The following is a 112,785-nucleotide window of genomic DNA, read 5'->3' on the forward strand; positions in this document are numbered from 1 at the left end:
GCGCAACAATTGTATTCAAACGGGCAGGCTTTCTTGAAGGCGGCACCAGCGCCCCTGACGATCGCCGAATCAGCATCAGCATCAGCATCAGCATCAGCATCAGCATCAAGCGAAGTTTGAGTCGTCACTGCGTTCTGCCGACTTCAGGCAATCGATGCGAAGACGCCATTGCATTTCGCATGCCCCAAGCCAGAACCAGCAAGCCGGGGAAAAAGACTTGCCAAGGCAGAAGGTGATGGCGGCTCAAACTGAGCGCGCCAACTCAAACTTAGCAATGCCTTTTCAGGAGTTCACCACCTTCAAACGCTCAACTGGCTGAGCCACTGCACCATGCGGTACGTTGGGCAAGTTGGCGCTGTCAAAGCCAGGTGCGTAGGTGATTGAATCGTCACCGAAGAATTCCTGCGGTGTGAATTCGTCCACCATGATGGCCTCCAGGCTGATGCGGTTGGCACGGTCCAGCAGCTTCTTGTCGTCTGCAGTGATAATGCCTTTGGCCAGTGCTGCGTCGGCCAGTTCCTGCACAGATCCCTTTTCAAGCTGCTTGGCACGGCGTGCAGCCATGATCTTGCGCTGAACACCCTCTGCGGCCTGCACTGCTTCAAAAGCAGCCAGCAGACGCTTCACACCTGTGGTGTTGGCCAGTACTTCGTCGTTGTCCAACTCAGCCAGGTTGACCTTGGGCAGGTACAAGTCGCCCGCAATGCGATCCATTTGCGCGCCCGACTTGGTGATGGTTTTGGCCACAACAGGAACCAATCGGTCGCGGGTTGAACCCACCAGCGGATTCAGGCGCAGACCCAAATAACCCACGGTGCGCATCCACAAGCCCAAGGGGTTCTTGCCGAAGTTGGCGTAAATGGACTCAAACGCCTTCTGGATTTTCTCCAGCGCGTATTCACAGGCGTACTGCACCAGTGGCAAGTCTTCGCGCTGCTCGCCTTCCGCCACATAGCGGCGAACGGTTGAAATGGCGAGCAATTGCCAGCCCAATGCATCAGCAAAGTGACCGGTCAGTTGTTGGCGGGCCTTCAACTTGCCGCCCACGGTCAGCAAAGCCATGTCGGTGAGATAAGCGTAGCGTGAAGAAGTCCAAGCCAGCTTGCGCAGGTAAGGTGTCACGCCGTCAATCTTGGGCACACTGGCCAGGTAACCACGTGTGGCGGTCAGGCCAATCAGGCGGCCGGTGTTGACCACCATGTGGCCGATCCAGCCTTTCAGCGCGCTGCTGAATGTGGGCAGATCATTGGCTTCCAGCGCGTTGGCAATTTTGAACGCGTAGGGGTGGCAACGCACAGCACCCTGACCAAAGGTGATCAGACTGCGGGTCATGATGTTCGCACCTTCCACGGTGATGGCCACCGGGGCTGAACAATAACCGCGACCGATGATGTTGTTGGGGCCTTGCATCACGCCGGCACCAGCCATCACGTCCATGGCGTTGGTGGCCTGCACGCGCGACAACTCAGTCAAATAGGCTTTCCAGACCGCAGACACCACCGGAGGCTGCTCGTCATTGTCCAGCGCGCTGACCGCGTACACACGCGCCCCTTCGGCCAGGTAAGCCATGGCTGCAATTTCAGCCAGCTTTTCCTGAATGCCTTCCATTTCAGCAATGGGCATGCCGAACTGTTGCCGCACACGGGCGTAAGCACCCGCTGCGGCAGCAGCAGCACGCACACCACCGACAGCACCCGCTGGCAATGAAACGGCACGACCACCAGCCAGCTGCTCCATCAACATGCGCCAACCTTGACCGGCGCACTCCACACCACCGATGATTTCGTCGGCGTCGATGACCACGTCTTTGCCCACAATGGGGCCGTTGTAGAAGGCATCACCAATCGGTTGATGGTGCTTGCCCATTTCAAGACCAGGCGTACCGCGGTGCACCAGTGCAACCGTGATGCCAACATCGCTGCCTTTGCCCAGCAGATTGTCGGGGTCTTGCAGTTTGAAGGCCAGCGAGATCAGGTTGGCCACCGGGGCCAGTGTGATGTAGCGCTTGCGGAAGTTCAGCTTGATCTGCAGCTTGCCTTCGGCGTTTTTGAACAGCACGCCACGGGCCAGAATGGACGCAGCGTCTGAACCAGCCGTTGGCTCGGTCAAGCCGAAACAAGGCAGGTATTCACCACTGGCCAGGCGTGGCAAATAGTGGTCCTTCTGGCTTTGCTTGCCGTAGTGTTTCAGCAGTTCGGCCGCGCCCAGGCTGTTGGGAATCACCACAAAAGTGGACAGCAAGGGGCTGTGCGCACTCAACATGGCCATGATGGTTGAAATGGCGTTCACCGAAAACTCTTGGCCGCCATAGGACTGCGGAATCAGGAAGCTGAAAAAGCCCTGAGACTTCATGTAGTCGATGGCTTGCTTGGGCACAATGCGCGTGCGGGCCAGTTCATAGCTGTCGACCATGTCGCACAGGTTCTTGACCGGGCCATCGATGAAATCGCGCTCGCGTTTGTTCAGTTTGGCGTAGGGCTCGCTGAACATTTTTGCAAAATCGGGCTTGCCCGAGAACACCTGCCCGTCGATCCACACCGTGCCCGCTTCCAGCGCCTGGCGCTCAGTGGGGGAAATTTGCGGCATGGCCTTGGCCTTGATCAGGCCATTCATGATTGCTTTAAAAACCATTGTCATTGCTCCTTGTGTCTTTAGTTCAAGACGTCTTCAAGTTGTTTGCCTTGGGCGGCCAGTTCAACCAGCATGCTGGCTGGCTTGAAACGCTCGCCATACTTGGCAGCCAGCTCTTCGCAACGCTTCACGAACTGGGGCAAACCTTTGGCATTGATAAACTGCAGCATGCCGCCGGTAAACGGCGCAAAACCAAGGCCGAAAATCGACCCGATGTTGCCGTCAGCGACGGTGCGCAGCACTTTTTCCTGCAGGCACTTGGCGGCCTCGTTGGCCTGGATGTACATCAGGCGATCCTGAATTTCCTGGCTGGAGGGTTGCTCTTTGGCCAAAGGAAATTCCTGATTGATGCCGGGCCACAGGGTTTTGCCGGTCGGGGTGTAGTCGTAATACCCTTTGCCGGCCTTTTTGCCAATGCGACCGTGCTTTTCAGCAATGGCGCGCATCACTTTGGAACCCGGGTGCTCAGGGAAAGTTTGACCTGCAGCTTCCATGTCCTTGCGGGTCTGGTTTTCAATCAGGATGGACAGGCTCAAACTGACCTCGTCGTGAATGGCCAGCGGTGGCATCGGCATGCCTGCCTCCAGACCGGCCATTTCGATGCTGCGTGGGTGCACACCCTCGCCCACCATGGCTGCGCCTTCCATCAGGTAAGTGCCAAACACGCGGCTGGTGAAAAAGCCGCGGCTGTCATTGACCACAATCGGTGTTTTGCCGATTTGCTGAACATAGTCAAAGCCTTTGGCCAGGGTTTCATCGTCGGTGTCTTTGCCGCAGATGATTTCAACCAGCGGCATTTTGTCCACTGGGCTGAAAAAGTGCAGACCAATAAACTGCTTGGGTCGCTTGGAAGCCTGGGCCAAGCCTGTGATTGGCAGGGTTGACGTGTTGGACGCAAACACCGCACTGGCGGGAATCACCGCCTCGGCCTTGGCCGTTACTTCGGCCTTTACGCCACGGTCTTCAAACACCGCTTCAATCACCAAGTCAGCGCCTTCCAGTTTGGAATAATCGGTGGAGGCGGTAATCAGGCTCAGCAAAGCGTCTTTCTTTTCGGGCGTGCTGCGCTTTTTCGCAATCGCCTTGTCCAGCAAATTGGTGCTGTAGGCCTTGCCCTTGTCAGCGGCTTCCTGCGTGGCGTCGATCAACACCACTTCAATGCCCACTTTGGCCGACACGTAGGCAATGCCGGCACCCATCATGCCTGCGCCCAAAATACCCAGCTTCTTCACTTGCGATTTTGCAGGTGCGCTGGGTCGGCTTTGGCCTTTCTTGATGGCGTTCAGCTGGAACCACAGCGTATTCATCATGTTCTTGCTTTCCTGCGAGAGCACGCAGGCAGCAAAGTAACGGCTTTCCACCTTCAAACCGGTGTCGATGTCGGTGATGCCACCCTCAAACACACAACTCGCGATGTGGTTCAGCGCTGGGTAGTTGCCATAAGCCTTGGCGTTGGCCATGGAAGGGGCAATCGCCCACAATTGCGCAATGGCGGGGTGCTTTGAATCGCCGCCGGGGAACTTGAATCCTTTGACATCCCAAGGCTGCTGGGCCACCTGGTTGGCCACGCACCAGGCGCGGGCCTTGCTGATCAGCTCTTCCAGTGTGTCGGCAGTGTCGTTCAGAATGCCCTTCTTCAAGGCCTGTTCAACGCGCAGCTCGGTGCCCTGCGTCATCAGTTGCAAGCTTTCCTGAATGCCCACGATGCGTGGCAGGCGCTGCGTACCACCGCCGCCAGGCAGCAGACCCAATTTCACCTCGGGCAAGCCAAACTTGGCCTTGGGGTTGTTCAGCGCGATGCGATGGTTACAAGCCAAAGCCAGTTCAAGACCGCCGCCCAAGGCAGTGCCGTTCAATGCGGCCACAAAGGGCTTGGTGCACTTTTCCATGCGACGCAACAGGCCTTTGAAGGCTTCCGCCAAATCAAATGCAACCTGTGGGTCGGTGATCTTGTACACATTTTCAAGATCGGCCCCGGCCAAAAACTCTTTTTTGCCAGAGGTCAAAACCACACCCTTCACGGCTGGGTCTGTTTCAATTTTGGACAGCACCTCGGCGTAAGGGCCCATCAGTTCGTCGTTCAGCACGTTCATGGAACGGCCGGGCATGTCCAGGGTCACCACCGCAATACCGTCGGCACCCAATTCAAATTTCACTGCAGTCATGTTCAATTCCTCCCTGCGTCTCAGATGCGTTCAATAATGGTGGCAATGCCCATGCCGCCGCCCACGCACAGCGTGGCACAACCCAGGGTTTTGTCTTGCCGCTCCAGCTCATCCAGCAGAGTGCCGAGAATGATTGCACCAGTGGCCCCAAGTGGGTGGCCCATGGCGATCGAACCGCCGTTGACGTTCACACGGTCCAGGCTGACGCCCAGGTTGCGGGCAGTCTGCATGGGTACCACGGCGAATGCTTCGTTGATTTCCCACAAATCGATGTCAGACGCTTGAAGACCCGCCTTGCGCAGTGCCTTTTGGCAGGCAGGTGTTGGGCCAGTCAGCATGATGGTTGGCTCTGAACCAATCACCGCGGCCGCACGAATGCGGGCACGCGGCTTCAGACCAGCGGCTTTGCCCGCAGCTTCAGAACCCACCAACACCAATGCAGCACCATCCACGATGCCCGAGCTGTTGCCCGCGTGGTGCACGTGGTTGATGCTTTCAATCGTGGTGTATTTGCGCAGGGCTGTGGCGTCAAAGCCCATTTGACCCATCATGGCGAACGAGGGCTGCAGGCTGGCCAGACTTTCCAGTGTGGCGCCGCCACGAATGAATTCGTCGTGGTCCAGCATGGTCAAACCGTTCAGGTCTTTCACAGGCACTCGGCCTTTGTTGAAACGACCTTCGGCCTGTGCCTTGGCAGCCCGACGCTGGCTTTCAACGGCGTAGGCGTCGACGTCCTGGCGGCTGAAACCTTCCAGTGTGGCAATCAAGTCCGCGGAAATGCCCTGCGGGATAAAGCCCAGCTTGTTGTTGATGCGGGGGTCCATGAACCAGGCACCTCCGTCGCTGCCCATGGCCCAGCGGCTCATGCTCTCAACACCGCCAGCAACCACCATGTCTTCAATGCCGCTGCCCACCTTGGCTGCGGCCAGGTTGACCGACTCCAGACCCGACGCGCAAAAACGGCTCTGCGTAACGCCTGCCACACTTTCGGCCCAACCTGCGTCCAGCACTGCCGTGCGCGCAATGTCAGCGCCTTGCTCACCGACGGGTGTGACGCAACCCAAAACAACGTCGTCCACCAAACTGGTGTCGAGGTTGTTGCGTTGCTGCAATGCAGTCAGCAGGTTGTTCAACAGCCACACAGGCGTGGCCTGGTGCAGGCTGCCGTCTTTTTTACCTTTGCCCCGTGGGGTTCTTACAGCGTCAAAAATCAGTGCCGATGGCATGTATTGCCTCCAATGAAAATCCGTTCGGTAATCCAAATTACCGCTTGGGTTTTTAGTTCTGATCTTCAAGAATGGCAATGTGCAAATGCACATGCAAGGCAATATGTTACTTTAGAGCATAAATTCTACGAATTTGGTAATAATAATTACCTTTTGACCATTCGCAACAAGGCGCACCATGCAACACCCAAAAACAATCCTGATCACTGGTGGCAACACAGGCATTGGCCTGGCCACCGCCACACAACTGGCCATTGCCGGGCACACCGTCATTCTGGCCTGCAGAAACCAGGAGAAGGCCAAGCAGGCCGCCAGCCAGATCAAACAAAGGAAGGCCGATGCCGATGTGCGGGTTTATCCGCTCGACCTGGCCTCATTCGACAGCATCCGACAGTTCTCAGCCAAAATCAGCGCAGACTTCCCGATGATTGACGTACTGATCAACAACGCCGGGGCCTACCCGGTCAAACAGCAATTTACGGAGGAAGGCTTCGAGCTGCAGTTCGGCGTGAATTACCTGGGCCACTATCTGTTGACCCAATTGCTGCTGCCAGTGATCACCAAAGCGCCCGAGGCACGCATCATTCATGTGTCTTCGATCATGCACAACCTGGGCAAGATCGACTTTGACACCTTCCGCGGCCGTGCCAAATATTCGGGCACCACAGCCTATGGGCAATCCAAGCTGGCCAACGCCCTGTTCAGCAGTGCACTGGCCAAACGCCTGCCTGCACACGTCACCAGCAACGCCGTTCACCCTGGCGGCGTGGATTCAGACATCTACCGTGAATTTCCAAGCCTGGTGCACAAGATCTTCAAATTGTTCCTCATTTCAACCGACCGGGCCGGTGCATACCTGGTCAACATGGCCGTGGGCGATGACTGGAAGGGGCGCACCGGCGAATTCAAATCGGCGCACGGTCCACTGCCCATCTCAAAGCGCGCCAAAGACGAAGCCATGATTGAGCGCCTGTACCTCGAAAGCGCCAAATTGGCCGGCGTAAACGCCATTTAAATCAAAGACATGAAACACCGGGGGCATTGAAAAAATCAATTTCCCCGGGCTGCCTCACAGCCTTACAATGAAAAGGTTGAAGTTGAGCCAACGCAGGAGGCAGCATGTCCGCCCACCCACAGTCTCACGCAGCAAGCGAATTCCTTCTTGAACACCCTTTGCACGATTCGTTTTGCGAGCTGTTGGCCCGCGCAGACATTGTGCCCAACGGCAGCCGCCCTTGGGACATTCAAATCCACAACCCCCACGCCATTGAACGCATCCTTTCCGAGGGCAGCCTGGGTTTGGGCGAAAGCCATGTGGAAGGCTGGTGGGACTGCGAGCAACTGGATGAAATGGTTTGCCGAGCCCTGCGTGCAAGACTCGACGAATCGGTGGCACGCCCAGGTCTGTTGATTTCGATTCTGAAAGCCAAGGTGATCAACCTGCAGTCGGTTCGACGAGCCTGGCAAGTTGGGCGACAGCATTATGATCTCGGCAACGACCTGTTCGAGGCCATGCTTGACCCTTACATGGCTTACAGCTGCGGGTATTGGCGCAAGGCAGAAACGCTGGAACAAGCCCAGCAGGACAAGCTCGACCTGGTGTGCCAAAAGTTGCAGCTGAAGCCAGGCATGACCCTGCTGGACATCGGTTGCGGCTGGGGCAGCCTGATGCGCTTTGCGGCTGAACATTATGGGGTGCAGTGCACCGGGCTGACCGTCTCGAAGGAGCAGGCCCACTGGGGCATGAATCACTGCGGCAATCTGCCTGTGAAATTTGAATTCACGGACTATCGCCTGTTTAATCCAGAAGGCAGACAACGGTTTGACCGGATCGCGTCCATTGGCATGTTTGAACACGTGGGACATAAAAATTACAGCACCTACTTCCAGATGGCCAAGCGCAGCCTGAAAGCAGATGGGCTCATGTTGCTACACACCATTGGCAAAAACGACCCGGGGCGGGCCATTGACCCCTGGATCGAAAGGCACATATTTCCGAATGGCGCTTTGCCCTCGGCCAGCGAGTTGATTCAGGCGAGCGAACCCTGGTTCATACTGGAAGACTGGCACAACTTCGGTGCCGATTACGACAAAACACTGATGGCCTGGCAGGACCGGTTTGAAAAGGCCTGGCCCAGGCTGCAGCAACACTACGACGAACGCTTTTACCGCATGTGGCGCTATTACCTGTTGGTGTGTGCCGGCACCTTTCGCGCGCGCGACAACCAGCTTTGGCAACTGGTTTTGTCACCCAACGGGCATACGGGCGGTTACCGAAGACCCAAAATCTGAGTAAAAAGCTGATATAAATGGCGCTTTCGAATCGATCTTTCCTGATTCAATGACCCAACGCCAAGCGCCTCAGGCACCTCAAAACATGCGCAAGTCAACACTGGACCGCCTGGAAAATGCGGTACTTGAGTTGTTCACTGCGCGTGACTTCAACAACGTGTCGTTGATTGAAGTGGCTCAGGCTGCGCACGTCTCGCTGCAAACCATTTACAAATACTTCGGCAGCAAAGAGCAACTGGTGGCCTATGTGCTCGACAGCACGCTGACACGCCTGGCTCAACGGATGATTGATCACCTCAACGGCATTGAAAACTTCCGGGAGCGGCTGCGCAAAACCCTGTGGGTGATGCTGGATTATTTTGACAGACACCCGCGTGTCATCTTGTTGCTGACAGTTTCAATACCGGCCAGCCGCTATCAAAACCTGCCCGTGTATGAAAGCCCAGACCTGATGAACGCTTTTTTGGGCCTGTTCAAAGACGGTCAAAAGGTGGGCGTGCTGAACAACAATGTATCCTCCAAGATACTGCTGGATGTGTTCATGGGTATCTTTGGGCGAGTCGTACAGATGCACTTCCTGCGCAATGAAAGCGAACGACTGACTGATCAGTTTGATGCCCTGTTTCAGATTGTGTGGGGTGCACTGGCGGCACCAAGCTGATCGACCCTTATTCGGAACCACAGGGAATCCACGACCACTCAATGGGGTAACGACTGCCTCTAAGCCGTGGAAACGTATGCCCACCCCTTCATCCATTCAAGCCAACCACTTTGCAGAAAGCCTGGTTGCACTCCAATCCGAATACAACCGGTCGGCTGCCCACACCCCGCAAACCCAAGACAGCCTGCCACCCATACCCAGCAACAGGGCGGACTGGGAACAGTTTCGAAAAGGCCCCGCCCTGCTGGCCTATCAACAGGACATGCTGAACCTGACGGCCCAGGCTCGCCAGTTTTTGCTGATCCACGCACAGCCCGGCAAAGGTCGACAGCGCGCCCTGGATGGCTTGCAAGTTTTCGAGAAAGGCAAGATCAAAGCAGCTGGCCCCCATTTAAAACCCATTACTTTTGGCCTCATCCGCACCAACCTTCGCCATCTCTGCACCCTGCTGAAAAGCGATCACATCCCGATTGAAGAACGAAGCAGCATCGCAGCGGAGGTGTTTGGTTCGCTGGGTGTTTGCGGTGAAGGCGAAGCACTGAACATTCAAAACGCAATAGAGGCCCTTCAATCAAGGGGACAGGGGCTAGCCTCTAAAATACTGCTGGCCAAAAACCAGCTGATCGATCAGCATTTGCTGGCGTTGGTTCAACACGAAAGCAAAGGGTTTTCAAATGCGAAAGTCATGGAAATTCATCATGTTCAGGGCCTGAAAAATGCAGTGGCCGACACCTGGGGGCTGGTTGCCCGAGAAGACGCCAACATCGCAGCCTACTTTCAGGACGGGGTAAGCCCCGTGGCGCATGCCCTGCTTGCAAAAACCGTGACGCCGCAAAGCATAGCGACACTGATTGCCAACAATTTGCACGAAACCTTGCGAATGAATCTGCCCTCGCCCACGGGGCAGTGGTTGCCCTACAGCGACAAGTCAATCGACACGCTGGCCACTGTACTTCAAGCAGAATGCGGCACATCGCTGAACCTGCATGACATCATTGAAACGTCCGAGGATTTCGGTCAGTTCAAACTGAAATCGCCCGCTGCAATTCAGTCTGCCGTCATTTCAGCCATGGGTGAACTCAAACTGAACCTAACAAGCAGCGTGAGCGAACAACGGCCCACCGAACCCCTGCAGAAAACCATCGAATCACTGTCACATCTCAAAAACAGACAAGCATTCAATCAGCGGCATGCAGGTGACAACCGCTTTCATCCGGACAAATACGCAGCCAGCCTGACGTTTCAATTGGCACCCACGCCATTGACCGACGATGAAAAACGCAAACGCAAGCGGCTTGACACCCTAACCTAAGCCAATTGGCAATTCTTAATGCACTATTAAGGTGCAATTTTCAGGCACAGTGTTTGCTAGAAATGCCCCATTACATAACATTTCACCTGAAAATTCACCAAAATGGATCAAATTAAACTCTCTCTCGACACCTTGTTCGTGCTTTTAGGCGCCATTATGGTGCTTGCCATGCACGCCGGGTTTGCGTTTCTGGAAGTGGGCACCGTGCGGTCCAAAAACCAGGTCAACGCCCTCGTCAAAATTCTGACCGACTTTTCGGTCAGCACCATCATGTATTTTTTCGTGGGGTACGGCATTGCCTATGGCACGCATTTTTACGCCAACGCCGCTGAATTGAACATGAACAACGGCTATGCCCTGACGAAGTTCTTCTTCCTGCTCACCTTTGCCGCAGCCATTCCAGCCATCGTGTCCGGGGGAATCGCGGAACGCGCGCGCTTTATGCCCCAATTGGTGGCCACGGCCGTGCTGGTTGGTCTGGTTTATCCGTTTTTTGAAGGCATGACCTGGAACGACAACCTGGGCTTTCAGGACCTGCTCAAAAGTCTGTTTGGACAGCCCTTTCACGACTTTGCAGGTAGCGTGGTCGTGCACGCTGTGGGTGGCTGGATCGGCCTTGCAGCTGTGTTACTGCTGGGCGCACGCCGCGGGCGATACACCAAAGACGGTCGCATCAGCTCACACCCGCCCTCATCCATCCCCTTTCTTGCACTCGGAAGCTGGATTCTTGCGGTGGGCTGGTTTGGCTTTAACGTCATGAGCGCCCAGAAAATCGATGGCATTTCCGGACTGGTGGCTGTCAACAGCCTGATGGCCATGGTGGGTGGCACGCTGGCGGCCTTGGTTGCCGGGCGCAATGACCCCGGCTTCGTCTACAACGGCCCTTTGGCTGGCCTGGTGGCAGTGTGTGCAGGCAGCGACATCATGCACCCCCTTGGCGCCCTGTTTACTGGTGGCGCGGCCGGCTTTCTGTTTGTGTACATGTTCACACTGACGCAAAACAAGCTCAAAATTGACGACGTACTGGGCGTTTGGCCGCTGCATGGCTTGTGCGGCTCCTTCGGTGGCATTGCTGCCGGTGTATTGGGTCAAAAGGCTCTGGGTGGCATCGGCGGCGTCAGCTTCATGTCCCAACTGGTGGGTACCCTTGTAGGTGTAGCCATTGCCTTTGCCGGCGGCTTGTTGGTGTACGGCCTTTTGAAGAAAACAGTGGGAATTCGCCTAAGCGAAGAAGAAGAATTCAATGGCGCCGACCTCAGTATTCACAGGGTCAGTGCCAGCCCGGAACGCGAGACCAGCTGGTAAATCAGGCTGCAAATGGCGGTTGTGCGGCGCCTAGTCTGACAGCGCCCGCACCGCCGCCGAGTTGAAATCGCGCTGGGCCAGAACCAGCACGATCATGGCACTGAAGGCCATCAACAAACCGGGATGAATGGTCCAGGTGACCGATGCAATGCCAAAATAATACGCGCGCAATCCACGGTTGAACTCATCGCCTGCAAGGGTGCTGATTTTGGCCAGTTTTTGAGTGTAATCCTGCACATGCGACTCTTCGTCTTTGCCCGCTTCCGGCGCCCCACCCACCATAATGCTGAGCAGGCTGAACTGTCGCAAGCTCCAGGTGAATTTAAAGTAGGCAATCACGAACACGGTCAAGATCAGCAACACCTTGATTTCCAGCAAACCGGGGCTGACATCACGGCTGAATGGCAAGCCCTCCGTGACGTTAATCAAGCGGTCCATGGTGCCCAACAGCGCAAACACGCCAGCAATAATGTAAATCGTGGTGTTGGCGTAAAACGAGACGCTGCGCACCAGGTAACCAATCAAGGCCGTGTCTGGCACGCGGTTGGATCGCTTGATCAGCTCTTTGGCCCACAGCACACGGTATTGATGGGTTTTCTGGATCAGGCCACGGCCACCCAGGCCCTCATTGCGGTCGGTGACATAACCATAACCCCGCCAGCACAGGGCAAAGAAAAACAGCGCGACTGCGTCTAGCCAGGTGAGTTGGCTCAGCATTGACATCATGATCGTGGCCTCATCAAAAGACAGTGCAACTCCGGATTCCACAGTTCAGGATGTCGATCCATCTCGGCAGCGCTGTGACATCTCAGACGGTATTCCGTTGACTCATACCCAGCCTCGCTGGCCCACTGGTTCAAGGCGGGCAAGTTCAACAACTCGCCAGCCACCAGCACGACTGGCTTTAAACGCCGACAGGTTTCCAAAGCCCCCTTCAACACCTGGGCATCAAAACCGTTGGTGTTGATTTTCAACACATGCAAGTGATTCAGACCCAATTCATCAATGGTCAAGGCCTTCACGGGTGCAGCCAGCTGATCTTTGCTGTGGGCCAGCGAGATGCGAGACAAATAACAAGGCACGGTCAAATTGGCGGTCAACACCGCCACTGTACAGGATTGATCCGCCACAGCGGCTTGAATCGGCAGCGTGTCCAGATACTGATTCACAACCAGATTGGCCGAGAGCAATCTGAAAAGCACTGGGTTAGGCTCGATCGCCACCAACTTGCCATTCAGACCGAGTTTGTTCTGGATGGGTATGGCGTGCTCGCCGTAACAGCTGCCCACCTCTATGACTGTGTTACCGGGTTGAATTTCGGCCAAAGCCAAATCAAGCAGATCAGCAGCCCAATGCCCACAGAGGCGAAGACTTCGACCAATCGACCGATCTTGATTGGCGACCATCATGGGGCCGTGCCGGGTGTTGCACAAGGTCAGAAAGTCTGGCCGAACGACGGGGCCAGGGGCCTGAATTTTGAAATTGGCGTAGTCAAATCCACTTTCATCACAAAACGCCTGCAAAGGCCTTGCAAAACCTGGCCGAAAGGCACCCAGTGATTCATCGCCACGAATGAGCTTGGCCAGGCGTTGATCGGACTGACGCATCAGCTCACTGTAGGAAAAAGTCCGTTGACGCTCCAGATCCGCCCGCCAATGCTGGCCTTTGTGTTCTTGACCGGCGGCCTTGTACAGATGCGCCAGCGGTATCAGCGCATGACGGGGATGAAAAATGGTGTAACCCGCGGTGTAAGCCCGCAGCGCCATGTTCTGTTCTTCCCCATGAAAGTACATGTAGGGGTCGTAGGGCACGTCCTGCGTGAAGCGCCCCAGCGTAAACAAAAAGCCCCCTGCAATGTGGTGCCCCACCTCGAAGTCTTGATCAATGGCATGGTGGGTGACCGCAAAAGGCATCTTGGGTGAATGGGCGTCCATTTTGGCGTCTTCCTTGGGACGCAACGCATAAATGGACTGGCTTTTCTCGTAAGGCAGGAATGGCTTGCCTGCCTCATCGAACCGAAAAGGCGGCGGGTAGGTGCTAATAATTGGCCTTGCCACCCGTTCGCACAAGGTTTGGCATTGCCCGATCAGGCGCTCATCCCAACCCGGCTCGAACAAAGTGTGGGAGTCAATCTGCAGCAACCACTGTTCATTTTGATACAAGGAAAACGCGAGACTTCTGGCCCAACTGACACCACGCGAATCAACCGGATTCAGTTGCACATAGCGTATTTGCGCGGCAAAGGGTTGCGCGGCAATCCAGCTGCGGTTGTCATCTGCGGACTGATCGATGACAGCCACGTGCAGACGCTCAGGCTGGCTTGCTTGCCCAAACAGACTGCGCAAGGTGAATTGAAGTTCTGGGTCACAAAACGACGCCACACTGACAAAAATTTCTCCATTCACTCGCAATCAAAGCCTCAATCAAAAGAAAACTGATACAAAACATCCACTGCATTGTCAGCACCTGTACGTGCAATCAGGCTCAAGCGTCTTGAGTACTGATAATTCAGTTTCAGAATGTTGGCTGCTGTCGTGAGCGATTCATCAAAGCTGATGTACACCTTGTCACTGAGCCGTTTACCCAAAGACACGATACGCTGGGACAGCAGGGGATCGTCCGCACCTGTCACCACGGCAGATTCATCCGCACCCGGTGCAATGGCAACCTTGCTGCCCACTGCGCGCGAATCGGCTGCGGTCAGCGACCCTGAACTCAAGGTGAAATCATCAATACCCAAGGATTTCGCGATTTTCCGTGTCGTGCTGTCGTCGCTGTCGCCGAAAATGGCAGCCGCCGCCGTCAGCAAGATGGTTGAATCCCGATCGCTCGAATTGCTGCCTCTGCCAATGATCATCCAGGACAACTTCTCTGAATCGGGCACGGCTGGGTCACTGACCAAGGTCACGCGGGGCCGCTGAGCACTGCCTGTGATTTCCACACCTGCTTCCACCGCCACACCTTTGCGCACAGCACGCACGTTCAGACCCGGGTTGTCCAATGGGCCCTGAAAGTTAACAACACCCCTTACGATGGTGAGGTCTTGGCCATACGCACGGTAGGTGCCATCCACCGCCTGAATGGTGCCATTGGCTTGCAAACGCCTGCCCGTGCGGCGGTTGCCAATCAGCAAACCATCCTGCAAGGTCAGTTGCAAACCACCGTCCAACCGGGTTTTCAAGCCTTGTGCATTCAGGAAAAACAACTTGCCCAGATTGATTCTGACATTCACGTCCAAAGCGCCCGATCTGCCCGACGAGCCATTCTGGCCGCGCACCACCACATCGTCTCCAAGCGTTTGCACACTCTGCGCCGGCGACTCAATGTAAGCGCCGAGGGTGTCCACTATTCCCGTGACTTTAAGTGCGCCCCCCGGCTGAATGGGTTGCCTTACAGCCACTGCCGCATTGACCATCATCCACCGGTCGGGTCGCTGAAGCAGCGCCGCTCGATCGACCTGAATGTCCAGTCCGCCGCCCTGACCAGACAGGTTCCATTGACCACTCGCAGTAATCTTGCCGACACCCTGAATCAGTGCGCCCAACTCCTCGATTCGACCGCGCGGTGCCTGGCGGTTGTACACCGTAAAGTTGGCCTCTTCGATTTTCGCCCTATCATTGTTCAAATCAACAGTAATGGTGCCATCCTCCAGCCGGGTGCCTTGGTCCAGCTGAAAAATATCCAGATCCCTTGCAAACAGACGCCCCTGAACCTGGGGAGCGTCTGCCGTACCCGCAATCGCCAAGGCAATTTGCCCATATCCACTTGTTCTGACACCCGTGCTGATGAGGGGGCCTAGCCAGCCCAACTGGCTCAAACTGGCAGCAACACTGCCCTGCATGGGTTTGTTGCCCGCCACGTGCCAACCAGCCGATTTCCCATCCTTTACAACGGGCACAAACAAATTGGCTTGTAGCACGCCAAACTGATCCGCGTTAAAGTCCAGCGCAAGTCGCACACCCTGTCGATCAAAATCGAGGTTGGCCTTTAATGTCCGAATGGCCACCTCAATTTCCGAATCCGCCAGCACTTGCAGTCCTCCGGACAAGTGCTCCACCTGCACATGTCCGTCCACTTTGCCGGGGTTCGCCTGGTACGACCACGCCGCTTTGAGCTTCAATGCCTTGGGTTCAAGCGACATTTGCTTGCGCAGAATCGGGGAGATGCGTGGCAGCGTAATGGCGTCAATGCTTCCTCGGCTGACCACACTGCGTCCCCGAATGCTCAAGACCTCGCTGTGAATGAGCGTGTCGTCCTCACCCTTCAAATTCAATTGGCCAAGTTCAAATTCGCCTGATTTCAAAGTCATGTCGACTGGTTCTGTCAGGGTCAATGCGCCCACAGGCCGCCAAAGCCCTTTGACTTGAAGTCTATTCAATGTGCCTTGCCACGCCATCTCACCGCGCTTGTCGGTCCGAATGCCGCCTCTCAGTGCAAAGTCCCCTTCCAAGGTAGCCCGCCTGGTGAAGGGGCGCACACCGCTGGAAAAGCTGCCAACGAGTTGGTGCGCAGCACGCGTGCCGTTCAATTTCAAAGTCAAGTTGTCCACCCACTGCTGGGCATCCCCCTGCGCAGCTTGAACACGAAGATCGGCGACGACCAATTGCCCCGCCCACACGGCATTGGGGCTCAAGCCCATTTGAAACTGGCCTTGCGCCTTGGCCAAACTAAAACGCGACTGCCAACGCATCTGACTGGCATTGACCGTCCAATCGGCCTGCAGATCTGTGCCCCGGCCGGTGACCTTGGCACTCAAATCCGCCGTACCCGCCAAACTTTGCCCAAGGGCACGCCCCAGTTCCGGCAGGTGATGCATGCTGACTTGCAGGTTCAATGAATCACCCTGCCCGCCATAGGCCCCCGTCGCGGTCAGTGTATTGCCTACCGCATTCACATCCAACTGCTTGACGGCGACGCGCTGGTCGGCCGCTTGAGCCTGCAGCTGAATCAACAGCGGGCTGCCAGCAAGACTGGACCGATCCACCTTCAGAAACACCGAGCCCTCAGGCAGCCCATGTCGTGCTTTGCCGGCAGGCTTCAAGACCCCACTTAGTTCAACGCGACCATTCAAATCACCCTTCAAGGCCCGTTGACTGGCTGACCTTGGCACATAAGCCGCTGGGTTCACATGATCAAAATTGGCATTCAACACCACCGGATAAGTGGGCTTGAGTGTGACTTGCCCAGTGGCGGCAAGCCTGGCAGCCCCATCTTTCAGATCCAGCGAATCCAGTTTTAAAACCTGGCCAAGCTGTTGAACACTGACCCGCCCATCGATTGCAACAGGTTTTGGCAGTTCTGCGAATACACCCAAATTCAACGCATTCAGATTCAGCGTTGCACTGGCTGTACCCAGTGTGTCATCCACTCCAGATTCAGTGGCCTGCCAATCCATGCGTCCATTGGCAGCGCCGGCCGCTTGCTTGCCATCGGCAAACTGCAAAGTTTTGATGTTCACCCGTGCTGATTTCGGCAACTGGTCCTTAAGCAGCAGCACAAATTCTGCATACAGCTTGCGAACCGGCAGCCGGCTATGCTGCAAGCCGCCAGGCGCGTGATTCTGAAGGGTCAAGTCTCCATCGACTCGACTGAAGTCTGCATTCGGTTGAACATTCAATTGCATGTCGAGTGAAGCCGAAGGCGCATCGTCCAGCCATTCATGCGGATTGAATTTCTGGGTTTGGGCCTGCAATTGCCGAACCTTCAGTTTTGCAAAGGGTGAAACCACGGCTGTGGCTTGCACAGACTGGGTGACTTTGCGCTGTCGCTTGTCCTGACCCAAAGCATCCAGCTTGAGCTGCAGGGCCTGGAGATCTCCCGCCACATCCAGCTTGGCGTCCGCCATCACATTGTCGAAATCACGACTGAAAGACACCACCCCGTCCACTTTGTAGGGCTGGCTGAGGGTGGCCTTCGCCAAAGCCTGAACCTTGGCGTGTTGAACCTCCAAGGCAAGCCGGGTCAAATCAAGTTGGTGTCCTTTTACACTGGCCTGACCAGAAACCTGGGTCATCACCACCGGGTCAATTTGCAGCGTGTCGATCAACAGACCAGCCAGCTCAATATTGAAAGGCAAGTCAATCGACTTGGGCAACACGAGCGGGGGCGAATCCGGGTCGGGCGTCGTTTTGACCCTCAGCGTTTCAACGTGTAACTCTCGAATGTCCAAAGTGGGCCCCTGCAGGGCGGGCCAATTGATTTTGAGTGTCAGTTTGTCGATGTCGACCGTCGTTTTGCCATCGCTCCATCGCAAATGGCCAGCCTTGAAGCCGTCCCAAAAATTGCCAGTGGCCCCTTCGATTTTGAAATCTTGTTGCAGGTTTCGATCAAGACGGGTGTGCAATACATCAAACACCCAATTCATGCCCGCTTCGGTTTTAACGAGCCAGGCCAGTGTCAACCCAGACCCCATGAGCGCAATCAAAACGAAAAAAAGTACGCCTTTTGTCAGGGTACGTGACCAATTCTGCGCTCTCAAAACGCCACCCCCAGCGCGAAGTGAATACGGATGTTCTTTTGGCCTTGCGCCTTGGCCACGTCCAGTGCAATCGGCCCGGCGGGTGTCCGATAGCGCGCGCCGAACCCGATGGCTGGCACCGGCTTTAATTCTCCCCAGGTATTGGCCACATCACCAAAATCGGTAAAAACCGAGGCACCAAACGGACCACGCAACCATCGGGTGTACTCCAGGCTACCCACGGCAATGCGCCGCCCGCCCACAAGCACGCCGTTGTCATAGACCCCAACATCCTGAAACTTGAAACCGCGAATACTGTTGGTGCCACCTGCGCGAAAGAGGTAATCCTGCGGAATGTCCTGCGCAGACCCTGCCACCACCGTACCCAGCTCAAACCGGGCAGAAAACAGGTCTTTGCGCGTGGGCGACCAGAACTTCTGCACCCGGCCATTGATCTTGAAAAAATCCTGGTCGGACAACACACGGCGAGAGGCCACCGCCGTCTGCGCAAACAACACGTAACCTTTGCTGGGGTTTAGCCGGTCATCCACCATGGACTTGTTCCACGACGCACTGGCCACCAGCGCCTTGGTGTTGCCCAAGTCGAGCAAGGGCGTGGTTCTGTGCTCGAGCTGATAATTCAGACCCAAGCGAATGTTCGTCACACCCAGTGTGTATTCACGCAGGGCTCCAAGCGAGGTGCGTTGAATATCGAGGTCAGTCAGGTTTTGATGGTCCACAGCGACACCCAATGAGTCCACAACCCCTCGCCGTGTGGGCGGAAAAAACAGATCGGTGTAGGCCGATTGACGCTTCTGCTCCAGCCGCACGCCGCTGAGCAGTGAATAAGCCCGGTTAAACAGGTCATTGAATTGATAGCTGGCCTCGGTCCGAAAGCCGGTGTTGGAACTGTAACCCGCACCCAGCCCCAACCTTTTGGCTTTGCTCTCGGCAAGCGTGACCTCGATGGGCACCTCTATGGGGTTTTCAGCATCCCGATTGATTTTCACGTCCACGGACGAGAAATAGCTGGTGTTTTGCAAATCGGACAACAGAGTCAACAACCTTTCCTGCTCGTATCTGTCGCCTGGGCGAATGGTGTTGTACCGCTCAACAAGCTCTTTCTTGTACCGCTTCAAACCGGTGACCTGAAGCTGACCGAAAGTAAACACAGGCCCGCTGTCGTACACCACATGCAAATAAACGGATTGGGTCTCCGGATCAACATCGGCCAGACTTTCCGAAATGGTCGCGTCTGCGAAATCTTTGGCCAACAACTGCCGCAGGATTGCGTCTTTGTCTGCACTCCAATCGGCCTGCCTGAACACTTTGCCCTGGGTAAGGCTCCATTGGTCAATCAATGACCGCCTTCGCGCGTCAAACTCAGGTTGTTGAATATCTCCTTCAAACTTGAGATCCAGCCCAGCCACCTTAAAGGCAGGCCCCGTCTGAAGTACGATGGTCAGCTCTGGCTTGAATGGGGCACCTTCGGGCAGTGCTGTGGGCACTTCTCGGTTGATGGTTGGCGCGAAATACCCCTCAGTGCCCAGCGTGTCCCGAATGACAGGCCGCAAACGCCGAAACAACTGCCACACATCACCTTCATCATCGACACGGGCAGTTTGCAGGATTGGCTGAGTGGCAGTCTGGATCAAATCCTTCAAACCCGAAGGCACATCACCTTTGTAACGCACAATGTCGGAGGCCTGCGCGAATGCGCACGCCGTCCAAAGGCAACAGATCAAGCCGATCAGCAACCTCAATTCAAGCCTCGCTTCACATCCACCATCTGAACCATCGCATCTTCAAACTTGCGGGCACTCAGTTTGGCATCGCCTGCGCCAGACTCGACAATTCGATCCCGCATGCCCAAACGCACTTGATTCAGCAATCGCTTGTGACTTGCCCACCACAGGCAACGCTGAACATATTGAACCCTGTCAGTGGCTACAAAATCATCCAACCCGAGGCTTTTACACAAGCTGGTGCCGACCCGGGCCACATGGGATTGCCCGGTCAAAGTTACAAATGGCACCCCCATCCACAACGCCTCTATGCTGGTGGCAGTGCCGTTGTAAGGGAAAGGATCAAGGCACAAATCGACCTGCCCATACAAAGCCAGATGATCGGCAAACCCCATTCGCGCATGCAATTCAACGCGATCGACAGGCAAACCCAAACGCGCAATTCGCGCCAGCTGATACCGCTTGATCTCCCCATCGGCGAAAGATCCCGCCTTCAAAATCAATCGAGCGTGTGGCAAGCCCAGCAAAACAGCAGCCCAAGTCTGGATCGTCGAATCAGAAAGTTTGGCAAGATTATTGAAACAACCGAACACGAATCCATCCGAGTTGAGTGAAGGCAACGGCGTCACATCCACCTTCAACCTGGGCGCAGTCAGATTCAAAAACGGCGCGGGCATGCGAATCAAACGCTCACTGGCCAGCCCATCTGCCTCAGGGGCTGGATCGGTGAATTCATCCACGATGCGGAAATCCATTGCCCTCACCCCGGTCGTGTTGGGATACCCCAGATAAGAGGCCTGAATCGGCGCGGCACGGCGGGCAAAAACAGGCAAACGGTGTCCTGAAGTGTGACCCGTCAAATCAATCAGTACATCCTGCTGATCGGATCTGATTTTCTTCAAAAGCAGCTCGTCTGAGAGCGCTGAACAGAATTCAAATCGATCACCATAAGCCGTTTTCAAACGCCGGGTGATGTCGTCGTTCTCGGCGGACACGTGATACAAGGTTACGTCTACCTTTGAACTGTCAGCCAATTGAAGCAATACAGGTTCAAAAAGCTGGCCCACCGGGTGTTGATAAAAGTCCGGGCTAACAATGCCAACCCTCAAGGCCTTTGGTGCATTGGGGGCATCCGCATTCCCCGGGAAATCTGCATCACCCAGCGCACCACCGTATTTTGTGTGCGCTTGAAAAACCTGCTCGGGCGGCAATTCGCTGTAATTCAAACACAGCAAGTAATTGCCGATGGCCGACGCAAACCCCGAGTTCAGCTCCGCCGCCTTCTGAAAACACTGACGCGCCGAATCCAGTTCTCCGTACTTGTAATACACCCCACCCAATGCATTGTGCACGAGGGCGTCAGATGCAAAGTTGGGCAAGACAGTCAGTAAAATTTGACGTGCTTTTTCGAGCTGCGCCTGCTCCATAAACAGATTCGCCAACCTCACGTAGTTGGCAGCGTTTTCCTCAAGACGTATCAGTTCCAACTGTCTTTGTACGGCACTATCCAGATTTTTAGAGCGGCGCAAGGCCTCGATCAAATTATGCAGGGCTGACAAATAGCCAGGTGACAACTCAACCGCCCTCTCCAGCAGCGACAAACCTTTTTGAACTTGCCCCTCCTGCACCAGCGTCCAACCCAGGTTATTCAGACACACAGAATTGTCAGGGTTGAGCGAAAGCGCCTTGTCCCAGGCGCCCAACGCTTCGAGGGTCTTTTCCAGGGACTTGTAGCAAACGCCCAGATAAAAATAAATTTCGAAACTCTCACCCGCTTGCTTCAAGGCATTCATCAGGCAATGCAAGGCGCGGCCATGAACCCCGGTGGAAATCAAGTACTCGGCATAGGCCAGCCATACCTTGACATCCTGCTGATTTTGCTCAAGCAGCGTTTCAAAAGCACGGCGTATCAACCGCTCTTCAGCCGGCGCTTTTGCGGCGTACCGCTTGATCTCTTCAATTGTTTGCAGTGACTCACACTGGCCCATGCATGCCTCAGTAAAGGTTAGGTAATGTTTCTAGCCGGAAAAGTATAAAAATTGTTAAATGTAATATTCAAAAAACCGATTCAAATCAGGACTGTAGCTGATTCAGACGAGTTTGATGTTTTTTCTGCTTTTTTGAATCCAATCCGAAAATCTGTGGGTAAAAAACGTATCAAGAAGTCTCCTGCTCAACTTTAAATCTATTAGGACGAATTGATCATGGCCCAAACTCACCCCCCAGTGGGCGTCATCAAAACCCCCACAACCAACCTTGTTGTCGAAAGGGATGGGAAAATTCTACACCTGTCACAAGGCGACACCCTGAAATGGGGCGATGTTGTGACGAACAACGGAAACCAGACAGTCGAAGTATTGATGCCCGCGCAGTCCGCTGGTCAAGGCGATACATTGCTGGAGCTGACTGCGCACGGCTCAGCCAAGCTACATGAAGTCACCTCTCCACTGCCCGATGGTGTTGCAAGAACCGAGGTGATCGCGCTGAATGAAGGCGTTGAGCTGTATGACGTTGATGACAAAATCAGCTCTGCCACCCTGACACAACACGACGGCGCCATGTCTGGACTGGTTGGCGCCGGACTGCTGGCTGGCGCTGCAGGTGGCGGCGGCGCCGCACTGGCTGGGCTGGGTGCCGCAGGCGTGGCCCTGCTTGCTGCCGGTGGTAGCGACAATGGCAGTGGCACTGGCACAGACACCAACGTTGGCCCCAATTCGAATACGAACACAACCACCGGAACCGGTACTGGCACAGGAACAGGAACAGGCACTGGTACAGGAACCGGTACAGGAACAGGCACTGGTACAGGTACTGGCACTGGCACAGGAACCGGCACTGGCACAGGAACCGGCACTGGCACGGGAACCGGCACGGGTACAGGAACTGGCACTGGTACAAGTACCGGCACAGGTACAGGAACTGACACGAGCACCAACACCACGACAGGCACCAGCACTGGCGATCCCGCTGGTGTGGTAGGGGCTGTAAACTCTTTGAGCCAAAGCCTGGATCAAACACCGCTGTCACCCTTGAACGCTGTCACTTCACCACTGGCTGATGCAGTCTCTACACTGTCGAACGGCATCAATGGCATCTCAGGTTCATCCACCGCCAGTGCAGGCACAGTTCAAACCGCAGCAGCATCACCACTTGATCCTTTGACCAATGCATTGGCCTCCGCGTCAGGTGGCCAGCTCAGCCCGTCTCAGCTTGCACCGGTTACCGGCTTATTGGCACAGGCGCTTGGTCAGCCACAGCCCGGATACACCAACAACCAGGCAGGCCTGGTGGGTGTAGTATCCAACCTGGCAATCGGATTGAACAGCGGCACACAAGGCGGACCTCTGGCCCCACTGGTTAATCCACTGTCCAAAACGCTTGGTGCCAATGGCTACCAAACCAACGGTGTGGCCTTGGGCTTGGCACGAATTGGCAATGTTCTGGCAGCCGACAAGAGCCCATTGTCGCCTTTGACGGCTGGACTGCTGGCAGCGATCGTTGGCACCGACATGGCCAACCAAAATGCAAGCAACAACGGCGTGCCTGGCACTCTGTTGGATGCAGGCTCCGGATTGACCGACCTGACTGCAAGCGGCAGTGCACTGAACCCACTGTCACCGGTGACCGATGCACTTTCAAATCAGGTTATCGGCCAACTTGCTGGCGCAGTGGAGATGATTGGTCAACAGTTCTCGAACAACGCTGCGGCCGCAGGGCCAGGCGCGCCACTGGTTGACACCATTGGTAACCTGCTGGGCGGCGACACCCCAAGCACAGGTGGCGGCGGTACTGGCGGAAGCACTGGTGGTCCACTGCCCACAACGGGCACGCCAATTGACATGGTGTTCACACCCATCAATGACGCACTGGGTAGCGGCTTGCCAACCCCGGGCACAGGCGGTGGCACAGGTCTGCCACCTACACCGCTCGACATGGTCATCAACCCCTTGGTCGATGCCCTGACTGCAGCGCCCGGCAGCACGCAACCCACAGGCACACCGCTTGATTTGTTGATTAACCCCATTTCAGACGCACTGGCCAATACACCACTGGAAGCACCCTTCCAGCAACTGGTAGGCGCGCTGGCTGGCGGACTGCCAATGCCAGGCGGCACCGACGGTGGACCTCTGCCCACAACAGGTACACCGCTAGACATGGTCTTCACACCTATCAACGATGCAATCAACGGCGGACTGCCAATGCCTGGCGGCACCGACGGTGGACCCCTGCCCACTACCGGCACACCGCTGGACATGGTCTTCACACCTGTTAACGATGCAATCAACGGCGGACTGCCAATGCCAGGCGGCACCGACGGTGGACCCCTGCCCACTACCGGTACACCGCTGGACATGGTCTTTACACCTGTTAACGATGCAATCAACGGCGGACTGCCAATGCCTGGCGGCACCGATGGTGGGCCTCTGCCCACAACCGGTACACCGCTGGACATGGCCATCAACCCAATCAACGATGCATTGCACTCTGCGATGATGGGAACGGGTGGAAGCACCGGTGGCGGTCTGATTACAACCGGTGGTGAACAGCTGGCCAGCGCATTGAGCGCCATTCCGATGAGCGAACCAGTCACCAGCCAGATCTCCTCTGGCGCACAACAACTGGGTACGCTGGCGCACATGCTGCCGATTCCGAACAACCCACTGTAATTTGGGTCGTGACGATGAAAAAAGCCTCCTTCGGGAGGCTTTTTTCATGTCCACAGGCATTTTCACACCTCTTAAGTGTCGAGTTGCACTTTCTGACCTAGACAATCGATGTTACATCTAAGGTGTCGCCTCACAGGAAGATGTCAACCATGTACTCATCCATGATCAACCCCACATTCAAAAGTGCCAAACTCCAATGGGAGGAACGCAGGAAAGATTTGGTCAAACGCCTGGAGCAAACTGAAAAGTCTGTAAAAGCCGGAAACCAGCTTGATCAAATTCTCAAAAGCGACTTGGAAGCGCTCAAGCAAAAGTAACGGGCAAAAAAAACCCCGGCAAGCCGGGGTGTAAAGCCAATCACTCAAACTTGTCAAACCTGACATTGTCTGCTTTCACGCCCAGCGCACCGAATTTTTGAATGGCGGCGTCGATCATCGCTGGTGGGCCACACAAATAGGCTTGCGTTGACGCCCAATCCAGATTCAAATCCTGCAAAGCATCGGTGACGTAACCACGACGCCCAGTCCATCCGCTGTTGGCGGGTTCTTCAGACAACACCTGAATAAAGGTCATCGAACCGCGCCAAGCTTTCTGCAATTTTTCAATTTCAGCCTGAGCATAAAGATCCCGCTGCATACGCGCACCAAACAGGTACACCACATCCCTGACCTCACCTGCCCAGGCAGCCTGTTCCAGCAAACTCAAAATAGGCGCCATGCCGCTACCACCGGCCACACACACAATCGGATTGTGCTGTTCACCCTCGGACGGTCGCAGATAGAAATCGCCGAAAGGCCCGGCCACACTCAAACGCGTTTCCTGTCGGTTGGCGGCAAACAACCATTCAGTAAATCGGCCGCCTGGCACCTTGCGGATGTGAAAAACCAGCTCATCCAGCGCATTGCCCTTGGGCGCAATTGCAAAACTGTAATTGCGCGGCAGGCTCAGTTCCTCAAGACGCAACTCGGCGTATTGACCCGCCTTGAACATCATTGGATCGTCCAGCTTGACGCGCAATTCGACGATGTCATGGGTCAAGTCACGCTGACCAACAATGGTTCCACGGGTTTCAACCAGCCTGTCGCCGTGAGAGGTCAATTCAACCTCAATTTCCAGATCACTTTCCGGAATGGACTGGCAAGCCAGAATCATCCCGGCCTTCAAATCTTCGGCACTCAATACATAACTGGCATCGGTCAAGGCGCGCACCTTGCCAGACTTCAGCTTGCACTTGCATTGGGTGCAACTTCCCACGCGGCAGTTGTGCGGAAAACCGAGGCCAGCAGACAGCGCCGCGTTCAAAATTACCTTGCGGCCGCGTTCCACCTGAAATGAATCTCCACCGGGCGCAACCTGCACCTCATAGTGCGACTGATGCTTCTGGGCTTTAGAACCTTGTAAACCAAACCATTCGAGCAGTTTCATGACATTTTCTCCTGATGTGTGGCGTCAAGCTGCAACGCTGTCAAAGCGGGCTTGCTCGGTGGACAACTGGGCCGACTTCAAGCCGTTCATGCCCGATTTCACACTGGCTTCGATGGCCAGCTTTTTCTCTTCAGGCGTGGCGAAATGTTCATCCCAGTGGTTCAGGATCGGAGTCATCACCTTTTTGTAAAGCGGTGGCACCAAGGCCAACAAAATAGTGGTCAGATACCCATAAGGCAGCATGGGGGCATGCTGATAGCACCGCAAATTCCAATACTCCTGATCCGCTTCAGCGTGATGGTGAGAATGGCGCGTCAGCGCGTACAACAGCGCAGTAGACGCTGCTTTGTTGGTGTTCCAGCTGTGGCGTGGCTCCACTTTGTCTTCAGGCCTGCGCACAATGCCGTAATGCTCCATGTAGTTGACAATTTCCAACAGCGTTTTTCCACCGGCACTCATCACCCAGAACACCGCCAAAGCCCACCAACCACCAATCAAAAAGGCACCGGTGTACAAGCTCAAGGTCATCAAGTTGCCACGCATCATGCGGCTGTGAACTGGGTCCCAAACGCTGTAGCCAAACTTGGCAAGACGCGCCTTCTCGAGGCGCCAGGCAGAGCGGTAACCCCCCAACCAGCTCTTGATTACGAAGGTGTACACATTGTCACCGCGCTGCGCTGTAGCAGGGTCAGCAGGCGTACCCAGGTTCTTGTGATGGCCATACACATGCTCAATTGCAAAAGACGCATCAAACGTGAAAGCCAACATCCAGCGCCCAAGAATCATGTCGCGCAGGCTGTAAGTGCGGTGTGTCAGCTCGTGACCCACATTCGTACCCCCCGCACCAAACAAGAAGGCACCCGCCACCGCTCCTGCGAACCACTGATACCAGGTCGTTCCAGCCTGCAATGCAAGGCGGTCGTACCCAAACACCGATTGCATGAAATGGTCTGCGCCCAGCACATCGGTCGGCGCCAAGGCCCAGCTGAACAGAAAACTCAGCCAGAACAGAATGGGCAGGGTCAACCACAGCATCAAGTTGAAAAACCACTCATGCTTCAATCGGGGTTCAGAACGATCGTCCGGCAGCACAGCGTCGCCGGCAACCACAACCAACACCAGGGCTGCGATACCTGAATACATCCAGGCGCCGCCACCTGAAAACATGACGTGAAGAATGCCAAACGCGATAACCGGAAAGGCGGTGAATTTCAAATAGTGAATCATGGAGGTCTCCCAATGGATCAGACGCTTTATTGACAACCCAGCGTTTCATGATTCGGATGTTAACGATTGTAAACATGCCTGTCAAGAAGTGGCCCTCTAAATTCGGCAAGCGCATGTTTTTAAAACAAATGCAGAAGTTTTCGTTATAATTCAAGCCCTATGACACAAGCCACCAACAGCAGCCACGGCCGCCAGCGCCTCATCGATGCAGCCCTGAACCTCAGTTATCAGCGCCGAAACTTCTCCAGCCTCGGTATCCGCGAAATCACGCGCGAGGCCAAACTGTCTGCGCCCGCGTTCTACCGTCACTTCACCGATCTTGAAGACCTCGGCACGGCGGTCATCATCGAAGTGGAAAAGGCGGTCATCAAGGCATTCACAGAAGTGCGCCTCAGCACCGCTGGGGAAGACGACCTCGACATTCGCCCCATGCTGCTCAAGCGTTTTTTTGACTGGGCGGCCGACAACCCGAAGCACATCATTGTGGGCGCCTCCGAGGCCTTTGGCGCGCTGTCCCGCATGCGTGAAGGGCTCAAAATCACCCTGCGCCGCATCAGCGAAGACATCTATGGCGACCCGCGCATTTACAGCCTTTTACCCGCCCTGCCAGCCGAAGAAATGATTGAACTGCTTGAGGTGTTGGCCCAGAACATCCTGTTCATGGCCGTGGACTACGTCGAACACCCAGAACAGCGCGACGCGCTGTATGCCAAGGCCTTGCGCATCGTCGGCGTTTTCTTCACAGGCGCCCATGCCATTCTCGCCCTCCAAACGGGGGAGAGTTCATCTGTGTAACGTATCAAGACATCTGCGTTTTTACAACATTTAACACTCAACGCTGAATTTAAAGGAATTTTACACCCTGTATTAAAGCAATCATTTAACAATTTGTTTACTATGATGCTGTAAACAATGATTGCTCACGGGAGTAAAACCATGCGAATCGTCATACTCGAAGACGATCTAAGTCAAAGTGAAATGTTGCGCTGGGTACTTGAAGCAGCCGGCCACAAATGCCACACGTTTGGCAACTTCAAAATCTTTCAAACCGCCCTGTATCGGGAAAGTTTTGACCTGATCGTTCTGGACTGGGTTTTGCCGGACAGCTCGGGGCCCTCAGTTCTTCAGTGGGTTCGCGAAACACTTCAGCTCAAAGTGCCCGTGCTGTTTATCACCAGCAAAATGGATGAAGAAAACATCGTGCAGGCACTTGAAGCCGGTGCCGATGACTACATGATGAAACCCATCCGCCGCAATGAACTGGTCGCGCGCGTCAATGCCCTGTTGCGCCGGGCCTACCCGGAACTGACAGCCCCCGAGGTATTCGAAATCTCCGGACTTGAGTTTCACCCCAAATTCACGACCGTGCTTCGCTATGGCAAACGGGTCGTTCTGACCCAGAAAGAATTTGACCTGTGTCTGCTTTTTTTCCGGAATCTCGGCAAACCCTTGTCCCGGTCACACATCCAGGAAAGCGTTTGGAGCAAAGACACCGACCTGCCCTCTCGCACATTGGACACGCATGTCTCACGCGTTCGCTCGAAGCTTGCGCTGCGCCCCGAGAACGGCTTCAGACTGACGCCGGTTTATGGCTATGGATACAAGCTGGAGGAGACCAACAACCCGGTTGCACAATCCTCACAAAATGCAAGCAGACTGTCAGATCAGTAAAACGACAAATGCAATCAGAGGCAGGGGCGGTATAATACCGGGTTGCCTGTAAAAAGAAGATCATGGAGCTCCTCGCCGTCGGCCTGAATTATCAATCCGCCCCGCTCGCACTGCGCGAGCGCTTGGCGTTTCCGGCCGAGGAACTGCCTTACAGCCTGCAAACTTTGGCAGGCCGAATCTCTGGACTTGCAAAAAAATCCGTGGCTGAAGCCGCCATACTGTCCACCTGCAACCGCACCGAAGTCTATTGCGCCACCGACAACAGCGAGGAAATCAAACCCCTGCTGCTCCAGTGGCTGGCTCAAGAAAGAAACGTGGCGCCTGAAGACCTGCTCTCGCACCTCTACATCCTGCCCCAGCACGAAGTTGTGCGGCACGCCTTCCGCGTGGCCAGCGGCCTGGACTCCATGGTGCTGGGCGAGGCGCAAATTCTGGGGCAAATGAAGCAGGCCGCCCGCAGCGCCGAAGAAGCGGGCACCTTGGGCCAAATGCTTCACCAATTGTTTCAACGCACCTTCTCGGTGGCCAAAGAGGTGCGCTCTCACACTGAAATTGGCGCGCACTCCGTGTCCATGGCCTCCGCTGCAGTCAAGCTCGCCAATCGCATTTTCGGCGACCTCTCCAAGCGGCATGTGTTGTTCATTGGCGCTGGCGAGATGATCCAGCTGTGCGCCACCCACTTTGCGGCACAAAACCCAAAAAGCATCACCATCGCCAACCGCAGCCAAGAACGTGCACAACTGTTGGCCAGTGTCCATCAAGCCAATGTCATCCCCCTGTCCGCGGTGCCCGACCAACTCGGCAAATCCGACATCGTGATTTCATGCACCGCCAGCACACTGCCCATCATTGGGTTGGGCACCGTTGAAAATGCATGCCGAGTGCGCAAACACGAACCCATTTTCATGCTCGATCTCGCCGTGCCCCGTGATATTGAGGCTCAGGTCAGTCGACTGGACGACGTGTTTCTATACACAGTCGACGACCTCAGCCTGATCGTTCAAGAAGGACGCGAACATCGGGCCGCCGCCGTTGAGCAGGCCGAAGCCATCATTGAAACGCAAGTGCAAGGGTTCATGCGCTGGGTCAGCGAACGCTCCATGGTGCCCGCGATCCAGCACATTCACCAGCAAGCCGACGACATCGCGCAACTTGAACTTGACCATGCCCGCAGGCTGCTGGCCAAGGGCACCGACATTGATGAAGTGCTGCAGCTCATGGCACACCGGCTATCCGCCAAATTCGCGCACGGTCCCATGCAAGCGCTGCACAATGCGCCCGCCTCCGATCGGGATACACTCATGAAATGGCTCCCGCAGCTGTTCGACCTCAAAAACCGCGACCACAAATAGATGAAAGACAGCATGAGAAGCAGGCTGACGCGCTTGTCCCAGCGCCTCGCCGATCTTGACGAATTCCTTTCCAGCCAAAATGCGGCCAACGACATGGCCCAATTTCGCGCGGTCACGCGTGAACGCTCCGACCTGCTGCCGGTGACCACACGTTTCGCCGAATACCTGGAGGCAGAAAGTGACCTCGCCACCGCCCAAGAGTGGCTTTCAGACCCTGACATGCGCGACATGGCCAAAGAGGAAATCGCAAGCAATGAAGCGCGCATGGCCGACATTGAAGCCGATTTGCAAAGGCTGATGCTGCCCAAAGACCCCAATGACCACCGCAACGTGTTGCTTGAAATTCGGGCGGGCACGGGTGGCGATGAATCAGCCCTGTTCGCAGGCGATTTGTTTCGCATGTACACCCGCTATGCAGAGCGCCAGGGCTGGCAAATCGAACTCATGAACGCCAGCGAGTCCGAACTGGGTGGCTACAAAGAAGTCATCGTTCGGCTTGCAGGCGAAAACGTCTACAAAACCCTGAAATTCGAGTCAGGTGGCCACCGCGTGCAACGCGTCCCTGTCACAGAATCACAGGGGCGCATACATACGTCTGCCTGCACAGTTGCAGTGCTGGCAGAACCTGACGAAATGGCCGCCATTGAAATCAACCCCAGTGATTTGCGCATCGACACATTCAGGGCCAGCGGCGCGGGCGGGCAACACATCAACAAAACAGACTCGGCCGTGCGTATTACCCACTTGCCCACGGGGCTTGTGGTGGAGTGCCAGGACGAACGAAGCCAACACCGCAACAAAGACAAAGCCATGAAGGTGCTGGCAGCGCGCCTGCAAGACAAACAGGAACGCGAGCGCCACGCCCAAGAGGCTTCACAGCGCAAAAGCCTCGTGGGTTCGGGTGACCGCTCAGAGCGAATTCGCACCTACAATTTCCCCCAAGGGCGCATGACCGATCATCGAATCAACCTCACGCTGTACAAGCTGGAGTACATCATGGACGGCGACCTGACGGAACTTTTCGCGGCATTGACGGCCTATCACGAAGCCGAACTTTTGGCAGAAATGACCGCCAACGAATGACTCGCCCCATGACGAACAGACAGCCAGGCCTTCACATTGATGCGGCACTGCAGGCCAGTCAACACAACACAGGGCTTCCCCTGTCCGAGCTGCGCATTCTCATGAGCCACGTCACTGGCCTCAATCGGGTGGGTTTGATCACCCACAACACGATGATGCTCTCAGCTGATCAATTCTCGCAATTTGAAAGTCTGGTCAAGCGCCGCGCGCAAGGCGAACCGGTGGCTTATCTCACGGGCGTTCGCGAATTTTTCTCTCGCGAGTTCATGGTGACGCCCGATGTACTGATCCCCCGACCTGAGACCGAGGAACTGGTTGAAAAGGCGTTGCAATGGCTGGAAAAGCGATCTCGTGAAAACCTGTTGACCAAGGTACTGGACATGGGCTGTGGCAGCGGCGCCATCGGGCTCACCCTGGCCTTGGAAAACCCAATACTGGAAGTCACACTGAGCGATGTCTCTGAGGCAGCGCTTCAAGTGGCCCAGGCCAATGCCAAAAAGCTCGCCGCCAAGAATGTGCAGTGTGTGCACAGCAACCTGTTTGAGGCCTTTGCACCCGAGGGTCAGCCCCAACAGTTCGACCTGATTGTCAGCAACCCCCCTTACATCGCCAGTGGGGACGAGCACCTGAAACAGGGTGATCTTCGATTTGAACCACTCAGCGCCCTCACCGACCATCAGGACGGTTTGTTTTTTTACCGCCAGCTTGCGCAACACGCGGCGCAACACCTCAGGCCCACCGGGGCCGTGCTGATGGAGCATGGATACACGCAACAAGGCGACGTGCTGGCTTTGTTCAGGCAAGCAGGATTTGCCGCCGTGGAAGGATTCACGGACCTCGCAGGGCAGCCTCGTATGGTGCTGGCGCTGCAATAATGCGACCATTGGCACCATGCAGGCCCTTGAAAACAAGCGTTTTAGTGCCATATCCATTAAACTGAACACATTCTTGTCACACAAACATCATTGCCGAAGGAAGTAGCATGAGCATTCACGACTCCATCAAGGAAACAGTCACCAGCAACCCCATCGTCCTGTTCATGAAAGGCACGGGGCAGTTTCCCATGTGCGGCTTCTCAGGGCGCGCCATTCAAATCCTGAAAGCTTGCAATGCTGAGAAAGTAGTCACAGTGAACGTGTTGGACGACCCCGAGATTCGCCAAGGCATCAAAGACTACTCCAATTGGCCAACCATTCCACAGCTGTACATCAATGGCGAGTTTGTGGGCGGCTGCGACATCATGATCGAAATGTTCCAAAACGGCGAGCTACAGCCCCTGGTGACCAAAGCCAATGAAAGCCTGAAGGCCTCCTGAGAAATCACAAGATGCCGTTGTCGCCGCAGTTCAAGCAAGCCGTTACCGTTGCCATCACAGGGGCCAGTGGCGCCTTGTATGGCCTGAAAATTCTGGATTTGCTGCAACAACGGCAAGACACTGAAGTTCATCTCGTCGTGTCGCCCTCCGGGTGGTTGACCATCCACAGTGAATGCGATCTGACGCGTGAAGAAATTGAAGCCAAAGCCCACGTGGTGCATGCCCCCAAGGCTGTGGGCAACTGCATTGCCAGCGGTTCCTACCCATCCGCAGGCATGGTCATCGCGCCCTGTTCCATGCACACCCTGGCCAGCGTAGCCATGGGCTTTTCAGACAATCTGATCGCCCGGGCGGCAGACGTCACCCTGAAAGAGCGCCGCCGATTGGTGTTGCTGCCGCGTGAAACGCCGCTGAACCTTGCTCACCTGCGCAACATGACCAGCGTGACTGAAATGGGAGGCATCATCATGCCGCCCGTGCCTGCGCTGTACCACCGCCCAGCCACCATTGACGAACTGGTGACCGACACCGCCCAACACGCAATCGAATTGCTGGGCCTTCAGCAGGCCGAACGAAAGCAATGGCCAGGGCTTGGCAAACAACCAGAATAAGCAGGGAAAATGGACCGAGAAGGCCACGAGAGAAAGAGGGGAAAGTGGTGCCGCTTGTCGGATTCGAACTGACGACCTACCGCTTACAAGGCGGTTGCTCTACCAACTGAGCTAAAGCGGCAACTTAAGAGATCGCTATTTTACCCTAGTCAAATGGCTTTTCTTGCCAGAAGCGGGTTTTTTGGGCGTTTTTTCATCCGGACTGTCGCTTTTATCCACCACCGGTTTCAACGCGGTATTTTCTTGAGCGCCTTGCACGGGCTCAAGCTCCGGATTGGCCATCGGCTTGGGCACATCAAAAGCCATGCCGTGCCCATTTTCACGGGCATAAATGGCCGACACCTGTGCCACTGGCACCATGATGTCCTGAACCCGCCCACTGAAACGGGCCTGAAACTGAATCCATTCGTTGCCCATCTCGAGCTTGTTGGACGCCAGGGGAGACACGTTCAACACGATCTCCCCAGCCTTCACATGCTCGGGCGGCACCAGGGTTTGTGAATTCACGGACACAGCCAAATAAGGCGTGTACCCGTTGTCCACACACCACTCGTGGATGGCCCGAATCAGGTAAGGCTTGGTAGAAACTTCACTCACAACTCAATTCCTTGCAGTAAACACTGCATCAACGGCGCATTACTTTTTCAGAAGGCGTCAGCGCGTCGATAAACGCCTGCTTCTGGAAAATGCGTTGCGCGTACTTCATGATCGGCGCAGCCGACTTGGGCAGTTCAATGCCGTAGTGCTCCAAGCGCCACAACAACGGGGCCAGGGCCACGTCCAGCATGCTGAACTCTTCGCCCAGCATGTACTTGTTCTTGATGAACACGGGTGCAATTTGGGTCAGCTGGTCACGAATGGCCTGCCGTGCCTTGTCCATGGCTTTCGGATTGCCGGCGCGCTCAAGCACACTGACGTGCACAAACAGCTCACGCTCAAAATTGAACAGGAACAAACGTGTGCGTGCACGCTGAACCGGGTCTGCCGGCATCAACTGTGGGTGCGGAAAACGCTCGTCAATGTATTCATTGATGATGTTGGATTCATACAGAATGAGGTCGCGCTCAACAAGAATGGGCACCTGACCATAAGGATTCATGACACTGATGTCATCAGGACGGTTGAAAAGATCAATGTCCTTGATCTCGAAATCCATGCCCTTCTCATGCAGAACAAAGCGGCAACGCTGAGAAAAGGGACAGGTTGTCCCTGAATAAAGCACCATCATTTTTCAATCTTCCCAAACAAAAAGGGCTGGAACGACCATTTCGTTCCAGCCGGTTAAACGCTATTTTACTCGATGTTTACTTGATGTCTTTCCAGTAAGCCGCATTCAGCCGCCAGGCAAACAGGGTAAACACACCAAAGAACAGCAGTACGATGACACCCAACTTGAATCGGGTCTGGCGGGCAGGCTCACCCATGAACACCAGGTAGTTGGTTAAATCGGCCACGGCCTCGTCAAATTGCGCCTCACTCATGGTGCCCGGCGTCAATTGCTGGTAGCCCACAAACTTGTGGATCACCTCACCATTGTTCTCGGGGTCTTTTTCTTCCTCAAACTTGGCCATGCGCTGGCCCTGCAGTTGCCACAGGGGGTTGGGCATACCCACGTTCGGGAAAGCGAGGTTGTTCCAGCCGGTCGGGCGGCTTGGATCGCGGTAATAGGTGCGCAGGTAGGTGTAAATGTAATCGGCACCGCTGCCACGCTCTGACGCGCGAGAACGGGCAATCACCGACAAGTCAGGCGGCACGGCGCCAAACCACTTCTTGGCGTCGTCGTGATTCATGGCCACGGTCATCAGGCTGCCCACTTTGTCAGAGGCAAACATCAGGTTGTCCTTGATCTCCTTGTCGGTCAAGCCAATGTCTTGCAGACGGTTGTACCGCATGCTTTCTGCACTGTGGCAGTTCAGACAGTAATTCGTAAACAGCTTGGCTCCACGCTGCAGCGCCGCCATGTCATTGGTCAGGTCCGGGGCCCGGTCCAGCGGGATACCCTCGCCACTGGCAAACGCCAGACTGGGCAACAGGGCCAAAAGAACCAGCATCTTCTTCATCATGTGTGCTCTCCTTGCTCAGTGCGCTTGAAAAACCACGCGCTCAGGCACGGGCTTGAACGTTCCCATCTTGGACCACCAGGGCATGCCCAGGAAGAACGCAAAATAGATCAGCGTACAGATTTGTGAGACCACCTGACGAATCGGTGATGGCGGCTGAATACCCAAATAACCCAGAATCAGGAAGGCCACCACGAACACGGCGTACAGAATTTTGTGGAAGCCGGGGCGATACCGGATGGATTTGACCGGGCTGCGATCCAGCCAGGGCAGGAAGAACAGAATGACCACCGCACCACCCATGAAGATTACACCCCACAGTTTCGCATCCACGCCGAAAAACGGAATGGTGTTGGCGCGCAGAATGGAATAGAACGGCGTGAAGTACCAAACCGGCGCAATGTGCGGCGGTGTCTTCAGCGGGTCAGCCGGAATGAAGTTGTTGTGCTCCAGGAAGTAGCCACCCATTTCAGGCGCGAAGAACACGATGGCTGAAAACACCATCAGGAACACACCCACACCCATGATGTCATGCACGGTGTAGTAAGGGTGGAAGGGAATGCCATCCAGAGGAATGCCGTTGGCGTCTTTCTTGGCCTTGATTTCCACACCATCGGGGTTGTTTGATCCCACCTCGTGCAAGGCGACCAGGTGAGCAACCACGAGACCCAGCAGCACCAGCGGAATGGCGATCACGTGGAACGAGAAGAACCGGTTCAATGTGGCGTCGGACACCACATAATCACCACGAATCCAGATGGCCAGATCAGGCCCGACCAGCGGAATGGCGCTGAACAGATTCACAATCACCTGCGCACCCCAGTAGCTCATTTGCCCCCAAGGCAGCAAATAGCCAAAAAAGGCTTCCGCCATCAAACACAAGAAAATGGCGACGCCAAAAATCCAGATCAGTTCGCGCGGTTTGCGATAGGACCCGTACATCAGGCCACGCATCATGTGCATGTACACCACCACGAAGAACATGGAAGCGCCCGTGGAATGCATGTACCGCACCAGCCAGCCCCAAGGTACATCGCGCATGATGTATTCAACAGACTGGAACGCCTTGGCGGCGTCCGGCTTGTAGTGCATGACCAGGAAAATACCTGTCACGATCTGGATGACCAGCACCAACAGCGCCAGTGACCCGAAGAAATACCAGAAGTTGAAATTCTTGGGGGCGTAATACTCGGACAAGTGTGCCTTGTACGTGGCCGACAGCGGAAAACGCGCGTCGATCCAGCCCAGCAAACCTTTTGTTTCTACCTTGTGCTCTGCTGCCATTTCAGTTCCTCTCTCTCAAGCCTTAAGCCTTGTGGTCTTTGTCCACACCAATGATGACTTTGGCGTCCGACAAATACTCGTGGGGGGGAATTTCCAGATTGTCTGGCGCCGGCTTGTTTTTAAACACACGGCCGGCCAGATCGAAAGTGGAACCATGGCAAGGGCACAACCACCCGCCGGGCCAGTCTTCAGGCAGGCTGGGTTGAGGACCAGGGGTAAATCGTGCGGAGGGCGAACAACCGAGGTGGGTGCAAATGCCAACCGCAATGAAGTACTCGGGCTTGATGGACCGATGGGTGTTGCGTGCGTAAGGGGGGGTCAGTTCGTCAGGCTTGCGTTCCGAATTGGGGTCAGCCAGCTCATTGTCGTGCTTGGCCAGTGCGGCCACTTCTTCTTTGGTTCGGCGAACAATCCAGACGGGTTTGCCGCGCCACTCCACGGTTTTCATTTCACCGGGTGCCAGGCTGGAAATATCGACTTCCACTGGAGCACCCGCTGCTTTGGCCCGCTCGGAAGGGGCCATGGTGCTAAGAAGTGTCACTCCGGTTGCGCCCGCCGCCACTGCGCCTGTTGCGCCGCACGCGATCATCCAGACGCGGCGTTCTTTGTCTACAGGTTGACTATTGCTCATTCAAAATAACCCCGTTTAAAAAACCTTGTTATTCATTCACTGACTGCAACTGATCAACATGGATGTCCTGCGAACACCACATTGCTCCCCCTTTGTTCCTATTCACATGTGCTTCTTTTACTGATTATTTTTGGCTGGAATTCTGGCAGCGTACCGCCATACCCCATATAACTTTTGAGTTTAACCCAGTTCAAGTGGCACTTGAAGTCAGCCGATGCGCAAAAAGCAAGATTTGAATACGGCACGCCGATCTGGCATTTTCAGACGGTCACGAACAAATCGTGAAACTCCACCTCCACGCCATAGCGGGCCTGCAACCAACCCCCCAACGCCTGCACACCGCAGCGCTCAGTGGCATGGTGACCTGCACCCAGCAAACTGACACCCAACTCACGGGCAATGTGCACAGCCGGTTCCGACAACTCACCGGTCAGATAAAGATCCGCGCCGTGGCCAGCGGCCTCCTCCACATAACCGGGCGCACCCCCGGTGCACCAGGCCACCTTGCCAATCAATCGATCCAGCGCCCGGTTGCCTTCCACCAGGCAAGGCGCACCCAGCACCTGTTCAACCTGTGCAACCAGCTCACCCAATCGCTGTGGCTGGGGCAATTGCGCCACATTAACAAGTCCCTTGCGATCCACTGCAGTGCCCGCTGGCCAGCCAAACAGGCGGCCCAACTGCACATTGTTGCCAAGCTCGGGGTGCCGATCCAAAGGCAGATGGTACGCAAACACGTTCAGGCCAGCGGCAAGCGCCTTGGACAGCCGCTCACGACGAAAACCACGGATCACCTGTGGATCGCCCTTCCACATCAGCCCGTGATGCACCACGATGGCCTGTGCGCCACGCTCAATCGCAAGCTCAATCAAATCCAGCGAAGCAGTGACACCCGTTACAATCTTGTGAATGTTGCAAACACCTTCCACCTGAAGACCGTTTGGGCAATAATCGGATGTCTCGGTTGGGTCAAGCAGTTCACGAAGATCCTGCTCCAGCACGTCGCGATGCACAGTCTTCAAGGGCACTCACCTCTTTTTTAAAAACACAATGATCAAAAAACTCTGGCTTGTATTTTCTCAGACATTGGCCATATTGGCTGCGTTTTATTTCATGACCGAGGTGCTGCGCCCCAACTGGGTTCCCAGCCTGCTGCAAAAGCCGGTCGCTGAGGTTGCACGGGGCCGACAGGCCGAGGTGGGCTATCGCAAGGCAGTCCAGAAAGCCATGCCGGCTGTGGTGAATGTGTACACCACCAAATCCATCACCATGTCGCCGAAGCACCCCTTTTTCGACGACCCTGAAATCAAGAAGTTTTTTGGCAATGGCGGTCAGGACAACCCCAATAACGATGGGGCCGACGATGCATCCAGCCTGGGCTCGGGCGTGATCGTCAGCCCCGATGGTTTAATCGTCACGAACCAGCACGTGGTGGACGCGGCCGATGACATTGAAGTCAGCCTGAACGATGGCAGGTCGACCAAGGCCACGCTGGTTGGCAGCGACCCCGAAACCGATCTTGCAGTCATCCGGATCAAAATGGACCGCCTGCCCAGCCTTCAGTTTGCCAAGGACGGTTCGGCGCAGGTGGGCGACGTGGTGCTGGCCATGGGCAACCCGTTTGGCGTCGGGCAAACAGTCACCATGGGCATCATCAGCGCCTTGGGTCGTAACCACGTGGGCATCAACACATTCGAAAACTTCATTCAAACGGATGCCGCCATCAACCCGGGCAATTCGGGTGGCGCACTGGTTGACACCAACGGCAACCTGATCGGCATCAACACCGCCATCTACAGCAGATCGGGTGGCTCTTTGGGCATTGGATTTGCCATTCCTGCACCCATTGTCAAAAACGTGCTGGATCAGATCGTTCGCAACGGCACGGTCACTCGCGGCTATATCGGCGTTGAACAGCAAAACATCACGGATGAACTCGTCAGCGCATTCAACCTGCCACGCAAGCAAGGCGTCATTATTGCTGGCATCGTGAAAGACGCGCCCGCCGACAAGGCAGGTCTGAAGGTAGGCGACATCCTGTTGTCAATCGACGGCAAAGAAGTCACCGACACCACAGAGATGTTGAACATGATTGCAGGCATGCAGCCCAGGGAACGCAAAACCGTTAAGCTGCTGCGCGAGGGCAAACAGAAAACCTTGCAGATTGAAATTGGTGTGCGACCAAAACCCAAAGACTTCTTGAAGCACTGATTCACGGGGCAAACCCGCTGGTCAGCACAGGTCAGGCTTTTTCCAGCAAATCCTGCTTGCGTCGCCCCACCAGCTTGGCTACCAACACGCCAAGCTCGTAAAGCAGGCAGATGGGCACAGCCAGAAACAGCTGGCTCATCACGTCAGGCGGCGTAAAAATGGCGGCCAGAATAAAAGCAGTCACAATGACATAACCCCTGATTTCCACCAGCTTCTCGACGGTGATCATTCCGGTGTAAACCAGCACCACCACAACAATCGGCACCTCAAAGGTCAAACCGAAAGCCATGAACATGGACAACACGAAGCTCATGTAAGCTTCAATGTCAGGCGCCGGGGTAATGCTGCTGGGTGCAAACTCATTGATGAAGGCAAACACCCGACCAAACACGATGTATTGGCAAAACGCAATGCCCAGCAAAAACAGGATGGTGCTGGAAAACACAATGGGCAAGGCCAGGCGCTTTTCATGCTGATACAGGCCTGGCGCGATAAACGCCCACATCTGATAAAGCGTAACCGGCAGAGACAACACAAAAGCCACCATGGCTGTCAGTTTGACGGGCACCATGAATGGCGTGGTCACGCCGGTGGCAATCATCTTGGTGCCATGCGGCAAAGCCAGCTGAATGGGCTCAGACAGAAAATCGAAAATATGACCGGCACCGGGGTACACCATCAGCACCAGAAAAACCACGATGAAAGCCGCCATGGAACGGATCAGCCGGTCACGCAACTCCATCAAATGGCTGACAAAGTTTTCTTCGATACTCATTGGGCTCGCCCTGATTTATTTGATTTCGGTCGACTTGACCGATTCGGGCGCATCGGCCTTTGGCCCCGCCTGGGGTGGTTGGTCTATTTCTTTTTCGATGGCCTTGGCTTCTTGATGCACTGTGTTTTCAACGTCACGCAGCTTGGTCTGAACATCAGACTCCATTTTACGGGCGGCGTCCTGCATTTCTGCCTTCAGCTTGCGAAGCTCGTCAAGCTCCATTTCCCGATTGATCTCTGCCTTGACGTCGTTGACATACCGCTGTGCTTTGCCCAACAAATGCCCCACAGTACGGGCCACTTTGGGCAGGCGCTCTGGGCCTATGACCACCAGTGCGACGACGCCAATCATCAGCAATTCAGAAAAGCCAATGTCAAACATGATGGGTGCCGCCTGCCTGAGTGTGAATTAGCTTGAAGACTTTTCTTTGGACTCAACGTCGATGACGTCGGCGGTCTTTTTGGCGTCACTGTTTTCAACGCGTGGCGATTCATCGGAAGAACCTTCTTTCATGCCTTCCTTGAAACCCTTCACCGCACCGCCCAAGTCTGAGCCGATGTTGCGCAGCTTCTTGGTGCCAAACACCATCATGACGATGACCAGCACAATCAGCCAGTGCCAAATACTAAACGATCCCATTGTTACTGCTCCTCATGAATTCAAGACTTGACCACGATAGGCCCCAAGGGCTTGTCACCACCCAACACATGCATGTGTAGATGATACACCTCCTGACAACCGACGCGACCTGTGTTGATGATGGTTCGGAAACCGTCGCTGCAGCCTTGCTGGCGAGCCAATTCGCCTGCCATCACCATCATTTTTCCCAGTACGGCACTGTCCTCGGGCCTGGCATCAGCCAGGGTGGCGATGTGCTTTTTCGGAATTATCAGAAAATGCACCGGCGCCGACGGACGAATGTCGTGAAACGCGAGGATATCCTCGTCCTCATACACTTTTCTGCTAGGGATTTCCCCAGCAACGATCTTGCAGAAAATGCAATCACTCATTAGTCACCCTGCTTTCAAGATTTTCGACTGGCTTTTTCTTCGAGACCCGACAAGCCAAACCTGCGCTGCAGCTCTGCAAGCACGTCTTGTGACGACTTGCCGTGCCAGGCCAAAAGCACCATGGAATGAAACCACAGGTCAGCCACCTCATAGACCACTTGGTCGGGCATCTGGTCTTTAGAGGCCATCACCACCTCGGTGGCCTCTTCACCCACCTTTTTCAGGATGGCGTCCTGCCCCTTGCTGTACAGCTTGGCCACGTAGGACTTGTCAGGGTCTGCTGCACGCCTTTGGGCAAGCACTTCGGTCAGTTCTGCCAACGTGTCTTTGGACATCTCGGCCATGCGTGAAGTTTCCTATCGGTTTTTATAAAGTTCAGCCGGGTCTTTCAACACCGGGTCGGCGGCCTGCCAGTGGCGGGTGTCATCCAGCACGTAATAAAAACAACTTTCTCGCCCTGTGTGGCAGGCTATGCCGCCTTCCTGCTCAATCATGAGAATGATCACATCGCCATCACAGTCCAAGCGGATTTCCTTGACCTTCTGGCGATTGCCAGACTCTTCACCCTTGAACCACAGCTTGTTGCGCGATCGCGAGAAGTAGGTGGCATAACCCGATTGCACTGTCAGCTCAAGGGCTTCCCGGTTCATCCAGGCCACCATCAAGACGCGTTTGGTCACATGGTCTTGCGCAACCACATTGACCAGCCCTTTGTCATCAAAGGAAACGCTGTCCAGCCAATTGTCAGTGATGACGACGTCTTTGCTCATGGGTTCACCTGCGCACGCACACGCCGGCGGCCGCCATGTGGTCTTTGGCTTGCGCCACGGTGTATTCACCGTAATGGAAAATGCTGGCGGCCAGCACGGCGCTCGCGTGGCCTTTGGTCACGCCATCCACCAGGTGATCCAGATTGCCGACGCCACCACTGGCAATCACCGGAATGTCAACGGCATCGGCCACAGCCCGTGTCAGTTCAAGATCAAATCCGATTTTGGTGCCATCGCGATTCATGCTGGTCAGCAAGAGCTCGCCGGCGCCATCGGCCTGCATCTGTTGGGCCCATTCAATCACATCCAGCCCGGTGGGGTTGCGTCCGCCATGGGTAAACACCTCCCAGCCGGGCGAACCATCCGATTTGGCTTTGGCATCAATGGCCACCACGATGCATTGCGAGCCGTATTTGTCCGCCGAGGCCTTGATGAGGCCCGGGTTGGTTACCGCCGAGGTGTTGATGGAAATTTTGTCAGCCCCGGCATTGAGCAACCTGCGGATGTCCTCGACCTTGCGCACACCACCCCCGACCGTCAGTGGAATGAACACCTGACTGGCCACGGCTTCAATGACGTGCAAAATGATGTCGCGGTCGTCGCTGGAGGCCGTGATGTCCAGAAAAGTCAGTTCGTCGGCACCCTGATCGTCGTAACGCTTTGCAATCTCAACGGGGTCTCCGGCATCCCGAAGCTCCAGAAAATTGACCCCCTTGACCACCCTGCCCGCAGTCACATCCAGACAGGGAATGATTCGACTGGCGAGCATCAGTAGGTGGTTCCGTTCAGCTCATCGGCCAAGGTTTGGGCCTTGGCGAAGTCAAGGGTGCCTTCGTAGATGGAACGACCGCAGATGGCACCCATCACACCCTCGTCTTCCACCTCGCAGAGTTTTCGAATGTCGTCGAGGTTGGCAACGCCACCCGAGGCGATCACCGGAATGGTGAGCGCATTGGCCAAGCGGACCGTGGCTTCAATGTTGACGCCGTTGAGCATGCCGTCGCGGCCGATGTCGGTGTAAATAATGGCTTCTACGCCATAGTTTTCGTATTTGATGGCCAGATCAACCACGTCGTGACCAGAAATTTTGCTCCAGCCGTCGGTGGCCACTTTGCCGTCCTTGGCGTCCAGCCCGACAATGATTTGCCCTGGAAAGGCACCGCATGCATCGTGCAGAAAACCGGGGCTTTTAACCGCTGCAGTGCCGATGATGACATAGCTCAACCCATCGTCGAGGTAACGCCCGATGGTGTCCAGGTCACGAATGCCGCCACCCAACTGCACGGGAATTGCGCCGCCCACGGCGTCCAGAATATCCAGAATCACGCCTTCATTGACAGGCTTGCCCGCCACTGCGCCATTCAGATCGACCAAGTGCAGGCGACGTGCCCCACTCTCAACCCATTTCATGGCCATTTCCACAGGATCGGCCGAGAAAATGGTTGCGTCATCCATATTGCCTTGCTTCAGGCGCACACACTGACCGTCTTTCAGGTCGATTGCTGGTATGAGTAACATGAGACTGTCTTTGTTTTACGATTCAGGTTAAAAAAGTCAAAATGGATTCAGGGGTGCCAGCGCAGAAAATTGCGGTACAGGCGTAAGCCATCCTGCGCGCTCTTTTCGGGGTGGAACTGTGTAGCAAAGATGTTATCCCGAGCCACGGCACAGGTAAAGCGTTCACCATGGACAGACTGACCCGCAATGTGGTCAGCCACCGCCGGGCGCACGTGGTAGCTGTGTACAAAATAAAACCAGGCCTTGTCGGCAATACCTTCCCACAAGGGGTGTTGGCGCACCTGTTCGACCTGGTTCCAGCCCATGTGCGGCACCTTCAAACCTTGCTCGGTCGTGTCCGCCGCATTGAAACGCACCACTTTGCCCGGGAACAGGCTCAGACAATCCGCTGGCCCCTCTTCGCTGGTTTCAAACAGCATTTGTTCCCCCACACAAACACCAAACATGGGTTTGTCGCGGGCAGCCCGATACACGGACTCCAACAATCCAGATTCCCGTATGGCCTTCATGCAGTCTGGCATGGCCCCTTGCCCGGGCAGCACCACGCGTTCAGCGCGGTCGATGACCTCAGGCTCGGATGTAATGACGATGTCTTGGTTTTCCTGCTTCACATGGCTTAAAGCCTGCGCCACGGAGCGCAGATTACCCATGCCGTAATCAACAATGGCAACCAGTGTCACAGCGCACCTTTGGTGCTCGGTATCGCCCCCAATTGACGCTCATCCAACGCCACCGCCATGCGAAGCGCACGGCCAAAGGCCTTGAATATGGTTTCACATTGGTGGTGGGCATTGCGCCCCTTCAGATTGTCGATGTGCAAAGTGACCAGGGCGTGGTTCACAAAACCCTGGAAGAACTCGTAGGTCAAATCAACGTCGTACTGACCGATCATGGCGCGAGTGAACTCCACGTCCATTTCCAGACCGGGTCGACCAGACAGATCAATGACCACCCGTGACAGCGCTTCATCCAGGGGTACATACGCGTGCCCGTAACGAACAATGCCCTTTTTGTCACCCAAAGCCTTCGAAAACGCCATGCCGAGCGTAATGCCCACATCTTCAACGGTGTGGTGTGCGTCGATGTGCAGATCACCCTTGGCCTGAATGTCCAGATCAAACAGACCGTGGCGGGCGATTTGATCGAGCATGTGATCGAGAAAGGGAACCCCGGTGTTCAGGTTTTTTTGGCCCGTGCCGTCCAGATTGATGCGCACGGTGATTTGGGTTTCCAGGGTGTCACGACTGACTTCTGCTGATCTCATGATAATTGGTTCAGAGCCACTTCAAGGGCGGTTAAAAAAGACTGGTTTTCGGCGTCGGTGCTGACGGTCACCCGCAGGCAATCCTGCAACAAGGGGTGCATCTTGCCCACGTACTTGATCAAGATACCTTCATTTTTCAGTAACTCAAAGACCTGCTGGGCCTGGGGTACGCGGAAGAGCAAAAAATTGGCGTGAGAATCAAACACTTCCATGCCCTTGCGTGGTGCGGCAAGCCGTTTCAAGGCCGCAGACAATTTCGCCCGGTTCTCACGCAGACGCGCAGCCTGATCATCCAGCACGCCGTGGTGACGCAGTGCAAATTCGGCGGCAATGCGCGTCAAAATATTCACATTGTACGGTGGGCGCACCTTGTCGATCTGCGAAATCCAGTCTTTGCTGGCAACGGCGTAGCCCAGTCGAATGCCGGCAAGACCCAGCTTGGACAAGGTTCGAAGCACCAGCACATTGGGGTGCTTCAGCACATCCGGCATGAACGACTCATCGGCAAAGGCTTCGTAGGCCTCGTCCACCACCACCAGGCCTGGTGCAGCCTGAATCACGGCTTCAATGTCGGCCTTGCGCATGGCCACACCCGTGGGGTTGTTGGGATACGCCAGAAAAACCACCTTGGGCTTGTGCGCATCAATTGCTTGCAACAGGGCAGGCAGGTTGAGCGACAAATCGGCGTTGAAGTCCACCCCCACAAAACGCGCATGCGCCCATTGGCTTGACACCGCATACATCACAAAGGTGGGCACGGGCGAGAGCACCACGTCACCGGGCATGCAACAGGTGCGAATCACGATGTCGATCAGCTCGTCAGAGCCATTTCCGAACAACACCGCTGCGTCTTCGGGAATGTCAAAGGCTTGCCTAAGCGCAGATTCAAGCGCTGGCATTTGGGGCTCAGGGTAACGGTTCAGGGCGGCGTGCTTCAGTCGCTCGGCCAGTTCTTCGCGCAGGGCCAGTGGCAGCTCGTGCGGATTTTCCATGGCGTCCAGCTTGACCATGCCCGTCGCATTGGCGACCACATAGGCTTGCGTGGCCTGCACGTCCGCACGCACGGTGTTTTGCAGGGCACTCATTCCTGGTTTTTCCTGAACTTGGGGCCCACACGGTATTCAGCCGAACGCGCGTGCGCGGGCAAGCCTTCACCGTAGGCAAGCTCGGCCGCCACTTCACCCAACACACGGGCGCCGTCGCGGCTGGCAAAAATAAGGCTGGACCGTTTTTGGAAGTCGTACACGCCCAAAGGGGACGAAAAGCGCGCGGTGCCCGCTGTGGGCAACACATGGTTAGGGCCAGCGCAGTAGTCGCCCAGCGATTCTGAACTGTAGGGCCCCATGAAAATGGCCCCTGCGTGGCGCAGTTTGCCCACCCAGGCGTCCGGGTCTTGTACAGACAGTTCCAGATGCTCGGGTGCAATCTCGTTGCTCAAGGCACAGGCCTCGTCCAGGTCTTTAACCTGAATCAGCGCACCCCTGTTTTTCAGGGAAGTGGCAATCACGGTGGCACGCGGCATGGTGTCCATCAGGCGCTTGATGCTGGCCTGAACCTGATCCAGAAAGGCTGCGTCTGGACACAGCAAAATGGATTGCGCCATCTCATCGTGCTCGGCCTGTGAAAACAGGTCCATCGCGATCCAGTCGGCGTCGGTCTTTCCATCGCAAATAATCAGAATTTCAGAAGGACCGGCAATCATGTCAATGCCCACAGCGCCAAACACGCGCCGTTTGGCTTCTGCCACATAGGCGTTGCCGGGGCCGACAATTTTGTCCACTCGCGGAATGGTGTCTGTGCCGTAAGCCAGCGCCGCCACGGCTTGCGCACCACCCACGGTGAAAACCCGGTCAACACCGGCCAGCCAGGCTGCCGCCAGTACGATCGGGTTGCGCACGCCACTGGGGGTGGGCACCACCATGATCACTTCCTGAACGCCCGCCACTTTGGCGGGCACGGCATTCATCAAGACAGAAGAAGGATAAGCGGCCTTGCCGCCGGGCACATACAAGCCCGCCCGGTCGAGCGGTGTGACGCGCTGCCCCAGGCGTGTGCCGTCGGCCTCTGTGTATTCCCAGCTTTCGGCCACTTGACGTTCGTGAAACGCCCTGACGCGCTGAGCCGCTGTCTCCAGCGAAGCGCGCAGTGAATCGTCCAGTGAGTCAAAAGCCCTTTTCAGCTCGTCCTTGGGAATTTCAAGTGCAGCCGCGTCAGACACATCCACCCGGTCAAAGCGCTTGGTGTATTCCAGCAAAGCCTCGTCACCCTTGGTGCGAACAGCATGGATGATGTCAGCCACTGCGCTTTCAACGTGGGGATCACGTTGTTCTTCATAGGCCAGCAAAGCCCTGAACTGGGCTTTGAAATCACTTTGGGCGCTTGAAAGTCTGCGAATCTGGGATGACATGATGAACCTGCTACTTAATTGAAATCATGTTAAACGGGGGCCTGAGTGCCAGCCCCCACGGCTTCTGCGAACACCGCCAAAATCGGCGAGAGCTGCTCGTATTTCATTTTCAAGGCGGCCTGATTGACCACCAGACGGGAAGAAATGTCGCAAATTTCTTCAACTTCAACCAGCTTGTTGGCGCGCAGTGTTGAACCGGTGCTGACCAAGTCAACAATGGCATCAGCAAGGCCGACCAAAGGTGCCAGTTCCATGGACCCGTACAGTTTGATCAGGTCCACGTGCACACCGCGTTTGGCAAAGTGCTCGCGTGCACTGTTGACGTATTTGGTGGCAATCCGCAAGCGCGCGCCCTGCTTGATGGCACTGGCGTAATCGAAGCTTTCAGCGGCGGCTACACACAGACGGCAGCGGGCTATGTTCAAATCCAGCGGTTGATACAGGCCTGCGCCTGAATGTTCGATGAGCACGTCCTTGCCAGCCACACCAAGGTCGGCTGCGCCGTGCTGCACGTAGGTGGGCACATCGGTGGCACGCACAATAATGATGCGCACATCAGGCTGGTTGGTCCCAATGATCAGTTTGCGTGACTTTTCCGGGTCCTCTGACGGCACAATGCCTGCCTTCTCGAGCAATGGCATTGTTTCTTCGAAAATTCGGCCTTTGGACAAGGCTAAGGTAATCATTCAGACACTCGCTTTACGTCGGCGCCCAGCAGGCGCAGTTTTTCTTCCATTTTGTCATAGCCCCGGTCGAGGTGATAAATCCGGTCAATCCGGGTTTCACCCGCGCTGACCAAACCCGCAATCACCAAGCCCGCTGAGGCACGCAGATCCGTGGCCATCACGGGCGCCCCTTCCAGCGCAGCAACGCCTTTCACCACAGCAGTGTGACCATCAATTTCAATGTTGGCACCCAGGCGAACCAGCTCTTGAACATGCATGAAGCGGTTCTCAAAAATGGTTTCGCTGATGACCGCCGTGCCTTCTGCAATGCAATTCACCGCCATGAGCTGGGCCTGCATGTCGGTGGCAAAACCGGGAAACGGTGCAGTGCGAAAACCAACCGCCTTGGGCCGAGCATTCATGCTGGCGCGGATGGTGCTGCCTTCTGACTGGACGGTCAAGCCGGCCGTGCGAAGCTTTTCAATGGTGGCCTCCATGCTGTCGGCGTCAGCGTTGTTCAGTGTGATGTCGCCACCACACGCCGCCACGGCGCACAAAAAGGTGCCCGCCTCAATTCGGTCGGGCATGACGGTGTGTTCACAGCCGTGCAGGCGTTCTACGCCATCAATCACCAAGGTGTCGGTGCCGATACCCTGAATTTTTGCGCCCATTTTGACCAGCATGTTGGCCAGATCAACCACCTCCGGTTCGCGTGCGGCATTTTCAATGATGGTTTGGCCATCAGCAAGACAAGCGGCCATCATGAGGTTTTCTGTGCCGGTCACTGTGACCATGTCGGTGACCAGACGCGCGCCTTTCAAGCGCGTGGCTTTGGCGTGAATGTAGCCCTTCTCAATGCGAATGTCGGCACCCATGGCCTGCAGGCCCTTGATGTGCTGATCTACAGGGCGCTGACCAATGGCACAGCCACCGGGTAAAGACACAATGGCCTCGCCAAAGCGGGCCAACAAAGGCCCCAGCACCAAAATGCTGGCGCGCATGGTTTTTACCAGGTCATAAGACGCCACGGGCTCGTTGACTTCTTCAGCGCGCAGGGCAAGTTCGTTATCGCCATGCCAGAAACACTGCACACCCAAAGAGCCCAGCAAACGCAGGCAGGTGTTGATGTCACGTAGCCGCGGCACATTTGAAATTTTCAGAGGGTCAGCCGTCAGCAGACTGGCGCACAGAATCGGCAATGCGGCATTCTTGGCCCCGGAAATCGACACTGTACCCTTCAATGGGCGACCGCCCTTGATCAAAAAAGAATCCATGCTGGTCCTTAGGCTTGTTGGGCTGCCCACTCATCGGGCGTGTAGGTTTTCATGGACAGCGCGTGAATTTCTTCCCGCATTCTGTCACCCAATACTGCATAGACTTTTTGATGCCGCTGCACGGAACGCAGCCCGTTGAATGCGGCAGACACAATGATTGCTTCAAAATGGCGGCCGTCGCCCGTCACCTGAAGGTGCGCGCACTCAAGACCGCTTTGTATGTAAGCCCTGACGGTGTCAGGCAACAGGTTGTCCATTAATTGTCCTTTCGATTCAAGGCTCTATTATCCCCTCAATTTGTAGCCGCTGACCACCATGCGCATCGCAATTGCGACCAGCACAAGCAGGGCGATGCCCGCCATGGCCAGACTGAACCACGGGCTGATGTCGCTGACACCAAAAAAGCCATAGCGAAAGCCATCAATGAGGTAGAAAAATGGGTTGAAATGAGAAACCGCCTGCCACACAGATGGCAGTGAATGAATGGAATAAAACACGCCAGACAGAAAAGTAGCGGGCACAATCAGGAAATTCTGAAACGCCGCCAATTGATCAAATTTTTCAGCCCAGATGCCTGCGATCACGCCCATGGTGCCCAAGATGGCAGACCCCGCCAATGCAAAGGCCAGCACCCACAATGGGTTTTGCAAATGCAAGCCCACGAAGGCCACAGTGACAACCAACACCCCCAAGCCGACCACAATGCCGCGGGCCATGGCCGCCAGCACATAGGCAGTAAAGAACTCGATGTGCGACAAGGGGGGCAACAACACAAACACCAGATTGCCGGTGATCTTGGACTGAATCAGGCTGGACGAGGAGTTGGCAAACGCGTTTTGAAGCACAGACATCATGACCAGGCCAGGCACCAGAAACGAGGCATAACTGACGCCCGGATAAGGCTCCACCTTGCCGTCCAACACATGCGAAAAGATCATCAAGTACAACAATGCAGTGACCACCGGGGCCAGCACGGTTTGCATGCCCACTTTCCAGAAGCGGAGAATTTCTTTTTTGAACAGGGTTTGCCAGCCGGTCATTGTGTGTCCCCCGCCATGATCTCTACAAAAACCTCTTCAAGGTCGGGCTTTTCGATGGAACAGTCCTGGATGTCCAGGCCGTCCTCGCGGCAGCGCCTCAAGATGGACTCGATGTCAGATGGAGAAACCAGCTTGAGCGTGTATCGCCCCTGCACCACGTCTGACTTGGTGACCAATCTTGTCAGCGACTCTGGCAGCACCCCATTGACTTGCAGACTTAAAGTCTGACTGGCATGCTTCTTTAACAAGTTCGGCGTGGTGTCCACTGTGACCACATGGCCACGCTTAAGCATCGCAATGCGATTGCACAGGGTTTCAGCCTCTTCCAGATAGTGGGTGGTCAGCAAGATGGTGTGGCCTTTTTTGTTCAAGCCCGCAATAAACTTCCAGAGGGTTTGACGCAATTCAACATCCACCCCCGCTGTGGGTTCATCCAGCACGATCACCGGGGGTTTGTGCACCAAGGCCTGGGCCACCATGACGCGCCGCTTCATGCCACCGGACAAGGTGCGCATGTTGTTGTCGGCCTTGTCAGACAACGAGAGCGAATGCAATAACTCATCAATCCAGTCGTCGTTGTTTTTAATGCCGAAATAGCCCGACTGGAATTTCAGGGTTTCGCGCACACTGAAAAACGGATCAAACACGAGCTCTTGTGGAACGATACCGATGTTGCGGCGCGCCTGGCGGAAATCAGACACCACGTCATAACCCATCACGCGGGCTGTGCCCTCACTGGCACGGCTTAAACCGGCAATGATGTTGATTAGTGTGGTTTTACCGGCACCATTGGGGCCAAGCAGCGCAAAAAACTCGCCCTCTTCCACAGACAGCGAGACGGAGTTCAGCGACCGGAATTGTCCAAAATATTTGGACACAGAGGTCAATTCGAGTGCAAGAGTCATGACATTCAACGCCCTGAACTACATCGGGCGCCATTCAATCTACGAGAAGAGGGATTGTACCCCGTAGGCCTCTATCAAACTGTCCAGTTGTGCGGGTGCATGAAGGAGTTCGAGCTTTTTGTCGGATTTAAGCACTCTTTTGGCAGCAAGAATGGCCGCAAGTGCGGTGGAGTCGATGTGCTTGACCGAAGAAAAGTCGAGCACCGAGTCACCGGCCTTGACGGCCTGCGTGATCTCGGCGATGACCTGAACGCCGGTTCTGACTGTAATTTCAGTGGCTTTGATCTGCATCTTACTGGCTGTTTTTGGCTTTCAGGGCAGCAATCAGGCCGTCAATACCGCCGTTGTCCAGCACGGGCTTGAACTGCTGTTTGTAAGAATCAACCAACCAGAGACCCAGCACACTGAAGTCGTAGATCTGCCATTTGTCGGCTTTCTTCTCGACGCGATATGCCAGGTCGATGGGTGGCGCGCCGTTGGTCTGCATCACCTTGCTGGTGACGATGACTTCGGTGTCATCCGGACGCATGCGCGGCTTGTCGACGACCACAGTTTGATCGCCTACCTGAGAAAGCGCGCCTGAATAGGTTTTCACCAACAACTCGCGGAACTGCTTGGCCACTTCATTGCGCTGATCAGGCGTTGCGGAGCGCCATGGCAAGCCCACCACAAGGCCAGTCATGCGGAAAAAATCCACATTGGGCATGACTTTCTTGTCGACCAGGGCTTCCAGCTTGGATGGGTTGGCGATCAGGTCTTTCTTGTTGGCTTTGATCTCGGTCAGAACCTCATTGCTGAAGTTTTTGACGAAGGTGTCGGGGGCAACGGCCTCGGCATGAGCCAGACCGGCAAACAAACCCAGTGCTAGGCCCAAACTGGAGACGAAAGACTGGAATTTTGGAATTCTGAAAGACATGTTGTTCTCACTACAAATCAAAAATACACTTCTAAAACGGCAATCTCGCCCTGGGGGTTGACCACCGCCGCTTGTTTTATTTCACCGCAAAACTCAGGCTTGCTGGCTGCGCTTGCGCATCGCTGGACTCTGCAGGCTTCTTGTCAGAATCGTCTGGTTTGAGTTCTTCATCCTCAGGGGCAGGCTTGCCATCCCGAATTTTGCTGGCACGGCTTGCCAGGTAGGCGTCACGCACAAACGAGTATTTGTCGAGCGCCACGCGATCAACCAGGTTGGTGGCAGGCAACAATTCTGCACGCTTGTCGACCGCCTTGACAGCAATGGCGCTGTTGCGCTCATCCACGGGCGTGTGTTGTGCCAGCGGATCCAGGGGGCTGTCAACTACACGGCCCGCAGTGTCACGAATTGTGCTGGGACCCAGCAGGGGCAATACAAGATAAGGCCCCGATCCGACACCCCAGTAGCCCAGGGTTTGACCAAAATCTTCGTCGTGCTTTTGAAAGCCCATGCCACTGGCTGGGTCGGTGAGCCCCAACACGCCGACGGTGGTGTTGATGGCAAACCGGCAGATGTCAGAGCCTGCCTTTTTGAATTTGGCCTGCAACAGGTTATTGACCGCGATGCTGATGTCATTGAGGTTTGAAAAGAAGTTTCCAACGCAGCTTTTGACTGCGCCAGGCACGTACTTGTCATAACCCTGAGCGACAGGCTTCAAGGCCACCTTGTCCACGGTCTGGTTGAAGGAATCGACACCGCGGTTAAAACCCTCAAAAGGGTCAGCGTCCGAGGGCGCACGCACCGAGGTGCAGCCTGCAGCCAGGGCCAAAAACCCGCTAAACAGGACCAATCGTCCAAATTGAGTGATGTGCATGACTCGTTTCCTTTACTGCTTGGAATCAGCGGCAGGCGCTGCGGGTTTGGATGCCTGGTTGAACAGGAACTGACTGATCAGGTTTTCAAGGACCACGGCAGACTGCGTGCGCGCAAATTTGCCGCCACTGGCCAGATTGTCCACATCGCCGCCCGGCTCAATCCCGATGTATTGCTCACCCAGCAAACCAGAGGTCAGGATGCGGGCAGATGAATCCTTTGGAAACTTGTATTGCTCGTCCAGAGCCATGGTGACCACGGCCCGGAAGGTCACCGGATCCAGATTAATGCTGGCCACCCGACCTACAACCACGCCGGCACTTTTTACAGGTGCTCGCACCTTCAGGCCACCGATGTTGTCGAAACTGCCCGACACGGTGTATTGCGCCCCCGTCGAGAATGAACTGAGGTTTCCGGCCTTCAAGGCCAAAAAGACGAGCGCAACGGCACCCAGCAACACAAAAAGACCCACCCAGAAATCAACCGCTTTATTCTTCATAATTCCAACCCGTCAAACACTGAACATCAGTGCGGTTAGTACAAAATCCAATCCCAAAATGGTCAATGAGGCAATCACGACCGTTCGGGTGGTCGCCCGGGAAACTCCCTCGGGCGTGGCCTGGCAAAAATATCCCTGAAACAAGGCAATCGTGTTTACGGCAAAGCCGAACACAATGCTTTTGATGACGCCGTTGAGCACGTCGCTGCGAACATCCACACCGGCCTGCATTTGCGACCAGAAAGCGCCGGAGTCCACGCCGATTAACCAAACGCCCACGACGTAACCACCAAAGATACCGATGGCACTGAACAGGGCCGCCAGAATGGGCATTGAAATCAGACCAGCCACCCATCGGGGCGCCACAATGCGCGCCTTGGGGTCAACGGCCATCATTTCCATGGCGGTCAGCTGCTCGCCAGCCTTCATCAGGCCAATTTCAGCAGTCAGCGAAGTGCCCGCCCGACCGGCAAACAACAATGCAGACACCACCGGGCCCAACTCGCGAACCAGGGAAAGCGCCACCAGCAAACCCAAAGCCTGTTCGGCACCATACCGCTGCAGGGTGTAATAGCCCTGCAAGCCCAGTACAAACCCCACAAACAGGCCCGACACCAAAATGATGATGAGCGAGTAATTGCCGATGAAATGAATCTGCTCAATGATGAGGCGTGGACGACGCAGGGTTTTTGGCAACAGCACCAAGAGGTTCACGAAGAACCGGGCGAAAACACCCAACCCCGTGATCACAGCCTGTGCAGCCGCGCCGATGGATGAGATCCAGACAACCGGGTTCATGCAAAATCCTCCCGCAAATCGACGGCCGGATAATGAAACTTGACGGGCCCTTCCGGCAGGCCCTGGATGAACTGCTGCACGTAAGGATCCTGATTGGCCTCAACCTCGGCGGGCGTGCCCTTGGCCAGCACGCTGCCGTTGGAAATCACCACGGCGTAATCGCTGATGGCGAATGACTCGTGGATGTCGTGCGTGACCACCACGGAGGTTGCCCCCAGTGCGTCATTCAGGGTCTTGATCAATCGCGCTGTGATACCCAGAGAGATCGGATCCAGGCCCGCAAAAGGTTCATCATAAAAAATCAGTTCGGGGTCGAGCGCCACCGCACGGGCCAAGGCAACACGCCGACTCATGCCACCCGAAATTTCAGAGGGAAACAGTTTGCTCGCGCCTCTTAAGCCGACCGCATGCAGCTTCAACATGACCAAATCACGAACAACGGTTTCAGGCAATGCAGTGTGCTCGCGAAGCGGAAAAGCGACGTTGTCAAACACGTTCAAATCGGTAAACAGCGCGCCAAACTGGAACAAGACGCCAATTCGCTTGCGAAAGGCGTAAAGCTCGGGGGTGCTGGCGGAAACAATGTTTTGGCCGAGCACATTGACTTCACCGGCGCTGACTGGATACTGCCCGCACATCAAACGAAGCAGGGTCGTTTTGCCCGAACCCGATCCGCCCATGATGGACACCACCTTGCCCTGCGGTATGTCGACCGACAGATTTTCCAGAATCAGCCTGTCACCGTAGCCAAAGTTGACGTTTTTCAGTTGTGCTGCCAAGCCCATTTGGGCTCCTTTGAAAATATGGGACAAATTAACCGTGATTGTACCCTGAATAACCGTTCAGTTATGTGACACGGACTGATTTGCCGATCACCCGATCAATACCGCCACAACCCTATTCAGAGTGACGTTCAGGGGGGATACGAGGGGAACTTTCCTAAACTGCCAGTCCTTCTTGCCTCAGCCCGATCCACGATCAGCCCAGCTTATGCGGACATTGAACACGTTGATGTGTGCCCTAGGCCTCACAATCCTGACTGCCTGCTCAACGGAAAGCCCAATCCAGGCCAAGGCGCATCCCGATGCGCCCTCGGGAAGAATAACGGTTGGACCCTCGTTCTGGATTGCGCATGTTGCTCATGAGCAACAGCCACCACCCGAGCTTCAACGGAAGTTTTCTTTTCGCGTCAATCAGTTGCCTGCAAGCCAATTGCTCGAACTGCTGGCAGGTGAACTCAAGACAAGCTACGACCTGGACGAATGCGGAGAAAACCCGGTAAGCCTGGACGGCAACCAACTCTCTGTTCAGGGAATTCTTGACAGCATCGCGCAGCAAGCTGAAGCCCAAGTCACATTCAAAGACAACACGCTGCGCCTTCGCTGCGAAACCCCATACCTGCGCACCTACAGTCTGGACTACCTGGCCATCAATCGCGAGATGTCTGACACCTCCACCCTGAATTCAGACCTCAGCAGCGCAGAAGCCGCCAGCAACCCGGGAATTCGACCCAAAAACCGCTCGGAGCTGGTGCTCAACAGCAGCCAGACCAATGACGTCTGGCATCGAATTGGTGAGCAACTGGAACAATTGATCGCCGACAAGCCCAAGAGCAGCGTGGTGTCTACCCGTTTTCGATCGATTGATGAAAGCGCAGACACAAAAACCAGCCGGACAAGCCCGGTCAGACGCCAGCATTCCCAAGGTCTGAGCAACAGCAGCAAGGCCAAGACCGATGTCACCGTCGTCCGAAAGGAGCAACACTCTGGCAATGTGATTGTCAGCCCGGAATCCGGCACTGTGGCCGTGGTGGCCAACGCCACGGGGCATCGCAGGGTGCAGCAATGGCTCGACGCCATTCAAGGCCGCCTTGACCGGCAAATCGTGATTGAGGCCTCCATCGCCGAAATTACCCTGAACAGGCGATACGAGCGCGGCATTGACTGGAATGTGCTTCGGCAGGGGTCTCTGTCTGCGGGCTTTCGGGTGCAGGGGCTGGGTCTGACTGACCCCGGCCTGATTGTTCAGGCTGCACGCAACGGCACCTCTGTGTCCGTGGCATCCATGCTGTCATTGCTTCAAGAATTCGGGCAAACGTCGGTGATCTCTTCACCCCGCGTGGCCACCATGAACCAGCAACCGGCGGTGCTGAAAGTGATCGACAACCGGGTGTATTTCACCACGGACGTTCAAACCAGTGCCCCCACCCAGAATAGCCCCGCATTTTCTACGTTTACCACACACATACAGACCGTACCTGTCGGCTTTTTGATGACCGTCACGCCACAAATTTCGGACGACGGGCAGATACAACTCAGGGTGCGCCCCACCTTGAGCCGGATTGTGGGCTTCGTGGCAGACCCTAACCCGGCACTCAAACAGCTCGACATTGTCAGTCAAATTCCGGAAATCCAGACCCGAGAACTGGAATCCATTTTGCGACTGCGCAACGGGGAACTGGCGATGCTGGGGGGCCTGAAGCAACAAGACACCCAGACGTTGAACCGAGGCATTCCAGGCCGACCAGAGTCACTTGCCAGTTTGAGTGACAGCGAAAAGGACAGCACACGACAAATTGAACTGGTGATCCTATTGCGTGCGCACACGGCGAATCTGGCTGATTCTTACCCACACCACACCGGCGAAACCCAACCGAATCGACTGCTCAACGAGGGTCTCGCGGATGGCCTCAGATTGTTGCAAAGCAATCAACGCAATGCGGCCGATCGACTTCAACAGGCACTGGCTGAACAATACCCCAACGCCCCGGAACCCACCTTCAACAGGGCGGTCCTGAGCGCACTCAATGGCGAAAATATGCAGGCGCAAGCCATGCTACAGGAGACCCGCGCGCGTTGCGAGAAGGTGCGATGTCATTTTTCAACCCAACTGCTTGATGCACTTCTGGGGCCTGCTCAGCCATGAATTCAAACGACGTGCAGTTTGAACCCATGCTGAATGCTTTGCGCCTGGGTCCAATGCCCCTGCTGCAGGCCGCACTCACCTTGGGCTGCTCAGATGTGCACTTCAATCCACTGAATGAGTCATTTGTTGTTACCGCTCGGCTGCATGGTTGCCTGCACACCGTGTGCACACTGGAACACTGGCGCGGCAAAACACTGATTCAAACCCTGAAAGCCATTGGCAAAATGAACCTGGCTGAAACGCGTCAACCACAAGACGCGAGGTTGACTGCCGGTCCCCTTGAATGTCGATTGGCGACGCACCCCGGCATGCATGGCGAATCGCTGGTGGTTCGACTGCAGAGCGGCCAACTCAGCAGAACCCTGAATGCGCTGGGCTTTGACGCCCACACCATCCAATCCATGATCGAACTGGTCTCACCGGAACAGGGCATGACACTGGTGTGTGGCGCAACAGGCAGCGGCAAAACGACCACCTTGCATGCACTCCTGAACACACTCGGCGATCAGGCTGGCCGGGTCGCTACGCTGGAGGACCCAGTGGAAATCGTGCATCCGCAAGCCCTGCAGACCGACTTGTCCAATCTTCCGCATCTGTCATTTGCCTCGGGACTTCGTTCATTGTTGCGGCAAGACCCAGACACCCTGCTGATCGGTGAAATTCGCGACTCGGAAACGGCCCTTCTGGCACTTCAGGCTGCACTCACCGGGCATCGGGTGCTTGCATCGCTGCATGCGCCTGACGCCTTTGGCGCACTTGGACGCCTGCTGGAATTGGGCGTGCAACTTCCGGCCTTGCTCAACAGCCTGAATGGCGTTGTGGTCCAGCGACTTGTTCGAAGCCAATCCGGCAGAAAGCCGGTCACAGAAATTCTTCAAATGCAAAGCCTGAACAAGGCTGAATTGCTAGCCTGCGACAGCCTGGTGCAGTTGCACAGCCTCGTCAATTCGAGCTGCTTTAATCCATTCGACCAAAAGCGGGTTGAGGCATGATTCAGCGACTAATGTCCAAATGGCCCACCCCTGTCGGTGTCTGGATTCAATGGTTCGACCAGTGGATCGCATTGCTGAATGCTGGCTTGCCCTTGGTGGATTCGCTCGAACTGAGTATTACGATGCAATCGGGTTTGCACAGCCGTGGGGCGATGGTCAATGCATTGCGCAGTTCCGTTGTCGACCTTCAGGCGGGTGTCAATCTCTGTTCAGCCTTTGCTGACCACGGCAGGCGTGTACCCCCCGAAATTTGCATCGCCCTGATGTGCGCGCAAAACACAGGTGACTTTGCCGGTCAGCTTCGGGCGCATTGCGACCGGTGGCAGCGTTGGCTAGCGGCGCGCAAAGCCTTGCTCAACAGCCTCAGCTATCCACTCTTTGTCTGTCTCTGTGCCTTGTTGTGCAGCTGGTTTTTGCACAATCAACCCTTGCTGGCGTCAGCCACGCCTGAAAGTCAGCCGACTGACCTCTACAGCGCAAGCTCGGTTCTGAGCGGGGTGGGCCTGCTTTCGCTGTTGTGCCTGATGCCCCTCTGGTTCAACAAGCGACACGCCATACACAGTAAATCTCTGCCCCTGTTTGGTCATTGGTTGCCCATCAAGGCACTCGCCAGTGCCCAATATTTTTTTCTGATTGCCTGCGAACTGGAAGCCGGGGTGGATCTCATTCACAGTCTGCGTACCCGCCCACTTCAACACAAGGTCCAATTGCTGGGTTCAAGCAGACAGTGGCAATCGCTCAATCGGCTTGCAACCCGGCTAGTGCGCAGCATTCAGCGTGGCCAGGGGCTGCATCAGTCCTGCCTCAATGCGGGCGCACCCGACCTGCTGAGCCAGCAAATCAACGTGGCGCAACACACCGGGCAACTTGCGCAGGCCTTTCACCTCACCGCCAAGGTGTGCGAGGCGCAGGCCCTGATACAACTCAAGAAACTTCAAGCGGTTGCCGGCCCCGTATTGCTGGCATTGGCGGGGCTTACACTGGCGCTGGCCTACCAACACAGCATCGCACCTTTGTATTCACAACTGGGGCACATGTGATGACGCCAACGGGCAATGACATTTGGATCTTGATGCCGAAGTCGGTCTGGATCGACCCCCAGCGGCGAGACGAGTTGCTTGTCCACGCCATCGCGCACGATGGTTTGAATTGGCACACCCAGGAAACACTGGACTGGCAGGACTTCAGGGGAAGCCAGCAGGCATTGAGCAGCCTCAGCTTGCCGGAAACCCAACTGATTCTGGCATTGCCACCCTGCGAAGCCGTGCACCCACAGCCGGAAGACCGTGTCTGGGCTGGTTTGGCAGACTCGCCGCCTCGCCTCATCAACACAGCGCACTGCCCCTGGCACGACTGGGTGAGCGCAGAATTTCAAGACTTGGCGGCTAGCCTATCCGTGTGCATTGCCGAATCAGTGTCGCAAGCCGTGCGATCGGTGCCTTTAACCCGCGTGTCGGGCAGCGAATTGGACACGCTAACCCTGTGGGTGCAAGACATTCAGGCGTTCAGCGCCAAAAAGTATGTGCAAGCCATTGGCCTGCTCACACTGAGGCCCGGGCGCACGCGGCAAACACTGCGACTCGCCGGTCTTGCCGTGGCTATCGCCCTGTCTGTGGCCGTTCAGGCCTTGCAGTCTCAGCAAATTCGCGCGCAGGTTCAAAGCACCTTCCAATCTATGCTGCACAGCGCATCCAGCCGCCCAAAATCAGACGTGCCGTGGGCAGACTGGCAGCAACAGATTGCCAAATTTGGCCAGAACAACCGGGCCAATCTTGCAAGCCTTCAATTCCAGTGGCGGTTAAATGACCCGGTGCAATCCACAGTCACATTGGCTCGACCGCGAAAACGCCTGCCCAAAGGCTGCCAACCCATCACCTCACAAGCTGCTTTCTGTGTGGCCGAAGCTGCAATGAATCCGAGGTTTCACAAATGAACCTTGAACAGATTGTCATCAGGGCGAGGCGTTTGAACTGGGCCCTTGAATTCCTGGCCTTGTGCAGCGTCGGGTGGCTTAGTGCAATGCTTTACGGACAAGAGACCGAAGCGATTGACGCCAACTTGACACAGCAAACCAGCCAGGCGCTGACCCGTGCCGCCAGCCCTGCTAGCTTGGTCAGTGCCGAACTGGCGGTCAAACCGCTCCTTCTGAATTCGCCAGACGAGCCAGCACTTTGGAAGGGTCTTCAGGATTGGCTGCACACCGAAGCACCGAATCAAGGCCGCTGCGTTGTGCGCCCCACGGCCGACCCCACATCAAACTGGACCCTGTTGTGCACTGGACTGAAAGGAAAATCGGGTTCAAACACCCTTGAGAAAGCACCAGAATGGCAAGCCCTCAAAGTGATGTCAGCCATCACACACGCGTCGCCCAAGCCTGATCACGCCAACGCAAAGCCCAAAATCACGCCGCATGCCGAGGGCTGGTTCATCACTGACGAAGGCAATACCCTGCACTTTGACCCCCTGCAAAACACATGGATCTCAAAACCAGCCCGCTAAAGCGCCCGTCAGCAGGCTACGCCCTCTTGCTCACTGCTGTGGCTGTTGTGTTGGCCACTGTTCTAATTCACCAGCTTGGTGACGGGTACTCGGCCAGAAAATCGCTTCGTGATTCGGCCAAGGCATCGCAATCACAGGCCTTGGCTCGCATACGAACTGCACTGCTGGCGTTTGCCGTGTCACAGGGTGACAACAGCCTGAGCCAACCGGGGAATCTGCCCTGCCCCAGCCTAAGCCCCGAGGGGGCTCCGCAAACCACTTGCCTGAACGTCCACGTGGGTTACCTGCCTGAAATCAGCGTGATTAAAACCAATTACACCCGCAACACAGTGCCCATGCTCTGGAACAGCGAACAATTGGGCCATCAAAAAAGCTGGGCGTATGCGGTGTCACCCCAGGTGTTACAGGCCAATGCACTGGGGTGGAGCCAGTGGGTCGATTTCTCCTTGCCCGGCTTGACAGTCATCGTTGATCAGACCACTTACAAAGACGTGGTTGCCGTGGTTGCCGCGCAGTTGACACCGCTTGGCAACGACGTGCTACAAGCCACGGGGCACTCCGCCTTATTAAGCAAGGCCGACTTGCTGCAGGCAATTGCCAAGCGGCGGCATTTTCAGATTCAACAGACCATCGCCACCTGGCTTGCGATCAACCACCAAACTGAACCCAAACCCACAGAAAATCTTCAAGCGGTCGCAGGCGACCTGATTCCCGTTGACAGTCAATGCCAGTGCCATTGCACCAGCACACGCTGCCAATGTGGCTGCAATCAGGCTGCACAATGGCAAACAGACAGCAACCCTGCCACGCCGTTCTATAGCGACGGCACAGACACCACCTTGATTGCCGGACCAGCAAGGCTGACCTCTCAATGGCCAATCAGCCATTACAGCCCCAGCCCCATGCCGGGCAGCGGCTGTCGACCCGCCAATCCATTCACCTGCCCGCTTGCGCCCGCTGGCAAGTCTTGCGATTGCACCTTTGCATGGCCCACGGATGCGTTGAGCCCATCATGAAATCACTGCGCGGATTCTCACTGATTGAACTGGCCATCGCCTTGGCAGTGTTGGCCGTACTCAGCCTGCCCATTTCACGCTTGCTGAAAGCCCAGAGAAAAGCCAGCGAGACGGCCAGCGTGCTGCAAACCAAAGACCTGATGCTGCAAAGCGTGGAAGGGTTTGTGCTGACGCACAGGCGTTTGCCATGCCCCGCCACCGCCCCCGGCAGCACCGAAAGCTGGAACAACGGGCAATGCGAGCAAGCCAGCGGCTGGTTGCCTGTGCAAAGCCTCGGCCTTGGCATGCAGGCCAAACCCTGGCGAATGAGCGTGGCCACACTTCAAAGTGCCGGCCCACCTGCGGCCAACGCGCTCACCGCCAACTTTCCACTTCAAGCCATCAACCTGAACACATTGACGGACATCATCAACACGCCCGTCAACAGCTACAGAACCCTGAACAACGGCGCTTTGCCCGCCATGCATGTGTGCATCCAATCGGGCAATCAAACCCGGCCCAACCCTTTGCAGCCGGGGTGTCAGGGCTTGCTGACACAGACAACTTCGGCAGTGCTTGTGATCTACCCGACCGACGCAACACCCAGCAGTTACCAGTTTGTCATTCAACCCAATACCCCGCTTCACAACCCGGTCTGGCTGTCCTACGAACGCCTGGTCTGGTTGTGGATGCAAGCGGGCGCCCTTCCCTCACTTTAATCAACAAAGGACTTACATGAACATGCATTCACAACGCGGCTTTTCACTGCTGGAACTGGCGATCTCACTGGCCATCCTTGCGCTTTTGTCGGGCGGCATCCTGAAAGGGCGGGAAATGATCAAAAGTGCCAAGGTTCAGGCTCTGTCCAGCGACTTGAATGCCATAGAGACAGCCATTTCCGGCTTTGAGAGCCGATATTCCGGATTGCCTGGCGACTTTGAGGCCGCCAATGCCGCAGGGCTGGGTGACACAGCGGGCAACGGGAATGGATTGATCGACAACAACGAAGCAGGCCACGTATTCAGTCAACTGGCCTTGTCGGGCTTTATACAGGGTACTTTCGAGGCCACTGACCTGGATCAGGGTGATTGCCCCAAGTCAGCCTGCCTGAGCACACCATTCGGCGGAACCTACCTGGTCACCAACACCGTGGCAGGCATTAACACGCAGCCCGGCGCATTAACGATTGGTTTGGGCAACCACATCAGCGCTAGCCAACTGGCTGAACTGGACAGAAAACTGGACGATGGAAATCCACTGAACGGCAGCATACAGGTGGAAAACGACGACGCCACGCTGTGTGTCACAGACACCAAGCATTGGGATGAGGCCAACAATCCCCTTTGCCATGCGGTGTACACCCTGCGTTAAAGCGACGATGCCCCCCCGCGCTTGGAGAGGATGATCGACTCTGCTGCCGCAAGGGCATCCGGGGTGCCTTTCAACACCAGCACATCACCCGCTTCAAGGCGGGTTTCCGGTGAGGGGTCACCCCCACGAATGCCACGCCGGCGAATGGCATTGACTTCAACACCGCGCTCAAGCACACCCAGTTCCGCCAATGAGCGCCCAACGCCATTGGCGCCTGGCTCCACCAACAGAGAATGCAGGCGAACCAACTGGTTTTCCGGGGTGCCCTGCTCGTCGTCTATCCCTTTGAAAACACCCCGAAACATTTGATAGCGTGATTCACGAATGTTCCGGATTTGCTTGACCACTCTTGAAACGGGCACCCCTAAAATCATCAGCGCTTGGGAGCCCAACATCAAACTGCCCTCCAGTATTTCGGGCACCACCTCGGTGGCCCCGGCAGCTGTCAGCCTTTCCAGATCGCTTTCGTCGTAGGTCCGCACAATCACCGGCACATTCGGGGCCAACTGACGAACGGCCATCAGCACCTTTTCCGCAGCCTTGAATTCGGCAAACGTCACCACCACGCAAGACGCCCTTAAAAGACCTGCCGCAATCAAGGTTTCGCGCTTGGCCGCATCGCCAAACACCACGGAATCACCCGCGGCAGTGGCTTCGCGAATTCGATCAGGGTCGAGATCGAGCGCCACATAATGCAGGTTCTCGCGGTCCAGAATACGGGCCAGGTGCTGACCGCTTCGACCAAATCCACAGATGAGCACATGCTTGGCCGAGGCCAGGCTGCGTTGCGCAACTTGATGAAGTTCCAGGGACTTCTGCATCCACTCCTGACTGGAAAAACGCAGCACGATCCGGTTGGAATATTGAATCAGGAAGGGCGCCGCCAGCATCGACAGCAGCATGCTGGCCGTGATGGTTTGCAACCACGGGTCAGGCACCAAACCGTACCCGCCATCGCCCGCATTGGCCAGCAACACAAAACCGAACTCACCCGCCTGGGCAAGATACAGGCCAGTGCGCATCGCAGTGCCGGTTGTGGCACCGTAAAGCCGGGCCAGGCCCGTGATTAACACCAGCTTGGCCAGCACCGGCAACACCGTCAGCGCGATCACCCAAGCCCAGTGGTCAACAACCACCCTCGGATTCAGCAACATGCCCGTGGTGACGAAAAACAAACCCAATAAAACATCACGGAATGGCTTGATGTCTTCTTCAACCTGATGGCGGTATTGGGTTTCTGCAATCAAAATACCCGCCACAAAAGCACCCAATGCCAAAGACAACTGCGCAAGTTCGGTCAGCCACGCCAGCCCCAGCGTAATCAACAGAACGTTGAGTACGAACAGTTCTTGAGAGCGGCTTCGGGCCACGAAGGTCATCCATCGGTTCATCATGCGTTGCCCAAACACCAGCATGACCCCCAACACCAAGGCGGCCTTCACAACGGCGAGACTCAAGGTCATTGTCAAATGACCCGCGTGCTCAGACAGCGCCGGGATGACAATCAGCAAAGGCACCACCGCAAGGTCTTGAAACAGCAGAATGCCCATGATCTGGCGGCCATGTGGTGAATCCAGCTCAAGCCGCTCAGACAACAACTTGCTGACGATGGCAGTGGAGGACATGGCGGCCGCACCGGCCAGCACAAATGCAGTTTTCAGGGAAACCGGAAAAAAGAACTGGATGAGGTAGCCCAGCGCCACCACGCCCACCACGGTCAGCCCCACCTGCGCCATGCCCAGGCCAAACACCACTTTTCGCATGGCGTGCAGCTTCGGCAGGCTGAACTCCAGGCCGATTGAGAACATCAGGAAAACCACGCCGAACTCAGCCAGATAACGCGTTTGCGGAATGTCGGGCACAATGCCCAAGGAATAGGGGCCGATGACGATGCCTGCGCACAAATAGCCCAGCATGGCAGGCAGCTTCCAGTGTCGAAACAGGGAAACCACCAGCACAGCGACCAACAACAGAATCAGCGAAAGCTCTAGCGCGTTAGGCACGTTTAATGCTTGAAAAGTGAGAGGATGGGTTAACGCTTTGATATACTGCCCTGAAAATACATCTGCCTCAAGCAGTTGCAGATACAGTTTATCAGGGCCTGCCATGCCACAAAAACCCAACGCCGAACCAGACCACAATTATATTGAGATGGCTCGGGAAGCCTTGCAAATTGAAGCGGACGCCGTGCGTTCGCTCAGTGCAAAGCTGAACGACCAATTCGAAAAAGCCGCCCAATCCATTCTGGATTGCAAGGGCAGGGTCATCCTCGTGGGCGTTGGCAAATCGGGCTTGATCGCCAAAAAAATTGCGGCCACCTTCGCCAGCACTGGCACACCCTCTTTTTTCGTGCACGCCACCGAGGCTTCCCACGGGGACCTCGGCATGATCACGGCAGACGACGTCGTGCTTGCACTGTCCAACTCGGGTCAAACCGAAGAACTGGTGGAAATTCTGCCGGCCATCCGTCGCCGGGGTGCAAAAATTGTGTCCATCACTGGCAACCTGCAGTCGGCACTGGCCCTGCAGTCCGATTTCGTGCTCGACGGCTCTGTTGCAAAAGAAGCCTGCCCGCTGAACCTGGCGCCTACGGCTAGCACAACCGCAGCACTTGCGCTAGGTGACGCGCTGGCTGTGGTGGTCTTGAAGGCGCGCGGGTTTTCCGAAGAAGACTTTGCAATGTCTCACCCAGGCGGCAGCCTCGGTCGCAAACTGTTGACCCATGTGCACGACATCATGCGCACTGGCGATCGCATTCCAAAGGTGGCCCCCACGGTGTCCCTGTCGCAGGCCATTCTTGAAATCACCCGCAAAGGCCTCGGCATGACAGCCATTGTCGATGACGAGCAGCGCTTGCTGGGTATTTTCACCGATGGCGACCTTCGCAGGCTGATCGAGCAAGGGCAAGACCTGCGTGGCTTGCTGGTCTCGGAAGTGATGAACAGAAGCCCCAAATGCATGGCTCCTGAAAAGCTGGCGGTTGAAGCCGTCCGAATGATGGAAGTGACCCACATCAACCAAGTGCTGGTCACCAATGAACACAATCAGGTCGTGGGTGCCCTCAATTTTCACGATCTGATCGACGCCAAGGTGGTTTAATGAACAACATGGATCCGAAAACAGCAGCCCGTCAAATCAAATTGATGGGCTTTGACGTAGACGGCACCCTCACAGACGGCGGTTTGTATTTCGGCGCAGACGGCGAAGTCATGAAGCGCTTCAGTGTGCTCGACGGCCAAGGCCTGCGCTTGTTGATCGATCACGGCGTTAAAGTGGTCTGGATCACCGCCAGATCGAGCGCGATTGTCGAAAAGCGTGCACGCGACCTGGGTATTTATCAGCTGGTGCAGGGTTGCAAAACCAAGCTGCAGGTGTTTGATGACATTCGACAGTCGCTTGCACTGAGCTGGGAAGAATGTGGTTTCTTCGGCGACGACTGGCCCGATTACCCGGTGATCAAGCATGTGGGTCTTGCCGCCACAACCACCCATTCTCCGGAATGCATGAAGGCCGTCGCAAACTGGACCAACCAGCGACCTGTGGGCAACGGCGCGGTGCGCGAGTTGTGTGACTTCATTCTGTCGTGCAAGCCCGACTACAAGAACCCCTGGGAGTGCGACTAACACCATGCGGGCATTCTTTTCCCTCATTTCACAATTCGTGCCACTGATTGTCACCTTCGTGTTGGCGGGTGCGTCCTACTGGCTGGCCGCACAGAGCGAAATTGATCTTTTTGGTCTCTCGAAAAAAGCCGACAGCACCACCATCGACAGCTACATCAACCAGTTCAACCTGCAAAGCAAAGATTTCAAGAACAACACGGTGTCCATGTTGCAAGGGCAGCGTGCCGAGCACCACCCGGCCAACGACACCTGGGTCATCAGCACCCCCCGTATTCAGCGTGTGCAAGCCGACGGCGGCTTGTTGACCGGCCAGGCTGACCAGGCGCTTTACATGCCCAAAACCGATCGCATCGACCTGAATCAGAATGTGCGCATACACAGTGTCAGCGGTGGTGTACCCACCGACATCGAGACTGCGCACCTGGAAATTGATCAATCCAAAAACACGGTCAGCACCCGCTTTCCAGTCAAAGGCTCACGACCAGGTCAAACCTTCACGGCCAATGGTGTTGTGATGAATCAAACCACGGGCGAAATCGAAACGCAGGGCAACACCAACATCCGAATAGAGGCCAAACCATGAAGCATTTGAAACCTCTGCGACTCTCAAGCTCGGGCTTGTTTGCCCTGCTGCTGGCAGTGTCCGGTGCAGCTTACGCCCTTCAGTCTGACAGCAAGGCGTCCATCACGATTGACGCCAACAAAATGACCTACAGCGAGAAGAACAGCATCAATGTCTTCTCGGGCAACGTGCTGCTGACTCGCGGCTCACTGATCATTCGTGGCGACAAACTGACTTTGACCCAACGGCCAGATGGCACCCAGTTCGCCAAGGTTGAAGGCAGCCCCGCCAAATTCCGCCAGCAGCGCGACTCTGGCAACAGCGACGTTCTCATGATCAATGGGTCTGGCAACACCATTGAATTTGACGGCAAAACTGCCACAGTGACCTTCAGCGGCAAAGCCAATATCCAGAAAACCACAAATGGCGACCTGACCGAAGAAATTTCCGGCAGCAAAATCGTTTACGAACAAAACACCGAGTTTCTCAGCGTAACGGGCTCGACTGCCGACAATGGCAGCAACACGCCGCGCGTTCAGGCGGTCATCAAGCCGCGCAAGGAATAAAGCCCCTATGGAAATGCACACCCCAAAAACGCTGACAGGCCAAGGTCGGCTTCAGGCACTGAGTCTGCGCAAGGCCTACCGCAACAAGCGCGTCATCGAAGACGTCTCACTGCACGTGGACACGGGCGAAGTGGTGGGTCTGCTGGGCCCCAACGGCGCTGGCAAAACCACCTGCTTCTACATGATCGTCGGCCTGGTGGCTGCCGACGAGGGCAGCATCTGCCTCGAAGGCCGAGACATCACGCTAGACCCAATTCACCTGCGATCCCGGGCAGGTTTGTCCTACCTTCCCCAGGAAGCGTCTGTCTTCAAAAAGCTGACGGTCGAGGAAAACATTCAGGCGGTGCTTGAAATCAACCCGCCCACCGACAAGACCGTCGCACAGGCTGTTGACGCACTGCTGGAAGACCTGCAGATCACGCACATTCGCACCTCACTGGCGGCCAGCCTGTCCGGCGGCGAACGCCGCCGCCTTGAAATCGCCCGCGCCTTGGCCAGCCAGCCCCGCTTCGTGCTACTGGATGAGCCTTTTGCAGGGGTTGATCCGATTGCCGTACTCGAAATTCAGCGCATTGTGGGCTTTTTAAAATCCAAAGGCATCGGCGTGTTGATCACCGACCACAACGTGCGCGAAACACTCGGCATTTGTGATCGAGCCTACATTATCAGTGCAGGCCACGTGCTTGCCTCGGGCTCGCCCGAACAAATCATTCAGAACGACGATGTACGCCGAGTGTATCTCGGCGAAAATTTCAGAATGTAAGGTAAGCTGATTGACCCATGAAACAATCCCTTCAGCTTAAAGTCTCGCAAAGCCTGACCCTGACCCCGCAGCTGCAGCAGTCCATCCGTCTGCTGCAGCTGTCCACGCTCGAACTTCAACAGGAAATTCAGCAGGCACTGGCCGAGAACCCCATGCTGGAAGCGGCAGAGGACGAAGAATCAGAGAGTGCCTCCAACAATGTCAGCGTGGGTGCTGACGGCACCCTGAACGACCACGCAGGCGAAGAATACAGCCCCGACGAGCGCAAGCCGGACGACACCCAGGTGCTGCGTGAAAGCATCGAATCCATTCACGACAACTGGGAAGGCGACTGGCGCGACAACTCCGGCGGCAACATGGACGGCGACGAAGAAAAGCCGGCACTCCAGCTGGCCGCGCCCGACAGCACCCTTCAAACGCATCTGATCGAGCAACTGCGCCTGACCAATGTGTCAGAGCGTGATCACAACCTGGTGCTGTGGCTGATCGACTACCTCAATGAAGACGGTTACCTCACCGTCGAACTGGAAGACCTGTGGGAAACCCTGCAGGATGCACCCGACCTCGAATTCGAAGAGTTGGGCGCAGCACTGAAGCTTTTACAGAGCTTTGACCCGATAGGCGTTGGCGCGCGCAGCGCATCCGAATGCCTGTTGCTGCAACTCAACCAGCGCCGCGCCGAACTCGAGAACAGTGGCCTCTACACCGCCTGCAGGGCCTTGGTGGAGGAACATCTTGGTCTGCTGGCACAACGAGATTTCGTCAAGCTGAAACGTCTCATCGGCGTCGACGACGAGGTTCTGAAACGATGCCACGACCTCATTCGCTCGCTGGAACCTTTTCCGGGTGCACGCTTTCGCAACACCGAAGAAGACCACATCATTCCTGACGTCATTGTCCGCAAACAGAACGACCAATGGCTGGTGCAACTGAACTCGGAAGTGATGCCGAAAATCCGCATCAATGAAGTGTACGCCTCCATCCTGCGGTCGAACCGTGGGCAAAGCGCCCAGCTCAATGCCCAATTGCAAGAAGCCCGCTGGCTGCTGAAAAATGTTCAGCAACGCTTCGACACCATCCTTCGCGTGTCACAGGCCATTGTTGAACGGCAAATCGGCTATTTCAACCACGGTGAAATTGCCATGCAACCCCTGGTTCTGCGCGAAATTGCCGACCTTCTGGGGCTGCATGAATCGACCGTGTCAAGGGTCACCACCCAAAAATATATGTTGACGCCCCATGGGCTAGTTGAGCTAAAGTATTTCTTCGGAAGCCATGTTTCCACCGACTCAGGGGGTCAGGCTTCCAGCACCGCCATTCGGGCTTTGATTAAACAACTGATCGCAGCGGAGGACTCAAAGCAACCGATATCTGACAGCCAGATTGCCGAACTTCTCGGCCAGCAGGGCATCGTCGTCGCAAGGCGCACGGTGGCCAAGTACCGGGAATCCTTAAAGATTCCCCCGGTGAATATGCGAAAGTCGCTCTAACCCAAATCAAGGGCACTTTTGCAGCCAAGCAAAAGGAGATAGCTTATGAACCTGAATATCAATGGTCATCATCTGGAAGTTACGCCTGCCATTCGGAGTTATGTGATCGAAAAACTCGATCGAATCAAAAGGCATTTCGACCATGTCATTGATGCGTCGGTCACTCTGTCAGTGATCAAACTGGTTCAAAGGGCAGAAATCACCCTTCACGTTCGGGGCCGCGACATACACGCCGAGGCACACCACGACAATCTTTACGCCGCCATTGATGCGCTGGCTGACAAAATCGACCGGCAGGTGCTGCGTCACAAAGACAAGGTAACCAACCACAATCACGTGCCCGTAAAACACCAGCCTGCTGAGGCTGCCACCGAATAAGTGCTTGAATAGACTCAGCAAATCCAAAAGGCGGAGAATCCTCCGCCTTTTGCCGTTTTATCAGCGTATAATCGGCGCTCAGTTTAAAAGTCGGTATCAGGAATCAACGCGATGAACTTGATCGCCAATCTTCTCCCACCATCCAATATTTTGCTGGACACCCAGGTCACCAGCAAAAAGCGCGTGTTCGAACAAGCCGGGCTGGTGTTTGAAAACAACCAGGGCATTGCTCGTTCCAAAGTGTTCGACAGCCTTTTTGCGCGTGAACGTCTTGGTTCCACCGGCTTGGGTCAACAAGTGGCTGTGCCGCACGGTCGCATCAAAGGCCTGCGCGACCCCATTGCCGCGCTGGTCCGTGTTCAAGACCCCATTCCATTTGACGCACCCGACGGCCACCCCGTGAAACTACTGATGTTTCTGCTTGTGCCAGAAAGTGCAAATCAGCATCATCTTGATATACTCTCTGAATTGGCGCAGATGCTTTCCGATCGGGACTTCCGTGAACAGCTGCTCCAGGAGACCGACCCAAGCAAGATGCACGACCTGATTTCTTCTTGGGAGCCCTACCAACCAGCGAGCTGAATCATTGAAGCAACTCAAAGAACTGATCGAAGCCAACCTTGAAAAGCTGAAATTCAGCTGGATTGCTGGCCGTGAAGGCGGAGACACCGCTATTGACCTTCAATGTTTTGCCTCCTCTGACCTGGTCGGTCACCTCAACCTGATCCACCCTGGCCGCATCCAAGTGTTTGGCCGTCAGGAAATCGAATACTTCTCAAGAATCGACGACAACCGCAAACAGCACGTCATCAACAAGCTGATCGCTGGTGATCCACCCGCCATTGTGGTGGCTGAATCGTTTCAGGCGCACCCCCTCATGGTTCAGGCCTGCGACAACGCCAAAGTGCCCTTGTTGGCCACACCGCTGTCCGCCGCTGAAATCATCGATTTCCTTCGCATCTACATCAACAAATGGCTGGCACCCACCACCATGATGCACGGGGTCTTCATGGACGTGCTGGGCATGGGCGTTCTTATTTGTGGCGAATCGGGCCTGGGCAAAAGCGAATTGGGGCTGGAGCTGATTTCACGAGGTCACGGCCTGGTGGCCGATGACGTGGTCGAATTCGCCCGTGTCGCCCCCAACCTCATTGAAGGACGCTGCCCTGAATTGATCCGCAACCTCATGGAAGTGCGCGGCGTGGGCCTGCTCGACATCAAAGCCATCTTCGGCGAAACCGCGGTGCGTCGCAAAATGCGGCTCAAGCTGATCGTTCACCTGGTGCGTCGCGCCTCGCTTGAACTGCACCAGGAAAGACTGGTCACCGAACCCCAATATCAGGAAGTGCTGGGCCTGCCCATGCGCAAAGTCATGCTGCCAGTGGCGGCCGGCCGAAACCTGGCCGTTCTGCTGGAAGCCGCGGTCCGCAACTTCATTTTGCAGATGCGCGGCATCAACACCCTGGACGAGTTCATGGTTCGGCAACAAAAGGCCATGCTCAATGAACTTGAAAACTTCGAATCGGATGACAAACCCCTGCTGGACAGCCACCACGAGGACATCCACGAATGAGCGGCCAGGACGCGCTCAAAATCATTCTGGTCACAGGGCTTTCAGGTTCAGGCAAATCCATTGCGATCCGCGCACTTGAAGATGCCCAGTTTTACTGCGTCGACAACCTGCCCACACCCTTCATTCCCAAAGTGGTCAATCACCTGCACCTGGCGGGCGTCTCCAACATGGCCATTGCGGTCGACTCCCGTTCGGGCCGCGACCTGATCGACCTGCCCAGCCTGATTACACAGCTCAAAGAGGAGGGTTACGATGTGCGTGTGCTCTTCCTCGAAGCCGACGACGACACGCTGAGCACCCGCTACTCCGAAACACGTCGCAGGCACCCTTTCAGCGTAAAACGGGGTGAAAAAGCCACCGTGGCCGAGTGCGTGGCCGCGGAGCGCGAGACCATGCAAGGCCTGCGTGGATTTGCCGATGTCATTGACACCACCGCCCTGCTGCCCAACACGCTGCGCAGGTGGGTGCTTGAAGCGGTGGAAGAACGTCCGTCCCGACTCACCTTGATTTTCGAGACCTTTGGCTACAAGAAAGGCCTGCCCATGGATGCAGACCTGGTGTTCGACGTGCGCTGCCTGAGCAACCCGCACTACGTGAAAGAATTGCGCGACAAAACGGGCATTGATTACGAAGTTCAAGCCTTCATTCGCGAGGACGAGCGCAGCAACGAACTGCTTTCAGACATTGAAAAGTACCTGCGCAAATGGCTTCCTTCCTATCTGAACGAACAGCGCAGCTACGTCACCATTGCCATTGGCTGCACAGGCGGCCAACACCGCTCCGTCTACATTGCTGAAATGCTGGCCGAACGATTCTCGCTTTTCCCGATCGACGAGGTGGAAAGCGTGCTGGTCAGGCACCGCAACATCCATTAAAGCCTGGCTCACGTCCAGCCCAATTGCTCCATTATTTTGTGGACTAGTCGAGGCACAGCACGGTCAGACAAAGCCACCAGATCGCCCCCGGACACCCCATCAAGCGCCAGCACCTTGAAATGCATCTTTCGGTGCGTCAACTCGTGGACCAGCCAATCCTGCCGGTTCAATGCCTTTAACTGACGAACAAGTTCAGCCTGCTGCCGCTCATCGGCTTGCAAACCGATTTCCTGCAGCAAGGGTGCCAATTCAGGCCAGTCGACCACCTGGTCAACCCCCTCCAAACTCAAATGCGGCCACATCCACAGCCCGCGCCAAACTCCCTTGCCTTGCCGCGCAGTCAAACCCACCTCGCCGTGCTTGCTGCGCACCGCCAATGCCACGAAATATTGACTTGGCCTGGGCTTTTTCGGCTTGGGTTGAGGCAATTGGCCCACCATGCCTTTCTTCAAAGCCACGCACCGCTTCATCAGGGGGCACTTCGCGCAATTCGGGTTTTTGGGCGTGCACACCGTGGCCCCCAAATCCATCAAAGCTTGGTTGTACACACCCGGCGCCTGCCGGCCAAGCTCACGCTCTGCAATGGCCCACAGCTCGCGTTTCACGGCAGTCTGCTCGGGGTAGCCTTCCACCCCAAACAAGCGGCAATACACACGCTTTACATTGCCATCCAGGATGGGGGCGGCAAGCCCCCATGACAAAGAGGCAATCGCACCCGCTGTCGATCGACCAATGCCAGGCAAACTTTCCAGGGCAGCCACATCGCGGGGAAACTCACCCCCAAAACGCGTCAGCACCTGACGGGCACACGCGTGCAGGTTGCGGGCACGCGTGTAATACCCCAGACCCGCCCACAATTGCATGACCTCCTCTTCAGAGGCCTGGGCCAGTGCAGTCACCGTTGAGAAGGCTTTCAAAAAGCGGTCATAGTAGCCCAGCACGGTGGTCACCTGAGTTTGCTGAAGCATCACCTCGCTGAGCCACACTCGATAGGCATCACCCGTGTTTTGCCAAGGCAAATGCTGGCGCCCCGCCACCTTTTGCCACTGCACCAGCGTGTCGGCCACGCTTTGAGATTCCGGACTGCTCATCGTTGACAATTCAAACAATAGAAAGTGCTTCTTTGAGCCATGACACGCCTGCGAACGGCCTGCCCGCATTGCTTGCAGGGCTCACCCTCACGGCCATACACGTCGCAATGCAATTGAAAGTGCCCCAATTCACCATCAATGGCCTGAAAGTTTCGCAAAGTGGACCCACCTCTGGAGATGGCTTCGCCCAGCACCTCACGCACGGCCTGATGCAGACGGGTCACGTCATTTCGGGTCAAACGACCAGCCGCTTTGCCTGGTCGAATCCGGCTGCGAAACAGCGCCTCACAGGCGTAGATATTGCCCACACCCACGACGGCTGCGCCCGAAAGCAACAAGGCCTTGATGCTCAATGATTTTCCGCGCGTGTCCCGGTAAAAGCTGTCCACCGTGAATGCTTCTGAAAAGGGCTCCGGGCCGAGTTTCGCAAATCGGGTGTAGACCCCGATCCACCGATCACCCTGCTGCGTATCCACCCATTCCACACTGCCGAAGCGACGCGGGTCGTTGTAGCGCAGACAGGCATTTTCAAAACGCCACTCGATGTGATCGTGCGTGGCCCAAGGCTCGGCAGGGTCTACGATTTTCAGCGACCCGGACATGCCCAGGTGAATCACCAAGGCATCACGTCCGAACTCCGCGATCAAGTACTTGGACCGTCGCCAGACCTTCTTCAATATCTGCCCCTCGCACCGTTGAACTTCTGGCGGAACGGGCCATCTCAAGGCAGGTTGCCGCACAGTGCAAGTCATCAGGCGGCTGCCCAGAAAACGCTGTTCAACGCCTCTTCTGGTGATCTCAACTTCAGGTAATTCAGGCATAGTAAAGGCGAATTGTGGACGGGGTGCGTCAAGCGCGCACGCGGTACTTTAATATGATAGAAATAACTTGAGCAGTCTGCCGCATTCTCTTTGGGTTTTACAACAATGAATTTTTCAAGCAATCGCAGTGCAGCACTTCTGGGCCTGGCCATCACCGTGGCGCTGTCTGGCTGTGCCAGCACACAGGGCAAAAAGCCCGAGTCAGCCCAGCCACCCCCCGGGCAATCCAGCGCCAAGAAACCCGTCACCCAGGGCGAATACAAAGCCCAAATTCAGTCCATGGTGGCCAAAGACCCCATGTTTGCACTGCTGGCGGCAGAACTGGCCGCCCAACGCGGTGACAATTATTCTGCTGTCATTGCCTACACCGAAGCGGCCAAAGCCCTGAAAAGAGCCGATCTCGCCAAGCGGGCAGTCGAACTGAGCCTGAATGACAACGACCCGGAATTGTCTCTGAGCGCGGCACAAACCTGGTACACCCTCGCGCCCACAGACCCGCAGGCCAAACGTTCCGTGCTTTTGCTTCAACTCAGCACCAACCGGGTGGACGAAGCCATGCCCGCGCTGAAAGACTATGTGGCTGACTTGCGCAAACTGGAAGAACAGCACCCCGGCATTTCCGGTGTCACACCAGACAAAGTGACGCTTGAACTGCTTTTGCGCATTCCAGACAAAGACAAGGCTTACAACACGGGCCTGAAGTTGCTGGGGGACGACCCCACCAACGACAACAACCAAAACCTGCTGTCACAACTGGCTTATTCAACGGACCACTATCCTCAAGCGGTCGCACACATCGAGCAGGCCATCAAGGTCAAACCCGCTGAAAACTACTATGTGCTGCTGGCTCAGTACCTTGAAAAGCGCGACGGCAATTCCAACGCGGCCATTGCCTTGCTAACCGCACAAACTGCGCAGCACCCCAAGTGGTTTGCCGCCCGTCTTTATCTGGCACGCACCTACACGCAGGCGGCCGACTGGCCGAATGCAAAAACCGTGTTTGACCAACTCATACAGATGCAACCCGACAACTACGCCCTGTATTCCAGCCAAGGCTTTGTGCTGTCCAAATTGCATGAACGTCGTGGGGCTGAAAAATACTTCCAGACCTATCTCAAGAAAATGCCGGCTGATCAAATCCAGAATGAGCCGCTGATATACCTCACCTTGTCCGGGCTGGCCCTGGACGACAAGGATTACAAAGGCGCGCTGCGCTGGATCGACAAAGCCCCAGACGCTGCTGAAAACATTGATCTTCAGCTGCGCAAGTCACTGATTCTTGAGCAATCGGGCAAGATGCCACAAGCCATGAAGGTGCTGGACGACTACCAGCCCCAAGACGACGACGAAGGGGTGCGGATCATTCTGGCCCGATCACAACTGGCCGAAAAACAGAAGCAACCCAAAACCTCGGAAACCATTCTGGACAAGGGCCTGAGCACCTACCCCGACCAGCCCGACCTTTTGTACGAACGTTCCATGGTGGCAGAGCGTCAGGACGATCTTGTTGCGGTTGAGAAATACCTGCGTCGCCTGATCGCCGTCAAGCCGGACAGTGCCAATGGTTACAACGCCCTGGGTTACACCTTTGCAGACCATGGCATCCGGCTGGACGAAGCGCTTGAACTGATCCAGAAAGCCAATTCGCTGTCGCCCAATGACCCTTTTATTCTGGACTCCTTGGGTTGGGTCTATTTCAAGTTGGGTCGCAACGCCGAGGCGGAGGAGACCCTGAAAAAGGCATTGAGTATTCGCTCCGATCAAGAAATTGGCACACACCTGGTTCAGGTTCTGCTGAAATCGGGTAAAAAGGCAGAAGCGCAACAATTGGCTGACAAACTGAAAACGCAGTTTCCGGCAAAACAATCACTCTGAACAGCTTACATCCACTCATGAATGCAAGGCACACGCCATTTTTTAGACTTTTTGCCCTGATCGCCTGCAGCGGTCTGTTGCTGGTGCTATCAGCCTGCAGCACGTTCAGCAAAAACGCGGCAGACAGCATTGATTGCACATCCAAGCTGGCCAGTTGCCACAAAGGCCGCTTCGGACTGGTCTGGAAAACAATCGACCACAACGGCAAAGAAGAAGGCGACTCCATTTCGGGCACTTACGAATGGCGTGCCTTGCCAGCGGCCAACACGCACAATCAGGAACTGGCGTTTCTGGAAGTCAATTCAACCCTTGGCCCCACTTTGGGCACGGCCAAACGCACCGGCGACTTTTACGAAGTTCGTGCGGCTGACGGGCGTGTTTACCTTGCACAAGACTGGCAATCCCTGTTTGACCTGATGTTTCCGGTCAAACTGCCAGCCGATGCACTCATTCAATGGATGAACAACCCCAACGCCATCAACCTGCCCCAGCTTCCACCCAATTGGACCTGGGAGGTCAACAATGGCCGCTACCGCGTGGTGTTTGTTGAAAAAGACACCACAGGCCGCATCGACCTGATTCCACAAAACCCGTGACCACGGCGACAACCCGGCTGCGGGCATCGGCCCCAGCCAAAATCAATCTGTTTTTGCACATCACAGGCCGGCGAGCCGACGGTTATCATCTGCTGGAAAGCCTGTTCTGCCCCATCGGCCTGTGTGACGAGGTTGAAATTGAACTGAGCCCCAGCCCTGACGGATTGCTGATTGAACGTGAAGGGCCGCTGGCCGCCCTGCCTGAACACATCGACCTGACAGCGCGTGCAGTGCGTGCATTTTTCGCCGCTTTGGGAGAGCCGTCCAACTGGCGGGTGATGCTGAAAGTCACCAAACGCATTCCCGAGCAGGCGGGCCTGGGTGGGGGCAGCAGCGACGCAGCCACTGTACTTAAGCTACTGCAAGCACACTTCGGCAATCCGCTGAACGATCAAATGCTGGCTGACCTGGCCTTGGCACTTGGGGCGGATGTGCCCTTTTTTCTGAATGGCATGCCTGCGTTCGTCGAAGGCATTGGCGAAGAAATCACCCCCCTGCAAGTGCCTGCCCTGTGGCTTTTGGTCTACAAACCCCCACAATCGTGCCCCACTGCCAAAATATTTTCAGATTCAGAATTGACACGAAACGCGACTAGCGTCAAAATGGCGGTCTTCGATTCGAGGCGTTCGGTTGAAGGTGAGTTGTGGAACTGGCTAAACAGCCACACCCGCAACGCCATGCAGGCAGTGGTTGAAAAGCTTCTACCTGAATGGAAACAGCAGTTTGCAGTGTTTTCACAAACCTGTAGAACCGTTGGCTCACCACTGGTCAGAATGTCCGGGTCTGGCTCCGCAATGTTTGCCGTGTTTGAATCCCAAGATTCAGCCACCTTAGCCAAACAGGCCGCAGCTGCCCAAACGGGTGTGCTCTCAGGTCAATTGTTTGTCTGCCAGATCATGTCGAGTGGGTAGTACACCTAGCCCAAGTTTTAGGGGAGTCGCCAAGTTGGTTAAGGCACCGGATTTTGATTCCGGCATGCGAGGGTTCGAGTCCTTCCTCCCCTGCCAAATACCAAAGGGCCAGCCACAGGTTGGCCCTTTTTTTTATTGATCTACGCAAATCAGCACTTCGAGGCAGACGATGGCACACGACAGCTTGATGGTCTTCACCGGCAATGCAATTCCAGCACTCGGTGAAGCCGTTGCCAAACACCTGAACATTCCATTGGGCAAGGCCACCGTTGGCCGATTCTCCGATGGCGAAGTCATGGTTGAGATCAATGAAAACGTGCGCGGCAAAGACGTGTTCGTTCTTCAGTCCACCTGCGCCCCCACCAATGACAACCTGATGGAAATGATGGTCATGATTGACGCCCTGAAGCGCGCTTCAGCCGGACGCATCACAGCCGCCATTCCTTACTTCGGTTATGCCCGCCAAGACCGTCGCGTGCGTTCTTCCCGCGTGGCCATTACCGCCAAAGTGGTTGCCAACATGCTGCAAGTGGTCGGCGTAGACCGCGTGCTGACCATGGATCTTCACGCCGATCAAATTCAGGGTTTCTTCGACATTCCTGTGGACAACATCTACGCGTCGCCTGTTTTGCTCAGCGACGTCTGGAAACAGAACTTTGAAAACCTGATGGTGGTATCACCCGACGTAGGCGGCGTGGTTCGCGCCCGTGCCCTGGCCAAGCGCCTTGATTGCGACCTGGCCATCATCGACAAGCGTCGCCCCCGCGCCAACGTGGCTGAAGTCATGAACATCATCGGCGATGTCAAAGACCGCACCTGCGTCATCATGGACGACATGGTCGACACCGCCAACACGCTGTGCAAAGCGGCTGCCGCACTGAAAGAAAACGGCGCCAAAAAAGTGGTGGCCTACTGTACCCACCCCGTGCTGTCCGGCGGCGCCATCCAGCGTGTTGAAGAATCCGCGCTTGATGAACTGGTCGTCACCGACACCATTCCGCTGAGCGAAGAAGGCCTGAACAGCAAAACCGTGCGCGTTCTCAGCGTGGCCGAACTGCTGGCCGAAACCATTCGCCGCATTGTGCGTTCAGACTCTGTCAGCTCGCTGTTTATCGACTGATCGAATTTTTCGGGTCGCGTGTGGCCACCCTTAAGTGTCACACAGCCGGGCAAGCTGGTCGCGGTAAGCCCAAACAAGGAGATTTTTATGAAAGTAGTAGCAACATCCCGCACAGAGCAGGGTTCCGGAGCGAGCCGCCGCCTGCGTCGTGCCGGTCAGGTACCTGGCATTGTGTATGGTTTCGACAAAGAAGCCCAGGCTATCAGCATCGAGCACAACCCGCTGTGGCACTCACTGAAAAAGGAACTGTTCCATTCTTCAGTGCTTACACTGGAAATTGACGGCAAAGCCGAAAAAGTGCTGTTGCGTGACGTACAGGCCCACCCTTACAAGCAACAAATCCTGCACATCGACTTCCAGCGCGTTGACGAAAACGTACCGATCCACATGGCAGTGCCTCTGCACTACTTCGGACACCAGGAATCACCCGCCGTGAAACTGCACGGTGGTCAGGTCACCTTCGTGGCCAACCAGATCGAATTGGTCTGCTTGCCCAAAGACCTGCCTGAATTCGTCAAAGTGGATTGTGGCATTCTCGACATCACCAAGCGTTCTATCCACGTGTCAGACGTTGCGCTGCCTGAAGGTGTTTCAATTCCTGAACACGGCCAGCAAGACGCCTCACTGGTTACCGTTAAAATCAAAAATGCAGCCGCCAAGGCTGCCGAAGCTGCCAACGACTAAGCAACTGCTCGTTCAGCAACTCAAAAAGCCGCTCACACCGAGCGGCTTTTTTTATGTCCTGCGCCCTTGTCGGGCTAAAATGCCGTTTTACCCAGCAGTCGCAACACCTTATGCCCGCCCAAAAACCGATCCGCCTGATTGTTGGCTTGTGCAACCCCGGCCCTGAATATGTAGACACCCGTCACAATGCGGGGGCTTGGTACACCGAGGCGCTGGCGCAGGATTTGGGCGCACAGTTCAAACACGAAAGCCGCTTTTTTGGCGATCTTGCACGGGTCAAGGTTCAAGGCGAAGACTTGTGGATACTGATGCCAACGACCTACATGAACCGGTCGGGGCAGGCCGTGCTGGCCGTGGCCAGCTTCTTCAAAATCTTGCCCGATGAAATTCTGGTGGCCCACGACGAACTGGATGTCCTTCCCGGCCAACTGAAAATCAAGAAAGGCGGTGGCAACGCTGGCCACAATGGTCTGAAAGACATTTCGGCCAAACTCGGAACGCCTGATTTTTGGCGGGCTCGTATCGGAATAGGGCATCCGCGCTCGCTGGGATTGAATCAGGGCGTGGCCGATTTTGTGCTGCACCGGCCCAGCGCAGACCATCAAAACCAGATCGCAGACTGCATCGAAATTCTGTTGAAAAACACACCACTGATGCTTCAGGGCAATATCGCCATGGCGACCACCCGCGTACACACTGAAGTCGACAAGGCCTGGAAAGCGCGGCAGACCCCAGCCAAAGGTGAGGCGGGCAATGCCGCTTAAGCACCTCAGGATTATTGCCGGCCCCAAGGCCAAGGCGCACATTCGAGCCAACGGATTGAAAGCAGCCGACATTGCTGCCATACCAGGCGCAGCAGGCGGGCCCAAAGGCCTGATCCTGCAAGGACTTGATCACTTTCTATTCAACCATTGGTTGACAAATGACACCCTGGCTGAAAGGGTGAAAAATGGCCTTCCAGCCCTGCAGTTGATTGGCGCTTCCATTGGCGCGTGGCGCATGGCTGCAGCAGCCAGTTCAAACCCATCCAATGCCTTGAACGAACTGGCAAACCAGTACTGTGAAGCGCAGCGCTATCCCAAAGGGGTCGATCGGGATTCGATCACTGAAACCTGCATGCGCATGGTTGAGAACCTGACTGCGCCGCACTTGAGCAGCATGGGCAAACCGACGCACAAGAACCTGGTGGTGTGGGTCAACAAGGGTTTGCAACCGCTCCACAAACCGCACCCACACCCCACAAGGCCCCCTTTGGCCAGAAAGCGGGGCTTTGCCGCCGCAGTGGTGGCAAACAGCATCGGCCGCAACACACTTGCCCACTATTTTGAGCGCCATGTATTGGCCACACAGCCCGACGAACTCGGTTGGCTGACCAAGCCCTTTGACCGCATTCCACTGCAAATGCATGCGCTCAATGAAGGCAACCTGCAAGCAAGCCTGCTGGCCTCTGGAAGCATTCCATTTGTGCTTAACCCGGTGCAGACCATTCCCGCTGCGCAGCCTGACCAACCCGCACTGGAAGGTCCTTTCTGGGACGGAGGCTTGACGGACTATCACCTTGCCCTTCCCTATCATCGCGTCAATGGCCTGGTGCTGTACCCGCATTTCTCAAACACCGTAACCCCTGGCTGGCTCGACAAATTCCTGAAAACGCGCAAAGCCAACCCGGACTGGATGAGCAATGTTGTTCTGCTGTGCCCCAGTGCCGAATTCGTGAACAGTTTGCCCGGTCGAAAAATTCCAGACCGCAGCGACTTCAAGCGGTATGGTGAGAATCACGACCTGCGCATTCAACACTGGCGAGAAGCCATCCAGCGGAGCAATGCCTTGGCTGAAGAATTTGAGAATTGGCTAAAGCATCCACACTTTGACGTCTAGCGACAAGCGCAGAAGGGTTACAATTCAGCCTATTTCGTTGAATTCACAAGCACTTTCTTCCTATGACACTCAAATGCGGCATCGTTGGCCTTCCCAACGTCGGTAAATCCACCCTGTTCAACGCGCTCACCAAGGCGGGTATTGCGGCTGAAAACTATCCCTTCTGCACCATCGAACCCAACGTGGGCATCGTGGAAGTACCCGACGACCGTTTGGACAAGCTGGCTGAAATCGTAAAGCCCGAGCGCATCATGCCCGCCACCGTTGAGTTTGTGGACATAGCGGGTCTGGTGGCCGGGGCCTCCAAGGGCGAGGGCTTGGGCAACCAGTTTTTGTCACACATTCGGGAAACCGACGCCATCGTGAACGTGGTGCGCTGTTTTGAAGACGACAATGTGGTGCACGTCAACGGCAAGGTCGATCCCATCGCCGACATTGAAACCATCGAAACCGAGCTGTGCCTGGCTGACCTGGGCACGGTTGAAAAAGCAGTGCATCGCTATGCCAAACAAGCGCGTGCAGGCAATGACAAAGAAGCGGCAAAGCTGCTGGGCATTCTGCAGCAATGCGAGGCCCACCTGAACGAAGCCAAACCCGTGCGTGCGCTCGGCCTGAGCGAAGAAGACCTGTTTGCGATCAAAAGCTTTGGCCTGATCACTGCCAAGCCCGCCATGTATGTGGCCAACGTGGCTGAAGACGGGTTTGAGAACAACCCGCTGGTTGAGCGCCTAACCGAGTACGCCAACAAGCAAAATGCCCCTGTTGTGGCAGTTTGCGCCGCTATTGAGGCGGAAATTGCCGACCTTGATGACGCCGACAAGATGGAATTTCTGGAAAGCATTGGCATGACAGAACCCGGCTTGAATCGCGTGATCCGAGCCGGCTTCAAGCTGCTGGGCCTGCAGACCTACTTCACCGCGGGCGTGAAAGAAGTGCGGGCGTGGACCATTCACATCGGCGACACCGCCCCCAAAGCGGCTGGTGTCATCCACACCGACTTTGAACGCGGCTTTATTCGCGCACAAACCATCGCCTATGAAGACTATGTGAAATTCAAAGGCGAAAACGGCGCCAAAGAGGCCGGAAAAATGCGCGCTGAAGGCAAGGAATACGTGGTTCAGGACGGCGACGTCATGAACTTCCTGTTCAACGTGTAGCCACACAGCCAAAATTGCGGCAAACTCGGATGCATGACTTCAAAAACAAGCCGAGTTTGCCTCACGATTCTGGTACTTGTGGTGCTGGGGGCCATTGCCAGCCACGGTGTGGTGGTACCACGGTTCATCTGGCAACCCCGCCTGGACGCCATCCAGGCTGAACACCCTGACCTGCACCTCAACGCAGAACACGTGGTTCTCGCGCTGAATTTGCACCCCAAACTGATGGTGACAGGTCTGTCTGTCAAAGCCGATCAGTTCGATGAATCCACCCGTGTCGATTTGCTCAGCGCCAGCATCAACGGCTGGAAAAGCCTGACCCAGTGGCAATGGGTGCCCGAAGAAATCACATTGAAGCGCCTCACCCTGCAAACAGGCCGACAGGCGGATTGCACACTCAACCCGCGCGACTGCGTACCACGCACCCCCTTTGCCGCGCTTGGTCTGCTGAGCCGCTGGATAAACACCCATGGCAGCGACGTGGCTGCAGTGGTGCCCGCCATACGGGTGCAACAAGCCAGTCTGGAACTGAACAAACCGGATGAGGCAAGCAGCATGCAAGCCTTCATCGATCAATTTTCGCTGAACCTGCAACCCGGCAACCCAAGTCACCCCGCCGAATTGAATGCCGCCCTGCGCTTGCTGGGCAACAAGGCCAGCGGGCGGGCTTTGTATATCACCTTGAAGGCCTATCCACGGATCGGCGGCCAGACAGGTGGCACTGGGCTTGAACTCGACCAAGTGGCGATTCAAGCCAACGGTCAGTGGGCGGGCTTTCCCTGGAGCGGCAACCTGACCAGCCAACTGTTGGCCCTGGAGGGGTATCCGATTGTGAAAGTGCGGCTGCAAGACTTCAAATCCTACCTTCGACGTGACGACGCGCCTGATTCACATCAGGCAGCCCTGGCCATTGCCAAGGCGGAGGGTGGACTGCCCAATCAGGCTTGGGATGTGCATCAGGCGGAGTGGACCTACACCGCCGACCAGGCCAGCGCCTGGGCCTTCAACCTGAAGTACGAACCTGAGCAAAAACTGGTGCTAATCACCCCGGCAGCGCCTCAAACCGTGGATTCTCAACCTGCAGAGGCGCAGGTGCGCAGCCTGAATTGCAAAGCGGGTGACACGCAATATCGACATGACAAACCCGTATGGGCCTGGAACGGCAGTTGGTTTGAAGTGGTAAACCACGTGGAAGATGCCGCAGGCAGCCCCTTGGTGCTGTGCCCGGTCAAGGCTGGTTTGCCTGCCGTTCAAGCCGTGGGGGCATCGCCGGGTTTGTAGGGGGTTTTGTCGGGGTGCAACCTGAAAAACTTGGCCAGAAGCTGGTCGTTGTTTTCAGGATGGGCTGGGTCTTTGGGAATGCACTCCACCGGGCAGACCACCACGCACTGAGGTTCATCAAAATGCCCAACGCACTCGGTGCATTTGCCCGGGTCGATCTCGTAAATCTCTTCGCCCATGGCGATCGCGCCGTTGGGGCATTCCGGCTCACAGACATCACAGTTGATGCATTCGTCGGTGATGATCAGTGCCATGGCGTATTCAGGCTGCGTTGCTGTCTTTCGACAGGGGCGTACCCAAGCGGTCGTGCAACCACTGCTCAACCGACGGAAACACAAATTTGCTGACATCGCCGCCCAAGGAGGCAATTTCACGCACGATTGTGCCGGAGATGAACTGGTATTGGTCAGATGGGGTCAAGAACATGGTTTCAACGTCGGGCAGCAAATAGCGGTTCATGCCTGCCATTTGAAACTCGTATTCAAAGTCGCTGACGGCACGAAGGCCGCGGATGATGACGCTGGCCTCGTTGGCGCGTACAAAGTCTTTCAGCAAGCCCTTGAAACCTTTGACTTCAACGTTAGGGTAATGGGAAAGCACTTCGCTGGCGATCTTGACGCGCTCATCCATCTTGAAAAACGGCTTTTTGTTGGGGCTGTCAGCCACGCCTACAACCAGTTTGTCGAAAATTTTTGCGCCGCGGCGAACCAGGTCCTCGTGGCCACGAGTCAGCGGGTCGAATGTGCCAGGGTACACGGCGATTTTCATGGTGGTTCTCCGGTTCTTGATGCCTGTTTTCAATAACCCGAGTTGTATCACACTGTGGCCGAACCGAACAAATGCGCGTGCACCTTACCGGCTTTTAATTGCCGCAACAGGGCAATATTGTGTAGTGCAGCCTTATTGCCCAAATCTGACTCAAAACCAGTCAGGCTTTCGCCCCACTCGATGTAAATCAGGGTTGAAGGGCCGGCCAAGCTGCCCAAGGCCGGCAAACAGCGGTGCAACAGGTCAGTGCCAAATGGCGGATCAAGGGCAATCAGGTCGAAAGGCGCAGCAGGCTTTAATGCGCCCAGGGTGGCGCAGGCCTCGCCCTGCCGCACAGTCAACACAGGCTTGGGGCCCCAGTCGCCCTGCCAGCGGCCAAGCAGGGTGCTGCGGTTGCTGTTTAAAAAATCGATTGCCTTGCGGTTTTGCTCGACAAACAGCACCTCAGCGGCCCCACGCGAAGCCGCTTCAAACCCAAGCGCACCCGTGCCGGCAAAGGCATCCAGCACACGCCAGCCGGTGCAGTCTTGCCCCAGCCAGTTGAACAGGGTCTCACGCACCCGGTCGGGCGTGGGCCGCAGGCCCTCTACAGGGGCCACAGGCAGCACATTGCGCCGCCAGGCCCCGCCGACAATCCGGAGTTGTCCACTCGGGCCACCAGAAGCTTTGCTCAAGGCTGCCCGCCCACCACCACGGTCACCAGCTTGTCTTTCTTCACGTGGCGAGCAAAAGCCTCGCGGGCGCTTTGCACTGTCACCTTCTGGATGTTGCTGGTCCAGGTGTCCAAAAAGTTCAAAGGCATGTTGTAGATGCCCATCATGGACAAATTCGCCACCAGGTCGGAATTGCTGTCGATGCGCAGCGGGAATCCGCCAATCAGGTTTTTCTTGGCGGCGTCCAGCTCGGCCTGCGTGGGTCCGTTCTGAATGAAATTGTCCAGCGTGCTGTTCAAAAGGCCCAGCGCTTCATGGGTTTTGTCGCGACGGGTCTGCATGCCCACCTGGTAAGGGCCCGCGTCGCCCAGCGGCATGAAGTAGCTGTACACGCTGTAGGCCAGGCCGCGCTTTTCGCGAATTTCGTTCATCAGCCGAGACACAAAACCACCGCCACCGATCACATGGTTGGCCACCAGCAGGTCGAAGTAATCGGGCGTACCCCGGCGCATGGCAGGCAACCCAACCAAAATGTGGCTTTGTTCGGCCGGGTGGTCAATGTGGATCAGCTTGCCCTGTTCTTGCGCCTGCAGGGCCTCGTAGTCTTCGCCGCCCAGCGGGTTGCTGGTCAAGGTGCCTTGCGGCAAATTGGCCGTCAGCTGGTTGGCCAGTTTCTCGGCCTGTTCGCGGGTCAGGTTGCCCACCATCGACACCACCGCGTATTTCACGAGGTAGCGGTTTTGGTAAAAGTCCTGCACGTCCTTCAAGGTGATGGCATTCAGGCTGGCTTCGGTCACTGGCGTGCCGTATGGGTGCTTGGGGTACATCGCCTGCATGAAGGCGCGAGACGCCAGTGGCCCAGGCTTGGTCAATTCTTCCTTCAAGTCCGACACGGAACGCGACAACTCGCGCTTAAGGATGTCGTCTTTGAATTCAGGTTGCTGCATGACCTTTTCAAACAACGCAATCGACTTGTCAAACTGCGGCTGTGCGGTCAGTGTGCGAAGCTGAAAGCCTGCGTAATCCACGCCGGCGTCGCTGCCGAAATTGGCACCGGTGTCGGCAAAACCGTCGGCAATCTGGTCTTCGCTCATGCCCTTGGCACCACGGCCCAGCATGTCACTCACGACTGAGGCCAAACCCTCCTTGCCAGCGGGGTCGTTGCGGCTACCGGCCGGAAAATCAACGCGCACGTCGAGCATGGGCAAGGCCTCGGTGCGCATGAACATCACCTTGGCACCACTGTCGGTTTTCCAGGTTTGAATGGGCAGGGTGGCGTTGGCAGCCCCGGCAAAGGCCATCAGGGCAAGCCCGAACAGCGCGGTCACCACTGTATTTCTTTGTTTCAACATTGTCTTCACCATCTCTTGTTACTGCTGACAATCAATGCAACATGCCGCTGGGTGCGGGTGCCTGCTTTTTGTTGGGGTCAATTGGCAAGGGGTACAAAGTGCCCACTGTCATTTGGGCGGTGTCAAAGTACCGCTTGGCAACGTCTTGCACCTCGGCGCGGGTCACGGTTTTCATCTGGTCGATCATGCGGTCAATGTCTTCAACCTTGAAACCCAGTGTCAGCGTCTGGCCGATTTCCATGGCCTGGCCGAATACAGAATCGCGCTTGTACACTTGGCCAGCCATCAGCTGGCTTTTTACGCGCTCCAGCTCTTGCTCTGAAATGCCGTCGTCTGCCACTTTCTTGACTTGGGCCAACAGGTCTTTCTCAAGCTGATCCACGGTTTTGCCCTTGGCGGGCGTGCCTTCGAGGTAAAACAGCGAAGGGCCTCGGCCTGTCATGTCGTAACTGGCACCCACACTGACCGCTTCCTGTGTGCCCTGCACCAGGCTTTTGTTCAGGCGTGCGCCAGAGTAGCCATCGAGCACCGCCGCCAGCACGTCCAAGGCGTAAGGGTCGCGGTCTTTGGCAACATCTTCCAGCTTGGGCACTTTGAACCCGATCAACACGTAGGGGTTTTCGGCGGGCGCACGCACTTCCACTCGGCGTACGCCTTCCTGCTTTGGCTCCACTTGGGGCTTGCGGTCTGGCAGCGTGCCCGCCTTGATCTGCCCATAGGTTTCGTCAGCCCACTTTTTGACCTGCGCGGGGTTGACGTCACCGGCAACCACTACGACGGCGTTGTTGGGCTCGTACCAGGTGTGGTACCAGTTGGCCACGTCGCTGGCGGTCATGTGTTCAAGGTCGTTCATCCAGCCTATCACAGGCCGACGGGCCGGGTTGGCTTCAAAGGCAGTGGCCAAAAAAGCCTCGTACAGCTTGGCCTGAGCCTGGTCTTCGGTGCGCATGCGGCGCTCTTCCATCACCACCTGAATTTCTTTCTTGAACTCAGCGGGCAACACCTGCAGATTGTGCATGCGGTCGGCTTCCAGCTCCATCATGCGCTTGAGGTTTTTGGCCTGAATCTGTTGAAAATAGGCGGTGTAATCGCGGCTGGTGAACGCGTTTTCCTGGCCGCCCAAGCCCGCCACAATTTTGGAAAAATCGCCGGGCTTCAGCTTCTTGGTGCCCTTGAACATCATGTGTTCCAGCGCGTGCGACACCCCGGTGGTGCCGTTGAATTCATCAATGGCGCCGATTTTGTACCACACCATGTGGGCCACGGTGGGTGCGCGGTGGTCTTCCTTCACCACCAAACGCAAACCGTTTGACAACTTGTACTGTGTGATGTCGCCATCGGCGGCCTGCACCTGCGTTGCACCCAGTGCACACACAGCCACCATTGCCACCACTTGCACGCCACGCACGCAGCGCGACCACACACCGGGACCAGAAAGACGTCGATTCGTGTTTTTCATTGCCTTAAACCACCTATGTGCTGCGAAAATTTGGGACCTCGCCAATGGTAGAATGCTTTGGCGTTCGGTCAAGGCGTGTGACCACCATTCTTGCATTTTGGTTCACCCAAGCATTTCTACTCGGAGTTTTTTCAATGCAGATCCCAGGGCAAAGACAGGACTGGCTGGGCCGCCTGAAATCAGGCCTCACCAAGACCCGTTCCGGCTTCACCTCTATTTTTACCGGCCGCAAGGTCGATGAAAGCCTGTTTGAAGAACTCGAAGAGCGCCTTCTGCTGGCCGACTGCGGCCTGCCCGCCACCGAGCTGTTGATGCAAAAAGTGCGCGACGCCGTTTACCAAAAAAGCATCACCACCGCCGAGGGCGTGCAGCTTGCGCTGCGCGACGCCATTTTTGATTTGCTTCGCCCGCTGGAAACCAGCATGGGCGTCGACCGCGCCCGCCCCCTGGTCATGATGGTGGTCGGCGTCAATGGCGCCGGCAAAACCACCAGCATCGGCAAACTTGCCAACTATTACGCCGACATCGGCTACAACGTGCTGCTGGCCGCGGGCGACACATTCCGCGCTGCCGCACGTGAACAGCTGGACGTGTGGGGTCAGCGCAGCAATGTGGATGTCATTTCCGCCAAAGGCGCCGACCCGGCCGCTGTGGCGTTTGATTCTGTTCAATCGGCCATTGCGCGGCACTCGCACATCATCATCGTCGACACCGCAGGCCGCCTGCCTACGCAACTCCACCTGATGGAAGAACTGAAAAAGGTCAAAAAAGTGGTGGGCAAGGCCAAAACCGACGCGCCGCATGAAATCGTGCTGGTGGTCGACGCCACCAACGGACAAAACGCCCTGCAGCAGATCAAGGCCTTCAACGACGCCCTCGGCCTGACCGCACTGGTGGTCACCAAGCTGGACGGCACCGCCAAAGGCGGCATTCTGGCCGCCATGAGCATGAGCACCCGCGTGCCCGTGGCCTTCATCGGCGTGGGCGAAAAGCTGGAAGACCTGCGCCCCTTCAACCCCCGTGAATTTGCAAACGCCCTGGTCGGCATCGAGTCCAACCCATGATCCAGTTCAAAAACGTCACGCTCAGCTTTGGTGAACACCACGCCTTAAAACGCGTCAACTTTCAGCTTCCCAAAGGGTCTTTCACCCTGTTGGAAGGCCACTCTGGCGCCGGCAAAAGCTCAATTTTGCGGCTGCTGGCCACCTTCGAGCAACCCACCAGCGGCGACATCCTGATTGGCCGTAGCTCCATCGCACGTCTTTCACGGCGCGAACGGGCGCACTACCGGCGTTCAGTCGGTTACACCGGGGGTGACGTCGATCTGCTTGAAAACCGCAATTGTTTTGACAACGTGGCCCTGCCACTGCGCATCGCAGGTTTGTCTGAAGACGATGTACAAAGCCGTGTAAAGGCTGCGCTGGCGCGTGTCGGTTTGTCACACACTGACCGCATGCTGCCCAGTGAATTGTCTGGGGGGCAACAGCTCCGCCTGCAGATTGCGCGTGCAGTGGTCAACCGCCCCTCACTGGTGCTGGCCGACGAGCCCACCGCACAGCTGGACGACGAATCGGCCGCCCGTGTGGTCGGCCTGCTGGAGGAGTTCAACCACGCTGGCGTCACCGTGATTGTGGCCACCCACGAGGCCGCGCGATTCAACCGCGTGACCCACCGCCTTCGCCTGGCCGAAGGGGAGGTTCTGCCCACCCTCACAGAAGACGGCACACGCGCCGAGCCGGGCGTTCAGGCGTTCTCGCAAGAATTCATCAACAAGGCTTACGGAGCTTAAACACAATGCGCTGGTTACGATTGCAATGGTTTTCAATGACCGCCGGGCTGAAACTCTGGCTGGACGAACCATTCGGACATTTCTTCAACGCGCTTGTACTGGCGGTTGCACTGGCCATGCCCTGGAGCGTGGCACAGGGCCTGAGCGCCATCATCCCCTCCATGGACCGCTGGGTTGGCGACCCCGAGATCAGCCTGTACTTCAAGCCCGACGCCACCAAAGAATCCGTGGACGAAGCCGCCACCCGCTTGAAGCGCGACTTTGACCTCAGCAGCGTCACCGTGGTCACGCCCGAAGAAGCCTTGGCCAAATTGCGCACGCAAAGCCAAACGCCCGACCTGGCCGCCAGCCTGCCCGAAAACCCCCTGCCCTACACCGTGGTTGTCGTGCTGGACGTAGGTAGCAAAACCGACACGCAAGCCATCGAAAACAAAATTGCGCAGTGGCAAAAATTCAAGGGTGTTGAACACGTGCAATACGACGCGCAGTGGGTACGCAGGTTGCAATCGGTACTCAGTGGTGCACGCCTCATCGCCATGGCATTGGGCATCCTGATTGCCGGCATGGTGCTCATTGTCACTTTCAACACCGTGCGGCTTCAATTGATCCGCAATCAGGCGGAGGTGCACGTGCTTAAATCGCTGGGTGCCACAGACACCGAAGTGGGCCGCCCCACCCTGTGGTGGTCAGTCAGCCTGGCTGTGGTGGCCTTCGCACTGGCGTACTTTTTCGTCAGCAGCGCCATGGGCTTGGCCGACGACGCAGTGGGTCAGTTCATTCGCCAGTTCGACAAGCAATTCGGGTTTCAGCAGCCAGCGGGATTGACCGCGCTGGGGTTGTTTTCGGTGTGGTTGGCGTTGGTGATGGGTGGGGCGTGGGCGTCGGTGAAAGTGACAGTATTGCGGATTCATTGAACGCAACTGCAACCGAGCTTTAGCATCGCCCAAGTCAGTTTCTTCGCCCGGCTGCACCACCCCTGACAGCTGATCTTAAGCCCTCTTGAAATGGAATCCGGAAACGCAATGGCGTCTTCCGGGCCTGCTTGCTCAGGCAATCCATTTCCGCGAGTGCCGATCAGCGGGTGGCGCTTTAGGCCTGGGCGAAGCAACCGCCCTGTGCGATGTGCGGTGTGCGATTCTTGACTAGATGCGGCCAAACTTACCGATTACCGTCGCTGAAGTTACGTCATGATTCATTTGACAACCGCATGACGACCCGATATTGTTGTATATCTACCAGATACACATGAACCAAATGCGCGACGCAGCCATCAATATACGTGCTGAGCCAAACCAGCGGGATTTGATCGATCAAGCCGCGAAATTGCTCGGTAAAAATCGATCCGATTTCATGCTGGAAGCGGCCTGCGAACGCGCTCAATCTATTTTGCTTGATCAGGTGTACTTTCAAATCAACGAAGGGCAGTTCACTCAATTTCTGGAACTGCTAGACACTGCGACCGAATACAATCCAGGTCTGGAAAAATTGCTCACGGTTCAACCCCCATGGAAGGTCAATAGATCTTGAAAGCGGGTTTTCGGCCGCCCCTGCCCCTCACTGAATTACATCAAACCTCGAATTTCGCATGCGGGGTTTCTTCACTCGATGAATGGCTGCGTCGCAAGGCGCTTCAGAATCAAAAATCAGGCGCAAGTCGAACTTTTGTATTGCTTGATGGTGAGAGTGTTGTTTGCGCTTACTATGCACTCGCTGCTGGCGCCGTTTCGCACTCGGCGAGCACTTCCAATATACGTCGCAACATGCCTGATCCGATCCCGGTCATGGTACTTGGCAGGCTGGCGGTCGATCTGAATTTCAAAGGTCAGAAACTCGGTGCAGCCATGCTTCAGGATGCTGTTTTGCGTTGCAAATCGGTCGCTCAAAACGTCGGCGTCCGAGCCATGTTGGTTCACGCAATTGATGAATCCGCAAAGGCCTTTTACTTGAATTACTGATTTCAGGTTTCGCCGATCGATCCAATGACCTTAATGCTCAAGCTTGTTTAGATCATCATGCTTAACATCACCCGGCTGCATTATTCCTAAACATCGCTCAGGTCAGTTTCTTCACTCCGCTACTGCGCTTCTAAACATCGCCCAAGTCAGTTTCTTCGCCCGGCTGCAGCCACACTAAACATCGCCCAAGTCAGTTTCTTCGCCCGGCTGCACCACCCCTGACAGCTGATCTTAAGCCCTCTTGAAATGGAATCCGGAAACGCAATGGCGTCTTCCGGGCCTGCTTGCGCAGGCAATCCATTTCCGCGAGTGCCGATCAGCGGGTGGCGCTTTAGGCCTGGGCGAAGCAACAGCCCTGTGCGATGTGCGATGTGCGATGTGCGATGTGCGATCAGTTGAGTCTTTCCGGTTGGGTATGCCATGCAGCGCGATTCAAGGTCTGCCCGCTGCGAAAGGCTCGCAGCTTTGGAACATGCCCGACCTGCGACTTGTCTGAGCCCCAGTTTCTGGGGCGAGTTGTCGCTCGGGCTTCCAAAGCCAGAGGCTGAAGCAGCGTCTTTTCGGGCAGACCAAGCGCCAGTGGCTGCACAGCCGGAATAGACCGCAACCTCTGCACAGCCGAATAAAACGCCCCCGCACAGCCGGATAAGACGCCCCCGCACAGGCGGAATAGACGGCGACCTTTGCACAACAGCAGCTTCTACAACTGCCCCGCCTCCAGCGTCGCCAGCAAATTCCGCACTCCCTTGGCCCAGTCCGGCGGATTCACACGGAAAGCTTCGCGCAACTTGGCGTTGTCCAACACCGAATAAGCGGGCCTCGCTGCCGCAAAGTTCATTGAACTGGTAGGCACAGGTAAAACCGCGGGCATGTTGGCCACCAAGCCCTTCTTCACGGCCAGTTCAAGCGCCAGTGTGGCGTACTCATGCCAGGTGGTTTCGCCCGCCGCGCTGGCGTGAAAAATCTCGCCTGCAGGCACTTCAGCAGGGTAGTCGGGTAAAAAGGTCGGGGCCAGTTTCCCCAAGGCCCGGTAACGGCTTTGTGCAACCACGCCGGCCACGGTCAGGCCAAGTTCGGCCAGCCATGCAGCGGGTGTGGGTGCGCCGCGCTGGTCATTGACCACCTTCAATTCAGGCCGCTGCTGGGCCAGCTTGATCATGGTTTTGCAGAAATTGCCGCCCCGTTGGGCGTACACCCACCCGGTTCGAAACACCAGCCAATTGCCGCCGACTTCCTGTAAATACTGCTCACCTTCGGCCTTGCTTCGACCGTACACACTCAAAGGGTTGATGGGGTCGTTTTCTTGGTAGGGGCGATTGGCGGTGCCATCAAACACGTAGTCGGTGCTGTAGTGCACCAGCACGGCGCCCTGCTTTTTACATTGCTCGGCCAGTACACCCACAGCTTTGCCATTGATCTGGCTGGCCAGTTGCGGCTCCTGCTCGGCTTTTTCCACCGCGGTGTAAGCCGCAGCGTTAATCACCACATCGGGGCGAACGTCTTTCAAGGCAGCCACAATTTGTTCGGGCTGAGTGAAATCCACTTTGTCACGCCCGTAGCACACGCAATCGCTCATGGTTTCCATCAGGGCGGGTTTGGCGTGTTGCCCCAACACGTAACCCAGCTGCCCCTGCGCACCCAATACCAGAACCCGAATTCCCACTTGACGCTTCCTGTGACTGTGACAATGAACGCTGACTATTGTAGGGCATCACCGGACGGGAAATCGTGACCGGAACCAACTGGGGCAAACACTCACTAAAAAGTATAATCTGACCATTACAAATTCCTGTAATAGTTACTATTTTTAGGTAATATTATGAAAAAAACAACCCTCTGCCTGGCACTTTCTCTGGCTTGTGCCCAACATGCCATGGCCGCCGAATTTCGTGTCGACCGGCTTTACATCCTTGGCGACAGCCTGAGCGACGGCGGCACCTACACCAACACTGCCACTGCGGGCCTTACCGGTGCCGGCGTGCCTTCTGCGCTGATTCCCAACCGCTTGAAATTCACGACCAACAGCAACAATTCACCCCTTTGGGACAATGTACTCGCCGCCAAACTGGGCATTCCGCTTGATGTGGATGTGTTGAACATACCCACTGGCACCAGCACTGTGCTGACCACCCATGTCAACGGCGGCAATTACGCGCAGGGGGGTTCACGCGTGGCCAACCCAGCGGGCATTGGTCAAAACCTCGCCCAAGGCATCACCACCATTCCGGTCACGCAGCAGGTGGACCGCCTGCTGGCCGATGTCGGTGGCACTTTTCAACGCAACGACCTGGTTGCACTGTGGGCTGGCGCAAACGATGGCTTTACCCAATTCGGAACCATTGCAGTCGCAGGCGCAGGGTACATTCCCACCGCCCTGTCTGAAATGTCGGTGGCAGCAGGTGCAGAGCTTCAGCAAATTGACAGGCTGAAGGCTGCCGGCGCGCGCAACATTGTGGTCATCACCATGCCTGATTTGGGCGTGACCCCCTTTGCCGCACTGGTGGACGCCAGCTCGCCGGGCAGTAAAACCCTGCTGACCACACTCACCAATCAATTCAACAACACTCTTGAAACAGCCGCCGCAGCCAAGGGTGCGGTGGTGGTAGACGCCAACAAACTGCTGTACGCCATTCTGGCCAATCCGGCCAAATACGGCTTTACCTCACCCACACCCACCACACCTGCCTGTGGCGTCAACGCGTCGGCCACGGGCCCCAACGACTACTACAACAGCAGCCTGACCTGTATTCAAGGCGTCAACGCCAGCGCCGACAGTCAACGACGCATCTTCGCCGACGGCGTGCACCCCACCGCCGCGGCGCAAGCCCTGTTTGGCGAGGCGGGTTTTGCAGGGCTACAGGCCACCGGCATCAACGGCATTTTGCAGGTGTCGCCACTGACGCCCATTCGCCAGCATGCCCTTGGCCTGGAAAATCGATTGTCTTCATTTGCCCTGGTGGAAGAATACCCGCAAGGCAAGGTCAAACTTCGCCCGGTGGGTGATGTGCAGGTGTATGCCAGCGCCGAAGCGGGCCAATTCACCTCGTCGGCCCAACAAGTGCAGGAAGGGTTGCAGGCCGACACCAAAGTGCTGAACGTTGGCGCTGACCGCATGGTGGCCCGCAATGCACTGGTGGGCGTGGGCGTCAGCCTGGACAGCGCCAACACCAAATTTGACAACAATGGCGGCGGCTTTAAAAACGACGTGGCCATTGGCACGCTGTTCACCACGGTGGCTTTGTCAAAATCAGTCTACGTCAATGCCGCACTGGCTTATGGCCGCATCAGTTACGACGTTGAACGCAAATTCATGCTGGGCCCCAGCCAGGAACGCTACACCGCCAACACCAACGCTGACTACCAGTCTGCCCGCATCGGTGGCGGCTACATTCACAACTTCGGCAATGGCTGGACACTGAACCCACAACTGGCCTACACCGATGAGCAAATCAAGCTGGATGGCTACAACGAGAGCAGCGGCGCAGCCAGCCTCAGTTTTGGCAGCAGCACCTACAAAGCCCAGCGCGTCAGCACTGGTTTTGCGCTTACCAAAGCACCCGCAAACCCCAGCGGCTGGCGGCCACTGTTGCGTTTTTCCATCGAAACCGATTTAAACAAAGACGATGTGGCCATTCGCATGGGCCCAAACCCCAACACCTTGGCCACCGTGTACGCACCACGTCCAGATGGTAATTTTCAGTTGCTGTCAGTGGGGGCTGCCAAGCCAGTCGGGCCCGGGCAGGTCATTTTGCAGGCGGCCTCCACACTGGGGCAACAAGGGGTGAAATCGCTGTCACTCAGCGCCAGCTACAAAGCCAGCTTTTGATTGTTAAATTGCCTCTCCCCCATTCGGGGGGGGCAGGGAAACCCTAATATTCAGGTGAAAGGTGAGTATTACAATCAGATGTCACGGAGACAACCAATAGGTAATAATTATGACAAAAAATGCAGTATTTGTAGGACTCTCGCTTGCTCTATCCACCCTGTCCGCACAGGCTGCACCCAATCCCACACTGGATGGTCAACAGGCTGGCGGTCTGAACGGCGTCATGGTTGCCACACCGCTTGGGGCCATTCGCCAACATGCGCTGGCACTTGAAAATCGATTGTCGATCTTTGGTCTGGTAGAGCCAGATGCCAAGGGTGAGCCACACCTGCGCCCCGTGGGCGACGTGCAATTGTACGGTAGCGCCGAAGCTGGCCGTTACAAGCTAAAAGAGGAAGGCATAAAGCCAGGCTTCAAAGCCCACACCCAAGTACTTAACCTTGGAGGAGACCGCATGGTCACCCGAAATGCTTTGGTCGGGCTAGGGATCAGTGTAGACAGTGCCAATACCAGCCTTGAAAACGGACGGGGTTCTTTTGACAACGATCTGGTTTTGGGCACCGTATTCACCACCATCGCACTGTCTCCGAGTATGTATGTCAATGGTCAGGTCAATTTTGGTCGGGTGAACTACGACATCAACAGAATTGGATCTGTTCCCGGTACAGCGACCGGCAGCACATCCGCCTTGTACCAGGCTGCACGAATTGGCGGCGGTTTCATCCACAACTTCAGCCACGGAATTACCCTAAACCCTCAAATTTCGTACACTGAAGAACAGCTTAAAATGGACGGCTACTCAGAGACCGGAACGTCGCCACTGCTTCTTCGATACAATCCGACCAAATACAAGTCACAACGCGTGAGTCTTGGCGCAATTGCGACCATAGCCCCCAGCACCCCCCACGGCTGGAGGCCGGTTGCCCGATTCTCGTTCGAACACGACTTAAACGATGACGGCGTTGTGGTTGGTGTGGGTCAAGCCGCGGGCGGCCCAATTCAGACCGCCAAGGGAGATCAACCAGACCGCAACTACGAGCTGCTGTCACTGGCTGCGATCAAGGAATTGCAAAATGGTGGTTTGATTAACCTACAGCTGGCAACTACGCTGGGCTTTAAAGACTTGACGTCCTATAGCCTCAGCGCAACCTACAAGCATCCGTTCTAACCGTACTGCTTTTCTAGCCACTCACGGTAACCCTGTTCGGTTACCTGGGTGGCCCACTCCTGATTGTTCAAATACCACTGCACCGTTTTTCGAATGCCGGTGTCGAAGGTTTCAGCCGGTTTCCAGCCCAATTCCCTCTCAATCTTTCTGGCATCGATGGCATAGCGGCGATCGTGGCCGGGCCGGTCTTTCACAAACGCAATTTGCGTGGCGTAGGGCTGCCCATCTGCGCGGGGCTGCAAATCATCCAGAATGGCGCAAATGGTGTTCACCACGTCCAGGTTGGCTTTTTCGTTCCAGCCGCCAATGTTGTAGGTTTCGCCCAAAGTGCCCGCCTCTAGCACGCGGGCAATGGCGCGGGTGTGGTCTTCCACAAACAGCCAATCGCGAATTTGCTGACCGTCGCCATACACTGGCAGGGGCTTGCCCTGCAGCGCGTTCATGATCATCAGCGGGATCAGCTTTTCCGGAAAGTGGTAAGGCCCGTAGTTGTTGCTGCAGTTGGTGGTTAACACCGGCAAGCCGTAGGTGTGGTGCCAGGCACGCACCAGGTGATCGCTGGCCGCTTTACTGGCTGAATACGGACTGTTGGGCTGATAGGCGTTGGTTTCAGCAAAAGGAGGGTCGTTTTTGCCCAGCGTGCCGTACACCTCGTCGGTGCTGACGTGCAAAAAACGAAACTGCGGACGTTCTTCGCCTTGCAGGGTTTCAAAATAAGCCCGTGCACATTCCAGCAAGCGGAACGTGCCCATCACGTTGGTTTGCAAAAAAGCCTCAGGGCCCAAGATAGAGCGATCGACGTGGCTTTCAGCCGCAAAATTCACAATGGCGCGGGGCTTGTGCGTGGCCAAAATATCGGCCACCACCTGTGTGTCACCAATGTTGGCGTGCACAAAGGTGTGGGCCGGGTTGTTCATCACGGGCAAGAGGGTCGACAAATGCCCTGCGTAGGTCAGCGCGTCCAGCGACACCACGGGTTCGGTGCTGTTTTCAAAATGCTGGCGCACGAAGCACGATCCGATAAACCCGGCTGAACCGGTCACAAGAATGGTCATCTTTGCCTAACTCGCGTCAAAAAAACCGTTTAACATGGGACAAAACAACAGGCAGTGTATTTCAAATTTATTCATTTACAAGGACAGGGGCATGAACACTTCAACAACTGCATGGTTTACCAAGATGGGCATGGCGGCGCTGGTACTGGCCAGTGCGGGCTGTGTGGCCGTTGTACCCATGGGCAACAACGACAAAAACAAAACTGACAATGGCAGTGGCGCTTCAGGCACCCAGCCACAAGCCACCGTGTGCAACATCGAAGGTCAAGACAAGCAAGATCTTTCCAACGGCACCACCAAGGTGTTGATCACCCAAAGCTGCGAAAAAACTGAAATCTACATTGAAAACCAGCACCCCGAACACCCCAAGAAATGCCAGGTGCGCATTGGTGCACAGGCCACTCAGCTATACATTCAGCCGGGTGAAAGCCGAACCCTGACCCAGCAAGGCCCGGTTGAAAAGGCGCAGATTTACGTCAATTGCGTGAACGACTGGAACCGCACCAAATAAAGCAGTATCCGTGTGGCTGGGCCCTCAAGCCCGGCCATACACGTCGTCAAACCGCACAATGTCGTCTTCTTCAAGGTAGTCGCCACTTTGCACTTCGATCATCACCAGGTTCATCTTGCCGGGGTTGACCAAGCGGTGGCGGTTGCCTGCGGGAATGTAGGTGGACTCGTTTTTACGCACCAAAAACACAGCCTCACCATTGGTGACTTCAGCCGTACCTTCCACCACGATCCAGTGTTCGCTGCGGTGGTGGTGCATTTGCAAACTGAGTGACGCATTGGGCTTCACCTCAATGCGCTTGATCTTGTAGCCCGCGGCGTCTTCGAGCACGGTGTAGGTGCCCCAAGGCCTGTGGACCGTGGGGTGAAAGTTCACCAGTTCACTGCCCTGCTTTTTCAGGGTTTCAACCACCTTCTTCACGTCCTGGTGGCGGCTTTTGTGGGCCACCAACAGTGCATCGGGCGTGTCCACCACCAGCAGGTTGTCGACACCCAACGTGGCCACCGTGCGGTTGCCCAAGCGAACGTGGGTGTTGGCGGTTTCAATGTTGATCCACTGCCCCGCCCCTTCTGTTTGCGTAGTGTTGCCTTGTGCATCGGCGGCGCATTGCTCGGCCAGTGCGGCCCAGCTGCCAATGTCACTCCATTGAAAGCTGGCAGGCACCACCGCCACATTGTCGGCTTTTTCCAGAAGGGCATAGTCGATGCTGATGTCGGGCTGGGTGTTGAACAGATCGGCTGGAAACGTGGACACCGTGCCACCCGCCTTGGGCGCAGGTTTGGTGCTGGCGCTCTGCCAAACGGTTTGGGCCGCTTCGGCAACCGCAGGCGCATGGCTTTGCAAACCCGCCAGCAATTCATCGGCACCCAAAGCAAACATGCCACCGTTCCACACGTACTGCCCGCTGGCCAGGTATTCCATGGCGGTTTTGGCATCGGGCTTTTCAACAAAGCGCTTGACCTTGTACACGCCGGGCACCGTGGCCAATTCGGCGTCACGCTGAATGTAGCCAAAACCAGTTTCAGGTGCAGTGGGCGTAATGCCAAAACACGCCAATTGCCCCTGTTGCCCAGCCTGTATGGCCAAGGCTGCGGCGTCTACAAATGCACCCACAGGGTTGATCAGGTGGTCTGCCGGCAGCACCAACAACACGGGGTTGGCGTTCGGAAACTTCGCTTTTGCCCACAAAGCGGCCAGTGCAATGGCTGGTGCTGTGTTGCGCCCGGCGGGCTCCAGAATCTGGTTCAATACCACGCCTTTGCCCTGCAACACCGGATTGCATTCATCCGCCAGCAAAAACTGGTAGGCCTCGTTGCTGACCAACAGCAGGTCTGAACAGCCCGGCACACTGGCCGCGCGCTTCACGGTTTGGGCAATCAGGCTTTCACCGCCCACCTTCAAAAATGGCTTGGGGAAGTTTTTGCGGGAAAGGGGCCACAAACGCGTGCCAGCGCCACCACATAGAACGACTGGAATGACTGGGTTGTTCATGTTGCTCATACCTGCCTCAATTGTTCTTCGTGCTGTAAAAACCACGCGTAGGTGCGGGCCAGGCCCTCTTCAAGGCCAATGCTGTACTGCCAGCCCAAAGCCTTTAAACGGTCGACATTCATCAGCTTGCGTGGGGTGCCATCGGGTTTGGTGGCGTCAAACACCAATTCACCCGTATAGCCCACCACACGGGCCATGGTGTGCGCCAGTTCGGCAATGGTGCAATCTACGCCGGTGCCCACATTGATGTGGCTTAACATCGGTTCGGTGTTGGCCTGGTAGGTGGCGTTGTCCAGCAGCAGCACGTGAATGCTGGCCGTCGCCATGTCGTCCACATGCAAAAATTCACGCATGGGTTTGCCGGTGCCCCACACCACCACCTGCGGCAGGCTTTGCTGCTTTGCTTCGTGAAAGCGGCGCATCATGGCCGGTATCACGTGGCTGTTCAGCGGGTGGAAGTTGTCGTTCTCGCCATACAGGTTGGTGGGCATCACGCTGCGGTAGTCGCGCCCGTGCTGGCGGTTGTAACTTTCGCACAGCTTGATGCCGGCAATTTTGGCAATTGCATAGGGCTCGTTGGTGCTTTCCAGCGTGCCGGTCAGCAAGGCGTGTTCAGTCATGGGCTGCTCGGCCAACTTGGGGTAAATGCAGCTGGACCCCAAAAACAGCAGATGCTGGCAGTCGTTGGCGTGAGCGGCCTCAATCACGTTGGCCTGCATCATCAGGTTGTCGTAAATAAAGTCGGCCGGGTAGGTGTTGTTGGCGTGTATGCCCCCCACCCGTGCAGCGGCCAGCACCACGGCGTCAGGCTTTTCAGCGGCCATGAACTGGCGCACTGCAGCTTGCTCCACCAGGTTCAGCTCGGCGTGGGTGCGGGTCACAATGCGAGTGAAACCGCGCGCCTGCAACTGGCGCACAATGGCGCTGCCCACCATGCCACGGTGGCCCGCCACGTAAATTTTTGAATCGGTTGAGATCATGCTGTTGGCACCTGCTGGCTTATTCACGGCTGACGGCCACGCTGTAGCCGTGCTGCTTCAACAGGGCCTGTTTGCGGGCGGCTTCCAGGTCGCTGGCCACCATTTCCTGCACCATCTCTGCCAGGGTAATGCGTGGCGTCCAACCCAGCTTCTGCTTGGCTTTTGAAGGGTCGCCCAGCAAGGTTTCCACCTCCGCGGGGCGGAAGTAGCGCGGGTCCACCTGCACCACCACATCGCCCACTTTCAGGGCTGGGGCCTTGTCGCCCTCCACCTTGGCCACAATGCCTTTTTCATCCACACCCGCACCTTCCCAGCGCAGTGTGACGCCCAGCTCGGCGGCTGTCATTTCAATGAACTGGCGCACTGAATACTGCACGCCCGTGGCAATCACGAAGTCTTCAGGCTGGTCTTGTTGCAACATCAGCCATTGCATTTCCACGTAGTCTTTGGCGTGGCCCCAGTCGCGCAGGGCGTCCATGTTGCCCATGTACAGGCAGCTTTCAAGGCCCACTGCAATGTTGCTCATGCCGCGGGTAATTTTGCGGGTCACAAAGGTTTCGCCGCGGCGCGGGCTTTCGTGGTTGAACAAAATGCCATTGCAGGCGTACATGCCATAGGCTTCGCGGTAGTTCACGGTAATCCAGTAGGCGTACATTTTGGCCACTGCATAAGGGCTGCGCGGGTAAAAGGGTGTGGTTTCCTTTTGTGGAATTTCCTGCACCAGACCATACAACTCGGACGTGGAGGCCTGGTAAAACCGGGTGGTCTTTTCCATGCCAGAAAAGCGGATTGCTTCCAGCAGGCGCAAGGTGCCGATGGCGTCTACATCGGCGGTGTATTCCGGCGATTCAAAGGACACAGCCACGTGGCTTTGCGCACCCAGGTTGTACACCTCGGTGGGGCGCACTTCTTGCAAAATGCGCGTCAAGTTGGAGGTGTCGCTGAGGTCGCCGTAATGCAGCTTGAAGCGCTGGTTCTCGATGTGCGGGTCTTCGTAAATGTGGTCGATGCGCTGGGTGTTGAACTGCGACGCGCGGCGTTTAATACCGTGAACTTCATAGCCTTTTTGAAGCAGAAATTCTGCCAGGTACGATCCGTCTTGCCCGGTTACGCCGGTGATCAACGCCACTTTGCTCATGCTGGTTTACCCTGAAATGAAATTGGTACAGGCGCCCAGAATAGCGCAGCCTTGGGCATCTGAATAAGCTGTTTGATCAAATAAATGTCGGATATCATCGTCATAATTTTATAATTCTAATTTATGGTGAATAAAACCGACCATGCAATCAATCAAAAACACCACTGATCTGGCCATGCTTTTAAAGGCACTTCGCCAAAACGGCGGGCCACAGGGACGCAAAATGCCGGCGCACACACTGGCGCAACTGGCCGGGCTCAGCCGCGACACCATTTTCAGGATGGAAAGGGGCGAAGACGTGTCTTTCGACACCGCACTGCGGGTGTTACGGGTGTTTGAAGTTGGCCTGCAAGCGGCACAAGTTGAATGGCCCACCTTGGGCAATGCCGCGCAGCATTTTCAGCACACGCATGCACAACAGTAATCAACTGGTGCAGGTGTTCAACCTGGGGCGGCCCAGCGGCTGGCTGGGGGCACAATCGGCTTGGGGCAAGCCAGCAAGAACTGGCGGGCAATTCCAACACTGGTTTCAATACACCAGCCGCAACCCTTCACAGCCGTGGTTCAGCTTGCTAACACCGCCCAGCCAAACACTGTACCTTCAAAGCGCTGCATTTCCCGCGTTTTCGCATTTGGGCAGCCTTGCTGAACTGCCCGCTTGCAGCAACCAGTGGCTGGGCACGCTCAGTTTTGCCAACCCCGATGCACCCGTGGTGCGGCCACGGCGTATTTTGCCAACAAGCACACTGCAAACCCTGACCTTTGCTGAATTGCTGAACCGCGTGGGCGACCCGACCCCATTGCACCATGGCTTGCTGGTGCAAACCGATCGGCGTTATGGCACGGCAGACACGCTGGCCTACCCTGCCTTGCCCGATGCCTTGCGCGCTTTGCCTGGCCACCGCCAAGTGGGGGCACTCAGCCTGCTGCCACGGCCCGACTTCAACCCCACCACCCAACAACGCCTGGGTGCGGAACACCTGCACTGCAGCATGGGCTTGCACTGGCATGACTGGGAAAAATTACTGGGCGGGCCGCAAAAAGCCCTGTTCAGCATGGCTTGTGAGGCCATACGCACGTATGGTCGCCAGCACGGCCTGCTGATTGCGCAGTTCAAAAGCCACTTAAATTTGATTTGCAGCGGGGCACTGAACCCGTACTGGATCTACCAGCAGCCGGGCGCCATGCAGGCATCACACCCTTCACAGCCAAGCCGGCCCCAAGTGATGGGTCTGGCCTATTTGCCCAAATTGTCAGTGTGAATTTCCACCGGGCGTTCTGCACCCAGCACATTGAGCAGCAACAGCACGCGGTCGGCACTCTTCAGGGCAGCCACGCGCCCCACCAAGCCTTCAAAAGGCCCGGCTTCCACACGCACCTCTTGCCCCTCGGCCAAGGCCGGGGCGCGGGCATCCAGGTTCATCACCGACTCGTCGTCCAGTTGGCTGGCAATCCGGGTAATCAGGTCGTCGGGCACCGGCGTCGCCTTGCCGCCGAAGCGGACCAGGTCGATGCAACCCTTGGTTGAGCGCAGCTTGGTGAAGTCGTGCACACCCGCCTGCAACCGCACAAACACATAGCGGGGAAACAGCGGCTCTACCACCAATTGCATGCCGCCCGCCTTGCGTTTTTTCTGGCGCGCACGCGGAAAAAACACGCCGAAGCCCTGGCGCTGCAAATTCTCTACGGCCACCGCCTCCAGCCGTGGCTTGGTGTACACCACGTACCAGTTGTTCATAGGTGGCGGGCGTGAAATTTCAGATGGTTTTCAATAAAGCTCGCGATGAAGTAGTAACTGTGGTCGTACCCGTCGCGGTAGTTGATCTGCGCCTTGTAGCCCATTTCGGCACAGGCGGTAATCAACAAGTCGGTTTTCAACTGCTCCGCCAAAAACGAGTCGGCGGTGCCTTGGTCGACCAGCATCGGCAATTGCCGTGCGCCCGCACGGATCAGCGCCACCGTGTCGTAACGCAACCAGCTTTCGCGACTTTCACCCAAATAATGACCCAAGGCCTTGCGACCCCACGGGCACTGGCTGGGGGCCACAATCGGAGAAAATGCACTCACACTGGCGTAGCGGTTGGGGTGGTTCAAGGCGATGGTCAGCGCCCCGTGCCCGCCCATTGAATGGCCGCAAATGGCGCGGCGCGGCTGCAGCGGGAACTCGGCTTCCACCAATTCTGGCAGCTCGTCCACCACATAACGTTCCATCTGGTAATGGGTCTTCCAGGGGGCTTGGGTGGCGTTTACGTAAAAGCCCGCACCCAGGCCGAAATCCCATGAATTGTCGGGGTCAACAGGCACTTGCGGGCCACGGGGGCTGGTGTCGGGCATCACCAAAGCAATGCCCAAATCGGCCGCAATGCGCTGCGCGCCGGCCTTGGTGGTGAAGTTTTGGTCGGTGCAGGTTAAACCGGACAACCAATACACCACAGGCACCTTTTTACCCGCCACCGCAGCGGGCGGCAGGTACACGCTGAACTGCATGGTGCAACTTAAAGCGGCAGACTCATGCTGCAACTGCAACTGCTGCCCTTCAAAACATTTCACGCTGCTTAATGTTTTCATGGCACCACCGCTTTAATAATGAATCACGCTGCGAATGGACTTGCCCTCGTGCATCAAATCAAAGGCCTCGTTGATTTGCTCAAGCGGCATGGTGTGGGTGATGAAGGTGTCCAGCTCGAACTCGTCGTTCATGAAACGGTTGACATAGCCCGGCAATTCCGTGCGGCCACGCACACCACCAAAAGCACTGCCACGCCACACGCGGCCAGTCACCAACTGGAATGGGCGGGTTGAAATTTCCTGCCCGGCACCGGCCACACCGATGATGACGCTTTCGCCCCAGCCCTTGTGGCAGCATTCCAGCGCAGCGCGCATTACCTTCACGTTGCCAATGCACTCGAAGGAGAAATCCACACCGCCGTCCGTCATTTCAACAATCACCTCTTGAATGGGCTTGTCGAACTTGGACGGGTTCAAAAAGTCGGTGGCACCCAGCTTTTTGGCAATCGCAAATTTGTCCTCATTCAGGTCAACGGCGATAATGCGCCCGGCCTTGGCCTGCACCGCGCCGATAATCACAGCCAAACCGATGCCACCCAAACCAAACACGGCCACAGTGTCGCCCTGCTTCACTTTGGCGGTGTTGTGCACCGCGCCCATGCCGGTGGTCACGCCACAACCCAGCAGGCACACTTTTTCAAGCGGGGCCTTGGGGTCGATTTTGGCCAAGGAAATTTCGGGCACAACGGTGTGCTCGGCAAAGGTGGAGCAACCCATGTAGTGGTAAATCGGTTTGCCGTCTTTGCTGAAACGGCTGGTGCCGTCGGGCATCAAACCCTTGCCCTGTGTGGCGCGCACAGCCTGGCACAGGTTGGTTTTGCCACTTTTGCAGAACTTGCATTCACGGCACTCGGCCGTGTACAGGGGAATCACGTGGTCGCCCACGGTCAGGCTGGTAACGCCCTCGCCAATGGCTTCTACAATGCCAGCACCCTCATGGCCCAAAATGGCGGGAAACACACCCTCGGGGTCGTCGCCGCTCAGCGTGTACGCGTCGGTGTGACACACGCCTGTGGCCACAATGCGAACCAGCACCTCGCCCTTTTTGGGCAGCTCCAGATCAACTTCTTCGATGGACAGTGGTTTGCCAGGGCCCCAGGCCACAGCTGCACGGGTTTTCATGGTTGGCATTGCTTTTTCCCCTTTACAAGCGGTGTTGAATCAAGCTGCCAGTTTAACGCAGTAAATTGTGGATGCCCGCTGGCGACGTGCACATGCGGAGAACGGACCTACTCAGGCGGTTGTCGACCCAAAGAAAATATCTATTTCTCAACGAATAATTTTTTGAGTTTTTAGTAAGATCTTCGTAATTTTAAAATTTTCTCCATTCCAGTAATAAATGATCCGGTACGCTGGCTGCAAACTACGCCACTCCGGCTGGGTCAGATCGGGCTCCGCAACAAACACCGCGCTGCCATCATCGAAATACAGCTTCGCCTCATGGTCAAACCCATTTTCAAGATGTTGACCGGCCGAAAGAAAGTCAATGTTTCGTGGAATTACGATTCCGATTTCATCTGCGTTGACTTTCGCAAATTCTCCATCCTTGTTTAACACCCAAAACTCATATGACCAGGTGTCATGACCAACACCACTTTCAAAAGCAATGACATACAGGGTTCGCCCACGATCGTATTGATAGGCATGAAGATGAAACACATTATCGGTTGGGCATAATCTGAAATCGACTCGGTTACTGTCTCTGTGTAGTACCAACCACTTAACCTGATATTCAGGTTCGTAATATTTTTCGATATCACCGCAACCCTGCTGGCTTGTTTTCTGACTCAGCATGGCATGCAACTCACCTGAGTCTATCTCGGACCGCAGTAACTTTGAATGACCGTGCAAGCTCTTTAACACCTCATCGTATGACAGGCCTTTTGCGAATGCCGATGAAAAAACCAGGAACGTGGTGATGCAGAAACAAAGAATCAACGATATAAAGCGGCGCAATTGCATTTTTTAAAATAAATTCCTCAACAATGTGGAGGGTAATCCAAATGCGAAGCGGTTGCACTACCAGGCTCGCGCCTGATTCATGCTGGTTAACCTTCAGCACCAACACAAAAATGAAATTATCCAAGCTACCAATATTTTTGCTTGTTGCCTTGTCTGTTCAAGCCTATGCAAGTGACGCGAGCTTGCAAGAACTGTCGATACGCAGCGGGCTAAGTCGAGATCAACTTCAAGAATTTGTTAGTGCCTGCGACAGCAATCAACTCAGCATGTACTTCTGTGCCTGGAACTCTGAAATTGCCTCAGAGCAAGAACTTCATCAGGTGGTGACAGACAAACTGCGCGATCGTCCTAAATGCCAAAGCGCGGTTACCGCACTGTCAAAATAATGGTTGTCGGCTGAAAGCAAATTCAGCAAAATTTCAGCAAAAAAGAGTTCCGCTAGAACGCGAATTCCTAAAGTTGCCTCCAGGCCAAATAATCCGACGGCTTAAGGCCATATCGGGCCAAAACGCCTTCGTGCAATCGTCGCAATTCATCGATTATCAACTCCTGAACGGGCTGCTGTGCCTCAGGCGGCACGCTGGCCTTTACAACTTTACTGATAAATCCCATGGGGTTGGCTTCTCGATTAAGCACAACATCATGAATGGTCTGCTTGATCAACTCGCGCCAAGCCAAACGCAGCGGGTCGGGCTCGGCCAGGGTTTGCTGAATTGCAAGGTATTCCTGAGTCGATCTTTCATAGGCCCATACATACAGATCACGCAGCAGTTCAATGCGGGTCATTTCATAAACGCCTAGCATTGCGCTGCTGTATGCCTCCACAGGCACACCCAAAAAAGTAAGCGGGCACAAATTTTCCCGAAACAGTGGCAAATTGGCCAAAATACGCGACGTTCTTTTATTGATGTCCGCAAATGGCTGCAAATATGGCAAATGCACCATCAGAAAGAAAGATTGCTCAAAAGGGTCCGAAATCACATTGGCCTTGTCAAGCAGCAATTCAAGCACCGCCTCAATTTGCTGTGGCGTCGCCAATGGCTGATACACACTTTTGCCTATGTCCACTGCATGCTGCCGAATGCGCCCCTCATCTGCCGGGTTGGGAAGCAGGTTTTCTGACAATGCACTGTGCAAATTCATTAGGGTGTAACGGTTTATGCCGACTTGATTCATGTTTTCAACCAACAGCTCAATGGCCGACTTGTGGTTCAAAATCATTTGGGTTTCCATGGTCGCCTTGCCTTCCGCGACCCTCCCCTGTTCAATCAGCTCCCGCGTATCCAGGCGTGAATAAGTGTTTCCCTCCAAGTGACTGGAAGCCCATGACAAATCAATAAGCAGGCGATTCAAAATGGCCCGGCCGTGTGTACCAGCGGGTTGTTCAGCGTTCGCAGTTTTGCCCATGGCGTGTAACTGCCGACGAATGGAACTCGATAAATACCAGGTTTTACCTGGCTGATAGACGTTCAAAAATTCGGTCTGATAGCCAATCGGCTTACGCGCCGGCAGGGGCTGGTCAATGTAAGCAAGAACATCGCGACTGTCAGCCGACAGCGGAATGTAAGTTGGAAACCGACTTTCGATTTCAGGCTCAATCAGGAAATACCGGCGAGCTCTCGCTATGCCTGTTGCACGTATAAGGTGCTCATCAATCATTGCCGCCACCAGCCGTTGCGCTGTACGTCGCGAAACCTCGGGGTGCATGCCCAAAAGTTCAGACAGGGAAAGGCCCTGCCTTGCGGACTGAATGCTTTTTAAAAAGTCTTGTTGAATTGGCATGATCAAATTGGCGCAGTTCTAGAGTGAATTGGCGCAATTATGGCGCAATTTATTAAATCGCGCCATAATTGCGCCACCAACCCTTTTATCAAAGAAATCTGATTTGCATAAATGCTCTTTTAAATGCTATAAAAGAGCATTCATGTTCAATTTTATTATGTCCAAAATATCCATTACACCAAAGCAGGTGCACAGCCTGGTTGCCGAGCGCATTCAAACCTGGGGCCTTTGCATACGCACCTTGCGCTACACGCAAAAAATAAAGGCCGCCGACCTTTGCGAGCGCCTGGGCATCTCGCACACCACCCTTCGCCGTCTTGAACAAGGTGACCCGGCCGCCGCCGTGTGTCATTACCTGCAGGCCCTTTTGATACTGGGCGTTCTGGATGAAGTTGCGCCGCCCGTACCCACCACGTTGTTTAATTCTGATGCCGCGCACAAACGTGTTCGCTTGCAAAGCCGGGCAGACGATGACCTCTTCTAAACCCGTTTACATCTACCTGCACCACCCTTACAGCGGTGCGTGGCTTACCGTAGGCCGATATATCTGGCTGCCAGAGACACAAAGCGGCGAATTTTTGTATGCACCGCTGTACTGCGAACGGGAAGACGCGATCAGCATAGACCCCATCAATCTGCCACTCATTCCCGGGCAATTGTTCACAACTACACGATACAAAGGCCTTCACGATGCGCTGCGCGATTGCACCCCTGACGCCTGGGGAAAGCAGCTCATCAGCAGGCAACATGGGCTTTCAATGAACAGCCATGATCGTGAGTTTCTGATGTTTGCCGGTAACAGTGACCGCTGGGGGGCGCTGGCACTTGGACAATCAAAGAGGCCCGCCGTTGCGGCACTTCAAACGCCCAAATTGAGCCAGATTGATCAACTCATTGATGAGCTACACACCATTGCCGAACACCAGCCGAGCAAGCACCCGCAACTGCGCAAAAAACTGTTTGCCACACCGAGCCTGGGCGGCGCCAGGCCCAAGGCCACGGTTCAAGACGGTTTGCGATACTGGCTAGCAAAACCAAACCAGAACACAGACACTTGCAATATCGCCAGGCTTGAATTTTTTGCATTGGCACTGGGCGAGGCATGCGGCCTGAGTGTGCCCGCCATTCAGCTACACGGGCACGGCCAACAAACCGACACCCTCCTGATTGAACGCTTCGACCGAAGCGGGCCCCAGCGCCACATGGTGCTTAGTGGAGCAAGTCTGCTTGAAACAGAATACCCACCCGTGAAGACGGGCGAAACAAATCGCTGGAGCTACCCTCGGCTGGCAGAGCAAATGCGGCGCTGCGGCTGCCCCAAAGAAGACACCATCCAGTTATTCAAACGCATGATTTTCAATGCCATCATCGGTAACGACGACGATCACCCACGCAACCACGCGATTGTTTTTCGGGCGAACGAGAAACGCTGGCGCTTAAGCCCCTTGTTCGATGTAGTACCCAACCCCGATGAGGCGCCAAAGCGTCTTTCGATGCAACTGTGCGCAGGGCATTTTGAGATTTCGCGATCAAACCTGTTGGCAGATGCCGAAAAATTCGGACTTGCAGCAACACTGGCGGAAGAAACACTAGACAATTTTACGCAGTCAGTGGGCGCTAAAGCCCACAAGCACATTTATGTTCTAGCGCGCATTCAAGCGAACGCCATGACCGCACGAATTCGAAGTCAGCTCGCATTGCTGGCCGAGTAATCTGCACCCACGCCAATAATCCGAGGCTCTAACTGGAAGACGACACACACATCGCAAAAAGGGGCTTTACATAAAATTATAAAAAATCAATAATTATGGCTAAAAAATAATTTTATCTAATCATGACCAAAATTTATTCCAGAACTGAACTTGCCAATTCCATGGCTGCACAGCTGATCAAGCCGACCGGTCTTGACACTGGCTTGCGATCAGGACTTTTTCTATCTGGCATTCGGCGCATCGGAAAAACCACTTTTTTAAGAAACGACCTCATCCCTGCCCTACAAAAGCTTGGGGCTGTGGTTGTTTATGTCGACCTGTGGAGCAACCCGCAGGCCAGTCCCGCAGACCTCGTCTACCACGCTGTTGCGGATACACTGCGCGATTTGGCAACCCCTGGCTCCGCGCTTCTGGAAAAATTGCGCGCAATCAAAGGGCTGGATATTGGTGCGTTAGGCGTCAAATTGGGCGTCAAAATCGAATCTGTCGAAAAAGCGAATGGAGTAACACTCGCGCAGGTTTTTGAAGAATTGATCGACAAAACCCAAACCGATGTTGTTTTGATTATCGATGAAGTGCAACACGCCCTCGCCAGCGACGACGGCGGCAACCTGCTTTTAGCGCTTAAAGCCTGCCGCGACGCGATCAACCCCCGGCCAGACACCCCAGGACACTTCATTTTTATTGGCACGGGGTCTAACCGGGCCTTGATCGGTGAACTGGCCACCCGAAAAAACCAGGCCTTCGCAGGTGCTTATTCGGCGGACTACCCTGTGCTTAACGGCGAATACGTGGAATTTTTGCTTCAACAACTTCGTAACGATGGATACACAGGGCTGCCATCGCAAAAAGTTGCCAGTGAGGCATTCAAAACCCTGGGAAGCCGTCCGGAAGAACTGCTTCGTGCCCTTCGACTTGCCCTACAAAGTCATGCAAACAACCCAACAACACACCCAGACACAGTGCTGCCCGCGATAGCACTTACCCTGAGAAATGCCGCAGCAGATATTGAACTTGAAAAGGTGGAAGCACGTGGCCCACTGGCCATGGCCATATTCAACCGCATTGCAAGTAAACCTGGGGGCTCCAAGGGTATTTACTCGGCAGAAGCAGCAGAAGATTATTCAACAGCACTTGGGCGGACTGTAAAAATTGAAGAAATTCAGCCCGTTGCCATGGACCTGATGGCGGCAAACCTGATTATGCGCAGGGGGCACGGTTTGTACGAGATCACTGACCCCTTCATCAAAGAGATCTGGAAAGAGAAAAAAGGCCTGTTGTAACTTCTTGAAGAAATTTGCAGAAATACTATTTTCTTAAACCATCATGCTTCTAGCCTTGTCGGCCAGGCCAGTTAAGCCCTGTGCTTCCGTTTGAAGGGCTGTAAAGGCAAACGGATTCAAAAACGCACCATTCAGCAGGCGGTTACGATCAACCACCGATAATTTTGCCTCGTCGCACACTGCCTTCCAGTGTGTGGCCATCGTATGCAACTGCGCACCAATAATTTCAACACCCTCTGAAATTGAAAGATGGAACTGAGCCACCGCGGCCAAGCAGGTGCTTAAGCGGCTAAGATTGTCACGACCATGAATAACCATGGCCTGACTTGCCTCTTGCCCCGTTCGCGCCTGCGGGCAGACGTCATAAGCAGGTGTTAAAGTCAACTGCTGCCCATCCCAAAATGCGGCGTGGTTGCGGGCATGGTCATCGGTGTTGCCACACAACACATTGAACACCAAGCGACCAAACACCTCCTTCAGGGTCGCCTTGGGCTGGCTGAAGCGCTGACGGATGATCTGCGCCAAGTCAAAGTAACTGGCGTATCGGGCTTGCATTTCATCGAGCCCAAGAATGGTTAAAGCGGACACCACTGGTTTGCGCAACCAACCCGTATCAGACCATTGTCGGTCAAAACGCTTTACCAGCAACACGTCTTTTCCTGCGGCCCTGACAAGCGACACAGGCGCCACATTCAAACCAGCCATTGCCGCCAGACGCATTGCAACAAACTCTGCTTTCACCACACTGTAGATGTCGTTTGATGAGGAAAACTTGGCGATGTACTTACACCCATCGCCCTCAATGAGTGCCTTGGGTCTTGCACCACCAATTGCGGTGCCGTGATGAAGGGCAAGCTCCAGTGGCGGCGACAGGGGCACGCCAAGCTCAACCAGCTCAGCCGCTTTCAGCAACTCGTCCAGACTTGCATGGGTGACATTTCGTGGCGTGTAAGTGCTTGCCGAGACCTGAAAATCCAGCGCTCCAATTCGATCAGAGCCCGACTCAAGGAGATAATCCAACTCGGTCAAATCCAGCCCCGCTGAAAGACTGGGCTTTGCGCCGAAAAGCCGATTCACAATGACCCTGCGTCCCCATGCGTCTGGGGCGGCATCACGCAAGCACCCCGGCATGCTTAGGCCTTCCGGAAGCGGCAAAATGCCCTCTTGCAGCGGCAGTTCTGGCAAATAAAGCGGCATGGCTGCGTATTCTGGCCGAAACTGGACACGGTTTCTGGCTGAAACTGGACACCGTTTCCAGAGCAAGC

At 55.8% G+C, this 112,785-nt stretch carries 115 protein-coding genes and 2 tRNA genes; 57 read left to right on the forward strand and 60 right to left on the reverse strand.

The window, feature by feature from the left end; genetic code table 11:
- Window positions 1-282 precede the first annotated feature (282 nt).
- From QQJ87_RS12300 to QQJ87_RS12310, 3 genes are read right to left on the reverse strand one after another with little or no spacing between them, the layout of a single operon-like run.
- Window positions 283-2,631 (reverse strand): acyl-CoA dehydrogenase, encoded by a 2,349-nt coding sequence (locus QQJ87_RS12300; RefSeq protein WP_284282072.1) that lies wholly within the window; start codon window positions 2,629-2,631, stop codon window positions 283-285.
- 20 nt (window positions 2,632-2,651) lie between these two features.
- A complete protein-coding gene (locus QQJ87_RS12305; protein ID WP_284282073.1) occupies window positions 2,652-4,796 on the reverse strand; it encodes a 3-hydroxyacyl-CoA dehydrogenase NAD-binding domain-containing protein in 2,145 nt (714 codons plus the stop codon).
- A 20-nt stretch (window positions 4,797-4,816) separates the two neighbouring features.
- On the reverse strand, window positions 4,817-6,022 hold the full coding sequence (locus tag QQJ87_RS12310; protein ID WP_284282074.1) for an acetyl-CoA C-acetyltransferase: 1,206 nt from the start codon (window positions 6,020-6,022) through the stop codon (window positions 4,817-4,819).
- Between the two features lie 178 nt (window positions 6,023-6,200).
- Between QQJ87_RS12310 and QQJ87_RS12315 the strand changes: the two genes are divergently transcribed.
- The 5 genes from QQJ87_RS12315 to QQJ87_RS12335 all read left to right on the forward strand — a co-directional run bounded on the left by QQJ87_RS12315 (window position 6,201) and on the right by QQJ87_RS12335 (window position 11,592).
- Complete coding sequence (locus QQJ87_RS12315) at window positions 6,201-7,037, forward strand: SDR family oxidoreductase (RefSeq protein ID WP_284282075.1); 837 nt, start codon at window positions 6,201-6,203, stop codon at window positions 7,035-7,037.
- Window positions 7,038-7,141: 104 nt separating this feature from the next.
- A complete protein-coding gene (cfa, locus tag QQJ87_RS12320; RefSeq protein WP_284282076.1) occupies window positions 7,142-8,314 on the forward strand; it encodes a cyclopropane fatty acyl phospholipid synthase in 1,173 nt (390 codons plus the stop codon).
- An 85-nt stretch (window positions 8,315-8,399) separates the two neighbouring features.
- Entirely contained in the window at window positions 8,400-8,975 is a 576-nt protein-coding gene (locus QQJ87_RS12325) for a TetR/AcrR family transcriptional regulator (RefSeq protein WP_284282077.1), read from the forward strand.
- A gap of 76 nt (window positions 8,976-9,051) precedes the next feature.
- Entirely contained in the window at window positions 9,052-10,287 is a 1,236-nt protein-coding gene (locus QQJ87_RS12330; RefSeq protein WP_284282078.1) for a hypothetical protein, read from the forward strand.
- 102 nt (window positions 10,288-10,389) lie between these two features.
- Window positions 10,390-11,592 (forward strand): ammonium transporter, encoded by a 1,203-nt coding sequence (locus QQJ87_RS12335; RefSeq protein WP_284282079.1) that lies wholly within the window; start codon window positions 10,390-10,392, stop codon window positions 11,590-11,592.
- A gap of 30 nt (window positions 11,593-11,622) precedes the next feature.
- Here the strand turns inward: QQJ87_RS12335 and QQJ87_RS12340 are convergent, their stop codons facing one another.
- The 5 genes from QQJ87_RS12340 to QQJ87_RS12360 form a co-directional block, all read right to left on the reverse strand.
- Window positions 11,623-12,318: a DUF599 domain-containing protein gene (locus QQJ87_RS12340; RefSeq protein WP_284282080.1), complete on the reverse strand. Its 696-nt coding sequence runs from the start codon at window positions 12,316-12,318 to the stop codon at window positions 11,623-11,625.
- A complete protein-coding gene (locus QQJ87_RS12345; RefSeq protein WP_284282082.1) occupies window positions 12,315-13,997 on the reverse strand; it encodes an FkbM family methyltransferase in 1,683 nt (560 codons plus the stop codon). The genes QQJ87_RS12340 and QQJ87_RS12345 overlap by 4 nt, the downstream gene beginning before the upstream one ends.
- A gap of 14 nt (window positions 13,998-14,011) precedes the next feature.
- Window positions 14,012-18,004, reverse strand: coding sequence for a translocation/assembly module TamB domain-containing protein (locus QQJ87_RS12350; RefSeq protein ID WP_284282083.1), 3,993 nt, complete (start codon window positions 18,002-18,004; stop codon window positions 14,012-14,014).
- A gap of 62 nt (window positions 18,005-18,066) precedes the next feature.
- The gene (locus QQJ87_RS12355) at window positions 18,067-19,812 is read right to left on the reverse strand and encodes an autotransporter assembly complex protein TamA (RefSeq protein WP_284282084.1); all 1,746 of its coding nucleotides are present in this window, start codon (window positions 19,810-19,812) and stop codon (window positions 18,067-18,069) included.
- Window positions 19,809-21,782, reverse strand: coding sequence for an O-linked N-acetylglucosamine transferase, SPINDLY family protein (locus QQJ87_RS12360; RefSeq protein ID WP_284282085.1), 1,974 nt, complete (start codon window positions 21,780-21,782; stop codon window positions 19,809-19,811). Before QQJ87_RS12360 ends, QQJ87_RS12355 begins: the two co-directional genes overlap by 4 nt.
- 216 nt (window positions 21,783-21,998) lie before the next feature.
- Here QQJ87_RS12360 and QQJ87_RS12365 point away from each other — a divergent pair, with 216 nt between their 5' ends.
- Together QQJ87_RS12365 and QQJ87_RS12370 are read left to right on the forward strand one after the other, a co-directional pair.
- A complete protein-coding gene (locus QQJ87_RS12365) occupies window positions 21,999-24,461 on the forward strand; it encodes a hypothetical protein (RefSeq protein WP_284282086.1) in 2,463 nt (820 codons plus the stop codon).
- Between the two features lie 149 nt (window positions 24,462-24,610).
- Window positions 24,611-24,778, forward strand: coding sequence for a hypothetical protein (locus tag QQJ87_RS12370; protein ID WP_284282088.1), 168 nt, complete (start codon window positions 24,611-24,613; stop codon window positions 24,776-24,778).
- Between the two features lie 40 nt (window positions 24,779-24,818).
- Here the strand turns inward: QQJ87_RS12370 and QQJ87_RS12375 are convergent, their stop codons facing one another.
- Both QQJ87_RS12375 and QQJ87_RS12380 read right to left on the reverse strand, forming a co-directional pair.
- On the reverse strand, window positions 24,819-25,886 hold the full coding sequence (locus QQJ87_RS12375; protein ID WP_284282089.1) for a 2Fe-2S iron-sulfur cluster-binding protein: 1,068 nt from the start codon (window positions 25,884-25,886) through the stop codon (window positions 24,819-24,821).
- Window positions 25,887-25,910: 24 nt separating this feature from the next.
- Entirely contained in the window at window positions 25,911-27,113 is a 1,203-nt protein-coding gene (locus QQJ87_RS12380) for an alkane 1-monooxygenase (RefSeq protein ID WP_284282091.1), read from the reverse strand.
- Between the two features lie 159 nt (window positions 27,114-27,272).
- Between QQJ87_RS12380 and QQJ87_RS12385 the strand changes: the two genes are divergently transcribed.
- From QQJ87_RS12385 to QQJ87_RS12415, 7 genes are all read left to right on the forward strand, one after another.
- Window positions 27,273-27,908 carry a TetR/AcrR family transcriptional regulator gene (locus QQJ87_RS12385; RefSeq protein ID WP_284282092.1) on the forward strand — a complete coding sequence of 212 codons (636 nt, stop codon included), beginning with the start codon at window positions 27,273-27,275 and terminating at the stop codon, window positions 27,906-27,908.
- Window positions 27,909-28,049: 141 nt separating this feature from the next.
- Window positions 28,050-28,784, forward strand: coding sequence for a response regulator transcription factor (locus tag QQJ87_RS12390; protein ID WP_284282093.1), 735 nt, complete (start codon window positions 28,050-28,052; stop codon window positions 28,782-28,784).
- Between the two features lie 62 nt (window positions 28,785-28,846).
- Window positions 28,847-30,136, forward strand: coding sequence for a glutamyl-tRNA reductase (hemA, locus tag QQJ87_RS12395; protein ID WP_284282094.1), 1,290 nt, complete (start codon window positions 28,847-28,849; stop codon window positions 30,134-30,136).
- A complete protein-coding gene (gene prfA / locus QQJ87_RS12400; RefSeq protein WP_284282095.1) occupies window positions 30,137-31,219 on the forward strand; it encodes a peptide chain release factor 1 in 1,083 nt (360 codons plus the stop codon).
- An 8-nt stretch (window positions 31,220-31,227) separates the two neighbouring features.
- On the forward strand, window positions 31,228-32,094 hold the full coding sequence (gene prmC / locus QQJ87_RS12405; protein ID WP_284282096.1) for a peptide chain release factor N(5)-glutamine methyltransferase: 867 nt from the start codon (window positions 31,228-31,230) through the stop codon (window positions 32,092-32,094).
- A 107-nt stretch (window positions 32,095-32,201) separates the two neighbouring features.
- Window positions 32,202-32,534 (forward strand): Grx4 family monothiol glutaredoxin, encoded by a 333-nt coding sequence (gene grxD, locus QQJ87_RS12410; protein ID WP_284282097.1) that lies wholly within the window; start codon window positions 32,202-32,204, stop codon window positions 32,532-32,534.
- An 11-nt stretch (window positions 32,535-32,545) separates the two neighbouring features.
- Window positions 32,546-33,145, forward strand: a complete 600-nt coding sequence (locus QQJ87_RS12415; RefSeq protein WP_284282099.1) for a UbiX family flavin prenyltransferase — start codon at window positions 32,546-32,548, stop codon at window positions 33,143-33,145.
- Between the two features lie 45 nt (window positions 33,146-33,190).
- On the opposite strand, the gene QQJ87_RS12420 is transcribed toward QQJ87_RS12415, so the two are convergent.
- From QQJ87_RS12420 to QQJ87_RS12450, 7 genes are all read right to left on the reverse strand, one after another.
- Window positions 33,191-33,266 (reverse strand) — tRNA-Thr (locus QQJ87_RS12420).
- 14 nt (window positions 33,267-33,280) lie between these two features.
- Entirely contained in the window at window positions 33,281-33,742 is a 462-nt protein-coding gene (locus QQJ87_RS12425) for a ClpXP protease specificity-enhancing factor (protein ID WP_284282100.1), read from the reverse strand.
- A 28-nt stretch (window positions 33,743-33,770) separates the two neighbouring features.
- Window positions 33,771-34,373: a glutathione S-transferase N-terminal domain-containing protein gene (locus QQJ87_RS12430; RefSeq protein WP_284282101.1), complete on the reverse strand. Its 603-nt coding sequence runs from the start codon at window positions 34,371-34,373 to the stop codon at window positions 33,771-33,773.
- A 76-nt stretch (window positions 34,374-34,449) separates the two neighbouring features.
- Window positions 34,450-35,208: a cytochrome c1 gene (locus QQJ87_RS12435; RefSeq protein WP_284282102.1), complete on the reverse strand. Its 759-nt coding sequence runs from the start codon at window positions 35,206-35,208 to the stop codon at window positions 34,450-34,452.
- Window positions 35,209-35,223: 15 nt separating this feature from the next.
- Window positions 35,224-36,489, reverse strand: coding sequence for a cytochrome b (locus QQJ87_RS12440; protein ID WP_284282104.1), 1,266 nt, complete (start codon window positions 36,487-36,489; stop codon window positions 35,224-35,226).
- Between the two features lie 22 nt (window positions 36,490-36,511).
- Window positions 36,512-37,120, reverse strand: a complete 609-nt coding sequence (gene petA, locus QQJ87_RS12445; protein WP_284282106.1) for a ubiquinol-cytochrome c reductase iron-sulfur subunit — start codon at window positions 37,118-37,120, stop codon at window positions 36,512-36,514.
- A 260-nt stretch (window positions 37,121-37,380) separates the two neighbouring features.
- Entirely contained in the window at window positions 37,381-38,142 is a 762-nt protein-coding gene (locus QQJ87_RS12450) for a Nif3-like dinuclear metal center hexameric protein (protein WP_414674841.1), read from the reverse strand.
- A 28-nt stretch (window positions 38,143-38,170) separates the two neighbouring features.
- Between QQJ87_RS12450 and QQJ87_RS12455 the strand changes: the two genes are divergently transcribed.
- On the forward strand, window positions 38,171-39,331 hold the full coding sequence (locus QQJ87_RS12455) for a trypsin-like peptidase domain-containing protein (protein ID WP_284282107.1): 1,161 nt from the start codon (window positions 38,171-38,173) through the stop codon (window positions 39,329-39,331).
- Between the two features lie 31 nt (window positions 39,332-39,362).
- Here QQJ87_RS12455 and tatC read toward each other — a convergent pair whose 3' ends face one another.
- From tatC to QQJ87_RS12570, 23 genes are all read right to left on the reverse strand, one after another.
- The gene (gene tatC / locus QQJ87_RS12460) at window positions 39,363-40,106 is read right to left on the reverse strand and encodes a twin-arginine translocase subunit TatC (protein WP_284282108.1); all 744 of its coding nucleotides are present in this window, start codon (window positions 40,104-40,106) and stop codon (window positions 39,363-39,365) included.
- 15 nt (window positions 40,107-40,121) lie between these two features.
- The gene (tatB, locus tag QQJ87_RS12465) at window positions 40,122-40,487 is read right to left on the reverse strand and encodes a Sec-independent protein translocase protein TatB (protein WP_284282109.1); all 366 of its coding nucleotides are present in this window, start codon (window positions 40,485-40,487) and stop codon (window positions 40,122-40,124) included.
- A gap of 27 nt (window positions 40,488-40,514) precedes the next feature.
- On the reverse strand, window positions 40,515-40,745 hold the full coding sequence (gene tatA / locus QQJ87_RS12470; RefSeq protein ID WP_284282110.1) for a Sec-independent protein translocase subunit TatA: 231 nt from the start codon (window positions 40,743-40,745) through the stop codon (window positions 40,515-40,517).
- Between the two features lie 20 nt (window positions 40,746-40,765).
- Entirely contained in the window at window positions 40,766-41,116 is a 351-nt protein-coding gene (locus QQJ87_RS12475; RefSeq protein ID WP_284282111.1) for a histidine triad nucleotide-binding protein, read from the reverse strand.
- 14 nt (window positions 41,117-41,130) lie between these two features.
- The gene (locus QQJ87_RS12480; RefSeq protein WP_284282112.1) at window positions 41,131-41,460 is read right to left on the reverse strand and encodes a phosphoribosyl-ATP diphosphatase; all 330 of its coding nucleotides are present in this window, start codon (window positions 41,458-41,460) and stop codon (window positions 41,131-41,133) included.
- A gap of 12 nt (window positions 41,461-41,472) precedes the next feature.
- Window positions 41,473-41,886 carry a phosphoribosyl-AMP cyclohydrolase gene (gene hisI / locus QQJ87_RS12485; protein ID WP_284282113.1) on the reverse strand — a complete coding sequence of 138 codons (414 nt, stop codon included), beginning with the start codon at window positions 41,884-41,886 and terminating at the stop codon, window positions 41,473-41,475.
- Window positions 41,887-41,890: 4 nt separating this feature from the next.
- Window positions 41,891-42,655 carry an imidazole glycerol phosphate synthase subunit HisF gene (gene hisF, locus QQJ87_RS12490; RefSeq protein ID WP_284282114.1) on the reverse strand — a complete coding sequence of 255 codons (765 nt, stop codon included), beginning with the start codon at window positions 42,653-42,655 and terminating at the stop codon, window positions 41,891-41,893.
- A complete protein-coding gene (hisA, locus tag QQJ87_RS12495; RefSeq protein ID WP_284282115.1) occupies window positions 42,655-43,404 on the reverse strand; it encodes a 1-(5-phosphoribosyl)-5-[(5-phosphoribosylamino)methylideneamino]imidazole-4-carboxamide isomerase in 750 nt (249 codons plus the stop codon). The genes hisF and hisA overlap by 1 nt, the downstream gene beginning before the upstream one ends.
- A 47-nt stretch (window positions 43,405-43,451) precedes the next feature.
- Window positions 43,452-44,084, reverse strand: coding sequence for an imidazole glycerol phosphate synthase subunit HisH (gene hisH / locus QQJ87_RS12500; protein WP_284282116.1), 633 nt, complete (start codon window positions 44,082-44,084; stop codon window positions 43,452-43,454).
- Complete coding sequence (gene hisB, locus QQJ87_RS12505; RefSeq protein ID WP_284282117.1) at window positions 44,081-44,668, reverse strand: imidazoleglycerol-phosphate dehydratase HisB; 588 nt, start codon at window positions 44,666-44,668, stop codon at window positions 44,081-44,083. Before hisB ends, hisH begins: the two co-directional genes overlap by 4 nt.
- Window positions 44,665-45,753 (reverse strand): histidinol-phosphate transaminase, encoded by a 1,089-nt coding sequence (hisC, locus tag QQJ87_RS12510; RefSeq protein ID WP_284282118.1) that lies wholly within the window; start codon window positions 45,751-45,753, stop codon window positions 44,665-44,667. The genes hisB and hisC overlap by 4 nt, the downstream gene beginning before the upstream one ends.
- A complete protein-coding gene (gene hisD / locus QQJ87_RS12515; RefSeq protein WP_284282120.1) occupies window positions 45,750-47,075 on the reverse strand; it encodes a histidinol dehydrogenase in 1,326 nt (441 codons plus the stop codon). Before hisD ends, hisC begins: the two co-directional genes overlap by 4 nt.
- A gap of 29 nt (window positions 47,076-47,104) precedes the next feature.
- Complete coding sequence (gene hisG, locus QQJ87_RS12520; RefSeq protein WP_284282121.1) at window positions 47,105-47,761, reverse strand: ATP phosphoribosyltransferase; 657 nt, start codon at window positions 47,759-47,761, stop codon at window positions 47,105-47,107.
- Window positions 47,758-49,014 carry a UDP-N-acetylglucosamine 1-carboxyvinyltransferase gene (murA, locus tag QQJ87_RS12525; RefSeq protein WP_284282122.1) on the reverse strand — a complete coding sequence of 419 codons (1,257 nt, stop codon included), beginning with the start codon at window positions 49,012-49,014 and terminating at the stop codon, window positions 47,758-47,760. The genes hisG and murA overlap by 4 nt, the downstream gene beginning before the upstream one ends.
- Window positions 49,015-49,022: 8 nt before the next feature.
- The gene (locus QQJ87_RS12530; protein ID WP_284282123.1) at window positions 49,023-49,271 is read right to left on the reverse strand and encodes a BolA family protein; all 249 of its coding nucleotides are present in this window, start codon (window positions 49,269-49,271) and stop codon (window positions 49,023-49,025) included.
- A 27-nt stretch (window positions 49,272-49,298) separates the two neighbouring features.
- Window positions 49,299-50,054 carry an ABC transporter permease gene (locus QQJ87_RS12535; protein ID WP_284282124.1) on the reverse strand — a complete coding sequence of 252 codons (756 nt, stop codon included), beginning with the start codon at window positions 50,052-50,054 and terminating at the stop codon, window positions 49,299-49,301.
- Window positions 50,051-50,959 (reverse strand): ABC transporter ATP-binding protein, encoded by a 909-nt coding sequence (locus QQJ87_RS12540; protein WP_284282125.1) that lies wholly within the window; start codon window positions 50,957-50,959, stop codon window positions 50,051-50,053. Before QQJ87_RS12540 ends, QQJ87_RS12535 begins: the two co-directional genes overlap by 4 nt.
- Before the next feature lie 39 nt (window positions 50,960-50,998).
- Window positions 50,999-51,250 (reverse strand): STAS domain-containing protein, encoded by a 252-nt coding sequence (locus tag QQJ87_RS12545; RefSeq protein ID WP_284282126.1) that lies wholly within the window; start codon window positions 51,248-51,250, stop codon window positions 50,999-51,001.
- Window position 51,251: 1 nt separating this feature from the next.
- The gene (locus QQJ87_RS12550) at window positions 51,252-51,875 is read right to left on the reverse strand and encodes an MlaC/ttg2D family ABC transporter substrate-binding protein (RefSeq protein WP_284282127.1); all 624 of its coding nucleotides are present in this window, start codon (window positions 51,873-51,875) and stop codon (window positions 51,252-51,254) included.
- A gap of 76 nt (window positions 51,876-51,951) precedes the next feature.
- Entirely contained in the window at window positions 51,952-52,746 is a 795-nt protein-coding gene (locus QQJ87_RS12555; RefSeq protein WP_284282129.1) for an MlaA family lipoprotein, read from the reverse strand.
- 12 nt (window positions 52,747-52,758) lie between these two features.
- Window positions 52,759-53,244, reverse strand: a complete 486-nt coding sequence (mlaD, locus tag QQJ87_RS12560; protein WP_284282130.1) for an outer membrane lipid asymmetry maintenance protein MlaD — start codon at window positions 53,242-53,244, stop codon at window positions 52,759-52,761.
- A gap of 12 nt (window positions 53,245-53,256) precedes the next feature.
- On the reverse strand, window positions 53,257-54,042 hold the full coding sequence (gene mlaE, locus QQJ87_RS12565; protein WP_284282132.1) for a lipid asymmetry maintenance ABC transporter permease subunit MlaE: 786 nt from the start codon (window positions 54,040-54,042) through the stop codon (window positions 53,257-53,259).
- Window positions 54,039-54,827: an ABC transporter ATP-binding protein gene (locus tag QQJ87_RS12570; protein ID WP_284282134.1), complete on the reverse strand. Its 789-nt coding sequence runs from the start codon at window positions 54,825-54,827 to the stop codon at window positions 54,039-54,041. The genes mlaE and QQJ87_RS12570 overlap by 4 nt, the downstream gene beginning before the upstream one ends.
- Window positions 54,828-55,032: 205 nt before the next feature.
- Here QQJ87_RS12570 and QQJ87_RS12575 point away from each other — a divergent pair, with 205 nt between their 5' ends.
- From QQJ87_RS12575 to QQJ87_RS12610, 8 genes are read left to right on the forward strand one after another with little or no spacing between them, the layout of a single operon-like run.
- Window positions 55,033-56,967, forward strand: coding sequence for a hypothetical protein (locus QQJ87_RS12575; RefSeq protein ID WP_284282135.1), 1,935 nt, complete (start codon window positions 55,033-55,035; stop codon window positions 56,965-56,967).
- Entirely contained in the window at window positions 56,964-57,959 is a 996-nt protein-coding gene (locus tag QQJ87_RS12580) for a GspE/PulE family protein (protein WP_284282136.1), read from the forward strand. Before QQJ87_RS12575 ends, QQJ87_RS12580 begins: the two co-directional genes overlap by 4 nt.
- The gene (locus QQJ87_RS12585) at window positions 57,956-58,999 is read left to right on the forward strand and encodes a type II secretion system F family protein (protein WP_284282137.1); all 1,044 of its coding nucleotides are present in this window, start codon (window positions 57,956-57,958) and stop codon (window positions 58,997-58,999) included. Before QQJ87_RS12580 ends, QQJ87_RS12585 begins: the two co-directional genes overlap by 4 nt.
- Window positions 58,999-59,892, forward strand: a complete 894-nt coding sequence (locus QQJ87_RS12590) for a hypothetical protein (RefSeq protein WP_284282138.1) — start codon at window positions 58,999-59,001, stop codon at window positions 59,890-59,892. Before QQJ87_RS12585 ends, QQJ87_RS12590 begins: the two co-directional genes overlap by 1 nt.
- Complete coding sequence (locus QQJ87_RS12595) at window positions 59,889-60,458, forward strand: hypothetical protein (RefSeq protein WP_284282139.1); 570 nt, start codon at window positions 59,889-59,891, stop codon at window positions 60,456-60,458. The genes QQJ87_RS12590 and QQJ87_RS12595 overlap by 4 nt, the downstream gene beginning before the upstream one ends.
- Window positions 60,434-61,474 carry a hypothetical protein gene (locus QQJ87_RS12600; protein WP_284282140.1) on the forward strand — a complete coding sequence of 347 codons (1,041 nt, stop codon included), beginning with the start codon at window positions 60,434-60,436 and terminating at the stop codon, window positions 61,472-61,474. Before QQJ87_RS12595 ends, QQJ87_RS12600 begins: the two co-directional genes overlap by 25 nt.
- On the forward strand, window positions 61,471-62,172 hold the full coding sequence (locus QQJ87_RS12605) for a type II secretion system protein (RefSeq protein ID WP_284282141.1): 702 nt from the start codon (window positions 61,471-61,473) through the stop codon (window positions 62,170-62,172). Before QQJ87_RS12600 ends, QQJ87_RS12605 begins: the two co-directional genes overlap by 4 nt.
- 16 nt (window positions 62,173-62,188) lie before the next feature.
- The gene (locus tag QQJ87_RS12610; RefSeq protein WP_284282142.1) at window positions 62,189-62,824 is read left to right on the forward strand and encodes a type II secretion system protein; all 636 of its coding nucleotides are present in this window, start codon (window positions 62,189-62,191) and stop codon (window positions 62,822-62,824) included.
- Here the strand turns inward: QQJ87_RS12610 and QQJ87_RS12615 are convergent.
- On the reverse strand, window positions 62,821-64,827 hold the full coding sequence (locus tag QQJ87_RS12615) for a monovalent cation:proton antiporter family protein (RefSeq protein WP_284282143.1): 2,007 nt from the start codon (window positions 64,825-64,827) through the stop codon (window positions 62,821-62,823). The two genes, QQJ87_RS12610 and QQJ87_RS12615, sit on opposite strands and share 4 nt — an antisense overlap.
- 103 nt (window positions 64,828-64,930) lie before the next feature.
- On the opposite strand from QQJ87_RS12615, the gene QQJ87_RS12620 reads away from it, so the two are divergent.
- From QQJ87_RS12620 to rapZ, 10 genes are all read left to right on the forward strand, one after another.
- A complete protein-coding gene (locus tag QQJ87_RS12620; RefSeq protein WP_284282144.1) occupies window positions 64,931-65,923 on the forward strand; it encodes a KpsF/GutQ family sugar-phosphate isomerase in 993 nt (330 codons plus the stop codon).
- Window positions 65,923-66,447 carry a KdsC family phosphatase gene (locus tag QQJ87_RS12625; protein WP_284282145.1) on the forward strand — a complete coding sequence of 175 codons (525 nt, stop codon included), beginning with the start codon at window positions 65,923-65,925 and terminating at the stop codon, window positions 66,445-66,447. Before QQJ87_RS12620 ends, QQJ87_RS12625 begins: the two co-directional genes overlap by 1 nt.
- A 37-nt stretch (window positions 66,448-66,484) precedes the next feature.
- Entirely contained in the window at window positions 66,485-67,030 is a 546-nt protein-coding gene (lptC, locus tag QQJ87_RS12630; RefSeq protein ID WP_284282146.1) for an LPS export ABC transporter periplasmic protein LptC, read from the forward strand.
- On the forward strand, window positions 67,027-67,575 hold the full coding sequence (lptA, locus tag QQJ87_RS12635; protein WP_284282147.1) for a lipopolysaccharide transport periplasmic protein LptA: 549 nt from the start codon (window positions 67,027-67,029) through the stop codon (window positions 67,573-67,575). Before lptC ends, lptA begins: the two co-directional genes overlap by 4 nt.
- A 7-nt stretch (window positions 67,576-67,582) precedes the next feature.
- Window positions 67,583-68,338 carry an LPS export ABC transporter ATP-binding protein gene (lptB, locus tag QQJ87_RS12640; RefSeq protein ID WP_284282148.1) on the forward strand — a complete coding sequence of 252 codons (756 nt, stop codon included), beginning with the start codon at window positions 67,583-67,585 and terminating at the stop codon, window positions 68,336-68,338.
- 17 nt (window positions 68,339-68,355) lie between these two features.
- Complete coding sequence (locus QQJ87_RS12645; RefSeq protein WP_284282149.1) at window positions 68,356-69,828, forward strand: RNA polymerase factor sigma-54; 1,473 nt, start codon at window positions 68,356-68,358, stop codon at window positions 69,826-69,828.
- A 45-nt stretch (window positions 69,829-69,873) separates the two neighbouring features.
- Window positions 69,874-70,206: a ribosome hibernation-promoting factor, HPF/YfiA family gene (gene hpf, locus QQJ87_RS12650; protein WP_284282150.1), complete on the forward strand. Its 333-nt coding sequence runs from the start codon at window positions 69,874-69,876 to the stop codon at window positions 70,204-70,206.
- 111 nt (window positions 70,207-70,317) lie between these two features.
- Window positions 70,318-70,788 (forward strand): PTS sugar transporter subunit IIA, encoded by a 471-nt coding sequence (locus QQJ87_RS12655; RefSeq protein WP_284282151.1) that lies wholly within the window; start codon window positions 70,318-70,320, stop codon window positions 70,786-70,788.
- 4 nt (window positions 70,789-70,792) lie between these two features.
- A complete protein-coding gene (hprK, locus tag QQJ87_RS12660; protein ID WP_284282152.1) occupies window positions 70,793-71,779 on the forward strand; it encodes an HPr(Ser) kinase/phosphatase in 987 nt (328 codons plus the stop codon).
- Complete coding sequence (gene rapZ, locus QQJ87_RS12665; RefSeq protein WP_284282154.1) at window positions 71,776-72,654, forward strand: RNase adapter RapZ; 879 nt, start codon at window positions 71,776-71,778, stop codon at window positions 72,652-72,654. Before hprK ends, rapZ begins: the two co-directional genes overlap by 4 nt.
- Before the next feature lie 8 nt (window positions 72,655-72,662).
- Here the strand turns inward: rapZ and mutY are convergent, their stop codons facing one another.
- Both mutY and mutM read right to left on the reverse strand, forming a co-directional pair.
- A complete protein-coding gene (gene mutY / locus QQJ87_RS12670) occupies window positions 72,663-73,745 on the reverse strand; it encodes an A/G-specific adenine glycosylase (RefSeq protein ID WP_284282155.1) in 1,083 nt (360 codons plus the stop codon).
- Entirely contained in the window at window positions 73,742-74,566 is an 825-nt protein-coding gene (gene mutM / locus QQJ87_RS12675; RefSeq protein ID WP_284282156.1) for a bifunctional DNA-formamidopyrimidine glycosylase/DNA-(apurinic or apyrimidinic site) lyase, read from the reverse strand. The genes mutY and mutM overlap by 4 nt, the downstream gene beginning before the upstream one ends.
- 105 nt (window positions 74,567-74,671) lie before the next feature.
- Here mutM and QQJ87_RS12680 point away from each other — a divergent pair, with 105 nt between their 5' ends.
- The 10 genes from QQJ87_RS12680 (at window position 74,672) to QQJ87_RS12725 (ending at window position 84,068) form a co-directional block, all read left to right on the forward strand.
- Window positions 74,672-76,441 carry a tetratricopeptide repeat protein gene (locus tag QQJ87_RS12680; protein WP_284282157.1) on the forward strand — a complete coding sequence of 590 codons (1,770 nt, stop codon included), beginning with the start codon at window positions 74,672-74,674 and terminating at the stop codon, window positions 76,439-76,441.
- Between the two features lie 17 nt (window positions 76,442-76,458).
- The gene (locus QQJ87_RS12685; protein WP_284282158.1) at window positions 76,459-77,037 is read left to right on the forward strand and encodes a LolA-like protein; all 579 of its coding nucleotides are present in this window, start codon (window positions 76,459-76,461) and stop codon (window positions 77,035-77,037) included.
- Window positions 77,034-77,948, forward strand: a complete 915-nt coding sequence (gene ispE, locus QQJ87_RS12690) for a 4-(cytidine 5'-diphospho)-2-C-methyl-D-erythritol kinase (RefSeq protein WP_284282159.1) — start codon at window positions 77,034-77,036, stop codon at window positions 77,946-77,948. The genes QQJ87_RS12685 and ispE overlap by 4 nt, the downstream gene beginning before the upstream one ends.
- A 19-nt stretch (window positions 77,949-77,967) precedes the next feature.
- A tRNA-Gln gene (locus QQJ87_RS12695) sits at window positions 77,968-78,044 on the forward strand.
- Between the two features lie 73 nt (window positions 78,045-78,117).
- Window positions 78,118-79,068: a ribose-phosphate pyrophosphokinase gene (locus QQJ87_RS12700; RefSeq protein ID WP_284282161.1), complete on the forward strand. Its 951-nt coding sequence runs from the start codon at window positions 78,118-78,120 to the stop codon at window positions 79,066-79,068.
- 87 nt (window positions 79,069-79,155) lie between these two features.
- Window positions 79,156-79,752, forward strand: coding sequence for a 50S ribosomal protein L25/general stress protein Ctc (locus QQJ87_RS12705; protein WP_284282163.1), 597 nt, complete (start codon window positions 79,156-79,158; stop codon window positions 79,750-79,752).
- A gap of 110 nt (window positions 79,753-79,862) precedes the next feature.
- Window positions 79,863-80,516 carry an aminoacyl-tRNA hydrolase gene (gene pth / locus QQJ87_RS12710; protein ID WP_284282164.1) on the forward strand — a complete coding sequence of 218 codons (654 nt, stop codon included), beginning with the start codon at window positions 79,863-79,865 and terminating at the stop codon, window positions 80,514-80,516.
- Window positions 80,506-81,630, forward strand: a complete 1,125-nt coding sequence (locus QQJ87_RS12715; RefSeq protein ID WP_284282166.1) for a patatin-like phospholipase family protein — start codon at window positions 80,506-80,508, stop codon at window positions 81,628-81,630. The genes pth and QQJ87_RS12715 overlap by 11 nt, the downstream gene beginning before the upstream one ends.
- Window positions 81,631-81,692: 62 nt before the next feature.
- The gene (ychF, locus tag QQJ87_RS12720) at window positions 81,693-82,787 is read left to right on the forward strand and encodes a redox-regulated ATPase YchF (protein ID WP_284282169.1); all 1,095 of its coding nucleotides are present in this window, start codon (window positions 81,693-81,695) and stop codon (window positions 82,785-82,787) included.
- Between the two features lie 33 nt (window positions 82,788-82,820).
- The gene (locus QQJ87_RS12725) at window positions 82,821-84,068 is read left to right on the forward strand and encodes a hypothetical protein (protein ID WP_284282171.1); all 1,248 of its coding nucleotides are present in this window, start codon (window positions 82,821-82,823) and stop codon (window positions 84,066-84,068) included.
- Here QQJ87_RS12725 and QQJ87_RS12730 read toward each other — a convergent pair.
- From QQJ87_RS12730 to QQJ87_RS12750, 5 genes are read right to left on the reverse strand one after another with little or no spacing between them, the layout of a single operon-like run.
- On the reverse strand, window positions 84,038-84,322 hold the full coding sequence (locus tag QQJ87_RS12730; RefSeq protein ID WP_284282173.1) for a YfhL family 4Fe-4S dicluster ferredoxin: 285 nt from the start codon (window positions 84,320-84,322) through the stop codon (window positions 84,038-84,040). The two genes, QQJ87_RS12725 and QQJ87_RS12730, sit on opposite strands and share 31 nt — an antisense overlap.
- Before the next feature lie 7 nt (window positions 84,323-84,329).
- Window positions 84,330-84,836: a pantetheine-phosphate adenylyltransferase gene (gene coaD / locus QQJ87_RS12735; RefSeq protein ID WP_284282175.1), complete on the reverse strand. Its 507-nt coding sequence runs from the start codon at window positions 84,834-84,836 to the stop codon at window positions 84,330-84,332.
- Window positions 84,837-84,883: 47 nt separating this feature from the next.
- Window positions 84,884-85,510, reverse strand: coding sequence for a 16S rRNA (guanine(966)-N(2))-methyltransferase RsmD (rsmD, locus tag QQJ87_RS12740; RefSeq protein WP_284282179.1), 627 nt, complete (start codon window positions 85,508-85,510; stop codon window positions 84,884-84,886).
- Window positions 85,507-86,841, reverse strand: coding sequence for a M16 family metallopeptidase (locus tag QQJ87_RS12745; protein WP_284282181.1), 1,335 nt, complete (start codon window positions 86,839-86,841; stop codon window positions 85,507-85,509). The genes rsmD and QQJ87_RS12745 overlap by 4 nt, the downstream gene beginning before the upstream one ends.
- 31 nt (window positions 86,842-86,872) lie before the next feature.
- On the reverse strand, window positions 86,873-88,300 hold the full coding sequence (locus tag QQJ87_RS12750; protein ID WP_284282182.1) for a M16 family metallopeptidase: 1,428 nt from the start codon (window positions 88,298-88,300) through the stop codon (window positions 86,873-86,875).
- Window positions 88,301-88,434: 134 nt separating this feature from the next.
- Here QQJ87_RS12750 and ftsY point away from each other — a divergent pair, with 134 nt between their 5' ends.
- From ftsY to QQJ87_RS14640, 5 genes are all read left to right on the forward strand, one after another.
- Window positions 88,435-89,364 (forward strand): signal recognition particle-docking protein FtsY, encoded by a 930-nt coding sequence (ftsY, locus tag QQJ87_RS12755; protein WP_284282183.1) that lies wholly within the window; start codon window positions 88,435-88,437, stop codon window positions 89,362-89,364.
- A complete protein-coding gene (locus QQJ87_RS12760; protein WP_284282184.1) occupies window positions 89,361-90,089 on the forward strand; it encodes a cell division ATP-binding protein FtsE in 729 nt (242 codons plus the stop codon). The genes ftsY and QQJ87_RS12760 overlap by 4 nt, the downstream gene beginning before the upstream one ends.
- A gap of 5 nt (window positions 90,090-90,094) precedes the next feature.
- Window positions 90,095-91,003: a cell division protein FtsX gene (locus tag QQJ87_RS12765; protein WP_284282187.1), complete on the forward strand. Its 909-nt coding sequence runs from the start codon at window positions 90,095-90,097 to the stop codon at window positions 91,001-91,003.
- Window positions 91,004-91,334: 331 nt separating this feature from the next.
- Complete coding sequence (locus QQJ87_RS12770) at window positions 91,335-91,616, forward strand: type II toxin-antitoxin system TacA family antitoxin (RefSeq protein ID WP_329671653.1); 282 nt, start codon at window positions 91,335-91,337, stop codon at window positions 91,614-91,616.
- 233 nt (window positions 91,617-91,849) lie between these two features.
- Window positions 91,850-92,044 (forward strand): hypothetical protein, encoded by a 195-nt coding sequence (locus tag QQJ87_RS14640; protein ID WP_348534583.1) that lies wholly within the window; start codon window positions 91,850-91,852, stop codon window positions 92,042-92,044.
- Between the two features lie 146 nt (window positions 92,045-92,190).
- Here the strand turns inward: QQJ87_RS14640 and QQJ87_RS12780 are convergent, their stop codons facing one another.
- Window positions 92,191-92,466, reverse strand: coding sequence for a hypothetical protein (locus QQJ87_RS12780; protein WP_284282189.1), 276 nt, complete (start codon window positions 92,464-92,466; stop codon window positions 92,191-92,193).
- 278 nt (window positions 92,467-92,744) lie between these two features.
- Window positions 92,745-93,707, reverse strand: coding sequence for a dTDP-4-dehydrorhamnose reductase (gene rfbD, locus QQJ87_RS12785; RefSeq protein WP_284282192.1), 963 nt, complete (start codon window positions 93,705-93,707; stop codon window positions 92,745-92,747).
- Between the two features lie 156 nt (window positions 93,708-93,863).
- On the opposite strand from rfbD, the gene QQJ87_RS12790 reads away from it, so the two are divergent.
- Together QQJ87_RS12790 and QQJ87_RS12795 are read left to right on the forward strand one after the other, a co-directional pair.
- Window positions 93,864-95,870 (forward strand): autotransporter domain-containing protein, encoded by a 2,007-nt coding sequence (locus QQJ87_RS12790; protein WP_284282193.1) that lies wholly within the window; start codon window positions 93,864-93,866, stop codon window positions 95,868-95,870.
- A 109-nt stretch (window positions 95,871-95,979) separates the two neighbouring features.
- Window positions 95,980-97,038: an autotransporter outer membrane beta-barrel domain-containing protein gene (locus QQJ87_RS12795; RefSeq protein ID WP_284282194.1), complete on the forward strand. Its 1,059-nt coding sequence runs from the start codon at window positions 95,980-95,982 to the stop codon at window positions 97,036-97,038.
- Here the strand turns inward: QQJ87_RS12795 and rfbB are convergent.
- Window positions 97,035-98,093, reverse strand: a complete 1,059-nt coding sequence (rfbB, locus tag QQJ87_RS12800; RefSeq protein WP_284282195.1) for a dTDP-glucose 4,6-dehydratase — start codon at window positions 98,091-98,093, stop codon at window positions 97,035-97,037. The genes QQJ87_RS12795 and rfbB overlap by 4 nt on opposite strands.
- 91 nt (window positions 98,094-98,184) lie before the next feature.
- On the opposite strand from rfbB, the gene QQJ87_RS12805 reads away from it, so the two are divergent.
- A complete protein-coding gene (locus tag QQJ87_RS12805; RefSeq protein ID WP_284282196.1) occupies window positions 98,185-98,604 on the forward strand; it encodes a hypothetical protein in 420 nt (139 codons plus the stop codon).
- A gap of 24 nt (window positions 98,605-98,628) precedes the next feature.
- On the opposite strand, the gene QQJ87_RS12810 is transcribed toward QQJ87_RS12805, so the two are convergent.
- Genes QQJ87_RS12810 through gmd form a run of 3 tightly spaced genes read right to left on the reverse strand, consistent with a single transcriptional unit; the run spans window position 98,629 to window position 102,213 of the window.
- Window positions 98,629-100,104: a mannose-1-phosphate guanylyltransferase/mannose-6-phosphate isomerase gene (locus QQJ87_RS12810; protein WP_284282199.1), complete on the reverse strand. Its 1,476-nt coding sequence runs from the start codon at window positions 100,102-100,104 to the stop codon at window positions 98,629-98,631.
- Entirely contained in the window at window positions 100,101-101,075 is a 975-nt protein-coding gene (fcl, locus tag QQJ87_RS12815) for a GDP-L-fucose synthase (RefSeq protein WP_284282228.1), read from the reverse strand. Before fcl ends, QQJ87_RS12810 begins: the two co-directional genes overlap by 4 nt.
- 19 nt (window positions 101,076-101,094) lie before the next feature.
- Window positions 101,095-102,213, reverse strand: coding sequence for a GDP-mannose 4,6-dehydratase (gene gmd / locus QQJ87_RS12820; RefSeq protein ID WP_284282201.1), 1,119 nt, complete (start codon window positions 102,211-102,213; stop codon window positions 101,095-101,097).
- A 142-nt stretch (window positions 102,214-102,355) separates the two neighbouring features.
- Here gmd and QQJ87_RS12825 point away from each other — a divergent pair, with 142 nt between their 5' ends.
- Together QQJ87_RS12825 and QQJ87_RS12830 are read left to right on the forward strand one after the other, a co-directional pair.
- On the forward strand, window positions 102,356-102,637 hold the full coding sequence (locus tag QQJ87_RS12825) for a helix-turn-helix domain-containing protein (protein ID WP_284282203.1): 282 nt from the start codon (window positions 102,356-102,358) through the stop codon (window positions 102,635-102,637).
- Window positions 102,624-103,475: a hypothetical protein gene (locus QQJ87_RS12830; protein WP_284282205.1), complete on the forward strand. Its 852-nt coding sequence runs from the start codon at window positions 102,624-102,626 to the stop codon at window positions 103,473-103,475. The genes QQJ87_RS12825 and QQJ87_RS12830 overlap by 14 nt, the downstream gene beginning before the upstream one ends.
- Here the strand turns inward: QQJ87_RS12830 and QQJ87_RS12835 are convergent.
- From QQJ87_RS12835 to QQJ87_RS12850, 4 genes are all read right to left on the reverse strand, one after another.
- The gene (locus QQJ87_RS12835; protein WP_284282207.1) at window positions 103,451-103,951 is read right to left on the reverse strand and encodes a transcriptional activator RfaH; all 501 of its coding nucleotides are present in this window, start codon (window positions 103,949-103,951) and stop codon (window positions 103,451-103,453) included. The two genes, QQJ87_RS12830 and QQJ87_RS12835, sit on opposite strands and share 25 nt — an antisense overlap.
- On the reverse strand, window positions 103,948-104,781 hold the full coding sequence (fghA, locus tag QQJ87_RS12840) for an S-formylglutathione hydrolase (RefSeq protein ID WP_284282209.1): 834 nt from the start codon (window positions 104,779-104,781) through the stop codon (window positions 103,948-103,950). Before fghA ends, QQJ87_RS12835 begins: the two co-directional genes overlap by 4 nt.
- A gap of 12 nt (window positions 104,782-104,793) precedes the next feature.
- Complete coding sequence (locus QQJ87_RS12845) at window positions 104,794-105,903, reverse strand: S-(hydroxymethyl)glutathione dehydrogenase/class III alcohol dehydrogenase (RefSeq protein WP_284282211.1); 1,110 nt, start codon at window positions 105,901-105,903, stop codon at window positions 104,794-104,796.
- Window positions 105,904-106,050: 147 nt separating this feature from the next.
- Window positions 106,051-106,743, reverse strand: a complete 693-nt coding sequence (locus tag QQJ87_RS12850) for a hypothetical protein (protein WP_284282212.1) — start codon at window positions 106,741-106,743, stop codon at window positions 106,051-106,053.
- A 110-nt stretch (window positions 106,744-106,853) separates the two neighbouring features.
- On the opposite strand from QQJ87_RS12850, the gene QQJ87_RS12855 reads away from it, so the two are divergent.
- Window positions 106,854-107,129, forward strand: a complete 276-nt coding sequence (locus tag QQJ87_RS12855) for a hypothetical protein (RefSeq protein WP_284282214.1) — start codon at window positions 106,854-106,856, stop codon at window positions 107,127-107,129.
- A 67-nt stretch (window positions 107,130-107,196) separates the two neighbouring features.
- Here QQJ87_RS12855 and QQJ87_RS12860 read toward each other — a convergent pair whose 3' ends face one another.
- Window positions 107,197-108,525, reverse strand: a complete 1,329-nt coding sequence (locus QQJ87_RS12860) for a Fic family protein (RefSeq protein ID WP_284282215.1) — start codon at window positions 108,523-108,525, stop codon at window positions 107,197-107,199.
- Window positions 108,526-108,667: 142 nt separating this feature from the next.
- On the opposite strand from QQJ87_RS12860, the gene QQJ87_RS12865 reads away from it, so the two are divergent.
- The 3 genes from QQJ87_RS12865 (at window position 108,668) to QQJ87_RS12875 (ending at window position 111,520) form a co-directional block, all read left to right on the forward strand.
- Complete coding sequence (locus tag QQJ87_RS12865) at window positions 108,668-109,009, forward strand: helix-turn-helix domain-containing protein (RefSeq protein ID WP_284282216.1); 342 nt, start codon at window positions 108,668-108,670, stop codon at window positions 109,007-109,009.
- Window positions 108,996-110,237: a type II toxin-antitoxin system HipA family toxin gene (locus QQJ87_RS12870; RefSeq protein WP_284282217.1), complete on the forward strand. Its 1,242-nt coding sequence runs from the start codon at window positions 108,996-108,998 to the stop codon at window positions 110,235-110,237. Before QQJ87_RS12865 ends, QQJ87_RS12870 begins: the two co-directional genes overlap by 14 nt.
- 122 nt (window positions 110,238-110,359) lie before the next feature.
- Window positions 110,360-111,520 carry an ATP-binding protein gene (locus QQJ87_RS12875; RefSeq protein ID WP_284282218.1) on the forward strand — a complete coding sequence of 387 codons (1,161 nt, stop codon included), beginning with the start codon at window positions 110,360-110,362 and terminating at the stop codon, window positions 111,518-111,520.
- A 33-nt stretch (window positions 111,521-111,553) separates the two neighbouring features.
- Here QQJ87_RS12875 and QQJ87_RS12880 read toward each other — a convergent pair.
- The coding region (locus QQJ87_RS12880) for a type II toxin-antitoxin system HipA family toxin (RefSeq protein WP_284282219.1) at window positions 111,554-112,785 on the reverse strand (1,232 nt) is incomplete at its 5' end.

Origin of the sequence: Limnobacter litoralis, assembly GCF_030160455.1 — a bacterium.
Taxonomy (GTDB): Bacteria; Pseudomonadota; Gammaproteobacteria; order Burkholderiales; family Burkholderiaceae_B; genus Limnobacter; species Limnobacter litoralis.

Excerpts from the sequence above, each read along its gene's own strand:
- hisB (WP_284282117.1), bottom strand. The coding sequence starts at position 44,668 with ATGAGATCAGCAGAAGTCAGTCGTGACACCCTGGAAACCCAAATCACC.
- QQJ87_RS12380 (WP_284282091.1), bottom strand. The coding sequence starts at position 27,113 with ATGATTCACTATTTGAAATTCACCGCCTTTCCGGTTATCGCGTTTGGC.
- QQJ87_RS12620 (WP_284282144.1), top strand. The coding sequence starts at position 64,931 with ATGCCACAAAAACCCAACGCCGAACCAGACCACAATTATATTGAGATG.
- QQJ87_RS12855 (WP_284282214.1), top strand. The coding sequence starts at position 106,854 with ATGAAATTATCCAAGCTACCAATATTTTTGCTTGTTGCCTTGTCTGTT.
- lptA (WP_284282147.1), top strand. The coding sequence starts at position 67,027 with ATGAAGCATTTGAAACCTCTGCGACTCTCAAGCTCGGGCTTGTTTGCC.
- QQJ87_RS12780 (WP_284282189.1), bottom strand. The coding sequence starts at position 92,466 with ATGGCATACCCAACCGGAAAGACTCAACTGATCGCACATCGCACATCG.
- QQJ87_RS12600 (WP_284282140.1), top strand. The coding sequence starts at position 60,434 with ATGGATCTCAAAACCAGCCCGCTAAAGCGCCCGTCAGCAGGCTACGCC.
- QQJ87_RS12385 (WP_284282092.1), top strand. The coding sequence starts at position 27,273 with ATGACACAAGCCACCAACAGCAGCCACGGCCGCCAGCGCCTCATCGAT.
- QQJ87_RS12530 (WP_284282123.1), bottom strand. The coding sequence starts at position 49,271 with ATGGACAACCTGTTGCCTGACACCGTCAGGGCTTACATACAAAGCGGT.
- QQJ87_RS12730 (WP_284282173.1), bottom strand. The coding sequence starts at position 84,322 with ATGGCACTGATCATCACCGACGAATGCATCAACTGTGATGTCTGTGAG.
- pth (WP_284282164.1), top strand. The coding sequence starts at position 79,863 with ATGCCCGCCCAAAAACCGATCCGCCTGATTGTTGGCTTGTGCAACCCC.
- QQJ87_RS12705 (WP_284282163.1), top strand. The coding sequence starts at position 79,156 with ATGAAAGTAGTAGCAACATCCCGCACAGAGCAGGGTTCCGGAGCGAGC.
- QQJ87_RS12315 (WP_284282075.1), top strand. The coding sequence starts at position 6,201 with ATGCAACACCCAAAAACAATCCTGATCACTGGTGGCAACACAGGCATT.
- QQJ87_RS12765 (WP_284282187.1), top strand. The coding sequence starts at position 90,095 with ATGCGCTGGTTACGATTGCAATGGTTTTCAATGACCGCCGGGCTGAAA.
- QQJ87_RS12330 (WP_284282078.1), top strand. The coding sequence starts at position 9,052 with ATGCCCACCCCTTCATCCATTCAAGCCAACCACTTTGCAGAAAGCCTG.
- grxD (WP_284282097.1), top strand. The coding sequence starts at position 32,202 with ATGAGCATTCACGACTCCATCAAGGAAACAGTCACCAGCAACCCCATC.
- ychF (WP_284282169.1), top strand. The coding sequence starts at position 81,693 with ATGACACTCAAATGCGGCATCGTTGGCCTTCCCAACGTCGGTAAATCC.
- QQJ87_RS12655 (WP_284282151.1), top strand. The coding sequence starts at position 70,318 with ATGAACTTGATCGCCAATCTTCTCCCACCATCCAATATTTTGCTGGAC.
- ftsY (WP_284282183.1), top strand. The coding sequence starts at position 88,435 with ATGCAGATCCCAGGGCAAAGACAGGACTGGCTGGGCCGCCTGAAATCA.
- QQJ87_RS12370 (WP_284282088.1), top strand. The coding sequence starts at position 24,611 with ATGTACTCATCCATGATCAACCCCACATTCAAAAGTGCCAAACTCCAA.
- QQJ87_RS12645 (WP_284282149.1), top strand. The coding sequence starts at position 68,356 with ATGAAACAATCCCTTCAGCTTAAAGTCTCGCAAAGCCTGACCCTGACC.
- tatC (WP_284282108.1), bottom strand. The coding sequence starts at position 40,106 with ATGAGTATCGAAGAAAACTTTGTCAGCCATTTGATGGAGTTGCGTGAC.
- hisA (WP_284282115.1), bottom strand. The coding sequence starts at position 43,404 with ATGTTACTCATACCAGCAATCGACCTGAAAGACGGTCAGTGTGTGCGC.
- rapZ (WP_284282154.1), top strand. The coding sequence starts at position 71,776 with ATGAGCGGCCAGGACGCGCTCAAAATCATTCTGGTCACAGGGCTTTCA.
- QQJ87_RS12610 (WP_284282142.1), top strand. The coding sequence starts at position 62,189 with ATGAACATGCATTCACAACGCGGCTTTTCACTGCTGGAACTGGCGATC.
- QQJ87_RS12590 (WP_284282138.1), top strand. The coding sequence starts at position 58,999 with ATGACGCCAACGGGCAATGACATTTGGATCTTGATGCCGAAGTCGGTC.
- QQJ87_RS12715 (WP_284282166.1), top strand. The coding sequence starts at position 80,506 with ATGCCGCTTAAGCACCTCAGGATTATTGCCGGCCCCAAGGCCAAGGCG.
- lptB (WP_284282148.1), top strand. The coding sequence starts at position 67,583 with ATGGAAATGCACACCCCAAAAACGCTGACAGGCCAAGGTCGGCTTCAG.
- QQJ87_RS12805 (WP_284282196.1), top strand. The coding sequence starts at position 98,185 with ATGAACACTTCAACAACTGCATGGTTTACCAAGATGGGCATGGCGGCG.
- prmC (WP_284282096.1), top strand. The coding sequence starts at position 31,228 with ATGACGAACAGACAGCCAGGCCTTCACATTGATGCGGCACTGCAGGCC.
- mlaD (WP_284282130.1), bottom strand. The coding sequence starts at position 53,244 with ATGAAGAATAAAGCGGTTGATTTCTGGGTGGGTCTTTTTGTGTTGCTG.
- QQJ87_RS12310 (WP_284282074.1), bottom strand. The coding sequence starts at position 6,022 with ATGCCATCGGCACTGATTTTTGACGCTGTAAGAACCCCACGGGGCAAA.
- QQJ87_RS12745 (WP_284282181.1), bottom strand. The coding sequence starts at position 86,841 with ATGTTGAAACAAAGAAATACAGTGGTGACCGCGCTGTTCGGGCTTGCC.
- QQJ87_RS12860 (WP_284282215.1), bottom strand. The coding sequence starts at position 108,525 with ATGCCAATTCAACAAGACTTTTTAAAAAGCATTCAGTCCGCAAGGCAG.
- coaD (WP_284282175.1), bottom strand. The coding sequence starts at position 84,836 with ATGAAAATCGCCGTGTACCCTGGCACATTCGACCCGCTGACTCGTGGC.
- QQJ87_RS12750 (WP_284282182.1), bottom strand. The coding sequence starts at position 88,300 with ATGAAAAACACGAATCGACGTCTTTCTGGTCCCGGTGTGTGGTCGCGC.
- hisF (WP_284282114.1), bottom strand. The coding sequence starts at position 42,655 with ATGCTCGCCAGTCGAATCATTCCCTGTCTGGATGTGACTGCGGGCAGG.
- rfbB (WP_284282195.1), bottom strand. The coding sequence starts at position 98,093 with ATGACCATTCTTGTGACCGGTTCAGCCGGGTTTATCGGATCGTGCTTC.
- QQJ87_RS12795 (WP_284282194.1), top strand. The coding sequence starts at position 95,980 with ATGACAAAAAATGCAGTATTTGTAGGACTCTCGCTTGCTCTATCCACC.
- QQJ87_RS12305 (WP_284282073.1), bottom strand. The coding sequence starts at position 4,796 with ATGACTGCAGTGAAATTTGAATTGGGTGCCGACGGTATTGCGGTGGTG.
- QQJ87_RS12725 (WP_284282171.1), top strand. The coding sequence starts at position 82,821 with ATGACTTCAAAAACAAGCCGAGTTTGCCTCACGATTCTGGTACTTGTG.
- QQJ87_RS12685 (WP_284282158.1), top strand. The coding sequence starts at position 76,459 with ATGAATGCAAGGCACACGCCATTTTTTAGACTTTTTGCCCTGATCGCC.
- QQJ87_RS12570 (WP_284282134.1), bottom strand. The coding sequence starts at position 54,827 with ATGGGCTTGGCAGCACAACTGAAAAACGTCAACTTTGGCTACGGTGAC.
- QQJ87_RS12830 (WP_284282205.1), top strand. The coding sequence starts at position 102,624 with ATGCACAACAGTAATCAACTGGTGCAGGTGTTCAACCTGGGGCGGCCC.
- QQJ87_RS12540 (WP_284282125.1), bottom strand. The coding sequence starts at position 50,959 with ATGACTCTTGCACTCGAATTGACCTCTGTGTCCAAATATTTTGGACAA.
- tatB (WP_284282109.1), bottom strand. The coding sequence starts at position 40,487 with ATGTTTGACATTGGCTTTTCTGAATTGCTGATGATTGGCGTCGTCGCA.
- QQJ87_RS12680 (WP_284282157.1), top strand. The coding sequence starts at position 74,672 with ATGAATTTTTCAAGCAATCGCAGTGCAGCACTTCTGGGCCTGGCCATC.
- QQJ87_RS12440 (WP_284282104.1), bottom strand. The coding sequence starts at position 36,489 with ATGGCAGCAGAGCACAAGGTAGAAACAAAAGGTTTGCTGGGCTGGATC.
- QQJ87_RS12770 (WP_329671653.1), top strand. The coding sequence starts at position 91,335 with ATGAACCAAATGCGCGACGCAGCCATCAATATACGTGCTGAGCCAAAC.
- QQJ87_RS12870 (WP_284282217.1), top strand. The coding sequence starts at position 108,996 with ATGACCTCTTCTAAACCCGTTTACATCTACCTGCACCACCCTTACAGC.
- QQJ87_RS12375 (WP_284282089.1), bottom strand. The coding sequence starts at position 25,886 with ATGAAACTGCTCGAATGGTTTGGTTTACAAGGTTCTAAAGCCCAGAAG.
- QQJ87_RS14640 (WP_348534583.1), top strand. The coding sequence starts at position 91,850 with ATGCCTGATCCGATCCCGGTCATGGTACTTGGCAGGCTGGCGGTCGAT.
- hisI (WP_284282113.1), bottom strand. The coding sequence starts at position 41,886 with ATGAGCAAAGACGTCGTCATCACTGACAATTGGCTGGACAGCGTTTCC.
- QQJ87_RS12865 (WP_284282216.1), top strand. The coding sequence starts at position 108,668 with ATGTTCAATTTTATTATGTCCAAAATATCCATTACACCAAAGCAGGTG.
- QQJ87_RS12760 (WP_284282184.1), top strand. The coding sequence starts at position 89,361 with ATGATCCAGTTCAAAAACGTCACGCTCAGCTTTGGTGAACACCACGCC.
- QQJ87_RS12835 (WP_284282207.1), bottom strand. The coding sequence starts at position 103,951 with ATGAACAACTGGTACGTGGTGTACACCAAGCCACGGCTGGAGGCGGTG.
- petA (WP_284282106.1), bottom strand. The coding sequence starts at position 37,120 with ATGAGCAATAGTCAACCTGTAGACAAAGAACGCCGCGTCTGGATGATC.
- hisG (WP_284282121.1), bottom strand. The coding sequence starts at position 47,761 with ATGATTACCTTAGCCTTGTCCAAAGGCCGAATTTTCGAAGAAACAATG.
- QQJ87_RS12415 (WP_284282099.1), top strand. The coding sequence starts at position 32,546 with ATGCCGTTGTCGCCGCAGTTCAAGCAAGCCGTTACCGTTGCCATCACA.
- QQJ87_RS12350 (WP_284282083.1), bottom strand. The coding sequence starts at position 18,004 with ATGGGGTCTGGGTTGACACTGGCCTGGCTCGTTAAAACCGAAGCGGGC.
- QQJ87_RS12595 (WP_284282139.1), top strand. The coding sequence starts at position 59,889 with ATGAACCTTGAACAGATTGTCATCAGGGCGAGGCGTTTGAACTGGGCC.
- QQJ87_RS12605 (WP_284282141.1), top strand. The coding sequence starts at position 61,471 with ATGAAATCACTGCGCGGATTCTCACTGATTGAACTGGCCATCGCCTTG.
- QQJ87_RS12825 (WP_284282203.1), top strand. The coding sequence starts at position 102,356 with ATGCAATCAATCAAAAACACCACTGATCTGGCCATGCTTTTAAAGGCA.
- QQJ87_RS12850 (WP_284282212.1), bottom strand. The coding sequence starts at position 106,743 with ATGCAATTGCGCCGCTTTATATCGTTGATTCTTTGTTTCTGCATCACC.
- QQJ87_RS12875 (WP_284282218.1), top strand. The coding sequence starts at position 110,360 with ATGACCAAAATTTATTCCAGAACTGAACTTGCCAATTCCATGGCTGCA.
- QQJ87_RS12810 (WP_284282199.1), bottom strand. The coding sequence starts at position 100,104 with ATGAGCAACATGAACAACCCAGTCATTCCAGTCGTTCTATGTGGTGGC.
- QQJ87_RS12475 (WP_284282111.1), bottom strand. The coding sequence starts at position 41,116 with ATGAGTGATTGCATTTTCTGCAAGATCGTTGCTGGGGAAATCCCTAGC.
- QQJ87_RS12550 (WP_284282127.1), bottom strand. The coding sequence starts at position 51,875 with ATGTCTTTCAGAATTCCAAAATTCCAGTCTTTCGTCTCCAGTTTGGGC.
- QQJ87_RS12340 (WP_284282080.1), bottom strand. The coding sequence starts at position 12,318 with ATGATGTCAATGCTGAGCCAACTCACCTGGCTAGACGCAGTCGCGCTG.
- QQJ87_RS12555 (WP_284282129.1), bottom strand. The coding sequence starts at position 52,746 with ATGCACATCACTCAATTTGGACGATTGGTCCTGTTTAGCGGGTTTTTG.
- mutM (WP_284282156.1), bottom strand. The coding sequence starts at position 74,566 with ATGCCTGAATTACCTGAAGTTGAGATCACCAGAAGAGGCGTTGAACAG.
- QQJ87_RS12625 (WP_284282145.1), top strand. The coding sequence starts at position 65,923 with ATGAACAACATGGATCCGAAAACAGCAGCCCGTCAAATCAAATTGATG.
- fcl (WP_284282228.1), bottom strand. The coding sequence starts at position 101,075 with ATGATCTCAACCGATTCAAAAATTTACGTGGCGGGCCACCGTGGCATG.
- QQJ87_RS12700 (WP_284282161.1), top strand. The coding sequence starts at position 78,118 with ATGGCACACGACAGCTTGATGGTCTTCACCGGCAATGCAATTCCAGCA.
- QQJ87_RS12325 (WP_284282077.1), top strand. The coding sequence starts at position 8,400 with ATGCGCAAGTCAACACTGGACCGCCTGGAAAATGCGGTACTTGAGTTG.
- hisC (WP_284282118.1), bottom strand. The coding sequence starts at position 45,753 with ATGAGTGCCCTGCAAAACACCGTGCGTGCGGACGTGCAGGCCACGCAA.
- QQJ87_RS12575 (WP_284282135.1), top strand. The coding sequence starts at position 55,033 with ATGCGGACATTGAACACGTTGATGTGTGCCCTAGGCCTCACAATCCTG.
- tatA (WP_284282110.1), bottom strand. The coding sequence starts at position 40,745 with ATGGGATCGTTTAGTATTTGGCACTGGCTGATTGTGCTGGTCATCGTC.
- mlaE (WP_284282132.1), bottom strand. The coding sequence starts at position 54,042 with ATGAACCCGGTTGTCTGGATCTCATCCATCGGCGCGGCTGCACAGGCT.
- prfA (WP_284282095.1), top strand. The coding sequence starts at position 30,137 with ATGAAAGACAGCATGAGAAGCAGGCTGACGCGCTTGTCCCAGCGCCTC.
- QQJ87_RS12455 (WP_284282107.1), top strand. The coding sequence starts at position 38,171 with ATGATCAAAAAACTCTGGCTTGTATTTTCTCAGACATTGGCCATATTG.
- QQJ87_RS12790 (WP_284282193.1), top strand. The coding sequence starts at position 93,864 with ATGAAAAAAACAACCCTCTGCCTGGCACTTTCTCTGGCTTGTGCCCAA.
- QQJ87_RS12535 (WP_284282124.1), bottom strand. The coding sequence starts at position 50,054 with ATGACCGGCTGGCAAACCCTGTTCAAAAAAGAAATTCTCCGCTTCTGG.
- murA (WP_284282122.1), bottom strand. The coding sequence starts at position 49,014 with ATGGATTCTTTTTTGATCAAGGGCGGTCGCCCATTGAAGGGTACAGTG.
- mutY (WP_284282155.1), bottom strand. The coding sequence starts at position 73,745 with ATGAGCAGTCCGGAATCTCAAAGCGTGGCCGACACGCTGGTGCAGTGG.
- hemA (WP_284282094.1), top strand. The coding sequence starts at position 28,847 with ATGGAGCTCCTCGCCGTCGGCCTGAATTATCAATCCGCCCCGCTCGCA.
- cfa (WP_284282076.1), top strand. The coding sequence starts at position 7,142 with ATGTCCGCCCACCCACAGTCTCACGCAGCAAGCGAATTCCTTCTTGAA.
- QQJ87_RS12545 (WP_284282126.1), bottom strand. The coding sequence starts at position 51,250 with ATGCAGATCAAAGCCACTGAAATTACAGTCAGAACCGGCGTTCAGGTC.
- QQJ87_RS12360 (WP_284282085.1), bottom strand. The coding sequence starts at position 21,782 with ATGGGCCAGTGTGAGTCACTGCAAACAATTGAAGAGATCAAGCGGTAC.
- QQJ87_RS12585 (WP_284282137.1), top strand. The coding sequence starts at position 57,956 with ATGATTCAGCGACTAATGTCCAAATGGCCCACCCCTGTCGGTGTCTGG.
- QQJ87_RS12365 (WP_284282086.1), top strand. The coding sequence starts at position 21,999 with ATGGCCCAAACTCACCCCCCAGTGGGCGTCATCAAAACCCCCACAACC.
- QQJ87_RS12390 (WP_284282093.1), top strand. The coding sequence starts at position 28,050 with ATGCGAATCGTCATACTCGAAGACGATCTAAGTCAAAGTGAAATGTTG.
- fghA (WP_284282209.1), bottom strand. The coding sequence starts at position 104,781 with ATGAAAACATTAAGCAGCGTGAAATGTTTTGAAGGGCAGCAGTTGCAG.
- hisD (WP_284282120.1), bottom strand. The coding sequence starts at position 47,075 with ATGTCATCCCAGATTCGCAGACTTTCAAGCGCCCAAAGTGATTTCAAA.
- hpf (WP_284282150.1), top strand. The coding sequence starts at position 69,874 with ATGAACCTGAATATCAATGGTCATCATCTGGAAGTTACGCCTGCCATT.
- gmd (WP_284282201.1), bottom strand. The coding sequence starts at position 102,213 with ATGAGCAAAGTGGCGTTGATCACCGGCGTAACCGGGCAAGACGGATCG.
- QQJ87_RS12435 (WP_284282102.1), bottom strand. The coding sequence starts at position 35,208 with ATGATGAAGAAGATGCTGGTTCTTTTGGCCCTGTTGCCCAGTCTGGCG.
- QQJ87_RS12580 (WP_284282136.1), top strand. The coding sequence starts at position 56,964 with ATGAATTCAAACGACGTGCAGTTTGAACCCATGCTGAATGCTTTGCGC.
- QQJ87_RS12845 (WP_284282211.1), bottom strand. The coding sequence starts at position 105,903 with ATGAAAACCCGTGCAGCTGTGGCCTGGGGCCCTGGCAAACCACTGTCC.
- QQJ87_RS12335 (WP_284282079.1), top strand. The coding sequence starts at position 10,390 with ATGGATCAAATTAAACTCTCTCTCGACACCTTGTTCGTGCTTTTAGGC.
- QQJ87_RS12300 (WP_284282072.1), bottom strand. The coding sequence starts at position 2,631 with ATGGTTTTTAAAGCAATCATGAATGGCCTGATCAAGGCCAAGGCCATG.
- QQJ87_RS12480 (WP_284282112.1), bottom strand. The coding sequence starts at position 41,460 with ATGGCCGAGATGTCCAAAGACACGTTGGCAGAACTGACCGAAGTGCTT.
- QQJ87_RS12430 (WP_284282101.1), bottom strand. The coding sequence starts at position 34,373 with ATGATGGTGCTTTATTCAGGGACAACCTGTCCCTTTTCTCAGCGTTGC.